The following is a 115,343-nucleotide window of genomic DNA, read 5'->3' on the forward strand; positions in this document are numbered from 1 at the left end:
CAAATACGGAAACACCAAGCGCAAGTCGTTACTGAGGCCGCTGCTTTGCACATTGGTGCGCCAGATTTGCTTGCGTTGTTGGCCCTGCATAAAGGCCGCCGTCTCGCAGGCTTCCAAGGACAAGAAGCGCCGAAAGGTGGTGTAGGATTCGACGCGCTGGCTGTAGCCGCCAACGCCCCAACCGGGATAAAACCCCCGATAGCCCCGGTACATGCCCATGCCGTAGGGACCGTAAGGATAGAAGTCGTTCCACATCGGCACGTCATATGCCAATTGCCGCGACTCCGGCGATCCGACGCCGTAGCTTAAAAACATCACCAAATCGCTGTTTTGCGGCTTATCGGCCTTGAGGTAACCGCGATTGTTCAAGATTTTTTCTATATACCCGGCGAACTCGATGAATTGTAAGTCTTGCGGGTTGCCGTCGGTATTGCCGGGCAGGATGACGTAACGCTTGCCGGCGACGGACTGTACGGCGGCGGTCAAGGCATCGATCTCGGTACGAAACCGCAACGGCTGCGGGGTCGTCGCACAGGCGCCGGTCAGAGCCAACAATATCAGGGCTAGAAAGCGGGTAAAAATGAGCTTATTCGGTCTGGTTGTCATAATTCAATCCCTCGTCGTTAAGTAGGCTGGTTTGCCTTAAATGTTGCTCCCTCAGCCGCCGCTGAATGTCGGCGGCGACCTGTTTTTCGTGCTGCGCGGCCTGATGCGCCAATTGGTCGGCCAGATGCAGACTTTCGGCCAATCGCCGGCGCGCCGCTTGTTTTTCCTGGCTGCGCAATTCGGCTTCCTGCCGCATTTCCTGCAATTCCATTTCGTGGCGCAGGCGTTCGGCTTGCAAGCGTTTTTCCAGCGCCAGTTGTTCCGCCAATTGATCCTGTTGGGCCGCCAACAAGCGGCATTGTTTGTCGGCTTCGATGGCCTGGGCTTGCAAGTCCAATTCGGCCGTTTGCGCCAGATGCTCCAACTGGCGGCGGCGCTCGGCGATTTCCTCTTGCTCCAGCAAGCGTTGCTGACGTGCCAGTTCCAAGGTTCGGTCGCGGTTGAACTCGTAGGTCTTGCGCAGCACGTTCAGATAGACGCTGTCCCGACCCAATTTCACCGATTCGAATTCGCTAAACTCGACGTCGATTCGGCACATCGCCTGCGCTTGTAGGCTTTGTTGCACGAAAGTCTCGGCTAAGGCCAACGCCATCCGCGCTTCGACAGCGTTCAGGCCGTTTTGTATCCAGGCGCCGTCGGCCAGATTGGTTAGTTCACGTTGTACGACGTCTTCGACGATGTCGGCATAACGTTGTTTGATATGCTCGTTCAGATGCTCCAAACGGTCCAGATTCTTCATCGCATAGTCGAAAGTCGCCTGAAAGCGCAACTCCAAACGTAAATCCAGCGTGCAAAATTCGTCGAACAGTTTGATCTGTTTGCGCTGCGGCCAGTAGGCAATCGCTAACGGGTACAAACGGTGATAAAAACGTTTGATGAAGCGCTTGGGGCGTGGGTAATATTTTTGGTAAGGCCCCAAGCGACGCAACACCATTTGCCGATCGGGATCGAAATCGGCCACCCAGGGCATCGCATCGGCGGGATCGCCGTCGGCCAAATCGGCGCCGGTCAACCATGCGTCGAGTTCGGACTGCTCGTTAGGCATCGCCGGCTCCACGACTGGTGTCCGCGGCTTTTTGCTTGATCGCGGCGATTTTATCGGACATTTTCTCGGCGATCAGCGGATAGAGGTTGGGAGCAAACTCCACGGTACGCTCGTCGACCTTACGCAGAAAGCCTCGGCTGAGCAATAAACCGACGACGAACATCCGCGACCAATCCGAATAGCGCCGAGCCTTTTCCAGGTCGGTTCTTTCGATGATCATTTCCAGTTCGTCGTTTTCGTTGATCCGAAATTCGCTGAACTGGCGCAGGCATTCGAACACCAGTTCTTCCTCCTGCTCGGTTAACGGTCCCGGCGCGGTAAATTCCAGGCGATAGGACAACAACACCGTGAAGAAATCCACCATCGCCGCGCAAGCGAAGGCAAACCACGAGAAACCGCGCCACATCGCGAACGACGGTTTGACTTCCTCGGTGAACTGCTTGTAAGTCATCAACAGCGGCGCATCCGGCAAGGCCTCGCCGCTACCGCCAACAATCTGGTTGATTCCAGCTTGCAGGTCCTGATAGCTTTTCAGGAACAATCCGTAGGTAGTTTCGACGTCGCGTGTCACGTCCAATTCGTTCAAATGGACTTGCAATTCTCGCAGAGGTGCGTCCAGCGCCGCAAATGCTTGTTCCTGTTGCTGGAAGCGCTGTTTCTTCTCCTGGTAGAGCTGGTTGTAATGCCGCCAAAACGGACCTTCACCCACTTGGTTTTTATAGCCGGGGGCAATTTGATTGTGCGTGCCGAAATAAGCTTGCGACACGTCCAGCGACGCTTGGTCCAGCGCCTGTTTTTGCTGTTGTAGTACGCGGGCCTTGAGCTGCAATACCGCATCCAGGTATGTTTTGGTTTGCTCGCGCAACTGATGCAAACGATTGATGTGCAGGGTTTCTGCTTCGGAAATCTCGTAAAACTTGAAATAAGAGAACGTCACCGACGCCGCCAAGGCTATCGTCAACGACGCGACGACGCTGAAAAATCGCATCCGGTTGGCTTTCCAATGGATACCGGCGATTTCCAACGAGCAGATGACGATGATGGATTGAATCGCGATGGTAATGACCAACGCAATCCACGGCGTAATAAAATGGGACAGGCCGTAGTAAGTGGTGAATCCGGACGAAAGGCTCAACATCAACACGATGGGTATCGTCCAGATCCGCAACATGCTGACGAACAGCGTCTGGATGCGGTTGATCAGATAGCCCAGACCGCCGGAGCGCGATTTAAGTTTGATGTCCGCCATAGGTCTCGGGAAACGGATTAACGGCGGCCGGTGAACCGGTTCAGCCCATGCTCAGATAGCGTTCGCCGGTATCGTGGGCGATAGTGACGACGGATTTGTTCGGCCCCAAGCGCTCGGCCACCCGCAGCGCCGCACAAATACTGGCACCGGAGGAGATTCCGACCATGATGCCCTCTTCGCCGATTAGACGTTTACGCATGGCCATCGCCTGTTCGGTGCCAACCAGCTCAATGCCGTCCAGCAAATCGACATCCAAGTTCTTGGGCACGAAACCGGCGCCAATGCCTTGAATTCTATGCGGACTATGACTGCCGCCGGAAATGACCGGCGATTCGGCCGGCTCGACCGCAATCGCCAAAAACCTTGGATTCCGGTTCTTGATGACGTCGGCAACGCCGGAGATGGTACCGCCGGTACCGACACCACAGACGAAAGCATCAACCAATCCGTCGGTCGCCGACCAGATTTCCTGAGCGGTGGTTTGTCGATGCACTTCCGGGTTGGCGGGATTTTCGAATTGCTGCGGCATAAACGCGCCAGGCGTTTGTTCAACGATTTCCCAGGCTTTAGCGATTGCGCCCTTCATGCCTTCACTGCCGGGCGTCAGGACAATCTCGGCGCCGTACAAGGCCAGCAACTGCCGACGTTCGACCGACATGGTCTCCGGCATCGTCAAAATGCAGCGATAGCCGCGCGCCGCGCCGACCATGGCCAGCGCGATACCGGTATTACCCGAGGTGGGCTCGACAATCGTGCCGCCGGTCTTCAAGTGCCCCGATCGCTCGGCCGCCTGGATCATCGCCATGCCGATCCGGTCCTTAACCGAGCCGCCGGGGTTACGAGACTCCAGCTTTACGTAAACCGTCGCGGAGTGCTCGGCAACGACTTTTTGCAGCTTCAACAGCGGCGTGTTGCCAATCAATTGCGTCACATTGCTTGCCGTAGCCATTGAGTCACCTCAATCAGATCACTTGTCTATCTTAAACGCTAAGAATACCGGGTTACCGTTACGTTGGACAAGGACCGCGATCGATTTCTCGGCCGGCAGTTTGGTGATCACGCTGTTGAAATCCGCCGAATCGCGGATGACCGTGTTTTGGATTCGCAGAATAATGTCGCCCGGCTGGATACCGGCATCCAACGCGATACCTTTATTGACCTTTTGTACCAACACACCGTTTTTTTCGACCTGAGCTTGCTGACGCTGTTCGCTGGTCAAGTCGGCCACCACAATGCCCAAGCGGTTGATCTGCGTTTCGGCGGCTGTCGGCGCGTTCGATAACGCAGCGGTGTTTTGCGCCGGCAATAAACCGATTTTGACGCTGATATCCTGTTGTTCGCCGTGACGAATGATCTTGACCTTGGCCTTTTCGTCAATAGGGGTCACGCCGACGCGGGGTGGCAATTCGCCGGAGGTTTCGATGACGTGGCCGTTGAATTCGACGATGATGTCGCCGATTTGCAGGCCGGCTTTTTCCGCCGGTCCGCCCGGCACGACCTTGGCGACCAACGCGCCGTGCGGTCTATCCATGCCGAAGGATTCAGCCAACTGGCGGTTGACGTCTTGAATCTGGACGCCCAACCAGCCGCGCGAGACTTTACCCTTGCTTTTGATTTGCTCGACCACGTTCATCGCGACATCGATCGGAATCGCGAACGACAATCCCATGTAGCCGCCGGATCGGCTATAAATCTGCGAATTGATGCCGACCACCTTACCCTGCATATTAAATAACGGTCCACCGGAGTTGCCCGGGTTGATTGCCACGTCGGTTTGAATGAACGGCACATAGTTGCCGTCTGGCAGGCTACGCCCTTTGGCGCTGACAATACCAGCGGTGACCGATTGATCGAAGCCGAACGGCGTACCGATCGCCAAGACCCATTCGCCAACCTGTAGTTGCTCCGGAGCACCGATTTCGACGACAGGCAAATCCTTGGCATCGACTTTCAGCAATGCGACGTCCGTGCTTTCGTCGGAGCCGATCAATTTGGCGATCAATTCGCGGCGATCCTTGAGCTTAACGACGATTTCCGACGCGTTATTAACCACATGGTGATTCGTCAGCAAATAACCGTCGCGGGATATGATGAAGCCGGAACCCAGCGAATTGGTTTCGCGGGGGGTGTAACCGCGTCCCGGTCCCTGAAAGAAGCGCCGGAATAATTCTTCCATTTCAGGCGGCACATCCTGCGGAATTGGCTGTTGGTCGCCGTCGGCTTGCGGGTCGGTGGATTTTTGCGTGGTGCTGATGTTGACGACAGCGTCGCCGTTGGTTTTTACCATCTCGGTAAAGTCCGGCAATTGCGCATGGGCGGCGGCAAAGGCCGACGCATAGTAGATCAAGACTCCGAAAAACAGCCTATTCAGCATGTAAGCTCCAAATTTACAAAGAAAAACGAATTCGCGCGTTTACCGCAACACAATACCGGCGGCGATCATTTCGACGGTTTTGGCGGGCACTTCGCCGAGAACGGTGATTTGTTGTTCTCCAAGGATTCGACTGACCGAATTCACGGAACCGAGCGTATGCAAACCTTCGATGCCTTGCGCTTCCTTAGCTTCTCGATAAACCGAAACCGTTGCGAAACCGTCGCTAATCAACAAATGATCCACCGCTTTGCCGGACTTTTCGATTGAATTGCGGATGAAAAACACCGGTTCGAAGCCGGGTGGCCATTGTTTGAGTTCGAAAGGCGCTTGCTCCAGCGGCTCGGCCTGACTGGTGTGGATATGTTTGGTGTGGAACCGACTGTCGTCGCCGGTGGCCGCAGCGGGGGTCGCCGTGCCGACACCGTCCCTGCTGAGATCGGTAAACACCACTTGTTCCAGCGTGGTGCCGTCCAGGTTGTACACTTCCACTTTTAACGGCAGGTAGAACTGGGTGTCGATCCAGATCTTACGGATGTAGCGCAGATCGTCCTTGGGTTGAATCGTGACGATTTGGGTTGGGAGCATGGCAACCGCTTCCTGCCCCTCCAAACCTAGTTGATAATTTTTTTCCAGGCCCGCGGTATTCCGCGGCATGTTGATAATAAAGGAACTATCCAACGGGTGATGATTGACGATTTTTTGTTGGGTTTCCTTAAAAATGCAGGTCACTTCGTTGGACTTTCGGACGACTTCCCGCATCGGCGAATTTAGGGAAGTCAAACGTTCTTGCTCGACCCCGTTCTCAACCAGATGATGGTACTTCATCGTGTCGAGTTGGCCGTTCTTCATGAAGATGATCGTACCTTGAAAACTGAGGGTCTTCATCGCGAGACTCATATTTTCCAGCCATTTCAGGGCACCGCCGGCCACATCGTCGGCTCGGACGGTTTGGCAAACCACCCAAAACAGAAACACCGCTATTACTTTCACGCCATCATTCCTGTTGGTAGCCTACAACGCGGGTATAGGGCTGCTGACGCGGCTCGCTGTTCACATACAAAGAGTTATCGTGGGCTTGCAGATATTCCTTGAAGCGGGCATGCATCTCGCCGGCGGGGATTTGGCGTTGCGCGATCGTTTCTACGCCGCCAAATTTGGCAGGCTGGTTTGAGTTCATGTAACTGGCCATCCAAACAACCGCCAATACGGCCGAAGCCGCTATCGCCAGCGAGGCTTTCCGCCAATTAAGGACCGGTTTTTTGCGAGGTAAGAGATAAATGGGCTCGGCCCGGATTTCGCTATGTATGCGGTCGGCGAAATCTTTACGCAGCACGATACATTCGTCGCTACGAAATGCCTCTCCGATGATCTGGTAATGTCGCAATTTCGCGCCGAGTTCGTCGTCGTGGCGTAGGCGCTGCAGGAGTCGCAACGCTTCGCCGTTGGCCAGATCGTCGTCCACCAATTGAGAAATTTTTTCGTTAAGTTGGTCTTGCATCGAAATACCTTTAGTCGAGCAATGGGTTAAGTTTTTGTTCTATCGCTTCCCGCGCCCGGAAAATCCTGGATCGCACCGTACCGATCGGACAATCCATCGCGATGGCGATTTCCTCGTAGCTCATGCCTTCGAACTCGCGTAGCGTGATCGCGATCCGCATTTCCTCGGGCAAATTTTCGATCGCCGAGCGTATTACTCGAACAATTTGTTCGTTGGCTAAGACGCTTTCCGGCGTTTCGATATCCTTCAATTGCGGAGCATTTTCAACCTGCTCGGCATCTTGAACATCGACTTCATAGTCAAAATGGCGTCTGGAACGGGACAGCAGGTAGTTTTTCGCGGTATTGATGGCGATCCGGTACAGCCAAGTGTAAAAAGCGCTTTCGCCGCGAAAATCGCCCAACGCCCGATATGCCTTAATGAAGGTATCCTGAGCTACGTCCTGCGCCTCGCTGGGATCTTTGACGTAACGGTTCACCAGATGGACGATTTTATGTTGGTATTTGATCACCAAGAGATCGAAGGCGGATTTATCGCCTTGCTGCACGCGTTGCACTAGATCTTGGTCCAAATCCTCGGTCTGCCTTACTTGCTCGTTCACTGCTCTGTTTTGATATAAAAGTGGACAGAATTAAACATCATTAGTTCTGGCAATACAAAAAAAATTACCGCACCCTTAAAACAAGATATGATTTTCCAGCTCATGCGCAGCCTCGCCGGAATGCCCGGATTTTCACCGATTCCGCCGCCGCGCTCTCGTCATTTTTGCTTACATAGACCGCCTTGACAGACCAACGCCCAGGAAATTCCCGCCATCCCTACTACGACATTCTGATCGCCGGCAGCGGTGGCGCCGGTTTAAGCTTGGCCCTCCGCCTTGCCGATACTTATAAAGTGGCCGTTCTTGCCAAATTCGCACTGACCGAATGTAGCACTTATTACGCTCAAGGCGGCATTTCGGCGGTGTTCGACGATCAGCATGATTCCATAGAGTCTCATATCGAGGATACCTTGATCGCCGGAGCCGGTCTTTGCGATCAAGATATCGTCCGATTGACGGTTTCCCAAGGTCGCGAAAGCATTGAATGGCTATGCCGCCAAGGGGTCAGCTTCACCGAGGAAAACACCGCTAACGGCGAAAAGCAATTGCATTTGAACCGCGAAGGCGGCCATTCGCACCGTCGCATCGTACACAGTGACGATGCTACCGGCAAAGCCGTCTCGTTGTCGTTGATCGACCGCGCCAAGGCGCATCCCAACGTGACGTTGTTGGAAAATCATAATGTCGTCGAACTGATCACCACCGACAAATTGGGACTAACCGAGCGACGGGTCTGCGGTGCCTATGTTTTGAACAGCCAAACCGGCCATATTTTGTCTATCGCCGCGAGAGTGGTGGTACTTGCCACCGGCGGCGCAAACAAAGTCTACCTCTATTCCACCAATCCGCATATCTCCACAGGCGACGGCATCGCGCTGGCATGGCGGGCCGGCTGCCGGGTCGCCAACATGGAATTCATGCAATTTCACCCGACTTGTCTCTATCACCCCAGCGCACGTTCGTTCCTAATCAGCGAAGCGGTGCGCGGCGAAGGCGGTCATTTAATTCTGCCGAATGGCGAGCGTTTCATGCAACGTTACGACGCCCGCTTGGAACTGGCCCCGCGCGATATCGTCGCCCGCGCCATTGATAACGAAATCAAGAAACACGGTATCGATTGCATTTATCTGGACATCAGTCATAAATCGCGGGAATTCATCCAAAAACATTTCCCAACAATTTATACCCAATGCCTGGAGCTGGACATCGACATCAGTCAGCAACCGATACCGGTAGTCCCCGCCGCTCATTACACCTGTGGTGGTATATTGACGGATGCCCATGCCCGCACCGACATTCCAGGCCTATACGCAGTCGGCGAAGTCGCTTGCACCGGCTTGCACGGTGCTAACCGGATGGCTAGTAACTCCCTGCTCGAGTGCTTGGTTTTCGCCGAGCAAGCCAACCAGGATATTCGCCATTGCTTCGATGCTATTCCGATGCCGCCCGCCCTGCCGGATTGGGACGAATCGCAAGTCGGCGATTCCGACGAGGAAGTCGTGATCGCCCATAACTGGGACGAGCTCAGGCGCTTTATGTGGGACTATGTGGGCATCGTTCGCACCAATAAACGTCTCGAACGCGCCATGAACCGATTGGTGTTGCTGAAAGAAGAAATTGCCGAGTACTACGGTCAATTCCGCGTGACCAGCGACCTATTGGAACTGCGCAGTTTGGTCACCGTTGCCGAATTGATCATCCGTTGCGCGCAACAGCGCAAGGAAAGCCGCGGCCTGCATTACACCAAGGATTATCCGAATTTGGACAATAGCCGTCCGCCAGAAAACACGGTGCTGACGCCAAGCAATTGGACCGGAATAATCGATTAGGCGATTGACTTTACTTGAAGAATCCCAACATCTTCCAGGCTGGAGTATACAAATATTAGTCTGCTAAGTCGCGGTATTGATAACCCAGAAGAGACTTTTTAGTTGCCCGCTGTTTTCTCGCCGCAGTGCGAAAAACAGCCTGGTGAAGCGAGTGACTTTCTTAGTCGGTGAGAGCGTCGGTTTTTGTTGGCCTCCACTGAACTCGCTCGTGATCATGGAGCTGGCATTTCGCTGGAGACTACTCTCTAGTCACCACAAAAAAATGAATATCTAAACCGAACTAAACTGAATCCCAGTCAAATCTAGCACTCGCTGGTGTCGGCACCGCAGTCAACTCCTATGCGGTGAGACTCGCAAAACTAAGTTTAATTCTGTGCTATCTTCAACCGCGTTCAATCCATCTGCCATTCCCCGAACGAGTCGCCTCGATATCATGGAGCCATTTCCGAAATGCGCTATTCACACCCTAACAACCGAGGATTCACGTTGATCGAGCTCATGATCACGCTGACGATCGCCGGTATATTGAGTGCAATCGCGATACCTAGCTTTATCAGTGCGGTAAGGAATAGTCGTCTTACCGGCGCAACCAACCAATTTGTCGCCGCGTTGAATTATGCGCGCAGCGAAGCAATCAAACGGGGCCAATATGTCGTCGTCAGGAAGACTGGCACCAATTGGGAGAGTGGTTGGCAAACCTTTGTCGATGTGGATCGCTCGGGCTCCAACGCCAATGTTTTTAACGACGATAATACCGCCCCGCTTTGCGAGGCTGATGAAGATTGCCTGTTAAGAGTTTACGATGCCTTACCAACCGGCTTTACACTGCGTGGAAATGGCACTGTTGCCGACTATATCTATTTTAAAGCGTCCGGAGAATCGAAAAACGGCTCGTTTGCCATTTGCGACAACGCCGACGGGAACGACACCGCTGAAGCCGGTACTGCACGGTTGGTCGTTGTCACGATGGTCGGTCGAGTTCGCCTAGGTGAAGACTTGGACAACAACAATATCCCTGACGACTTGGATAGCTGTAGCAGTCCATGACCACTCATCGCGCTTCTCTACGGATTATACGTCGCGCCAGGACAACCACCGGCAGCAGCCTGATCGAGGTGTTGATTACAATGCTGGTAGTCGCGATCGGGTTACTGGGTTACGCGGCGATGCTGACGACCACCTTGAAAAACAATCACACCGCTTTTTTGCGCAGTCAAGCCACGTTTCTGGCAAATGACGTGCTGGAGCGTTTACGCCTCAGCCGTACGATTGCGATAAGCGGCAACTGTAACGTGGCATTCGGTGCCGCTCCACCCAATTCGCCGAATCAACTCACCAACTGCAGCTCAACCTTACGCACCGATCTGGGCGATTGGAAAACCTTGGTCGGCCAAGCGCTCCCAGCAGGCGATGCCAGCCTGTCGGTTGGCAGCAGCGGCACTGCCACGATTACCATTCAATGGGACGACGACGGCGATGGTGTCGTCACCAGCTTTAGCACCAATAGTTTGATATGAACCCGCATTCAAGCCGAATACCGATCTCTTTTTCAGAACATCAACGCGGTACGACATTGATTGAGTTGATGGTTTCACTGACTATAGGTTTGATCATCCTGGCGGCGATTGGCGCGATATTTTTGGCTAGCCGGCAAAGTTTTCGGACTCAGGACGTTCTCTCCAGGATGCAGGAAAACGCCCGCTTTGCATTCGAACTGATTGATCGCGATATCCGCATGACCGGATTTTCCGGTTACGCCTCATGCACGGCTTCGCAGTGTAACGATGTCACGAACACTGCGACAACTTGGTGGAACCATAAGCTTCTGACCCAACCGTTAGCAGGCTACGAAGCTAGTCTGCCCTCCGATATGACCGCCAGCGCGCGCATCGCCGGCGATTCGTTTTCGGTGATACGCGCGGACAAGTTCAACGAATACATCGTCGCCAGTCACAATACGGCGGCCAGTCCGCCCGTGATTACACTCACCAACGCGCATTCGATCAGCGCCGGGCAACTCGTGATTATCAGCAATGCCAGCAATACCTCGATTTTTCAAGCCAGCGCAGTCAATCAATCCTCGAAAACCATCACCCACGCGGATGGTGGCAGTAGTCCAGGCAACTGCACCGCCGAACTCGGAACAGTACCGGCCAATTGTTCGTCCACGGGTTCGGTGATCACTTATCCGGCAAACTCCAGCGTGTTCGAGTTCAGCGCCAACACCTACTATATCGGCAGCAATCCGGCCGGAGAGCCGTCCTTATACCGCGAGTCTTACTCTGGAACCGCGCAAGAGTTGGTGGAAGGCGTCGAAGACATGCAGATCAACTATGGTGTGGATACCTCGGCAACCGCTGATCAGAATATCGACGGTTACGTCGCGGCCAATGCGGTCACCGATTGGTCCAAGGTCCTGGGTATCCGAATTAGCCTGTTGATGGTCTCCCGGTCGGAGGAGTTGGGTGTATCCGGCCAACAAACCTATACCTTCAACGGCAGTTCGTACACCTCTAGCGATACCAAGCTGCGTAAGGTGTTCACCACTACGATAGCGATCAGAAACCGTTTGTAGGAATCGCCATGAACGTCGACTTTCCGAATATCAACAAACGACAAGCCGGTGCGGTTTTGTTTACCGCGCTGATTTTTTTAATCATGTTGATGTTGTTAGGTAGTAGTGCCATGCAAACCAGCAGCCTGGAAGAACGCATGGCCGGCAATACTCGCAATCGCGACCTAGCATTCCAAGCAGCGGAGGCGGCACTTAAGCAAGCGGAAAATACCCTGACGACCTGGCGGGTCGGACCCTGGACTGGCACGGTACCGGCCGGCTTGGCCAACAACCCCACTCATACCAACGATGTGAGTTACTGGGGCGACGTCGATAACTGGGCCAGTTATAAGACCGCTACCGTCAGCGGCGCGAGCGCCACGTATATTATTGAAAAGCTGCCGGACATCGGCACCGTTGAACAATACCGAGTGACCGCGCGCGGCGTTGGCGGCGACACCAATGCAGTGGTAATCCTCCAGGCGGGCTTGAGCTACACTCCGCCGCCGTAACCCGAGATAACTTCGACGCGGTTTGCTCCGCGCCTAAATCAACAGTGCCGCGCCCACTGAACAGGAGCCAGCCATGAATACTTTGAACCGAATCAAATTCGAATCCGCTCCAACGGTCTTGAGCGTTGCCTTATTGGTTGCGAGCGCCAATGCCTTAGCGGTAGACCTGGACATTTCCGACTTGCCGTTATTCGTCACCGCCACGATGCCGCCGAATATCGTTTTAACGTTGGACGATTCCGGCAGTATGGCTTGGGCTTACGTTCCCGACGGTATTTCTGGAACCGGCGGCAATAAACGCTACAAGTCTTCTTCATTCAACGCGCTGTATTACAACCCGGCCAATACATACCTACCCCCGCCGAAATACAACGGCGGCAACTGCAAATTAGATTCGTCAAACCCCAGCACCTGCTATCCAAACGTCAGCTTTACCGCCGCGCCGATTAACGGATTCGATACCAGCAAAGGCACGGTCAACCTATCCACCAATTACCGGCCTACGCTGGAGTATGATCCCAGTTCGAGCAGTCAGAGTTTCGTTTCGACGCCATCTTCCGGAGGCGCGGCGTTTTACTACAAATTCGTTCCCACCAATACTAACTGCGTCACTTCCGGTACGGATGGCGGTCTAACCGACGAAGACTGCTATACCTATGTCGACGTTACGGCTATTACCGACGACGCCAGCACCAGTGATGTTAACGAAGCCACCGTTGCCAAACAAAATTTCGCCAATTGGTACTCGTATTACCGAACCCGAAACTTAGCGACGGTATCGGGTGCCATGTCCGGTTTCGCGGGTATGAGCGGGAATATCCGCGTCGCTTGGCAGGCAATCAATTCTTGTAATAGTTTCGGAACCAACTGCGACGGCTGGGGCTCGCCCGGTCAGGATATCGACAATCGCATCAGGCGCCTAAATGCAGTCACCCGAACAATAAACACAAATACTGTGCTAAGCCAGACTGAAACGTCGGTCGATTATTCATACACTTGCACAGTCAAGTTTAATCAGCGGGATGGCGATGATCGTCTGGAGCTGTCTAGCTGCAATCGGACTCTGCCTTCCGCGCAAGACAATACGTTCCCCCCGCTAACCGGAACGGGTTCGCCTTTGAACGCAAACTCTAGTCAAATTACTGTCAGTTGCAGCAATTCGACGTATTGCAAAAACTATACCGTGAAGGATACTTCCTACAACGATTCCTACACATCTTACCGAATCACAATATCTCAATCGTTTTCATCAGACCAAACGATTACTAGTGTGGTAGTTACCTGGACCGAAACCGCCACGACCACGGTTTACGACACTGAAGAGCTCACCCACCGGCAAGATTTATATTATTGGCTGTCGCGATTTCCAGCTTCCGGCGGCACTTATTTGCTGAAATCGGCAAACAATGCCGGCAAATATTTCCAGGGTACGGTTGATATCCATCACCCCTACGCCGAGGATCCGCAAATTACCGACGGCAATCACTACGCCTGCCGGAGAAGCGCGCATGTAATGATGACCGACGGCTACTGGTGCGGCGATACTTCGTCAGACTATTCAGGAATAGCCGACGTCAATAGTACTGCCACCAGTGTCCCCAAAGGTCCGGACGGGTCAAGCAACTATAGTTGGACACCGTTGGCACCCTACCGCGATGGTCAAAACACCAATTTGGCGGATATTGCCTTTTATTATTGGGCTAACGACTTGCAAAGCGGGATAGACAACAAAATCTCGCCAATTGTCTCGGATCCGTCCAGTTTAACCGACGCTTCCGCTAAGGCTACCGCCGAATGGTTGAACCCGAAAAATGACCCCGCTACTTGGCAGCACTTAAATACCTATACCGTCGGCCTAGGTTTAAGCGGCAGTTTGGTGTCGCCCTACCCTATTTGGGGCGGAAGTACCTATGCGGGGGACTATGATAATTTGGTTGCGGGGACTTCCTGTCCAACGAGCACCACATCTACCAGCACCTCATCTCGTTATTGTTGGCCCTATACCAAGAATGGCGAGAGCTGTAGCGGCTTTGTCGGCACCACACCGGCCAAGGTTTACGATCTATGGCATGCGGCGATAGCCAGTCGCGGCAAGTTTTTCGGAACCGAGAGTTCCTCGGATATCGTGACCGCGTTCAATAGCATCCTCGAAGAAGTGGCCGACGAAAGTATGACCGCCGCCGCGCTTGCCGCAAACTCGACGGCGCTGGAAACATCGACGCAACTTTATCAGGCCCAGTTCAATCCGTCCGATTGGTCCGGACATTTTCTGACCAAGAATATCGATGTAACAACCGGTGTGCCCGGTAGTGAAATTTGGGACGCCGGCGACCTGATTCCCGAGGCCGGCGCACGCGACATTTACACCTATACCGGTACCGCCGGCGTGGAATTCACCAGTTGCGACACGCTAAGCGCCAGCCAAAAATCGGCGCTCGACAGCGACGACAGCCGCTGCACCGACCGGCTTAACTGGCTTAGAGGCTCAACCACGATCAGCGACTTCCGCGAGCGAAAAAACTCGTTGTTGGGCGACATCGTCAATTCCGATCCGATGTACGTCAAAAATACCGATTTCGGCTATACCGCTTTACCGAGCACGACTGCCGGGCAATCCAATTACGCCAGCTACGTCAGTACTAACGCCAGCCGCACGCCGGTCGTCTACGTCGGAGCGAACGACGGCATGTTGCATGCGTTTCAAGCCGATACAGGCCAAACCAATTCCGGAAAGGAATTATTCGCCTACATACCGGCCGGCGTATACGCAAATTTATACCAACTCACCGATCCGGATTACGTCCACAAATATTACGTTGACGGCGCGCCCAAGGCCGGAGACGCCTATCTGAGCAGCGCATGGAAAACCGTGCTGGTCGGTGGATTGGGCAAGGGCGGTAAAACCATTTATGCGCTTGACGTTACCAGTCCGACCAGTTTCGATCAGACCAAGGTCATGTGGGAATTTCCCAATGCCAGCAATATCGATTTAGACGCGACGGTCGCGACCGATCTCGGTTACACCTTCAGTCAGCCGCAAATCGGCTTGTTGCATAACGGCGTATGGGCGGCGATTTTTGGAAACGGCTATAACAGTAGTAATGGCAAGGCCTACCTCTATATCGTCAATTTGAGCGACGGTAGCCTAATCAAAAAGATCGCGACCAACACCGCGACCAGCAATGGTTTATCGACACCCTATCTTTACGATTCCGATAACGACAAAATCGTCGACGCGGTATACGCTGGCGATTTACAAGGTAACTTATGGAAATTCGACTTGAGCAGCACTAGTTCGACTGCGTGGGGATTGAGCAACAGTCAGTTACCGCTGTTTACCGCTATAAACCCGTCCAGCCAAGTACAGCCTATCACCTCCGCACCGGTGGTCGCCGGCCACCAGGATGGCGGCGTATTAGTGATATTCAATACCGGCAGTTATTTGACCACCACCGACACGGCGAATACTCAAGTTCAGTCAGCCTATGGCATCTGGGACAAACCGAGTGCCACGACGGGCACGGTGACTCGCGCCCAGTTGCAGGAACAGAGCATTACGGACACTACCACGGCCTATGGCGTTAACGTCAGAGTTTCGACCTCGAATAGCGTGGACTGGAGTAGCAAGCGTGGTTGGCACCTGGATTTTCCCGCTGGCGAACGTGGCAACTCCACGCCGATTATCAAGTACGACAGAGCGGTTTTTGCTACCACTCAACCGAAATCAGACCCCTGCGACGCGGGAGGCGACACGTGGCTAATGGAACTCGATTTTCTAACCGGAGGAGCGCCAACGAACTCATCGTTTGACATCAATAGCGACAGTACTTTCAATAACAGCGACAAAATCCTGATCAACGGCAATTACTATACCGTGACGGGAGTCAAGTCCACGGTGGGCATCGCCAAGGTTCCGATTTGGCTCGAGTCTGGCTCAGGCACCACCGATTGCAAGGCGTTCAAGGAACTGTCCGGCACCACCGGCGACATCATGACCGTCAGGAACCGTTGCGCGGTCCCAACCACCGGCACCGGTACCGTAAACCGAGAATATTGGTTGCAAATTCAATAACTCGACTGCCGATGAAAACGGCAAGCCGCCGTTTTCATCGGACCATTCACCCAGCGAACTACTTATGAACAGACAACAAGCCTTCACCCTGATCGAACTGATGATTGCCGTCGCTATCGTCGGCATTTTGGCGGCTATCGCCATCCCCGCCTACCAGGATAGCGTCATGAAGTCGCATCGAGCCGATGCCAAGGGTGCCCTATTGGGCTTGGCCAGTGCGCTGGAAAAACACTTCACGACCAATAATAGTTACTGCGACGCCGGCGGCAGCGGCGGCGCCGATGCCTGCGGCAGTAGCGCGGTTAACGATACGGGCTCGCCGTCGCCTACCGTGTTCGCTTCGCAAAGTCCGGCGACAGGCACTGCGTATTATCTTCTGACACTCTCGGCCGCTACCGCCACTACTTACACGATACAAGCGGCACCGACAGGCACGCAAGCCGGCGATAAATGCGGGACGTTGATTCTTGATAATCTGAACCAGAAAACCGTATCTGGCGCCACACTGGATGCGGCAACTTGTTGGAATCGCTGATAGGACTCAGGCAAGCCACATCGCATCGCCGTAACTAAAGAAACGATAACGTTGCGTGATCGCATGGCGATAAGCCGCCATTACGTTTTCGTATCCGGCGAAGGCGGAGACCAGCATCAGTAAAGTCGATTCCGGTAAATGAAAGTTGGTTAACATGGCATCGACCGATTTGAAACCGTAACCCGGTGTAATGAATAAATCGGTTTCGCCGACTCCCGCTTGTAGTTCGCCGCTGATGCTCGCGGACTCCAAAGCCCGGACTGCGGTAGTCCCTACCGCCACGACCCGCCCACCGCGCGCGCGAGTGTACCGTACCGCCGCTACGCATTCCTTGGTGACCTCGAAAAACTCTTTATGCATCGTATGTTCGCTGAGATTTTCCACCCGCACCGGCCGGAAGGTCCCGCTGCCGACATGTAACGTAACAAAGGTGTGTTGAACTCCCTTTTCGGCTAACCTGAGCAAAACTGCTTCGTCGAAATGCAGACCGGCGGTGGGCGCCGCGACGGCACCGGCGCGGCAGGCAAACACCGTTTGGTACCGATCCAAATCGCTTGCGTCGTCGGCCCTATGAATATACGGCGGTAACGGCATATGGCCAATGTCGGCCAACACCTGCAGAACGGTATTTTCGGCTTCCAATCGCAAGCGAAACAAGTCACCCTCGCGATCCACGACTCTGAAGAAAACCTCGTTTTTCAGCAACAACAGTGCGCCGGATTTTGGCGATTTACTCGCTTTGACGTGCGCCAATACCTGCCGTTCGTTTTCGATGCGCTCGATCAAGATCTCGACGCGGCCGCCGGTTTCTTTTTCAGCAAACAAGCGAGCTGGTATGACCTTGGTATCGTTGAACACCAACAGATCGTCCGGTGTCAGCCGGTCAACGATATTCAGGAATCGAGCATCGCCCAACTCCCCAGTTAACCTATTCAGGCACAACATCCGGCTGGCACAGCGCTCCGGTAAAGGTTGCTGGGCGATTAAATCGTCGGGCAAGTGGTAGAAAAAGTCGCTTTTTTTCATTCGCAATAATCAATGAACGCCGAAGGCTCGCGTAGGAGCGATCGAACTCGGAAAAGATCAAATGTGGGATTTTACACGGGCATCCGGTCTCTCGACCGGCATCGAACGGCGACCTGGTCGCCAAGTACCGCGAAGCTAGTTGGGCAGGGCGCGGATTTCGGCAATAATGGCCCTTAGTTCAGGATCTTCCGCCTGCGTGTCGCTAGTGAATAGACGCAGCAACAAACTATCTTCACAGGCTAAAAGCCGCCAAAAGGCCTGGCGTCGCTCCGAAGGTGCCGAAGAATAAGCAATATCCAAGTAGCGAGTCAGCAGCAAATCCAGTTCCAGCGTACCGCGCCGACACCGCCAACGCAGTTTATCGATTTCGCCCATCTAACGTTCGCGCACTACCAACAGCTTTTTAATTTCGGCAATCGCTTGCGCGGGATTCAAGCCTTTCGGGCAGGTATCCGTGCAATTCATGATGGTGTGGCACCGGTACACCTTAAACGCGTCGTCGAGTTGCGCCAAGCGCTCGGCGTCACTGTCATCGCGGCTGTCCGCCAGCCAACGATAGGCTTGAAGCAGTATCGCGGGCCCGAGGTAGCGATCGCTGTTCCACCAATAGCTCGGGCAACTGGTCGAACAACACGCGCACAATACACACTCGTAAAGGCCGTCGAGCTTAGCCCGTTCGTCTCGGCTTTGCAGTCGTTCGTGATCGACCGGCGCTTCCGCGCTGTTCGTCAACCACGGATTGATCGACGCATATTGCTCAAAGAAATGGGTCATATCGGCCACTAAATCCTTGACCACGGCCATGTGCGGCAGAGGAAAAATCTTGATCGTGCCCGAATATTCCGCAATCGCCTTGGTACAGGCTAGCGTATTACGGCCGTTAATATTCATCGCGCAAGAACCGCATACGCCTTCCCGACAAGAGCGGCGAAAAGCCAGTGTCGAGTCGATTTCGTTCTTGATTTTCAAGATGGCATCCAGCACCATCGGTCCGCAATGGTCCATGTCGATTTCATAACGATCGATACGCGGATTATCGCCGCTGTCCGGGTCCCAGCGATAAATTTCGAATACTCGGACATGCGTCGCGCCCGGCGCGGAAAAGTGTTTGCCAGGCATCGGCTGAGAATTTTTCGGCAGCGCAAACTCGACCATTAATAGACCCTCTCTTTCGGCGCGACGACTTCGACTTCGTCGGTTAGCGTGTACAGATGCACCGGCCGATAATCGATTTTGACCCGGTTGTTCTCTCGCCAAGTCAACGTGTGTTTCAACCAGTTTTCATCGTCCCGTAGCGGATAGTCTTCCCGCGCATGACCGCCGCGACTTTCGTGGCGGTTCCCCGCGGCGTTCATCGTCACCTGAGCTTGTCCCAATAAATTGTCGAGCTCCAGGGTTTCGACCAGATCGGTATTCCAGATCAATGAACGATCGGCAAGCTTGACGTCCGCGAACGACTCGGAAATATCCGCCATTGCCGCGATGCCCTCATCGAGCGTGGACTGGGTGCGAAACACCGCCGCCTTGGATTGCATCGTGGTTTGCATGTCCATGCGGATTTCCGCTGTCGTCCGGCTACCATTACCATGGCGAATTCGATCGAATCGGACCAGGGCGATGTCGCAGGCGTCTTTCGCCAGCGGCTTCAGCGGCATTCCCGGTTTGATCAGTTCTGTGCAGCGGATGGCCGCCGCCCGGCCGAATACCACCAAATCCAGCAGCGAGTTGGAGCCCAGGCGATTGGCGCCGTGCACCGATACGCAAGCGGTCTCGCCGATAGCCATCAAACCGGGAACAACGTAATCCGGGTCGCCATCCTTCAATGTCACGACTTCGGCTCGATAATTGGTCGGAATGCCGCCCATGTTGTAATGTACCGTCGGTAACACCGGAATCGGCTGCTTGGTCACATCCACTCCGGCAAATATCCGGGAAAGCTCGGCGATGCCGGGCAAACGCTCGTGGACGACGGCGGGATCGAGGTGCTCCAGATGAAGATGAACGTGGTCTTTTTTCCGTCCTATCCCGCGACCGGCATTGATTTCTACGGTGATCGCCCGGCTGACCACATCGCGCGAGGCCAAATCGTGTGCGTGCGGCGCGTAACGCGGCATGAAGCGTTCGCCTTCCGAGTTGGTCAAATAACCGCCCTCGCCGCGCGCGCCTTCTGTAATCAAGCAACCGGCGCCGTATATGCCGGTCGGGTGAAACTGAACGAACTCCATATCCTGTAGCGGCAATCCCGCTCTTAGCACCATGCCGTTGCCATCGCCAGTCACAGTGTGCGCGGAGGTACACGAAAAGTAAGCCCGACCGTAGCCGCCGGTGGCCAGTACTGTTTGATGACCGCGAAACAGATGAATCGTACCGTCGTCCAGACACCAGGCCAATACGCCGCGACATTCGCCGTCTTCCATAATCAAATCCAGCGCAATGTATTCGACGAAGAATTCCGCCTTGTGCTTCAATGCTTGCTGATACAAGGTATGCAAGATCGCGTGGCCGGTGACATCGGCGGCCGCGCAAGTGCGTTGCGCTTGGCCCTTGCCATAATTGACCGACATGCCGCCGAACGCCCGTTGGTAAATCTTGCCGTCGGCGGTCCGGGAAAACGGTACGCCGTAACGTTCCAATTCGATGACCGCCGGTATCGCTTCCCGGCACATGTACTCGATCGCATCTTGATCGCCCAACCAATCCGAGCCCTTCACGGTATCGTACATGTGGAAGCGCCAATCATCCTCGCCCATATTGCCGAGCGCGGCACTAATACCGCCCTGCGCGGCCACGGTATGGCTGCGCGTCGGAAACACTTTCGTGATGCATGCCGTCTTCAAGCCTTTTTCGACCATGCCGAATGTCGCCCGCAAACCGGCTCCGCCGGCGCCCACCACGACCACGTCGTGTTGATGCTCGATAATTTCGTAAGCCGCAGCCATTAATCAGTTTCCCGTCCAAATCATGGCCATCGCAGCCAAAGCCAACAATCCCAAAATCCCGAATACCGCATGGACAGCGCCGATCGCGGTTCGGCGCAACTTCGGATTCGACACGTAATCTTCCAACACCACCTGTATGCCCAGCGCGGCATGGTATACCGTCAGAAGCACCCAGAGCGACACTGCCAACCCATTGAGCGGTTGTAACAACCAAGCTTTGGTTTCGGCGTGCGATGCGTGCGGTAACTTGTCGAACCAGAGCAATAACCAAACCGTCAAAGGTATCAGCAACAGCGCGGTCAGGCGTTGATGCAACCAGTGGCGAACCGGATGGCTTTTTACCGCCGAGTCGGCGGCACCGTTCCTTAGAGACTGATCCATGCGGTACTCGTCAAATTAAGAAATAAAAGTGATTAAAAACAGCAAGACAGCGACACCTAGTTCGATAACCGCATAACGCGTCAAAGCTGCTTTCTCAAAGGTTTTTCCGACATCCCATATCAAATGCCGAATTCCGTGGCACAGGTGAAAATATAGCGCGAAAATAATGCCCCAATAAGCCAACCGCGATGGCGGCCAAGCCAAGCACGCTTGAAAACTGGAGTATTGTTCAGGTCCGGCCGCAATCGCAAATAAGGCTATGACCGCGAACAGCAACGCACCCGACAACAACACGCCAGTAATTCGATGCGTGATCGAAATCAAACCTGTAATAGGCAAACGGTAAACTTGCAAATGCGGCGACAAGGGCCGGTTATGAACTGCCATGATTGACCTCGTTAAGCTTGGCGTATCGGTTAAAAATCCACGCAACGGCCCTTGCGTTCCCAATCGCCATAGCGAGTCGGCTCCGGGCCTTTAGGACCACCAATTTCCCGTCGTTCGCCTTGTTTCTCCGGCGGCGTAAGTATTTCGATGGCCCGCTCAGTCGAATTACGTCGCGGGGACTCCGGCTTATCCGTTGCAGACATGGGTATCACCTGATCGTTGGCCTTTGGGCAGGAAATCGCGACGAGCGGGGCCTATGTAGAGCTGTCGCGGTCGACCAATCGGTGGCGCCGACTCTTCCATCATCTCCAGCCAATGGGCAACCCAGCCGGCCGTCCTAGCAATTGCAAACATCACGGTAAACATATCGACCGGGATGTTCAAGGCTTTATAAATAATGCCCGAATAGAAATCCACATTGGGATAAAGCTTTTTCTCGATAAAATAATCGTCGTTCAATGCCTGCTCTTCTAGGGCCAAGGCCAACTCGAACAGCGGATCGGATTTTTGGGTACGCGCCAGTACGTCGTGACAGGTCTTGCGAATAATCGTCGCGCGCGGGTCGAAATTCTTATAGACCCGATGCCCGAACCCCATTAAACGGAAGGGATCATCATGATCCTTGGCCTTGGCGATGAATTTTGGAACGTTATCAGCGCTGCCGATTTGTGCCAACATAGTGAGTACCGCTTCGTTCGCGCCACCGTGAGCCGGTCCCCAGAGCGCCGCGATACCGGCCGCGATGCACGCATAAGGATTGGCGCCGGTGCTGCCGGCCAGTCGTACCGTCGAGGTACTGGCGTTCTGCTCGTGGTCGGCATGCAAGATAAACAGTAAATTCAGGGCCTTGACCAAATACGGGTCGATGTAATGGTCTTGGTCGATGTAGTTTTGCGAGGAACGCGAAAACATCATGTTCAAAAAGTTCTCGCAGTAGCTCAGGTCGATACGAGGATAAACGAAGGGACGTCCCACCGAGTGGCGATAGGACGCCGCGGCAATTGTCGGCATTTTGCCGATTAATCTAGCCGCGCAAACCTTGCGGTGCGTCGAATCCTTGATATTCAACTCGCTGTGGTAAAACGCCGACAACGATCCCACCACGCCGACCAACATCGACATCGGATGCGCGTCATAATGAAAACCGTCGAAAAATTTGCGGAGAGACTCGTGGATTATGGCTCTATCGCTGATCTCTTCGTTAAAATCGCGAAGCTCGGTCTGATTCGGTAATTCACCGTTCATCAGTAGATAAGCGACTTCGGTGAATTCGCAGTGTTCGGCCAACTGCTCTATCGGATAGCCGCGATATAACAAAATACCGTTTTCACCGTCGATATAGGTGATTTTGCTCTTGCAACTGGACGTCGCGATAAACCCGGGATCGTAGGTAAAACAGCCCAAGTCTCGCGGTAATGCGCGAATATCGACCGAATCCGCACCCATCGTCCCCCGCAACAATGGATACTCCACTTCCCTTCCGGTGCCGGTATGTCTGACCAGCAAAGTGTCGTTTGCCATGGTTTCCTCAGTTTTCGATCGCGAAAGTTGACGGATTGGTTCGGATTATCACACAGGCAAGCGAATCGTCCAAACCTTTGCGACATGAGCAAGGATAATGAATGTAGCCGGCGACAAGCTCGCACATTCGACGATTGTCAGGACAGACGCGCCGGCTCCCGATTCGAAATCGAAGAATGAAATTCGATCGGATTGGCGATTATGTCGCGAGCCGGATCCAGTCGCTTGTAAAAGCCTACAAAACCCGGTAAAAACCGCTATCCTAACGCTAGCCAAGCACAGCCACGGCCGTGTCAACCGCGGCCGTTTAGCAAAAATCCCAACCTCTTGCCTTCCGGACAGGACACCATGAATCCGCAATATAGTTATTCATTCAATTCAGGCGACGGTAAAAACAAAGCACTGCTGGGCGGTAAAGGCGCCAACCTTTGCGAAATGACCCAATTAGGCCTCAACGTGCCGCCAGGATTCGTCATTACCACCCAAACCTGCCTGCTCTACCTTGAAAACAAGTTATTGCCGGCCGGTTTGTTGGACGAAGTCCACCAACAGATCGCCGACATCGAACGGGCAACCGGCAAAACCTTCGGCGGCGCCAGCGAACCCCTGCTGGTTTCGGTACGCTCCGGCTCGGCGATTTCGATGCCGGGTATGATGGACACTATCCTGAACCTTGGTTTGAACAAGCAAACGTTGACCGGCTTGATCGAAATGACCGACGATCCGCGCTTCGCTTACGACGCCTACCGCCGCTTCATTCAATTGTTCGGTAAAGTTGCGCTGGGGATTGAGGACGAAAAATTCGACTCGCATTTCAACGAAGTCAAGCGCGCGGCCGGTATCAAGGCCGATGTAGCGCTGAATAGCGAACAACTGCAGGAAATCAGCAACCGTTTTCTGAAAGTTGTCCACGAGGAGACCGGCAAACCGTTTCCGGAAGACGTTTACGAACAACTGGAAATTGCGATTAAAGCGGTCTTCAATTCCTGGCTCGGCAAGCGCGCCGTCGACTATCGTAGGGAATTTCACATCACGCCGGATGTCGCCAACGGAACCGCGGTCAACATTGTAACCATGGTCTTCGGCAACATGGGCGACGACTGCGCGACCGGCGTCGGTTTTACGCGAAATCCCGGTACCGGCGCCAATGAAATGTACGGCGAATATCTGGTCAACGCACAGGGCGAAGACGTGGTTGCCGGTATCCGCACGCCCAAGCCGGTGCAGGAAATGGCGCAGGAAATGCCGGAACAATATCGGCAGCTGGTAGAACTGCGCAACAAGCTGGAAGCCCACTATCATGAAGTCCAGGATTACGAATACACGATAGAGCGCGGCGTACTGTATTGCTTGCAAACCCGCAACGGCAAAATGAACGCGGCGGCGATGGTGAAAAGTTCGATCGACATGGTCAAGGAAGGCTTGATCGACAAGGAACGCGCCCTGCTTCGCATCAATCCCGAACTTTTGGAACAACTGCTGCTGCCGCAACTAGCGCGAAACCATCACAATCAGCCGATCGCCCAAGGTCTGCCAGCCTCGCCAGGTGCCGCCTGTGGCAAATGCGTGTTCGATGCCGACACGGCTGTGCGGTTGGGCAAGACCGGCGAAGAACTGATTCTGGTTAGAGAGGAAACCAAGCCGGAAGACATTCATGGCTTTTTCGCCGCTCAAGGGGTCCTCACCAGTCGCGGCGGCAAAACCTCGCACGCGGCGGTGGTCGCCAGAGGCATGGGCAAGGCTTGCGTGGCCGGCGCCGAGGACATCAAGGTCGATGTCCGGTCTCGCATCGCGATGGTCGGAGACATCTTAATCAAGGAAGGCGACTTGATCACGATAGACGGGAGCAATGGCAACATCTATCTCGGTCGAATCCCGACCATTCCGCCTTCATTCTCCGAGGAATTGAAAACCTTATTAAGCTGGGCCGATAGCATTGCCAAATTACGGGTACATGCCAACGTAGACACCCCGGAAACCGCGCGTCTGGCCGCCAGTTACGGCGCCAAGGGCGTCGGTCTATGCCGTACCGAACGCATGTTCAACGCCGCCGATCGCCTGCCGCTGGTCGTCGATATGATTCTGGCCCAAAACACCGAGGAAAGGGAGGCGGCACTCGCTAAGTTGTTTCCCATTCAGCGCGACGACTTCCAGCAACTGTTCGAAGCCATGTCGCCGCACCCGGTCACGGTTCGCCTACTCGATCCGCCTATGCACGAATTTCTACCAAACGAGCATCAACTGCTGGACGAAATTGACGCCTTGAAACATTACTTGACGATTATCAAGGGCCAACGCGTCACGCTGGAAACCTTGGCCAAACCGCATGAATTACCCGCACCGTTCAACCGCCTCAACGAAGAAGTGGTGATTGACGCGTTGGCCAAAAAGCAGATGATGTTGAACAAAGTACTGGAGCTTTACGAAGTTAACCCCATGCTCGGCCACCGTGGCGTTAGGTTGGGCATGAGTTATCCGGAAATTTATCGGATGCAAATTCGCTCCATTCTGGAAGCCGCCGCGCGTTGCGTCAAACAAAAGACTCCGGTGGAGCCGGAAATCATGGTCCCGCAGGTCATTACCGCTCAGGAACTGATCAAAGTCAGACAGTATGTCGACGAAATTCAAGCGGAGGTGGAAAGTCAATACAAACTCAAGCTCAACTTCAAATTCGGCACGATGATCGAAACGGTCCGGGCCTGCACCCGAGCCGACAGACTGGCCACGACGGCGGCTTTCTTTTCGTTCGGCACCAACGACCTGACCCAAGCCACATTCTCGTTTTCGCGGGAAGACGCCGAGAACAAATTTCTGCCCTTGTACGAAGAATCCGGGTTACTGCAAGACAATCCGTTCGAAACGTTGGATGTGGAAGGGGTCGGCCGATTGATGAAAATGGCCGTGGAATTGGGCCGCAAACAACGGCCGGATTTGAAGATCGGCATCTGCGGCGAACATGGCGGACATCCGCGTTCGATCCGCTTTTGCCATAACATCGGCTTGAACTACGTCTCTTGCTCGGCACCGCGGATACCGATCGCTCGCTTAGCGGCCGCCCACGCCAAATTGTTGGAAGAGGCCACCGGTTAACAAGCGCTCGATCGGCTCGAGCCCGCCGATCCGTTAGCGTCCGACGCGATTACGTCCCGAGGCCTTGGCATTGTACAAGGCCTGATCGGCGGCGTGCAACAACTGCTCGAACTCCTGATGTTCGCGAGGTACTATCGTCGAAACACCCAAGCTAATCGTCACGAACTCCGATATCTTTGAATTGGGGTGAGGCAAACGCATGTTTTCGATGGCCTTTCTCAGAATTTCCGCCAATGCCAGAATTTGATTGGCGTCGCAGGCGGCCACAACGCAAAACTCCTCGCCACCGTAACGGGCGATCAAATCGCCGGGCCGGCGAAAAAAACGCTTCAAGGTCCGCGCGACTTGGCGTAAACATTGATCGCCTTCGGGATGCCCAAGGCTGTCGTTGTAGGCTTTGAAGTAATCGATATCGATCATGATCATCGAAATCGGATATTGATGCCGCATCGCCCGTTTCCATTCCCGCTTGACGAAGGCATCGTAATATCGGCGGTTGGGCAATAGTGTTAACGAATCCAAATAGGCCAATTGCAAACGGCTTTTCGCTTTGTCCAAGCGTTTACTGAGTCGAACTTGCGCGAGGTAGGACAATAGCAGCACGATAACGCCAACGCTGGCGATAATCCCATGCGTGACGCCTAATTGGCGTAGACGCTCGCTGATAAACGCATCGATACTCGCTACCGGGATACTGACGCTGATCGCGCCGCCGCCATCATCGTCCAGGCCTGCGCAAGTCAAACAATTTTCAGCCGCCGGCAGCGGCGCGATATACCGATAGTAAGGCTGATTATCCAGTACCGCGATTCCCCTGACGCTGGTCTCGCCGTTTCTAAAGGCCAGCAATGCGCGCAATTCCCAATCGTCGGCCTTGTTATCCGCCGACGAGGGCCGGATGCTGGCGACATGAAAACGAATCACGGTCTTGCTCTTGGCAGCATCCGCCAATTCACGGGCCATTTGGGTGGGGCCTATCCAGGCCAGCCGGCGGCCGTCCTTGGTTTCCACGAACGGCGAGGCGGTACTGTCCACCCGAATTTGGCCGTCGTCAACGGCGTACACCCCGCCATGAGAACTGTTCCATTGCCGAATCAACACAATGTGATCGAAAAACATTGCCGCCTGGCGGATAGCGATGTCCTCGGCATAACGCTTCGTATCCTTAAGCTGCTGGTAGTAGCTGAGGCTGATCAGCATCATCCACAAGACTGCATAAACCAGGAACGTGATCCTTCTCATTAATTGATTGCCTCGAAATTACTACCTGTGTAATCGTGAAAGTTCTTCGGGTGCCTGCCAAACAACCATACTATGGAGACATGGCGAATGCCAGCAAAAGCTGCCGTGATTCGGCCGAATTGAATTAGGCGAATGATGCTGGCACTATAACGGAATACTCGTAGCAAATGAATGAAACCTTTCACCCTTTACCGATGACCGACTTCGATCCAGATCATGCGCCGGAACCTGAGCACGACCACAATCTGTGCATTCGCAATGCCATCAGTGTAGCCGAACAACTTTGCTTGTCACGCGGCGTGCAACTGACGCCCATACGCCACAAAGTCCTGGAACTGATCTGGAACAGCCACAAAGCCGTCAAAGCGTACGACCTGCTCGACCAACTTCGACCGGTCAACGACGCCGCCAAGCCGTCTACCGTCTACCGAGCTTTGGATTTTCTGTTGGAACAAGGATTGATCCATCGGGTGGAAAGCCTTAACGCATTCGTTGGCTGCCACCGTTCCGGCACCCAGCACGATCAGTTGCTATTGATCTGCACCGCGTGTCACACCGTCGAAGAACGCGGCGCACCGAGCGTGATCCAGTCGTTGAGCGAGGAATTGCAAACCGCCGGGTTTTCTCCCCAACGCAAGACTATCGAGATTCATGGACTGTGTCGCAGTTGTCGCCCGCAATGAGTCACGTTTTGGTAAAACCCAGCAAACATTGACCCAGATCAACGTCAATCTTCGGAAAATCGATACGATACAACCCATGTCACACGCTTTCCTACCGTTGACATGATCCTCTTGAAAGATAGATGCCTGGGCGGGAGCCTCAAAACTCCCGCCCTTTTTTTATGCGCCGATCCTGCTTCGAGCGCTTATCTTTTATAATCCCGGCTTGACTCCAATCCGACCGGTACCATGTTTTCCGATAGTCACCGCCAAATTCTCGATCAAGCCAACTTAAACTTTAGCGCCGACCAATTGGCCCGCGTTACTGAGCTACTCGCCAACCAAGCATTGATCAATGCCGCCGGCGACGAAGATTTAATCGCCGCGCTTGAGGTCGCCAACGCCCTCTACCGCGCGGGCGCCCCCATCGTCAGCGACGCCGACTACGATTTCGTGTATCTAAACGAGTTAAAGCGACGCCAACCCGAGCATCCCCTGCTTCACGAAGTCGAGCCTGAACCGGTATTCGCCGGCAAGACCGTCGATTTGCCGGTGGTGATGCTGTCCACCGACAAGGCTTACAGCCGCGAAGACATCGAACGCTGGGCGGCACGGATAGAGAAAGCCGCCGCCGATATCGGCGAGGACTTTCGCGCGCTGACCTTCAAGGTGACGCCCAAATTGGACGGCTACGCCGCCTACGACGACGGACAATTGCTGTATACACGGGGTGACGGCCGCAAGGGTCAGGACATCACCCGGGTGTTCGAGCGCGGCTTGCAAGTTGCCGGGCAAGGCGCGCGCGGCCTGGGTGCCGGCGAAATCGTCGTCGGCCGCCGCTATTTCGACGAGAATCTGGCTCAACACTTCGATAACCCCCGGAACTTTCAAGCCAGCGTCATCAAGGAAAAAGAACTTGAGGAACATGCTTTAAAAGCCATCGCCGACCACGCGGCGGTGTTTTTTCCGTTTGCCTTGCTGCCTCATTGGTCCGGTCCGTGGAGCGAACTGATCGCCGATTTCGAAGCTATCGTTCAGGACATCTGGCATAAAGTCGATTACGACGTCGACGGCGTGATTCTGGAAATCACCGACGAGCCACTCAAGCAATACCTCGGCGCGACCCGCCATCATCACCGCTGGCAGATCGCCTACAAGGAAAACTTGGCGACAGCCAACGTCAAAGTCGTGAGCGTAACGCCGCAAACCTCGCGTTCCGGGCGTATCACGCCGGTTGCCGAGCTGGAACCAACCCGCCTGAGCGGCGCCCTGCTCTCCCGCGCCACGGCCCACCACTACAAAATGGTGGTCGATAAAGGTATAGGTCCCGGCGCTTTGATTCGCTTGGCCCGCTCCGGCGAAGTCATCCCCAAAATTGAAGAAGTCCTGGAACCGGCCGAACCCGAAGTGCCGGCACACTGCCCCAGTTGCGGTCACGAGCTGATTTGGGATAACGATTATCTGATCTGCCCCAACAATTTGGCTTGCCCGGCCCAAATCAGCAACAGCATGGAACATTTTTTCCGGGTGCTGAAAAACAACGACGGCTTCGGCGCCGCGACGATCAAAAAGCTTTACGAGTACGGCATCCGCCGCGTTGACGAAATCTACGCGCTGAGCGCCGAACAATTCGAAAGCATGGGCTTCGGCCCCAAACAATCGCAAAATCTGGTCGAGCAACTGTCGCGCAGCCGTAGCGAAGCGGTCGAGGACTGGCGTTTTCTGGCGGCCTTCGGCGTGTTTCGAATGGGTTTGGGCAATTGCGAACGGCTGTTGGCTCACTACCAGCTCGACCAGATTTTCGGGCTATCCGAAGCCGACATCGTCGCCATCGAGGGTTTCGCCGAAAAAACCGCGGCGGTGATCAGCGAAGGCTTCGCCAACATCAAGGACTTGTACGAAAAGCTGACCGGGCTTGGCTTCAACCTCCAAGCCAGCCAACGCAAAGGCGATTCGTCGGCGCATCCGCTATCCGGCAAGACCCTCGTCTTCACCGGCACCCTGCACAGTGGCAGCCGGGACGACCTCGCCAAGCAAGCCAAGGCCAAGGGCGCCAAGGTCGGCAGCTCGGTGTCCGCCAAGACCGACTACCTGGTAGCCGGCGATAACGTCGGCGCCAACAAAACCGCCGCCGCCCGCGACAAGGGCGTGACCGTCATCGACGAAGCGGAATTTCTGCAACTATTAAACGGAGACGTGGAATGACCCGCCCCATCGTGTTGTGCTTTTCCGGCCACGACCCCAGCGGCGGCGCCGGCGTACAAGCCGACATCGAAACCATCGTCAGCCACCGCTGCCACGCCGCCAGCATCATCACCGGGTTGACCGAACAGGACAGCCGCAACGTCAAAAAAGTCTTGCCGCAACGACCGCAAGACGTCGTCAATCAGGCGCAAACCCTGCTGGAAGATTTCCAGGTCGCCGCGATCAAGATCGGCCTGCTCGGTTCGGCCGAAATCGCCGTCGCGGTCGCCGACGTGATCCGCCAAGCCGGCAAAGTGCCGGTCGTACTCGATCCGGTGCTAGCCGCCGGCGGCGGCACCGATTTGGCCGGCACGGAACTGATCGCCGCCATCGTCGAACACCTATTGCCGTTATCGACGTTGGCAACACCCAACAGTATCGAAGCCCGCCGTTTGGCCGGTGTTGACGATTTGGCCGCCTGCGGCGCCAGACTGCGACAATTCGGCGCCGAACACGTCCTGATCACCGGCACCCACGAGGATTCCGCATTGGTCCACAACCGTTTGTTCGGCCCGGAAAGTCTGGACGAAACCTTCAACTGGGAGCGCCTGCCGTATCACTACCACGGCTCCGGCTGCACCTTGGCGAGCGCCGTAGCCGCGTTATTGGCACAAGGCTTGGACCTGTTCAGCGCCGTCAACGAGGCCCAGGAATTCACTTGGCAAAGCCTGCAAGCCGCTTACCGCCCCGGCCAAGGGCAACACAACCCGGAGCGCTGGTTTTGGCTGGATTCCTGAAGTTTCCCCCGCGCGGCCTGTACGCGATCACCCAGACCGAAGGCAAAGCCATCGCCCAAGTCCTGGCCGAAGTCGAAGCGGCCCTGCAAGGCGGCGCGGCCGTCGTGCAATACCGCGAGAAGCAGCCGCTGGACGCCGCCCGGCTGGCGCGCGAACTGCTCGTCGTCTGCCATGCCTATCAAGTTCCGCTGCTAATCAACGACAGCGTCGAGCTGGCGGCCGAAATCGGTGCCGACGGCGTGCATCTGGGCCGCGACGACGGCGACATCGCCGCCGCCAGAACCGCGCTCGGCAGCCACGCGATCATCGGCGTGTCCTGCTACAACGACGTCGACCGCGCGACGCGCGCGGAAAGAGCCGGCGCCGATTACGTCGCCTTCGGCCGCTTCTTTCCGTCCGGCTCCAAGCCGCTGGCGGCGCCGGCCGACATTGCCACGCTGTCGCTAGCCAAACAGACGCTGAATGTGCCCATCGTCGCGATCGGCGGCATCCTGCCGGATAATGCTGGACAGTTGTTGGCGGCCGGCGCAGACTTGCTGGCGGTGATCGGCGGCCTGTTCGACGCCGAGCCTTTGCCCGCCGCCCGTCGTTTTCAAGTATTGTTTCAAGCCAACGGAGAACGCCATGCCTGACCATGTTTATCAAAAAATTGAATTGACCGGTTCGTCAGCCGTCAGTATCGAAGCCGCCATCGAAAACGCCGTCGCCAAAGCTGGCGAAACCATCAAGACCTTACGCTGGTTTGAAGTCGTCGAAACCCGCGGCCACATCGACAACGGCAAGGTGGCGCACTGGCAGGTCACCATCAAAGTCGGATATACCCTACCCTAACCTCGCATTTACAACGCCGATGCCTGCTTGCCGATCGGATTCCGATGCGCCGTTTCATTCCAATTGAACGCCACTCACTTGGTGCTGCTGGTTATTGATGATCGGAATTGACGCCAAAGCTCTCGCTTATTGTCGCTGGGGACTGGTATTGCTGCTGTATGCGGGTTCGGGCGATTGCGCCACTTGGCAGGTCGGACCATCCCAAGAACTGAAACTACCCAGTCAGGCTGCGATAGTGGCCGGGAATGACGACATCGTCGAAATCGACGCGGGTCTGTATCCTAACGATGTCGCGACTTGGCCGCAGCACCGCTTGATTCTGCGGGGAGTCGGCGGCCGCGCGCATCTCGAGGCGATGGGTAACAACGCCGAAGGCAAGGCCACCTGGGTTATCAAGGGTGACGACGTCACGATAGAGAGCATCGAATTTTCCGGCGCCAGAGCCAAGGCCTTGAACGGTGCCGGCATTCGTTTCGAAGGCACCAACTTAACGATACGCGATAGTCATTTTCACGACAATCAAATGGGCATCCTGACCGGCGCCAACCCCAGCAGCGAAATTACTATCGAAGGCTCCGAATTCAACGACAATACGGTCGATTATCGCTTGCTCGGCAAACTCGGTCACAACATCTATATTGGCGGCATCAAGCGTTTTACCCTTAATCACTGTTATGTGCATGACGCCAATACCGGCCATAACGTTAAGTCGCGAGCCCGCGAAAACTACCTACTTTATAACCGAATAGGCGATGAAACCCGCGCCTCGAGCTATCTGGTGGATTTCCCGGACGGTGGCGAGGCCTATTTGATCGGCAACCAATTCCGGCAAAGCGCCGCGTCGGAGAACCGCGCCATGTTGTCGTTTGCCGCCGAACACAATCAGACCTTGCCCCATCAGACGCTGATTTTGATCAACAACACGCTGGTCAACGATAAACCGGACGGTATGTTTCTGAACAACCACAGCATCGTCCGCCCTATTTTGATCAACAATTTACTGGTCGGTGCAAGTTTGATCGGCTTGGAATCGAGCGATCGACAGCATAATATCGTGGCGAACAGCGAAGGTTTTCGAAACCGAGGCGCGTTCGATTACCGGCTATCGGCCGGAGCGAGCGCTATCAATCAAGGCATCGATCCCGGCGTCGCCACCAACGGCTTTTTGTTATCGCCCGCCTATCAATACCGGCACCCCGCGCGCATCGAAAAACGGCTCGGCTCGGGCGCCCTGGATGTGGGCGCTTACGAGTTTGCACCTTCCGATCAGCTGTCGCCCCGTGGCCATACACATCCTCACGCGCGCGAACAAAGTTCCCCAGTACCATCACGCTAAAATCAAATCGTCATCTCCGCCTGCAGCAAGCGCAGTTGGTCGCGGATGCGCGCGGCTTCCTCGAATTCCAGGTTTTTGGCGTGCTGGAACATTTTTTCTTCCAGTTGCTTCAAGGTTTTGGCGGCCTGCTTGGGCGTCAGCGATTTATATTCGCCGGCCGGTTCGGCGGCCTTCGCTCGAGCATGACTGATCGAGCCGCCCGCACCGGGAATCGAGAGCTCCAGGATATCAGTCACCGATTTGAACACCGTGCGCGGCTGGATGCCGTGCTGGGCATTGAATTCGAGCTGCTTGTCGCGGCGGCGATCTGTTTCGTCGATCGCTTGCTGCATCGAACGAGTGATTTTGTCGCCGTACAGAATTACCTTGCCGTTGGCGTTGCGCGCGGCGCGGCCTATGGTCTGAATCAACGAGGTCAGCGACCTTAAAAAGCCTTCCTTATCGGCGTCCAGTATCGCCACCAGCGACACTTCCGGAATGTCCAGGCCCTCGCGCAGCAAATTGATACCGACCAGCACGTCGAACACGCCCAGGCGCAAGTCGCGAATGATTTCCACGCGCTCGACGGTCTCGATGTCCGAATGCAGATAACGCACCTTGATGCCGTGTTCCAGCAGGTAGTCGGTCAAATCCTCGGACATGCGCTTGGTCAGCGTGGTGACCAACACTCGCTCCCGAACGGCAATGCGTAGATTGATCTCGGACAACAGATCGTCGACTTGAGTCGTGGCCGGTCTGACTTCGACCTGAGGATCGACCAGGCCGGTCGGCCTGACCACCTGCTCGACCACCGCGCCGGAATGCTCTTTCTCGTAACCGCCCGGCGTGGCCGACACATAGATGCGCTGGCCGCAGATACGCTCGAACTCGTCGAACATCAGCGGCCGGTTGTCCAGCGCCGACGGCAGCCGAAAACCGTATTCGACCAGGGTTTCCTTGCGCGAGCGGTCGCCTTTGTACATCGCGCCGATCTGCGGCACCGTGACGTGGCTTTCGTCGATGATGACCAACGCATCGTTCGGTAAATAGTCGAACATGGTCGGTGGCGATTCGCCGGAAATGCGATCCGACAGATGGCGAGAGTAGTTCTCGATACCGGAGCAATAGCCCACTTCCAGTATCATCTCGATGTCGAACAGGGTACGTTGCTCCAGACGTTGCGCTTCGACCAGTTTATGGTTATCGCGCAATTGCTCCAGGCGTTCGGCCAGCTCTATCTTGATTTTCTCGACCGCGCTGAGCAATTGGTCGCGCGGCGTCACGTAATGGTTTTTCGGGTAAATCGTATAGCGCGTCACCCGTTGCACGACTTCGCCGGTCAGCGGATCGAACATCGACATCCGCTCCACCTCGTCATCGAACAATTCGATGCGCAACGCGTGTTCCTCGGACTCGGCCGGAAACACGTCGATCACTTCGCCGCGCACCCGGTAGGTACCGCGACGCAGTTCGGTGTCGTTGCGGGTGTATTGCATTTCAGTGAGCCGGCGCAGCACGTCGCGCTGTTTGACCATGTCGCCGCGCACCAGATGCAGCACCATTTTGAAATAGGACTCCGGCTCACCCAAACCGTAGATCGCCGATACCGTGGCGACGACCACGGTATCGCGGCGCTCCAAAAGCGCCTTGGTGGCCGACAAGCGCATTTGCTCGATATGATCGTTCAGCGAGGCGTCCTTGTCGATGAAGGTATCCGACGACGGAATATAGGCTTCCGGCTGGTAATAGTCGTAATAGGATACGAAGTACTCGACGCTGTTCTCCGGAAAAAACTCCTTCATCTCGCCGTACAACTGGGCGGCCAAGGTCTTGTTCGGCGCCAGGATCATCGCCGGCCGTTGGGTGCGTTGGATCACGTTGGCTATCGTGAAGGTCTTGCCGGAGCCGGTTACGCCCAACAGGGTCTGATGCAGTTCGCCGTCGTTCAGGCCCTCGACCAGTTGGGTGATCGCGGTCGGCTGATCGCCGGCCGGCTGGTAGTTGCTGCGGATTTTGAACGGCTTATGGCCGCCGGCCAGTTCGGCGACCTGATCCAGACCTTCCGGTCCGCCGCTGATCGCCACCTGACTGTATTCCATGCGCCGTTTACTGGTCATTGCCTTACTCCCGCATGCTATTGAAAATGACAGCCGGTTTCGGGCTGATCGTAACCCAGCGTATCCAGTTCGGTCTTGGGATGCAAAAAACCTTCGATCGGCGCCACCGACACCAGCGCGCGCGCCGCCGCCAGCAATATCGGCTGACGCAATTGGCCGTCCCAAGTTCGGAACGACAGCGGCATGCCTTTGTAGCCCTGCAACGCAAATTTATCGGACAGCATGTAGTCGCGGATCGGCGCTACCTGATTGGATTTGCTGCGCACCGCCGCCTCGCCAATCGCCCGCACCGCCAGATAGGCACCGTAGTCGGCCTCTTCCATCCAGCGGCCGGTATTGTCCTTGAAGCGGTTCTGCAACTGCACCGCGCCCCATTGTTCGTGCGTCCGGTGCCAGGACGTGGCTACTAAACCCTGGGTACCGATCACCGGACGCGGCAGCCAGGTGCGGTAATCCAAATATTCGCCGAACAGGCCCTGTTCATCGGCCACCACCAGTACGTCGTAATCTTCAATCTGGGTGAACACCGGCACGTCCGATTGCGCGGTACGGCGCGCATCGAAATCGTTGCTCCATGCCTTTTCGGCCACCAGCTTCAGGCCGAAACGTTTGGCCGCGCGTTTGATCGCCGCCGCGAAGGCTTGGTCGGCCGGTTCGCGGCCGGTCACCAAAAACCATTTTTGCCAGCGTTTTTTCAGCATGTATTGGGCCAGCGCATCGGCGCGCATCGCCCGGCTCGGCAAAAGGTGCAACAAATTGCGCCGACACTGGCCGGCTCGCAGTTCGTCGTCGCTGCTGCTGGCGTCGAACAGCAATTTGCCTTGCGCGGCCGGCGAATCCGCCAATTTAAGCTGGGTCTCGGCGGGCAGATTCAGCACCACCAGGCTGCTATCGCCGACTAGATGGCTGAAGGCCTGCAAAGCGTCGCCACCCACCGGCACGATCACTTTTTGCAGGTCGTATTGCTGGCCGGTGAATTGACCGGTGGTATTGTTATCGGCTACAGCCAACTCGGCGCCGACCAGGCCCTTGTTTTGGATGAAGGGGTCGAGATTGGACAAGGCCGGCGGCGCCTCGACCTCCTGACTGAAATAGACGATCTTGACGATTTGCTTGGCCGGCGCGGCGGCTGGTGTTGGCTTGGATTCCTGTTTGGCCGGCGGCGCCTTCGTTGCTTTGGAGACCGACTTCGCGGTCACGATGGCCGGTACTGTGAGCAAGGCGGCAATCAATCCCCAACGACTCCAGCGATAGAATGGCTTCATGTCCTTCCAATTGTTTTCGTAAAAACCGAATTTTAACGAAAATTCGTGCCGCGGCGTCAGCAATAATCCAGCGGGCGCTATTGAATTTCCAAGGCTTCCCGTCAATACTTAGCCACCTTCTAAACCAGCGCCTGTGCCATGTCCGAGTCAGACTTCCCATTGCACGATCACGACGATTGGGACCGGGAGATCAACCTGGACGCCGATCAGCCGAACCAGCGCATGGCTGTACGTTACCGGCGAACCGACCTGCGGGCGGCGATCAAGGTGCATAGCCTGTTATTTCCGCGCTTGTTTCATGTGGTACTCTACGACATCAGCAGCCGCGGCGCGGCAGTCATCAGCAACGACAAACTGAACCGCAAAAGCAAGGTTAGCCTGTACCTGATGTTCCCGGACGGCCAACGCTTTGACGTCGTCGCCACGGTGGTACACTGCGATCATAAAAAGCAGCGTTACGGCCTAAAATTCGACGGCCGCCACGCCGAGCTGGCCGAACACCTGCTGCACACCCAAACCGATTTGCACTTCAGCTAATTGCATCTATGCCCGTTCTTAGTCAAATACACGTTTACCCTGTCAAATCGCTGGCCGGTTTTCAGGTAAACGTCTGGCCGGTCGACCAGCGCGGCTTACAATACGACCGTAAATGGATGTTGGTCGATACCGACCGGCAATTTCTCAGCCAACGGCGACTGCCGAAAATGGCGTTGATCAAAACCCGTATCGAGAGCGATGCGCTAATCCTGTCAGCGTCCGGTCAAGCGGATTTGCGCCTACCGTTACTCGAAGTCGCCGGCGAAGCGATCGAAGTCACGGTTTGGGACGATCGTTGCATCGGGATAGGCTGCGGCTCCGCGGCGGATGAGTGGTTGAGTCGATTTCTGGACCGCGATTGCCGTTTGGTCCGGCAGGCCGACGTCGACGTCCGCAAAGTCGATCCAGACTATGCCTTCGATACCGATCAGACCGGTTTTTCCGACGGCTTCCCATTTTTACTGGTCTCGGAAAACTCGCTGAATGCATTGAACATGGCAATGCAATTACCCTTGGATATGAACCGGTTTAGGCCAAATCTGGTGGTCGCTGAATGCGACAGTTATGCCGAGGATACTTGGCGCCGGATCTCCATCAACGATATCGTGTTCCGCCTGCCCAAACCCTGCTCGCGCTGCGCGATTCCGACGATCGATCCGGAAACCGCACGTCCCGGTAAGGAGCCTTTAACGACGTTAAATCGACTACGCAAATGGAACAACAAAGTCTATTTCGGTCAAAATGCCTTGCACGACCGGACGGGCTTGCTTAGCGTCGGTCAGCCCGTTGTCATTCACGAGACCGGTTCGGCGCAACCTCCGTTAGGTAAAGACCGTTAAAACAGTCCAGCGCCGTTCGATCGCTTGGTGATCGCACCGTACGCTAAGACGTCACGACCAAATCCGGATACTGTCAGCGACATCACATCCCTATACGCGTAACGGGTTGATCGACATAGAATAAACTCCGTTCGAAAACGCCAATTGCGGATGTGCTAGCGCAAACTCAGGACCTTATTGAATTGATAGCCATTGCGCTTGGAAAAGTTGCCGAAGTCGCCTAGCGATAGGCCAATTCACAACGCGGACTGGTTCGCAAATTCGACATATTGATCGTTGGCACGTGCGGCACTCTCATTACGCGAAACCCACCAAAACGGGTTGAAATAGGCGGCCGCGATGGCCTCGGATCCGTAAGAGTGAATGGAGTATTCGATACTTCGCTAAACTTTTAGACATTACATCCTGCGTAGCGAAAAGAGGGCGTTGGAATTTTCCGCACAACTAATAAAGTTTTCCAGCTAGTTGACGTTAAATTGTAGGCTATACTCACGGCGCCTATCCTTACGGCGCGCGGCCGCAAGAGCGAATAATAACTATACAAAGCATTTCTGGAGATTCGAATGTTGATGATGAACTGGCATTCCGTAGGTGTGAAAGTAGTAGCGATTACGATGTCGGTACTCACTGGTGTCGGCATCCTAATACTGATTGTCTACGCCAATGTCGGCAAGCAAAAGATGATCGATCGGGAGATCGAGTCGTCACGTCAGTTATTGGTTTTGTCGGAGTCGATTCGCGACAATGTCGTCAAGAAATGGGAGACCGGTGTCTATTCTCCCGAACAGCTCAATCAACTCATCGATAAATTCGGCTTGGCGAAATCCAGAGAGTTGGTGCTAGCGACCGTGCCAACCGCGAACGCCTGGGATGTCATAGAAACCAAGGCCAAGGAATACGGCTTCCGATTCAAGGCGCCCGCCAACAATCCGCGTAACCCGCGTAACGCCGCCGACGAAATCGAACGCACCGCATTGGATTATTTTCGGAATAATCCGAGCGCCAGCGAATACAGTTACATCGATGAAGACAAGCAGGAAATCCGCTATCTGCGGCCAGTTAAATTGGCCAAACAATGCGAACTGTGCCACGGGGATCCGCAGAACTCGCAGTCGCTTTGGCGTAACGACAAAGGCCAAGACTTGCTCGGCTATACGATGGAGAATCGGCATGCCGGCGATTTGCACGGAGCCTTCGAAATCATTACGCCGTTCTCGGTGGCATTGGCCCAGTTAAAATCCGATACCTATTACGCCATCGGGTTTTTAATTGCCACGCTATTTATCATCGGCTTCACCGGCTACTTTATGATGAGTAGAATCATCATCGGTCCGCTAACCGCGTTGGCGCTCAAGCTGCAGGACATATGCAGCGGCGACGGCGACTTGCGGGCTAGATTGGATGCCTCCGGTAAATCGGAGTTCGCCTGGGTCGCTCATAGCTTTAATTCCTTTGTGCGTAAAATTGCCAAAACCGTCGATGAAATCAGCGCGACTAGCGAAAAACTGGCCAGCGCCTCGCACAAATTGGCGACCATCACCAATACGACACAAAGCGGCGTCGAAAGGCAATTGCACGAGACCACGCTGGTCGCCAACGCGATGAAGCAGATGACCTCGACGGTTCAGGATGTCGCTAAAAACGCGGTCCGAGCGTCTGAGGCCGCCGAAATTGCCGATAAAGAAGCCTCGACCGGCAAGAACATCGTCAAGGACGCGGTCAACGGTATTAACAGCTTGGCCAGCGAAGTTGAAAATGCCGCGAATGTGATTCACGAATTGGAAAACGACAGCAACAGTATCGGCGAGGTGCTTGGCGTGATCCAAGGAATTGCCGAGCAAACCAATTTGCTGGCTTTAAACGCCGCCATCGAAGCGGCTCGGGCCGGTGAACAGGGCCGCGGTTTCGCGGTCGTCGCCGATGAAGTCCGAACGCTGGCCAGCCGGACTCAAAATTCGACCTTGGAAATTCAGCAAACCATCGAACGTTTACAAGGGCGCGCCAAACAAGCCGTCTCGGTAATGGAGAACGGCCGCAAACGTGCCGCTTCGAGCGTGGATCAAGCGGCATCGGCCGGCGAATCGATCACCTCGATCAGCCAGCGCATCGATACGATCAATGACATGAACAACCAGATTGCCAGTGCCGCCGAAGAACAAACCGCGGTGGCCGAGGAAATCAATCGGAATATCAGCAACATCAGCCACGTGTCCGAAGAAACCTCGATTGGCGCGAAAAATACCGCCGACGCTTGCCGGGAATTGCTGGAACTCGCCAATCAACTTCGCACGACCGTTGGTAGCTTTAGAACTTAGGCTAGCGAATCAGCCTACCTAGCCTAGGTAGGCTACGCCCCGTTATCGCGTCGCCAAATGACGTCTATACTTTTTACCACGGAGCCCAAACATCGTGAGCGGTGTCTTCGCGCCGTTGTAAAAACAGAAATTCGTTTTTGTTGAACTTAAAATCATCCATGGCCGAATGCCGCGGATGATCGTCGCGCACTCCGCGTCCCGGTAGCGTCAGACTCGCTCCACGCCACCCGGGCTTGCGGTTTTTTTAGGGACAAGAGAGCAACCATGCCAGCGTCAATTAACCAACTATTCGATCAAATCCATCAACTTCCGCAAATTCCCGAAGTCGTCCGAACTATTGTCAAACAACTCAACGATCCTAATTTCCACATGCCGCAAATTGTCAAGGATGTGGAAAAAGAACAAGTCATTACCTTAAAGGTATTACGGCTGGTCAATTCCGCCCACTTCGGCCTATCCCGAAAAGTAGGTTCGATAGAAGAAGCGGTTACGATGCTTGGCACCAATCAACTAAAAACCTTGGTCATTGCCTCCGGATTTGTCGGTTCGTTTCCGAAGCTGGCCAATTTCGATCTCAAGCAATTTTGGCGAACAAGCTTTCGAACGGCTACGCATGCTGGCTGGCTTGCCACGCAAGCTGGCTTGCAAACCGATATTGCCTACACGGCCGGTTTGATAGCCGACCTTGGTAACGTGCTGATCCATTTAGGACTACCCAGCGAGGCTAACGAGATCGATCAACACGTCAAAGCCGGCAATTCGCGTTCCGATATCGAGCTGCGCCGGCTGGGGTTCGTGACGCCGACTGCGTCCGCGGAACTCTGCCGCCGCTGGAAATTTCCCGACGACTTAACCCAGGCCGTCGAACAATCGGCCGATCCGTTGGCATCAGGAACGCCAAATCGCTTGGCATGCGCGGTCTTTTTAGGTCGTTTTACCGCAAATGCTCTCGAAGCCAATCAATCCTCCGACCAGATTATTAAAGCCTTTCCACTAACGGTCGCCGAAGGTTTGAGTTTATCGGCGGATTTCGTTCAATCGCGCTTGCACGAGATGCTGGAATTGGGCAGCGATTTGGACGAATTGATCGATTGAGTAAAATTAACGCTGCATCAGCCCCAAATTGACGGCAATGTGCGCCAATTCGGTCGTCGTCGCGACTTGCAGTTTCTTTTTGATCTGCGTGGCATAATTGGCGACCGTTTTATGGCCCAAACACAGTTGGTCGGCAATTTTGTGGACGGTCAAACCTTGCGCAAGTAAACTGAAGACGTCAAATTCCCTAGGCGAAAAATCGGCAATAATCGTCTGATGATTGCCGGACAAGTGCTCGCCGGAGGACTTCATCAAGCCGCGCTCCACATAAGTGACGCCTTGCAGGACCGCAGCTATCGCTTCCGCTAAAATTCCGGGGGCGCTGTTCTTGGTGATATACCCCAAGGCCCCGGCATCCAAGGCCCGGCTGACGTAGACTTGCTCTTGGTGGACGCTGAATACCAGTATTTTCGCGTCGGCGTCACGCTGTACGATGCGACGAATAGTTTCCAAACCTCCAATGCCTGGCATCGACAAATCCATGACCAATACGTCGGGCTTTACCTCTTGGTATAATTGTATCGCTTGTTCACCCCGTTCGGCTTCGCCGATCACCTCAATGCCAGGACTGGCCGACAACAACATCCGAAATCCGGCTCTGACTACCGCGTGATCGTCCACCAACAAAATACCGACAGCGCGTTTCATGCCAAAGGTATCCTAGCTTGTATGGTCATCCCGCTATCGGGTGCGGACCGGATATCCAGCTCGCCGTCGAGCGACTTGATCCGCTCCTTGATGCCGCGCAATCCAAACCCCCGATTGACGGTCGTCAAATCGCAGCCTCGACCGTCGTCTTCGACGCGCAATTGCAACAAGGCTGGCCGATTGAGTTTACGCAAAACGATCGCAACCCGTCCAGCCTGAGCATGCCGCACGACATTGGTCAGGCACTCTTGTATCACCCGGAAAATCTGAATGGTGACCGCCTTGTCCAAACTGTCGACCTCATCGCCGCAATCGATGGTTAGGTTCAAATCGGGGTTACGCTCCGACCAATGATTTACCAAGTCCTCCAACGTGGCTTTCAAACCCAGCTCAGTCAGAACCAAGGGATGGAGTTGCTGCATCATCGAACGGACGACGGTCATCAAGTGATCGCAAATATCGCTGATGGCCGAGGTAATCTTGGCCGTATCCGCGCGCTGGTGAGCCGCCGTCACCGCCATGACCTTGATCGCGGTTAACGACTGCCCAAGTTCGTCGTGTAATTCTTGCGACAGCCGTTGACGCTCTTCTTCCTGTATGGCTAACGAGTGTTGCGTCAATGCTCGATTTTCCTGACGACTCTTTTCCAATTCGACGGTCATATGATTGATGGCATTGGCGATACTGTCGAACTCCATTGTCGAAAATTGCGGCAATTGGTAGCGATATTGGCCGGTTTCGATGATACGCAAGGCTTCCACAATCGAGGCAATCGCTTTCAGCGATTTACTCAACACCAAATTGACCGCTAAAAAACTCAGCAAAGTCAGTAGCGACAGGGATGCGAAAAAACCGACACTCTCCTCCCACACCTCGGTAATCTCGTCCAACGGCTGGGCTTGAATGACCAAGGTCATCGGTTTGCCGTCCCTGGTGTGCAGCTGATGTTCGACCTTCGGATAATCGCTTCGCACCCAGGTTACGAACCATGCGGGCGGCATGTCTTCGGGATGACTCGGTTGGCCCGCTCCGGAAAAATGTACCAATTGGCCGTCCGGCTTTAGCAACTGAATGCTCAGATGCCTGGTTTGTTGTAATGCGCTGAACCGCGACAGATCTTCGACCGGCGCATCCAAACCCAGCGATATTAACTGCACCGCCATATTGATCGAGGCGTCAACCTCTTTCTTAACGGCCTGCCGCGCCTGCCAAATCGCAATCGCGCCGCCGATCAGCAAGATGCAAAGCGAGGACAGCAGTATCCGTGAAATGATCTGATTTCTTAAACTCATCGAGGCGGTCATCGGAATTAATCGGCTATTATCTTCGGCCCGCTCCCGATCGACCATAGGAAAAATTCTCGATTGATTAAGACTCGCACTGACAGCTTGTGTGGAGAATTAGCCGGGGCGGCCGACCCACCTCTGCACAACCAAGCTTCCGATCATATCGCCTTCGACGTTGACCATGGTGCGCACCGTATCGAGCAACCTGTCCACCGGCAACAAGATGGCTATCGCTTCCGCCGGCAAGCCCACCGATTGCAATACCATCACCATCGTCACCATTCCCGCGCTGGGTATGCCCGGCGCTCCCATGGCCGCCAGCATCGTCGTGAAACACACGATCAATTGCTGCGTCAAATCGAGCTCGATACCGGCCAGATTGGCGACGAACAAGGCTGCCGCCGCTTCGTAGAGCGCGGTACCGTCCATATTCATGGTCGCCCCCAACGGCACGACGAATCCCGCGATTTCGGCATCCACATGCAAGTGCTGCTCGACGCAGCGTAGCGTCACCGGCATCGTTGCCGAGCTGGAACTAGTAGCAAACGCCGTTAGCAACGCTTCGCGCGCGCCGTTAAAAAAGGTCAACGGCGCCATGCCGGTCGCCCCATACAAAAGCAGCGGCAACACCACAAAGCCGTGCAGCAGCGTAGTCCCGATCACAACCGCGACAAACTTGGCCAAGGTTGCTAATACGGCGGCATTTTGCGTGGCGACCAACTGAATCAACAAGGCCATGATGCCCAGTGGCGCCAGACGCATGATCCATCCGACCAAGCGCAGCATTAACTCCAGTGTTTCACGAAGCAGCAATAATATGTTCCGGTAGCGCTCTCCGCCGACCACCAATGCGATTCCGAGTAATAACGCAAATACCACGATCGCTAAGATATTGGCTTGCGCCAACGCGGCGAACGGATTCATGAACAAGCCGTGCAGGAAACTGGCGGCGAATTCGAGCGGCGTCATTTGCTTGGCGGCGAATCCGGCGGTGGCGTCGCGAAACCAAGTCCCCGACTGACCGGCACCCGGCTGAAACAGATGCGCGGCCGCCAAGCCCAGCGCGATCGCCAACGCCATCGAGAACACAAAAAAACATAATGTTGCGACCCACACCCGTTGCAACTGGCTATGCTGACGGAGATTTGCGACACCGACCGCGATCGAAGCGAACACCAACGGGACCAATACCATTTTCAACAAATCGACAAATACATTGCCGACTAATCCAGCCAGATACAAACCGACTTTCACGCCGGGCGCATCCGGCCCGGTTGCGCCGAAACCCAAGCCAATCGCGAGCCCTAACAGCGCCGCGACAAAAATCTGTTGGTTTAGCGACCGAGGCATGATTGCCACCGACCCAATCGCGGCGCGACCGGGGCTGCGGCACGCAAAACCCGTATGAAACCGCAATAATATCGAGACTGCACTGGACAACAGCGAGCTGAAGATGTCATCGGCGCTTATGCCGTATCCACTTTACGCAATTTCTCGACCAATGTCGTTCGACGCATATTCAGCAATTTGGCGGCGTGAGCTACGACGCCGTTACACTCTTCCAGCGCCTGGCGGATCAATTCGTTCTCCAGTTCAGTCAGATATTCTTTTAGATCGATACCTTGTTCGGGCAAGTGTATCGCCCCGACGCCACCAGGTACTGCCGCACCCAAACCCTGATGCTCGGCTGGGCGGTATACGTGAATTTCCTGGTCCGGCAAAGTCGCCGGAAGATGATCGGGTACTTCGTAAGCTTGAAACTTTTCCGGCAAATCGGCGGTATCGACCAACGCATCGGGCTTAATGATGGCCAGCCGTTCGATCAAATTCGACAATTCCCTGACGTTGCCCGGCCAATGGTGTTGAGATAAGACCGCGACCGCGCGAGGACTCAATCTGACGGAACCGCGATTCTGCGCTTCCATACGGCTAATTAGATCGCTTACCAGATAAGGAATGTCCTCGGTGCGTTCGCGCAAGGCCGGAACTTCGATAGGGAATACGTTCAAGCGATAAAACAAATCCTCTCTAAACCGTTTTTCGGCAATCTCCTGCTCCAGTTGACGGTGAGTTGCCGCTACGATGCGGACGTCGCAATGTATCGTTTTATTACTGCCGACGCGCTCGAAAGTGCGTTCCTGCAATACTCTCAATAGCTTGACCTGCATGGGCATCGGCATATCGCCTATCTCATCGAGAAACAAGGTTCCGCCCTCGGCCAGTTCGAATCGGCCTTGCCGAGCGGTCAATGCACCGGTAAACGCACCTTTCTCATGACCGAACAGCTCGCTTTCGAGCAACTCGCCGGGGATAGCGCCGCAATTGACCGGTACAAAGGGTTTATCCCGACGGGAAGAGCCGCGATGCAAGGCTTGAGCAACCACCTCCTTACCGGTGCCCGACTCGCCCAAAATCAGTACGGTGGCATCGGATTTGGCCACTTGATCGATCAGTTCGCGCGTCCGGGCGATCGCCCGGCTAATGCCGGCCAAGCCCTTATCGGAACGCGACTTTTTCGGCGACTCGGCAGGCTGAAAACTATCGAGCAGTTGAATCAACTCGGGATAGACCGTGGGCCATTCCAGAATCTTGGTGACCAATTGATGAACAGGGGTCGCTAACGCCTGCTGCTGGCCTCCTGCCTCGACCAACACCACAATTGGCGCTCCACTCGCGGCATCAGCGACCGACTTAAGCAGAATCGCCAATTTATCGTTGGAACCGCCAACAAACACCACGTCCGCCTCTCGGCATCGGTCCGATGCGGTTTCGAACTCCTTCACTGTAAGGGTGTATACCCGATATTCCAAGAACTTGAGTACGGTTTCCACTTGCTGGACCCGAACAGGGTTGTCGTCAATGAGTAAAATTTCTGGCAAAGCCATGCTTCGTTTCTCTGGAATAGCCTGACGGTACGATTTAGGGTAGGAATGGGCTTTAAGTTAAGCACCGAAACCCTACATTGTCAAAATGCTAGCTTTTCAATTTATTGCAATAAATTGTTGAAGTGGTTTGAATGAAGCATACGTCATTCCACCGCGTTGGGAGGACGTTTAGGCTTGACAAAAACTCTCCAGTAGACAAACTAAGCCGATGTTCCACTGCCAAGAGCACCGTTGCCTTGAACGATATTTCCCTTAGTATACTCTTCGGTATACTGGCCGCACTGTTGTTGATTTCCGCGTTTTTCTCCGGTTCGGAAACTGCGCTGATGACGCTAAACCGTTACCGCCTGCAACATCTAGCGAAAAAAAAGCACAAGGGCGCGGTCAAGGCTCAGGCACTGTTAAAGCGACCGGAGCGCCTGAACGGGCTAATTGCCCTTGGTTATCACCTGGGAATTGTGCTCACTGCTTCACTGACCACCGTCATCGCGCTGCGTTTGGGGGGGGAACCATTGATTTTACCGGCAGTGGCGGTGCTAACCGGCTTGATACTGATTTTTTCGGTCAGTATTCCCAAAACCCTGGCGACTTTCAGACCTGAAAAACTGGCATTTTTCTCCGCATGGTTTTTCATCCCACTAGTGAAACTACTATATCCAGCGGTTTGGACTCTAAATTTACTATCCAGGCTGTTGCTACGAATATTCGGCGTCAACAGTAGCAAAGCCGACTTGGTGACGCGAGACAAGGAAGAGTTAAAAAACATCGTCTCCGATGCTAATCATTCGATGCCGACCCGCTATCAAAACATGCTACTCAGTATCTTGGATCTGGAATCGGCCAGCGTCGCCGACATTATGACGCACCGCAATGACGTGGTCGGTATCGATATTGAGGAGCCACTCGAGGACATCATTGCCCAGCTGCAAAAAAGCCCCCACACCCGGATGCCGGTCTACAAAAAACATATCGACCGGGTGATCGGCTTTTTGCATCTGCGTACCGTGTTGGCACAAGTTAGCCAACCAGATTTCGATAAACAAAAAATCGTCAATAGCCTCGCCAAACCTTTTTTCATACCGGCCGGCACGCCCATTTCGAAGCAAATGCAGATATTTAAATCCGAGAAACTGCGGATCGGCCTAGTTGTCGACGAATACGGCGACGTATTGGGATTGGTCACGCTAGACGATTTGCTGCAAGAAATCCTCGGAGAGTTGATCGCCGAAGAAGCCGACATCAAAGTTCAAAAAGACGGCAGCTTTTTGGTCGATGCGGGTACGACAGTTCGCGAGCTCAACCGGCTCACCAATTGGCAATTACCCACCGAAGGCCCCAGAACCTTAAACGGCTTAATCATCGAATACATGGAAACCATTCCCGAGCCAGGAACCAGCATCAAGCTCTACGGACATGTCATGGAAATTCTCAAGCGAGACGATAATACGATCAAACTCGTAAAATGCCATTCGCTGGTTTGACGCGAAATGCAAAAAAAAGGCGCTAACTCTAAAGTTACCGCCTCAAAGCATTAGGAAGAAATATAACGCAACTTTAACTGTTAACCGAACAAAAAAGTTAGCGTTAGATTAATCGAGTCAATACTGATTGAAAATGTGGCATATTGTCGCAGCAGCATAATGCCTCCCGGTTTAGAGACGACATTATCTCAACCAACCCTTCCGTTTAAAAAAAACAAAAGGCGCTACCACCGAAATCGTCATCAATACCAGCGCGAACGGATACCCCAACGCCCATTTCAACTCCGGCATGTTATCGAAATTCATACCGTATATGCTGGCGATCAGCGTAGGCGGCAGCATCGCGACAGACGCAACCGAGAAAATTTTGATGACCTTGTTTTGGTTAATGTTGATAAAACCAACCGTCGCATCCATCAAAAAATTGATCTTATCGAACAAAAACGCGGTATGACTGTTTAACGATTCGATATCACGCAAGATTTGCTGGGCGTCATCCAGTTGCGTGGTGTTCAACAATTTGCGGCGAATCAGGAACGACACCGCGCGCTGCGTATCGAGCATATTACGACGAATCCGGCCGTTCAAATCCTCTTCCTCGGCAATGTCGGCCAGTATAGCCGCAGCCTCCTCATCGCTGATATTTTGACTCAATACCTGCTTGCTGACATTTTCCAGCTGCGCATAGACGTTTTCCAAGGCATCTGCCGAATATTCCGCTTCCGCCCCGTATAAATCCAGCAGCATATCCTTACAGTCCGATACGAAGCCGGGTTGGGTTCTGGCACGTAAACGTTGCAAACGAAAAACCGGCAACTCCTCGCTGCGTACCGAAAACAACATCTCACCGCGCAAAATAAAGGCAACCGGCACGCTACGCGATTTACCCTCCCGATCCAACAAAAAATCCGAGTGAATGTGAATCTCGTGTTGGTCCTCGACATAAAAGCGCGCGCTGGCCTCCAAGTCGGTCAAGTCCAGCGGATCCGGAAGGTCCAAGCCGTAGTGCTGGCCGATCAATGCGCGTTGAGCCTTACTCGGCGCCAACAGATCGACCCAGATCGGCTGAATCGCCAACAAGTCGTGACGACAGGTAATCGCGACTTTCGACAAACGTCCGTCGACCAATTCAAAGGCGCTCATTTGGCCGACGCCGCAATGCGGCTCCCGGTCGCCGACCAAGGCTTCCCGCAACGCATCCGACAACTCCCAGAGTACGTCGTCCTGACGAGCGTCTTCCACTTGTTCCCATACCAAGCGGGCGTCGTCCAAATCTATGGACTGCAAAATATGCCCGATTTCAACCGCGGACAATTTGTCGAGCACGCCACGCAGTTCCACCATGTGCTGTTTTTGCACCAACGCGGTAACGAGCTTGCGTCTAGGCATGGTTTGATTGCTCAACATACCTTCGACCAGCTTATGCTTTCTCAACAAATCGTTGACGGTTTGTAGCGACAAGGACAACTCCAAGGGGAATAAGGTCTACAGGGTGGCATGATCGTCGAATGTACTCGAAGCATACTTATCGAGCGGATTTTTCAAAAAACGGGAGGCCTAAGCCTCCCGAGTCGTTGCGGAATAACAAGGACGCAACGGCGTGCGTCCCGCGCGGTCAAATGCGTCCGTACTGGTCTTCGTAGCGCACGATGTCATCCTCGCCCAAATAACTGCCAGACTGGACTTCGACCATTTCTAGCGGGATGACGCCAGGGTTCTCCAGGCTATGAATCACACCCAATGGGATGTAAATGGATTCGTTTTCCGAAACTAGAATTTTTTCGCCATTCTTGTCGACCCAGGCTGTTCCTTTAACAACCACCCAATGTTCGGCGCGATGATGGTGCTTTTGTACCGACAGTTTCGCGCCTGGTTTGACGACAATGCGCTTGGTCTGATGCCGATCGCCGCAATCGACCAAGTCATAGTGTCCCCAGGGACGATAGACTTTACGATGAACGTTGGCTTCGCTACGCTTCAATGTCTTCAATTGTTCAACGACTTCCTTCACATCTTGCACTCGATCCTTTGCCGCGATCATGACCGCGTCGTCGGTTTCTACGACAATCAGGTCGTCAACGCCAATCACCGCAACCAACTTGTTGCTGGAATGCACAAAGGAATTACGGGTATCGACGGTCAACACGTCGCCTTTGATCGCATTGCCGGAACCGTCCTTATCGGTCACGTCCCACAGCGCGGACCAAGAGCCAACGTCATTCCAGCCGGCATCCAACGGTATCACCGCCGCCTTATCGGTTTTTTCCATGACTGCATAATCGATAGAATCCGACGGACATGTCGAGAATGTCTGTTTGTCCAAACGTACAAAATCCAAGTCGGGTTTGGCGGCTTGCAGCGAAGCGCGGCAAACCGCCAACATTTCCGGATTGAAGCGCTCCAGCTCGCGCAGAAAAACACCGGCTTTAAACGCAAACATACCGCTGTTCCAAAAGAATTCGCCGCTTTCCAGATAACGCTGAGCGGTTTGCGCATCGGGCTTCTCGACAAAGGCATCGACTTTGTAAGCGGGGCCATAGCGTAGCGAACCGCGCTTGATATAGCCGTACCCCGTTTCGGGTTCGGTCGCGACAATTCCGAAGGTCACCAGCAAATCCTGTTCCGCCAATGCACGAGCCTCCAGCACCGCATGGTGGAATGCAGCTCGGTCGGCAACGACGTGGTCGGCGGGCAGTACCAACAACACGTCGTCCTCGGCGGCACTCAACGCGGCCATTGCCACGGCCGGCGCGGTATTTTTGCCGACCGGCTCCAGAATAATCGCGGCTGGCCTGACGCCGATTTCGCGCAATTGCTCGGCCATCATGAAACGATGATCCTCGTTACATACGGCGATCGGCGCTTTTAATCCAGCTAAACCATCCAGCCGCAATACCGTTTCCTGAATCATCGTATAACCCGAGACCAACGGTAAGAATTGCTTGGGATATTGACCGCGCGAAAGTGGCCACAGTCGCGTTCCAGAACCGCCTGAGAGTATTACCGGTGTCATAGTTTGGTTTCCTTGCATCGAAATAAAAAACAATGGGGGTAGTCTAGCATCATGCTTGCATCGGGCGTCAACCTGAGGATGGACATCGCAAGCGGACGCATTTTCGCGTGAAGCGGGTAATTCACCGCTAGAGAGCATCCTCGGTTCATTGACAACAAACCGCCAAAACTCGTTGCAATCTCGCCCGGCCTTCGACCAGATCGTCACCGATCACTTCGGTATACAATACGATCAACATTTCCGGATCGGCATCGCCAGTTAATCGTTTTAGCAATTGCCACCATTTCGCTCGATAATCGCTCGCGGTATTGAAGTTGCCGACACGATACCATCGATACACAAGCAAGTTTCGGGCCTCGCTTTTCAACAGCGACTCGACGACTTCGCCCGACGTTCCATCAGGCCAATCTACCTGTACCGCTCTTTCGGAAGCCATACGCCAGACTTTATGCTTTTGCGGCACCAGAAAATTTTGGGAGTTCACCAATTCTCCGCCCTGCGATTCGTCACCGAAATTCGCAAAATACATCGCCACTGTTCCAGATGGATCGTCAACCGCGTTTTTTACCTCCGCCATGACGCCATTGAAAGTTGGCCGCCATCCCCAATCTGGCGGCGATTGAACAGCCCCCCCACTTCCTCGGAGCGTGACTATTTGGTCAGGTATGGCAGCCGCTACCGCCTGCCGAGCGGCCAAACTCCGAAAGACGATAGGCCAAGCAATAAGACCTATCACGACGACGGCTATCATCGGCAACAACCCCTGATACCTCGTCATCGGCTCAGGCATACTTTGCTCGGCCGATGTATCGGCAATTGTTTCTTGGTCGGCCCAAAACGAACCGGCATAAAACAGCAATAGCATGACCAGCCCGAAAAACAACCAACCGTAAATAATATGATCGACACCCACAGCCAATTTCATGCCACTAAAATGACCAATCATCACGATCATGTAAGCACGCAAACCGTTCGCCAGAATCGGCGTTAAAAACGATGCGATAATGAATAGGGTTCGTTTTCGTAAGTTACGGAAATTCAAATACGCGTAGACAAGACCCAAGGTCAACGAAGCAATTAAGTAGCGCAAGCCACTACATCCCTCCACTACCGACCAGTTCCCGGAAGTCAGCATAAAAAACATGCCGTCACGGTAAACGCTCATGCCTGTAAGGCGTATCATCCACACCACAAATGACGCCGTGTATTCCATCATCCACGGGATGAACGCTTCCCCGAAAGGCACCATCAAGTAAAGAAACAGGATGGGAAACAGCATTTTTTTAATAACCGATCCACCCAATAGCGCCCAATAACCGCCGATCAGAATCGTTACGACAGCCCATTGCTCCAAAACCAGCACGTGGACCAATTTCGCCACCAACCAAACGAACCCGCCTATAGCCGTCACTAGCAAACCCAGCCAGGCACTCTCGGGTTGCAGATTTCGGTAACAGTGGCGTCTGGACCAGATCAACCAAAGGCTGATCGGCGCCACCAAAAAACCGTGAGTAAAGGTCTCGGATCGCGACCAAATCTCGACAATGGATGCCCAAGTCGAAAAAAAAGCGCCGACACAGACCAAGGTCACCAAAACGACACCCGCGACCGGATACCGCCACTGAATGGGCAAAGCCCCGAAAATCAACATTCGCTTCCTCAACTTTGGTTTTATGACAGCTCAGCAAGCCCCGCGACCGGGCCTGGATACATTTTAGAATAGGCATGTGACATGCGATTGTCGATTCGATACCGCGTCGCGATAAAATTCACGGTGTCGAACTGTCGCTTGCTTATCCCAGCGGATTCTCTGCTACGATGTATATCCGCCACCCCGCCAGATCCGTTCAACTGAGTATTATCGAACAATGTTAATCGTGATTTTGTTTTTTTTATGCCTATGGTTAACCGCGTTGACCGTGCTTTGGTTCTGGAAAAAGCCATTGTTCATCGCCACTTGGCGAGAACCTTACTTCGCCGAAACGCCGGTATTGATTGAAAGCGACGACTGGGGGCCTGGCGGAGATTATCAGGCTGAAAGACTCAGAAATCTGCTGGGCTCCTTGGCCACGACGCGCGATTCTCGGGGGCGTTGTGCGGTGTTAACCGCCGACGTGGTGTTAGCCGTGCCCGACGTCGCCAAAATCCAAGACGATGCCGACAACCGATACTTCCGAAAACGCCTGGATACCGACTTTCCGGAAATTTTTGAAGCGATGCGATCGGGCATGACGCAAGGCACATTCGTTCCGCAACTACACGGCCTTGAACATCTTAATGGTGAAGCTTTCGCCAAACTGCTAGGCGATGGCGACTCGCGCCTAAACGACGCTCGAGCCCATGCCGACTGGTGGGATTGGGAATCACTGGATTCACCGCTACAAGGCCACTATGTCGACGGCAGCCAGTTGCCGACGACACCGATAGCCGAAAATAAAGCGCGCGACATCGTCGAAACAGCCGGCCGTTTGTTTATCGAAATGTTCGGGCAACCGACGCTGACCACGGTTGCACCGTGTTATCTTTGGGGTGACGCCATCGAAGCGTGTTGGCGCGAGCAGCGAATTACGGCGATCCAAACCGCCGGTTATCGTTGCCTCGGGCGCGATGGAAACGGCAAATATTTTGCCGACCCTACCCTGATCCGCTGCGGCGAGCGCAACCGATACGACCAAGTCTATTTGGTTAGAAACGTCATGTTCGAACCCACCGACGGCAAACATACGCCCGACAGCGCCTACGCCGAAGCCTTAGCCGCATGTCGCCAGGCCTTGCCGCTGACCATTTCCACGCACAAATACAATTTCACCCGTAGCGATACACAGTGCCGAGACTCGATCGCCGGATTGCAGCAGCTGTTAAGTCGAATTTGCACGACGCTACCCCACGTCCGGTTTCTGGCTTCGCCGGAATTGGCGGAATGGCTAAACGGCAACCGAAATGAAATCACCAATCGGTTTAACGGGGAAACTTGGCAAGGTTTGAGTCAAGCAAGTCAATATCGTAAGGTTGGTGCGTTTCTGTACCGATTGTATTACCGACACCCGAAGCTAGCGTGGATCGCCTATCTAAGCGGTTTAATCTTCCCGGCTTGGTTCGTGTGCGCAACCAGCACCCGCGACAGTTGACACTGTTTAATTCGATGAAAATTAGCGCGGTCATTCCCGCTTATAATAACGCCGCATTTCTTCGGGACGCCATCGCCAGTGTACGCAACCAGAGCCATCAGGTCGACGAAATCATAGTGGTGGACGACGGCTCGGTTGACAATACCGAAACGGTTATCGCCGATCTAGGCAGCGATATTGTCTATCACCGTCAAGACAACCAAGGCCCCTCCGCCGCGCGCAACCAAGGCATTTCACTGGCCAACGGCGATTGGATCGCGTTTTTAGACGCGGACGATCAGTGGACACCCGATAAAATCGCCAAACAATTACAAGCGCTACAGACCCATCCAGCGCTACGCCTAATCGCCGGCGACATGGCGGAAATCGACACCGACAATCGATTACTCACTGCTTCGGTGCTGGACAAACACGGGCTTTCCGAAAAATTTTCGCAATTGGCCGGCGCTCCAGTACCTAACGCGTTGGCGGCCTTGGTCGCGAAAAACTTTATTCCGACCGGTACCGTATTGGTCAGTAAAGCCGCACTTTACGAAGCCGGCCTATTTAACCCGACGATACGCTTCGGCGAAGACCTGGAGCTTTGGGCCAAAATCGCCGCAAAACATCCGATCAGTTGCCTGCCGGACACTTTAATGCTGCGCCGCCAGCATGGCAATAACGCCACTCAAGCCAGCGAACGCATGCTGGTTGATCTGACTCGGGTGATGGACTCGTTGGCGCGGCAAATTGGCCCGGAGCTGCGCGCTCAAGGCGTATCCCCGGATGATTTAGTCTCTCGGACGTTTTGGACATTGGGGTATTGGTACTTCAACAACGGCGCTCGAACTGACGCTCGCTCCGCCTTCCGGAGTAGTTTAACGCGCAAAGCAAATGCTCCGGCCTTACTTTATCTGATCGCCAGCCAGCTAACGCCGGGTGCCATAGCGGCGGTACGTGCCGTTAAGCAGCGGTTGATCGGCCACTAATTCATTTAACCCATCGCCCCTATTCCAATGTCCGCACCAGTTCCTAAACGCATCGTCTTTGTCGAAAACGGTATCGGCTACGGCGGGGCCATCATTTGCCTCCGCCATTTGGTTAGAAACCTAGACACAACTGAATTCTCGGCGATGGTAGTCACGGGTAGAGACGGGCCGTCATATCGGGAAATAGCCGACGAAACCCTATGGCGACATATTCCGGACCGCCGGTTCGACATCGTCGGTTGGCGGCAAAGAATCTCCGATATCGAAGCGATCCAAAACCATCCGGTATTGCGAGTGTTATGCAACCAACTACTCGCGAGAGCCGACGACATAGCCAATTTTTTGCCGTTCTTTCTGGCTTTGCTTTGGCAAGCCTGGCGTTTCAAGGCCGATTTGATACACGCCAATAACGAACCGCTCTGCAACCGCGCCGCGTTACTGGTGGCCAAAGTGTTAAACATTCCGGCGGTTTGCCACGTGCGCGGCGATCAGCAAGGCTCAAGATCGATGCGTTTGGCATATTCGCTGCCAGACCATTTTGTGTCGGTATCGCATTGGGTAGCCGCTAGTATGCGCGATAAACTTAAGATACCGGCCGAAAAAATCAGCGTGATATACGACGGCATTGCGCTGGATCAGCTGGATACGTATGCCGATGGTGCTGTCTTCCGCCGTCAATACGGCATTCAAAGCGACCAATTTGTCGTGGGCTTGATCGGCTTGCTGATCCCATGGAAAGGACAACACCTGTTTTTGGATGCGGCAAAACGCTTGCAAAGTCGAATCCCAAATTTGAAAATGCTCATCGTCGGCGGCACGCCGGACGACTGTAAAGGTTACGAGGCTGATCTGGTGAGCAGAGTCGCGGACGAAGGCTTGAACGCGACAGTGTCGTTTACCGGCCATATCAATAAAATGGAAACGGTTTATAACGGTTTGGATGTCATCGTCTCGGCGTCCACTAGTCCAGAACCCCTAGGCACCGTGGTTATAGAAGCTTTGGCGATGGGGCGACCATTGATCGGTCCGGCGCATGGCGGCGCCGCTGAAATGATAGAGCACGAAAAAACCGGCTTGTTGTTTAGGCCCGGCGATGCCGAGAGTTTGGCCGAGCAGATTTATCGAGTTTACTCAGACCGCCAACTGGGCATCCGTTTAGGCGAGCAAGCTCGTACATCCGCATTGCAGCGATTTTCGATACGCAGCCATGTTGCTCAGGTCGAAACGGTTTATCGTCGCTTGTTGGCACCCAGGAAGCAACGCTGAGCTCCAAGAAAATCAGGTTGGCGATTTGTATTCCTCTAAACAATCAATTTCAAAAAATGCTCCAAAAACTGTCTAATGGGGTATTACAACAATGTGAGGTCAATCGATCATGCTGTTAAGAAGCTTATTGTTGATAATTGCGCTATTCGGAATCTGCCCGCAAGCGCAAAGCGCTTGGCCAACGACAGATTACGACTTCGCCAGATTACCCAGGTTTTGCTGGGTGAGACTAAAAGGAAAAGACACCGCAGAGTACCAACTCTGGGCGAAGCGTATAGGCCCGGACATAATGCACATACATCACTATTGTGAAGGCTTGTTTTCGGCAATGTTGGCACGCGTAGAGCGCGACCCCATGGAGAAGAGGCAACTTTATAAGAACTCTATCGGTGGCTTTATGTACGTCGAAGAGCACTCATCTAAAAACTTTGCTTGGCGCCCGAGGATTCATTACGAGAAAGGACAAGTTTACGAAGAGAGTGGTCAGATCAAAGAAGCGATCCAAGAGTACCAAAGTGCAATCAAGCTGAACCCGAAACTTGCCCTAGCCTATGCGGCCCTCAGTGACTTGGCGGCAAGATCGGGACGGACTGACGAGGCGGTCGAAATATTACGGAATGGGTTAGAACAAAAACCGGATTCCAAAATGCTGTTGCGGCGTATGAGCAAGTTGAAAAAAAATAATAAATAGGGTTGCGTGGTTTTTGCGCCAAATTAATTATCACTGGTCGGCACCAAGGCGGCGCCGACCATTGTTAAGTCAAGACTAGATCTTTGAGACGCGGTCGCGCAAATACTCGGAAAATTCGCGATTGATTTCCTTATGCAGCAAACCGTATTCGACATTCGCCAATAGAAAACCGAACTTAGACCCGCAGTCGTAACGATTTCCTTCGAACTCGTAAGACAATACTTGCTCGTCCTTCATTAGCGATGCAATGGCGTCGGTCAATTGGATTTCGCCACCGGCTCCGCGACCGGTATTTTCAATTTTGTCGAAGATGGCTGGCGTCAAAATATACCGCCCGACGACCGCGATATTCGACGGCGCCACTTCAGGTTTCGGTTTCTCGACGATGGAACTCAAACGACCAACGCGCGGCGCGGTTTCGCTATGCTCGACGATGCCGTATTTATGAGTTTCCTTGGGATCGACCCGCTCGACACCGAGTACGCTGCTCTGCTCGTGCTCGAACAACTCGACCATCTGTTTCATACAACCCCGCTCACCGTCTTCGATCAGATCGTCCGGCAAGATCACCGCGAACGGTTCGTTGCCGACCACCGGTTTGGCGCAATGCACCGCGTGTCCCAGACCTAAAGCCTCGGCTTGACGAACGAAAACGCAAGATACATGCGACGGCAGCAATCCGCGCAACATGTTCAGCAATTCGGTTTTACCGCTCTTTTCCAATTCTTTTTCCAATTCGTAGGATTTATCGAAATGGTTGGCGATGGATTCCTTATTGCGACCGATCACAAACACCATCGTATCGATACCGGCTGCAATCGCTTCTTCGACGCCGTATTGAATCAACGGTTTATCGACGATAGGCAGCATTTCCTTGGCAACCGCCTTAGTCGCGGGCAACGAACGAGTTCCCAATCCGGCGACCGGAAAGACGGCTTTGCTGATTTTTTGGCTCATATAGACTCTGATGAATTAAAGAATTGTTTTTGACGTTTCTATATTGTTTGCCTAACCTTATGGCAAACTTAAACATTTAGTGTTCTTTTAAGCGATAATACCCGAGTATTTTTACCCTTTCCGCGAGATATGGCAATGATAAAACCGTTGAGTACCCTATTGATGGCTTTCGTGGCGACAAATTCGGCCTACGGGCAGGATTTGCTCGAAACCTATCGCTTGGCGCTACAAAACGACCCGGAATTCAGAAGTTCGGATATCAACAAGCTAACGACAGCGGAACTAAAGTCTCAAAGTATCGCCCAAATGCTGCCGAATGTCTCGTTCACCGCCGGCAGTAATCGCACGCGCCTGGAAATCGAAAGCTTTTTACCGAATACGCCGCTACAGCACTATCTGGACAGCAGACTGACTTTCAATTTGCGCCAACCCGTGTTCCACTGGGACCACTGGATACAACTCGACCAAGCCGATAACCGTATCGCCCAGGCGGAGGCACAATTTCAGGCCAAACAGCAAGCTCTGATGCGCCGCACGGCGGAAGCCTATTTCAACATACTAGCCGCCCAAGACAATCTCGAATATAGCACTGCCGAGAAAAAAGCCATTGAAAAACAACTGGAGCAAGCCAAACAGCGTTTCGAGGTTGGCATCATCGCCATCACCGACGTTTATGAAGCTCAAGCCGGTTACGACAGGGCGTCGGCCAGCGAGATCGAGGCGCAAAATCAGCTGGACAACACCAAGGAAGCATTACGCGAAATCATCGGCGAAAACGCCGCCGATTTGACAACGCTCGCCCCGCAATTACCGCTCAGCCCCCCGACACCGGAAGATATGGCTAGTTGGGCCAATGCCGCCGAGAACAGCAACTTTTCTATCGTCGCCCAGATAAACCAAGCCGAATACATTCGGAAAAACGTCGATCTGCAGCAATCCAAACATTTACCGACAATAGACATTGTCGCTCAGTACTCCGAACAGGATAGCAGCGGCAGTCTATACGGCACCTTGGGTAACACCGAAAGCTTCGGCCTGCAACTCAACCTCCCCCTATTCGAAGGCGGCGGCACGGTTTCTCGCACCCGCCAAGCCGCGCACGAATACGAATCCGCGAAAGAGGACCTGGTCAAAGTCAAACGCAGCGTCAACCGCAACGTCAAGGATGCTTTTCGCGGCGTGGTCTCCAGCATCAGCCGGGTCAAAGCACTGGAAGCCACCAGTAAATCCGCGGAAGTCGCCGTGGAAGCCGCCGAAGCCGGTTTCGAAGTCGGCACCCGGACAATGGTCGACGTACTGACCGAGCAACGCAATCTTTACAAGGCCAAAAGCGACTTCGCCCGTAGCCGTTACGATTATTTGATCAACGGCATTCGCCTAAAGGAAGCCGCCGGCAGCTTAGCCGAACAGGACCTCGAGCAGATCAATCAATACCTAGGCGGCCAAATCGGCAAAAATTAGCCGATCACGGAGTCGATCGCCCGACATGAAAACGCAATCGTTTGAGCCAACCAACCTCACGCACAGGCGAACCCCCATTGATCGCCGCTAATCCAGGCAATAGCTTGCGGGCTCTAAGCGAACAAAGCCAGCGCTTTTTGTAAGGTTGACCACACTCCCCAACTCAATGGAATCAACACATACAGCCAAAATACGATTGCGATCAATAGGCGGGATATACCGCGTTGTTTGTTCTCTATCATGACGCCTGCTCCAGGTTGCTCAATGATCGTCGGCCGGATACACCCCATCCAGCTCGTCAAATTCGTCGTGTTTCATATGATGTTTTTCATGGACCGGGCGTATAGCCAGATTGGCGATAAAACCCAACACCAAGATTCCCGCCATGATGTACATCGTCACGTTATAAGCATCGCCTTTGGCCACTCCTTGGCCGATTTGATACTCGCGCAGATAATTTACCAACACCGGCCCTAATACACCGGCGGTGGACCAAGCGGTCAACAACCGGCCATGTATGCCGCCGACGTACATTGTGCCGAAAATATCGGCCAGATACGCGGGGATGGTCGCGAACCCGCCGCCATACATGCTCATGATCAGGGCATAGAGCACCACGAACAGCGGCAGATTACCGGCGCCGCCCGATGTCGGTACCGTCCCGTACAGCAAGGCGCCGATGGCAAAGAACACGAAATAGGTCTGCTTGCGCCCGAGGTAATCGGATGCCGACGACCAAAAAAACCGTCCGACCATGTTAAACAAGCTGAGCAAACCAACGAAGCCGGCCGCCGCCGCCGCATCCACCCGGCCCTTGAACATCTCTTGTATCATCACCGACGCTTGCCCGAGCACGCCGATGCCGGCGGTCACGTTCAGACACAGCACCAGCCACAACAAATAGAACTGCGGTGTTTTCAGCGCTTGGTCGATATGTACGTGTTTGTCGGTAATCATTTTGTGGCGTACCGTCGGTGGTGTCCATCCCGGCGGCCGCCAATCCGGCGGCGGAATTCGGATCGCCAACGCGCCGATAGTCATCGACAGAAAATACAAACTCCCCATGGTCATGAACGTCTCGGCCACGCCCACCGAAGTCGCCGACTTGAAATGCGTCATCAACCAAACCGCCAACGGCGCGCCTATCATGGCCCCGCCACCGAAACCCATGATTGCCATGCCGGTCGCCATGCCACGCCGATCCGGAAACCATTTGATCAGGGTCGACACCGGTGAAACGTAACCCAAGCCCAGACCGATCCCCCCCAGCACACCGTAGCCAAGATACAGCAAGCCAATTTCGTGCAATTGGACACCCAAGGCCGCAACCCAGAAACCGCCACCGAAACAGCACGCGGCGACGAACATGGTTAAACGCGGCCCGACTTTCTCCAACCATTTGCCACCCACCGCCGCAGACAACCCTAAGAACACAATCGCCAAGCTGAAAATCCAACCTAGCGTCGTCAGCTTCCAGTCTTCCGGTGTCGCGGCGCCGATACCGACCGCACGGCTCAAAGGCTCGTTAAACACGCTGAACGCGTAGGCCTGGCCAATACACAAATGTACCGAAAGCGCGGCGGGCGGCACCAGCCAACGGTTGAATCCCGGTTGGGCAACGATGGTTTGTTTCGCAAAAAAACTCATGAACACTCCGATAAATCCGACGGCCTACCTCATTGGCCGCAACACCTGAGTTGCCCGCCAAAAAGCTCGAGGCGATGATACAAAAGGTAATTCGCTCGTGCCGCCACCGTCAAAGGGTTTATTCTATCAGCGTTAAATCGTCGGTTGGCGCAATCGGCCGGTCTTTGCTAACTAACCCATGACCCGTTGAATAATCAACTGGAATTGTTCAACCGATCAACGAATATTTTGAGTTTCCGCCACGCGCACAAATGCGTGGATCATAAATTTTTTCAGGTCGGGCTAGAAAACGCCGGGCCACCGGACGAGTTCATTACGATGATAGGCTTTATTTTTTGCTGCGTTGGCCTGGCCTTCTTGGTGCAGAACGGCAATCCTTACTTGGCTTTATTGGAAACTCCGGTCGCGTTGGCGATCGGCCTAACCTTGATGGGCACCGCACTGCTGGCCGGCTACTTGAAAAAATTGCCGACCATTGTGTGGCACGACGGCTTCGCGAGTGCCGGCTTATTGGTTTGGTACGCCTATTGGAAGCCGCAATTCAATGACGACGCGCCGATGTTTTTCTTCTTTCCAGTGTATTTCGCGACCCTGACCACCCTCGTAACGCTATCGTTGATTAACCGTGCCGAACGCTTTGATTTGGACTCGATCGAACATTTGCGTTACCTGGAAAAAATCACCCGCTTCAATTTCGGATCGGTGATCGGCTTTGTCATCGTCGGTTTGTTGGTTACCCGCCATTACGCGCTGTACCCGATGTCCATGACGTTTTACATCGTCCGTCACACGATGGTCGTCTGCCTGGAAAGCGTGGAAAAGGCTTAGCCCCCGACGACCGAAGTGTTCGGCGGCCGGAAGCTTGAATCGGGTTAACGAATCGTCAGCAAGGCTCTAAGGACATCCACCCGGCTAATCATACCGACCAACGAGTCGTTCTCGAACACCGGAAAACTGCGCATCGGCGAATCCTGAAATTTGGTGGCGATGTCCACCAAGCTGTCGCTGGCCTTAACCGTGACCGGGCTTAGATTCATGAATTCCTCGACGCGGCCTTCCATGCTCTGGTTATAGGCCGAACCTACCGCGACGCGCATCCCGTCGCGTTCGGAAAATATTCCCAACAATTTGCCGTGTTCATCGACGACCGGCATGCTGGTAATCTTATGGTCCAGCAATTTTTTGATGGCTATGGAGGTTTCGGTGTGTGCGGAAACGGTGATAACGTTAGCCGACATGTAATCGGCAGCGGCAATTTTGGCTAACATGGCGCACCTCGCTGTAAGAATTATTATGAGCCGCGGGCCTGAAGCCAGCGACAGTCTTAGTATAGTGCGCCCTGCTCCAGAGCGGTAAAATCAGTTATTCCGGAAACTAAACTCGGCCGGGTCCGCTGGCAATCCCCGAACCGGTCTCGCAGCAAGCCAGCCCAAAGACTCCGGCTGAACTGGCTCCTTATTCCGGCTCAACGCACGGTCAGCGCATAAATCGATTCCTGGATTCGGCTGACGCCTCGCTCGCGAAATCGAGGTTCATCGTCCAATATGTCCGCCACGGCCTTTTCAGCCACATCGCACCAACTCCCGTATAGCGTAGCGACTTCCCCAGCCGGCACCGCGAAAGGCGGCCCGGCCATTTCAGCCTGATCGTAGTCGAAGGTCACCAGCAGCGTCCTGCAGCCCGCGGGCAGGAGTTCGCGCATTTTTGCGGCATACGCTGATCGCATCGCTGGCGGCAGGGCGACTAAGGCGGCTCTGTCGTAAACGCCGGCTACATTGGCGAGTTCGGCGGCGGTCAGCGCGAAAAAATCGCCGCAATAGATGGTCAATCCGTCGGCCGCGAACACGGCTAGCTCGCCCTGCCGGCTAACTGAAACCGATAAATCGTTTTCGGCAAAAAACGCCTCCACCGCGACTCGGCTCAATTCCACCGCCACGACCCGGTAGCCTCGTCGGCGCAGCCATAACAAATCCAAACTCTTTCCGCACAATGGAACAAACACCGTACTGGCTTCGGGCACTTGCAAATCGTCCCAATAGGCCGCCAAGCCAGGGTGGTAATCGGGATTGTGAAAACCGATTTGATTTTGCGCCCAACGTTCCAACCAAAATTCCGCCTGCATGAAAGCTCCTGTATATCGACCGAACCAGCAACGACGGCTAGGATCGGTTTAAGCGTTTGAACAACCAAAATCCGGCGAACATCGCCGAGACGAAAGCATAGTTTCCGGCGTCCCCACCGGTCAATCCGACCAGGGCCGGTCCTGGACAAAACCCGGACAATCCCCAACCGATACCGAAAATGGCTGAGCCGATCAATAATTTGCGATCTATTTGATTCGACTCCCGAGTCCCGACCGATAGTTCCAACTCGTGATCGGCAACGCTGTTATCGCGATGCATCCAGTAGCGCGCGCCCCCCAAGGTCGCCAAAGCGCCGATCATGACCAACGCCAAGCTCGGATCCCAAGCGCCCGCGACGTCCAGAAACGCCAACACTTTGGCCGGATTGGTCATTTGCGCGACGATCAAGCCAAAACCGAACAACAAACCGTATCCAAATAAGTACACCCTATCTTTCATAACGATTGTCCTGCCGCGAGGATATGTCTAACCACGTAAACGGTCGCGCCCGCGCAAAGCATGAAAGTGGCGGTCGCCGCCAGCGAACGCGGTGCCAAGCGGGCGATACCGCATACCCCGTGGCCGCTGGTGCAGCCGCTGCCCAGACGGGTACCGTAACCGACCAACAAGCCGGCCACCGCCAGCCACGCCGGAGAATGATCGAGCGTCATCGCAATCTCGCCGCCGCCCAAGCGATACAGCGGCGCGCTGATCAACAAACCGCCCAGAAACCAAGCGCGCCAGCCGGCATCGCGTTGCCATAATCCAGCGGCAATTCCGGAAATTCCGGCGGTATGTTTGTGGGTGTATAGCAGCAACGCCGCCGACAGCCCGATCAGCGCGCCGCCGGCTAGTGAAGATAAAATCGTCGAAAGGTTCATGTATTAAATCCGGAAAAAACCCGTGTATTAAATCAGAAACACGTGGGCCCCGCGACTTCGCGCAACCCCTCCTTTGTTCGCCGAGGTTGGCGACAAGGTATCGTTGCCCGTCAAACCGCGTCGTGCGCCAGGTAGTTAACCGAAATTGCACTCAACTTTAACCCAATCAGCCCGGAAATCGCCCGGCTGGCCGGCCCTCCAGCAATTCGCTGATGAAGTAGCGTAGATAGGCCGGCAGATAGAGCTGCTTCAGATAAGCGAGTTTAGTGACCGAACGCGGAATCAAGTGAGCCAGATTCAGCGCCACCAGATCGCTGTCTTCCTCGGGCTGATAGGAAATATCGGCGATGATGCCGACACCCAAACCGAGCCGAACATAGGTTTTAATCACATCGGAGTCGGCGGCCGCCAACGTAATGTCCAGCGGCTTGCCGGCGGTTTTGAAAGCCTTTTCGATATTGGAACGGCCGGTAAAACCGTGGGTATAGGTCAATATCGGAAACGCCGCCAGACGTCCCAAGCTGATATCCCCCTGCGCCAGCGGATGATGCCGCGGCACCACCGCAATATGCTGCCAGTCGTAACAAGGCTGCACCACCAGTTTTTCGTCTTCCACCAGTTTTTCGGTGCAAATGACGATGTCGGCCTTGTGCTGGAACAACTGCTCAATCAGTTGCTCGGGCGCCGATTGCACCATGTAAATCGTGATGCCGGGATATTTGCCGCGAAAACGCTGCACCGGCCCCGGCAGCAGATATTTAGCCTGGGTGTGGGTGGTGGCGATATGTAACGCGCCGTTGCGATTATCGCGAAAGTCGTCGGCCATCACCTGAATGTTTTTCTTGGCCTGGGTGATGCGTTCCACCTGCTCCATGATACGTTCGCCGAACGGCGTCAGCCGCAACAGCTTTTTGCCCTGGCGTTCGTAGATCGGCGAGCCCAATTCCTCTTCCAGCAATTGCAATTGCCGGCTGGCGGCCGACTGTACCACGTGCAGCTTTTCGGCGGCCTTCGATTGGTTGAAATTGGTTTCCCGCAACGCGCGCAGCAATTCCAGTTGATTCAAATTCATAGAGTTCCCTACCTTGCCGAATCGCCACAAACGGCTGAGTTCGGCTACCGCGTTAATTGAACCAATGTGCCTGCCGTATTTGCAGATCGACCCGATCGCCCTTGTTCAACTGAAGTTGCGTGAACAGCTCGTTAGGCATCTCGGCAAACAATCTGGCCCCGGAACCGTTGTCTTGCGGATTCAGCAATTCCACCCGTATCGTCGAGCCCAGGTGCTGCCAATCCTTCAACGTGATTTGCGACGGCGACGCGGCCCCGGCCTTGGTGACGTCGATATGCTGCGGGCGAATATGGGCGATCAAGCCGTCCGGCTCGTCCAAACTGATTCCCGCCCGCGCCAACCAGTGTTGATCTTGCGCGGATAAATGGATCACGTTGGTCTGGCCGATGAAGCGCGACACGAAGGCATTGGCCGGGTGATCGTAAATCTCGGCCGGCGCGCCGGCCTGCTCGATCCGGCCCTGGTTCAACACCACGACCCGGCTGGCGACTTCCATCGCTTCTTCCTGATCGTGAGTCACGAAAATACTGGTGACGTGCAGTTCCTGGTGCAGATTGCGCAGCCATTGCCGCAAATCCTTACGGACGCTGGCATCCAGCGCACCGAAGGGTTCGTCCAGCAACAGCACGTTGGGCTCGACCGCCAAGGCTCTGGCTAACGCGATCCGTTGGCGCTGGCCGCCGGATAACTGATCCGGAAAGCGCTCGCCCAGCCAATCCAGTTGTACCAGCTCCAGCAGCGCGTGGACCTTCTTGGCGATGTCGGTTTCGCTGGGACGTTGCTTGCGCGGCTTGACCCGCAAACCGAACGCCACGTTGTCGAACACCGTCATGTGCCGGAACAAGGCATAGTGTTGAAACACGAAGCCGATGCCGCGTCGGCTAACATGTTGGTCGGTTTTGTCCTCGCCGCTCAACAAGACTCGACCGCTGTCGGGCGACTCCAGGCCGGCAATAATCCGCAGCAAAGTGGTCTTGCCGCAGCCGGAAGGCCCTAACAGCGCAACCAACTCGCCTTCCGGAATCTCCAGGTCGATGTTGTGCAGCGCGTGAAATGCGCCGAAGGTTTTACTAATGTCGGCTAATAGAATGCTCATATTGGAACTCCAATCAATAAGGTGCTCGGGAACTGGCTTAAGCTTGGCCGAGAGTGTTTTAGGCTCGGGCTTGCTTCCATTCCAGGAAACTCTTCAATACCAGCGTGATAATCGCCAGGCCGGCCAGGATTGACGCGCTGGCAAAGGCGCCGACCGCGTCGTAATCGTTGTAGCTGACCTCGACGTGCAACGGCAGCGTGTTGGTCACGCCGCGAATATGGCCGGACACCACCGATACCGCCCCGAATTCGCCCATCGCCCGGGCATTGCACAGCAATACGCCGTATAACAAGGCCCATTTGATATTGGGCAGGGTCACTTTGAAGAACGTTTGCCAGCCGGTCGCGCCCAACGACAACGCGGCCTCCTCTTCCTCGCTGCCCATTTCCTGCATCAGCGGAATCAATTCGCGAGCCACAAACGGAAAGGTAATAAATATCGTCGCCAGCGCGATGCCGGGTACCGCGAAAATGATTTTGATCTGTTGTGCCGACAACCAATCGCCTAACCAACCTTGCGCGCCGAATAGCAATACGAAGATCAGACCGGAAATCACCGGCGATACCGAAAACGGCAGATCGATCAGCGTGGTCAGCAAGCTTTTGCCGGGAAACTCGAAACGGGTGATGGTCCAGGCGGCGGCGACGCCGAATATTGTGTTCAGCGGCACCGTGATTGCCGCGACCAGCAAGGTCAATTTCAACGCCGCGACCGCATCCGGTTGACCCAAGGCTTGCCAATACGCGTCCCAGCCTTTCGCGAACGCCTGCAGCAGCACCAGAATCAACGGGGCGCACAGAAACAACGCGATGAATCCGACCGCAACCGCGACCAAGCTCCAACGCAGCCAACTTGGATCTTGCAAGGCTTTCCGCTCGGCTTGGCCGGCACCGTCGCCGACGACATGTACAGTGGCATGCATGGTTAACTCCTAAATCTGCCCGGAGCGCCGCCGCACCCAGAGCTGCAATAAATTCACTAAAAGCAATAATAAGAACGACACCACCAGCATCGTCAGCGCGATCGCGGTCGCCGCGCCGTATTGAAATTGTTCGAGTTTGGTGACGATCAGCAGCGGCACGATTTCCGAGACGTAAGGCAGATTGCCGGCAATGAAAATCACCGAGCCGTACTCGCCGATGCCGCGCGCGAACGCCAGCGACACGCCGGTTAGCAGCGCCGGAAACATGTTCGGAAATATCACCTTGCCGAACACCTGCAGGCGCGAAGCCCCCAAGCTAGCCGCCGCTTCTTCCATATTGGTATCGAATTCCTGCAACACCGGCTCGACGGTACGAACCACGAACGGAATGCCGATAAAGATCAACGCCACCACGATACCCAGCGGCTTGTAAGCGACCTGCAGCCCCAGATTGGCGTTCAACCACTTGCCCAACCAGCCGCTGGGTTGATAAATCGTCGCCAGCACCACCCCGGCCACTGCGGTCGGCAACGCAAACGGCAGATCGATCAACGCATCCAGCAAGCGCTTACCCGGAAACGGATAGCGCACCAACACCCATGCGATCACGCCGCCAAAACCGCCGGCCACCAAGGCCGCCAGCAGCGCGGTGCCGAAGCTGACTTGAAACGAAGCCAACACGCGTTTATGCGTGATGATGTCCAGGTATTCCTGCCATCCCAATTGCAAACTCTTGAATACCAAGGTACTCAGCGGAATCAAAACCACCAGCGCCAAATAAAACAGCGTGTAGGCCAGCGCCGGCCTAAAGCCCGGTATGATCTTGCTTTGCGTCATCGCGCCTCTCCGCTCCGTTATTGCGTAAAACGATATAGTCGGAGCCAATGGTAAAGAATTGCGAATAACAGATGAAATGATATAAATAGAAAACTAAATCTGTATTTTAGATACTCACTCATCGCGAGACCTGGTTGGATAGCCGAATTTCTCGAACTCCAAGTCGAGTTCGAATTGCAAAACGGCTTGTACCCTCTGAGTGTCGTTGTTGCCAGCGATCAAGTACCCGTCAAGCGATGAGCATCAAAAGCCATTCGGTATTGCGGACTGCCATCCCCGATGCAAACCAATCTAGTCGGTTCCGGTAAAATTCCACTTGCGCGTCGGCTGTGGTCGAATCAGAATCCCGGCTAGGCAAACCGTCCCCGGCACCCTCCGAACGGGGCTTTTCAGGAGCACCAATGGCAAACTATCCCGACTTGACGAAATTCCTGGCCGCGGCAAGCGGTGGACCAGGGGTCTTCGACGACCAAGTGATTCCGTACTTGATAAAGGTCTGGCTGGACGATTACGGGCGAATCGGCATCGCATTCGACGTCGTCGAAACCGAAGTCGGCGGCTTTAACTATTTGTTCGATATCGCCGCCGAGCGACTGTTAGCAGCCTTCGGCATCAGCCGGGGCCGCCACGGCGAGCCCAGGGATCGCTCGCGGATGGCCGGCCACCCGCTCAGCGCCGGTCCGCTCTATCATCGCGGCCACGCAATCCCGCACACCTTGGGCGGTCCCACCGACATCAATCTGGTCCCGCAGTTAGGGGCAATCAACGTCGGCCCGTTTCGCGAATTGGAGAAACGCGCGGTCGCCACACCCGGCTCGCTGTACTTTACTTACTGGATTTATCGAACGCCGCGCGACCAAAAGCCGATCGCGGTCGACCAAGGCCTGCTGATACCGGGTAGACCGCCGGAGATACATCACTACCGCAACTAAGCCTGCGCTGTTGCCGGTTAACGTTTTTATCCACCCCGAAAAGGAGCATGCCATGACTCGATCCATACTGGTATCAATGATTGCCGCCGCGTTTTACGGCGCGGCGGCTCACGCGACCGTCGTCAGCAATTTCGAAACCGATAGCGAAGGCTGGGAAGTCGTCAGCTTTACCGACTTCAGTCGAAACGACTACACCGAGAAAGGCCGTTACGCCGTCAACCACATCCTGGGAGGCGGCCATCCCGGCAATTACATTGCCGCGACCGATCCCGACAACGGCGATTTTACGTTTTCGGCGCCGGCGGCGTTTCTGGGCAACCAGACCGCCGCTCAAGCACTTTCCTACGATTTAACCTACCGGGACGGCGCGGTCAACTGGCAAACCACCGACCTGATGCTGGTCGGCGGAGGCCAACGCCTGCTATGGCGCCGCGATCCCGCGATTGTCCCGAACAGCGGCTGGACGCGGGTTAGCGTCAATTTCGCACCGTCCTCCGAATGGCGAGTAGCGACTACCGACGGCGCATTCGCCACGATCGGCGACTTCAGCACCGTGTTGTCCAATTTGAGTGGCTTGTACATCCACGCCGAATACACCGACGGGATCGTCGAAACCGCCGGCCTCGATAACGTGCGCCTGGGCGCCGTTCCGTTGCCGGGAGCGGCGGCCTTATTCGGCTTCGGCCTGTTGGGGCTAAACATCCTCTCAGCCCGTCGCCGCGCGGCCGCTTGAGACAACAGGGCAGACGCCATTTCCGGCCGCAACTTGCAACATCAAGCGCGGCCGGTTTAGGCTCCCAATTCGGATAACCACTGTCGGAATCGACGTTCGCCGCATCGTTAGCCGAACCACCGCCTTTACGCCATTTTTACGCCCCTGCCGCTAGAATCCTCGCATCCACGCCGCGCCGCCCGCGCCGGCGCCCCACACACCTGCGAGAGGCCGCGAAAACAGCATGTCACAATGTCGGATTCAACTCCCCCCAATCCGATTGGCGCTTGGCGGAACCGGACTAGCGACATCCCTGCCGTTGGCCTTGCTGTTTTGGCCAGTTTCTGGTCATGCCGAGTCGGTGACGGCGCCGATACCGATGAATTTGACCGGGCATTGGGCCGGCTACGCCAGCTTGGTATTGATGCTCGCCGCCTACATCGCCGCGATGTTCGAAGAAACCACCCAATTGCGCAAATCCAAGCCGATGTTGCTGGCAGCGACACTCATTTGGTTTCTGATCGTACTGGCCTACCGGCAACTCGGCCAAGCACCGGTCGCGGTTGCCGCCTTCAAGAGCAATTTGCAAAGCTACATCGAACTGCTGCTGTTCATCATGGTATCGATGACCTACCTGAACGCGATGGAGGATATGGGGCTATTCAAGGCCCTGAAAATTTGGCTGGTTGACAAGCAACTTAGCTACCGGCAGTTGTTCTGGATCACCGGCGGGCTGGTGTTCTTGGTGTCTTGCGTCGTCAACGGTCTGACCGCCGGCTTACTGATGGGCGCGGTGGTCGTCGCGGTCGGCAAGGACAACCCGCGCTTCGTCAGCCTAGCCTGTCTGAATGTGGTGATCGCAACCAATGCCGGCGGCTCTTTCAGTCCGTTGGGCGGAATTTCGACGCTATTCGTCTGGCAGCACGGCATGCTGGGTTTCACCGAATTCTTCAAACTGTTCCTGCCTTGTCTGGTCAACTTCTTAGTGCCGGCGCTGGCGATGCACTTCGCGGTACCCGCCGCCAAGCCGGCCGTGGCATCCGAGTTATTGATGATGCCGCGCGGCGCCAAACGGATTCTGTTTTTATTCGGCGTGACGATCGCGTTGGCGGTGGGTTTCGATATGAGTCTGAAATTGCCGGCCGCGGCGGGCATGATGGCCGGACTGTCGCTGCTGCAATTCTTTTACTTCTACCTGCAAAAGTCGGACAACCCCGCCAAACCGATCCCATCGGATTTCTCGCTGTTCTTCGGCGGCGGCGATATGCAACAATCCGAATTCGAAGCCCGCCGTCTGGATATATTCGACAAAGTCGGCCGCCTGGAATGGGATACCCTGTTGTTTTTTTACGGGGCGATGATGGGCATCGGCGGCTTGGGATTTATCGGCTACTTGGATGCCGTGTCGCAGGTACTGTATGGGCAATTCAGCCCGACGCTGGCCAATGTCATGATCGGACTTTGCTCGGCCTTCGTCGATAATGGCACCTTGATGTTCGCGGTACTGACGATGCATCCGGATATCCCGCAAGGCCAATGGTTGCTGCTGACCTTGACGCTGGGCGTCGGCGGCAGTTTGTTGGCGATAGGCTCGGCGCCGGGCATCGGCTTGTTGGGCCAAGCCAAAGGCCAATACACCTTCGCCAGTCACATGAAATGGTGTCCGGTGATTTTACTGGCTTACTTCGCCAGCATCGGCGTACATTTCTGGATCAACGCCGCTACCTTTTAGGGCCGAACTCCGTAGGCTTAAACCCAACCCGGCAGGTACCGCAAGCTATCGATGAATCGCAACTCGCTCGCCGCCCCACATCAATCCCGCCAACGCCTGACCGGCTACGCTTGGGGCGTGGCCGCGCCCTTGCTGTGTACCGCGCTGGCCTGGCCGCTACGCCATCTGCTCGGCGAGGCCAGCATTCTGATGACCTATCTGCTGGGCGTGTTTCTGGTCGCCAGTCGCTATGGCCGCAACGCCTCTTTGCTCGCATCGCTGATCAGCGCGCCAATGTTTGCATTTTATTTCGCCCGACCGATTTTTTCGTTCGCGATTTCCGATCTGGAAAACGCGGTCGGCTTGGCGGTCATGGTCGTGGTCGCCAACCTCACCAGTAAATTGCAGAATCAAGCCCGAAAGCAGACCGAACTGGCCCGGCAACGGGAAGCCCGCAGCGACGCCTTGTATCGACTCAGCCGGGATTTGGCTGGCGTCGAGAACGGCGAACGGGTGACCGAACTCGCCGAGCGCCACATCCTCCAAGTCTTCGGCACGGTTTGCAGGCTGGTGGCGGCCGCCGATCTGGACCAACTCCCACCTCGCCTCGCGGAAGAACTCGACCCGGCGGCCGCGACGCTGGCCTTTCGGGACAATCGGACGGTCACCACCGCCGCGGCCCGCTATTTTCCGTTATGCGGCTCGCAATCGCGGCAAGGCGTCCTAATACTGAAGCGGGCCGATTCGGATAGTCGCGAAGCGGACACCTTTCTTGAGACGTTTTGCAATCTGATCGCGCTGAATCTGGAACGCCTGCAATTCGCCGGCCAAGCGCGGGAAGCCCGCTTGCAAGCCGAAGCCGAAGGCCTGCGCAATGCATTGCTCAGTTCGATCTCTCACGACTTGCGTACCCCGCTGACGCGCATTGTCGGCGCGGTCGGCGCGCTGATCGACCATCGCGACCGTCTGAGCGTCGCCGACCGCGACGACTGCCAGAAAACGATACTCGACGAAGCCCGGCGCATGTCGGATTTGACCGGCAAGTTGTTGGACATGGCCCGGCTGAATTGCGGCGAATGGGTCCTGCACCGGGAATGGAATGCGATCGAGGAACTGGTCGGCAGTGCGCTGCATCGGCTCGACAGCGGTTTGCAAGGGCGTCCGGTACGCACCCGGATTCCCGACGACTTGCCGCTGATGCGAATCGACGCCGTGCTGATGGAGCAAGTGTTAGTCAACCTGATCGAAAATGCGATCAAACACACGCCGCCCGGTACGCCGGTCGATTTATCCGCCGAACGCGCCGAAGGCGGCATCCGCTTGTGTGTCGCGGACTATGGCCCCGGCATTCCCGGCGGCCTGGAGAACAAGATTTTCGAGAAATTTTTCCGGGGCGCCCACGAAACCCAGCACACTGGAGTCGGTCTTGGACTGGCCCTGTGCCGCACCATCGTCGAGGCCCACGGCGGGCGGATTCGGGCCGAAAATCGGCCCGGTAAGGGCGCGGTGTTCGTCATCGATTTGCCGCAACCCGAACAAGCACTCCCGACCGCGCTCGAGGAACTAGTATGAACGAGTCGGCCCCCCGCATTCTGTTGATTGAAGACGACGCCCAAACTCGTAGATTTCTGAAGACCAGTCTGCAAAATCGCGGCTGGCGCATCGCCGAGGCCGATTGTGGCAAGACCGGGCTGACGTTGGCCGGCCAAGCCGATCTGGTGATACTCGATCTGGGACTGCCGGATATGGACGGCATCGCCGTAACCCGCCGCTTGCGCCAACTGTCGGACCAGCCCATCCTGATCCTGTCGGCTCGTAGCCAGGAGCACAATAAAATCGCCGCGTTGGACGCCGGCGCCGATGATTACCTGACCAAACCGTTCGGTAGCGGCGAATTGCATGCCCGCCTGCAAGCCTTGCTGCGAAGGATCGCGCGCGGCTCGGCGACTCAAGAGCTTTTCGAGACGGGGGAACTGCAAGTGGATATGGCGCGGCGCCGGGTCTGTATGCGCGGCAGCGAGGTTAGGGTGACGCCGATAGAATTCCGCTTGCTAAGCTTGTTGATCCGCCACGCCGATTTGGTGGTCACCCATCGCCAATTGTTGCAGGAAGTCTGGGGCGGCGAGCATGTCCATGACCAGCATTATTTGAGAATCTACATGGGGCAGTTACGCCGTAAACTGGAAGTCAATCCGGCCCGACCACGCTATTTACTGACCGAAGTCGGCGTCGGCTATCGCCTGGTTTGCGAAGCAGCGGCCGGCGAACAGGAGTAGGCTCGATGGAATCCAACCACGTAGACAAGCTGTGTCGCCGACGATTCGACAGGACGGAATTGGAGCCAGCTAGTAGCCCAGTCTGCGATTTTTTACGTCATTTTTATGCGCGATTCATTATAGTGGCCGGCGTTTTGCCTTTAGCAGTCGCACCCCAATTTCCGCCCGCCCCAGCCTTTTGCCCGGATACTTCATGTCAGCAAACCCCAACCCGTCGCAACTGAAAACCTTGACACTCAGCGCCATCGGCGTGGTTTTCGGCGATATCGGCACCAGCCCGCTGTACGCGGTCAAGGAAGTGTTCCATGCCGGTCTATCGACTGACACCGCGCATGTGCATGGCGCGCTGTCATTGATCTTTTGGTCGCTGGCGCTAGTGGTCACCACCAAATACGCGATTTTCATCATGCGCGCAGACAACGACGGCGAAGGCGGCATCATGGCCCTGCTGGCACTGGCGCTGAAGACGGCTAAACAGGATCCGCGCAAGGCCGGCTTCATCATCACCACCGGCTTGATCGGCGCGGTGTTGTTTTACGGCGACAGCATCATTACCCCGGCGATTTCGGTGCTCAGCGCGGTCGAGGGCCTGCAGATCGTCGCGCCCAAACTGGAGCATTACGTACTGCCGATTACCCTAGCGGTGCTGACGGCGCTGTTTTTGGTGCAAGCCAAGGGTACCGAACACGTCGGCCGGCTATTCGCTCCGGTCATGTGCGTCTGGTTTGTCAGCTTGGCCGCCTTGGGTATCGTCAACATCGCCAGCCATCCGCAAATCCTCGGTGCGATTAATCCCTACCACGGCGTAGCGCTGCTCAGCGAGCTTGGTTGGCGGGGTTTCGTCGTAATGGGATCGGTCGTGCTGGTCATCACCGGCGCCGAAGCCTTGTATGCCGATATGGGGCATTTCGGCTTAAAACCGATTCGGTTCGCCTGGTTTGGTTTCGTCTTTCCGGCATTGTTACTGAACTACTTCGGACAAGGCGCGCTACTACTGGAAAATCCCGCCGCCGTGGAAAATCCGTTTTATCTGATGGCACCGAATTGGGCGCTGTACCCGCTGCTGTTGCTATCGACGCTGGCGACTGTCATCGCTTCGCAGGCCGTGATTTCCGGCGCGTTTTCGCTGACCCGCCAAGCGATACAACTGGGCTACACGCCGCGAATGCGGATTTTGCACACCTCCGGCGACGAGATGGGTCAAATCTATATCCCGGCGGTCAACTGGTTGCTGATGGCGGCGGTATTCGTGCTGGTACTGGAATTTCGCTCCTCCTCGGCGCTGGCCTCGGCCTACGGCCTGGCGGTGACCGGCACGATGATTACCACGACGATACTGGCCTTCATCGTCATCAAAGAGTTGTGGCGTTGGAACGAAGCCACCAGCATCGGTTTCCTGTCGCTGTTTTTAAGTTTCGACGTGTTGTTCTTTCTAGCCAACAGCATCAAGATTCCGGAAGGCGGCTGGTTGCCGCTGACAGTCGGCGCGGCGCTGTTCGTCATCATCGTCACCTGGATCCAAGGCCGACAGTTACTGGCCCGGCACATGGACGAAAAACGGGTGATGTTCGAGGAATTGGAAAACCGACTGCAAACCCGCAAACTGAAAACCGTACCCGGCACCGCGATCTATCTGGCAAAAACCCTGCACGGCGTACCGCTGGTCCTGCTGCACAATCTGGAACACAACCACATCTTGCACGAGCAAATGATCGTTCTGACCATCGTCACCAAGGACGTTCCTTACGTAGACGAGGCTCAACGCATCAAAATCCGACTATTCGGGGAAAACAACAGTTTCTACCGGGTCAAAATGTATTTCGGTTTCCAAGAGGAACAAGATGTGCGCCGGGCCTTGCAACTCTGCGCCCGCGAGGGTTTGATCATTGATCAGAAACATGCGTCGTTCTTCATCGCCAGCGAAAAACTCTCGTTCCGCCGCCGCTGTCCGATGCCCAAATGGCAACGCCCGCTGTTCCGCTTTTTATTCCATAACGCCTCCAGCGCGATCGAATATTTCAAGATTCCGGTCGATCGCGTCATCGAACTGGGGATACGAATCGAGTTGTAAACTCGCGGCGACAACGGCGGCCGCGGGCGAGGCGATCGGACCATTTTTTCGGCGACTCGTCGCATGACGAGCGAAATTCTGAAAGACGCCGCCGCCAAGTTCTTATTCGGTTCGCCGCCGTGGGTTTCGAATTTCCGGCCATACTTTCGCGAACCATTTAATTCTAGGACCTTACAACCATGACCGGCCAAAAACCTATCGCCATCTTCGCCGAGGACGTGCCGCCTCGAGTCCGTCGCTCGCTCTATCCGGAACCCTTCGCATCGCTAATGGCCGGCCGGGAAAAACGGCCCTTGGGCGATGCGTTCGGCCTGGTCAATTTCGGCGTCAATCTGACCCGTTTGGCGCCCGGCGCCCGCTCGGCCTTGCGGCATTCCCACGCCGAACAGGACGAATTCGTTTACGTCTTGTCGGGCGAAGCGAGCTTGGTCACCGATCAAGGCGAGACCCGGCTATGCGCCGGCATGTGTGCCGGCTTCCCGGCCGGCGACGGCGACGCCCATCATTTACTCAACCGCACCGATGCCGACGTGGTTTATCTGGAAATCGGCGACCGCGCCCCCGGAGATACGGTCATTTATCCCGACGACGACCTGCAGGCGCGGTTGGACGCAGCCGGCCAATGGCAGTTTTTACACAAGGACGGCCGCCCGTATTGAGTCTCCGCCGCTCAACTTAACGGAGCTTGTATTTCTCGATCCGGTAGCGAATTTTTTCGCGGGTGGTTTTCAGGATACGGGCGGCTTCCATGACGTTGCCGTGGCAAAGGTCCAGCATGTTGCGGACGATTTCGCTCTCCATATCCTCCAAGCCCATGCTGCCGTCGGTCGGAAACTGCAGTTCCAGGCGCGCGACGAGGCCGTCGGCGGCAGAGACATCCGAAACGCAAGCCGGACGCACCGATTCCTGCGCAATCGCCGCGACGCCGTTATCCTCGTTCGGCAACCATTGTTCAGGCAACTGCTGGGACGACGATAAAATCACGCTACGCTCCAACACATTTCTCAGCTCCCGCACGTTGCCCGGCCATCGATAACGCTTCAACAATTGCCAGGCGCGCGGCGATACTTGGCTGACCCGCTTGCCGGCCAGTAAATTGAATTCAGCGATCAAGGCCGGCACCAAATCGTCCAAGTCGCCAATGCGCTCGCACAAGCTGGGCAAGCGCAGTTCGAACACACTCAACCGGTAATACAGGTCGGAACGAAACCCGCCGTTTTTGACTTCGTCCTGTAAATTCCGGTTGGTAGCGGCGATAACGCGGATGTCCACGTCGATTTCCTTCTCTCCGCCCAGGCGGCGCAACTTGCGATCCTCCAGCACTTTCAGTAATTTGGCCTGCAGATCCAAGGGCATTTCGCCGATTTCGTCCAGAAACAAAGTGCCTCGATGGGCTTGTTCGATCAGCCCGCGATGGCGGGCCTTGGCGCCGGTGAAGGCGCCGGCTTCGTGGCCGAACAATTCCGACTCGAGCAGATCCTTCGGCAAGGCCGCGCAGTTGAGTTCGACCAGCGGCTCCTTGGCCCGTTCGCTGTTGTAATGCAGAATCCTGGCCGCCAAGCCTTTGCCGGTGCCGGTCTCGCCAGTCAGAATCAGCGCACTGTAGGGCACTTGGCTAAGCTGGCGCAGCATGTCGCCGGTCTGACGGGTGACCGGGCTGTTGCCGAGAAAAGTTTCCGGCGCGTAGCGTTTGCCCGCGTTGACCGAGTCGGTCAGAATCCGCCTCTGGGCCTTGGCACTACGCAACGCGCTACGCACCACCATGTCCAGTTGCTCCTGCAGACAGGGCTTGATCAAAAAATCGAAAGCGCCCAGACGCAAGGCCCGTACCGAATCCGGCACGTCGCCGTAACCAGTCAGAAACACCCATTCGCTGTCAGACAAATTGCCGCGGGTTTCTTCCAGCAAGTCCAGACCACTGCCGTCCGGCAGACTGAGATCGGATAAGATTAGCGACGGCCGCAAATCCGGATTGCTGAGTATCTCCCTGGCCTGAGCGCAGTCGGCCGCCAGCAGGGTCTCGAACCCCATACGGGCGTAATAGCGCTGCAGTTCGCTACCTAACAAGGCTTCGTCTTCGATGATCAGGATACTGTCGTTCATAAGTTGGCGAAAGGCGGTGGTGGGCGAGTGAAACCGTCACCCATTGCGGCGGCCGAAACGCGACTGTTGGTTCTTAGTCGTGGCGGCAAGCGGATATCAACTTTTTATGCAAGATCGACGCCTATGCTCAACGGAACGTCCAGTTAGCCGTCCGGTCGCCGCACCAAGGTCTTAGCCCATCGAGGTTTGGGGAAAATCACCGTTTAATTTGGTTGAAAATCACCAACGCAACCACGGGTGGCATGATAGCCGGTATCGGATTTTGCCGTCGGCAACACTTAGGCCGACTCGAATACCGCGCCAAACCCACGGCTCCGGGCGAATCGCCAGTGTTCCGCGCTCGCGGAATAAGTCGCGAGGCAACGCCATCCGTCCGAAACAAAAACGGGCACGAAGTTTTCATGGAAAATAACCATCAATACCGTACCGACGAAACCAGCCCGTCGAACTCCTATTTTATGGCGACGGCGACGTCGTCAACCACATCTTAGCCCGAGGAAAATCGCATGCCCAGATCCCCCAACCGCCATCTGTTATTCGCAACCCTGCTACTTGGGCTATTACTTGCCAGCTTGATCTATGCGTTTCATCCAGAAGTTGGCGGATTCAACCTGACCATCAACGGCCAACCCGTGGCGTCGCCCTTGTTTCGCCTGGCGGCAATCCCCACCCTGTTGGCGGTGTTCGCGCTATTCGGGATACTGGCCGTATTGGCACTAGTTGGCGTCGGGATGATGCTGTTTTTCGCCGCCCTCGGATTTGCCCTTCTCGGTGTTTTCCTGATCGTTCCGTATTCGTGGCCACTATTGCTGTTATTCGGCTTGTTGTTCGTGGGATTGGTGTCTAGCGGCAATCCCAAAGACAAGGATTAACCGGAGCTGGGCGAGCAAGGTCGAGGTTTGAAAAGTAAGGCGGGACTTGTTGGAGCGGATTGCCTAGCGGCACACAATTTCGGTCGGGAGCAACAGTCTTAGCTGACTTAAGCTTAGCTCACGCCGCACCGACCGTTCATGACTAGAAAATGATGTTGCGCAAACCTTAGCTTTTGGTTGCCTTCGCAAATGCAACATCGACTCGCGCGTTGGCGGCCTGGCCGACACCTCTTCCCCGGCGATGCCGGGGAATTGCTTATGCGAAGAGATTAAAGCACCGATTACTCGTCTTGCTCTCCAAGCAAAGGCGGCTCGCTGGCGTCGCCATCCACACTGACTTCAAAGGCGGCCGGTTTGATACTCTGTAACGGATCGACGCTGGCATTCACCGAAAACGGCATAGCGGAAATCAATATCGCTGCCGTGCATTGGGCTATTTCGTGTACGTAATTTTTCATCATTCATTCCTCAAGTTCACCTGAAAACGAGCCGTTTGACAGATAACAGTCGGGCTCCAAACCCTTACAGCGATATCCATGCCAGCAATTCCTTCCACCGAAGTGGAGAGCGTCGGTGATCGGGCCTACTCGTTGAAAACAAAGGAAATCCAGCTCGCTGTTTTGGCTAAACGTTAACGCTGCCGCGTGAATTACGAGCCTGAAATAAAGCGACATTCTCGGCTCACCGCTCATATCGAATTTTAAAGTGGGGAATATTCCCCACGTTGTGGATTTGCACCGGGGAATATTCCCCAATTCACCTCTCGCCCGCATAACCCACTGATATTAAGCCAAAAAAAACTGGCACTTTGCTTGCTTTACCGTGACTAATGCAATTCGCGCATTTTTGCGCGAAGTTCGCCGAATCATTCATAAGCGGTCGCAATTTAGGGAAAACTGGGAACCAAAATATTAACTCAATCGTTACACCCAATACCAAGCTATTCGCTATTGGATTTAATGCAACTCACCATAAAACCGAAGTCAACAGCGATTGCGGAGCTTCGCATAGAGAAAACTGATGATTATTAAAACACGTGCTTATCTTAGCTTAATTATAATTCTATTATCCGGCTGCCAAACAACCGAAACGGAAACTCACGAAGCGCCTCCCAAACTGGAAGCCACCACACCCTTATGGGAAGACACCGAGGTAACCAAGGAATATGTCTGCCAGATTCACGCGTTTCGGCATATTGAAGTACGTGCGCTGGAACGGGGGTATTTGCAGAATATTTTCGTCGACGAAGGCCAGTTAGTCCATCAAGGTCAGCCGATGTTCAAAATCATGCCTAACATCTATCAAGCCGAATTACTAAAGTCTCAGGCCGAAGCGAATACGATGAATATCGAATACCTAAACACCAAGGGTTTAGCGGATCAAAAAATTGTGTCGCCAAACGAACTAGCATTGGCCAAGGCCAAGCTGGACAAGGCTAACGCAGAGGTCAAACTCGCCGAAACTCATTTAGGTTTCACCAGTATCAATGCGCCGTTTGAAGGCATCATGGACCATTTGAATGTCAGGACTGGCAGTTTGGTGGAGGAAGGCGCCTTATTAACCACGCTATCGGACATTAGTAAATTGTGGGTGTATTTCAACGTACCTGAAAGCGAATATCTTGATTTCAAATCTCAAAAAGCCGATGAGGCAATAACCAAAGTTAAATTAAGAATGGCTAACGGTAGGGTTTATAATACGGATGGCACCATAGAAACTATTGAGGCGGATTTCGATAATACTGCCGGCAATATCGAATTCCGCGCCACATTCGCCAATCCCGATAAATTGCTCCGTCATGGCGAAACCGGCACGATACTGATGAAAAAACCGTACAAGCATGCGCTATTGATTCCGCAAAAAGCCACCTTCGAAATTCTCGATAAAACCTATGTCTATGTTGTGAAAGACGACGGAAAACTAGAACAAAGACTCGTAAAAATCGGGGCCGAACTGCCCTATTTGTTCATTATCAACGAGGGCTTGAAAGACGGCGATAAAATCCTACTGGAAGGCTTAAGAAAAGTCCACGCGGGCGATAAAGTGGACATCGATTTATTGCCGCCTGAAAAGGTTCGCTCTGAATTAAAACTCTATACCGAATAATCCTTTGAGCAGAGATTAACTATGTTCAGTATCTTTATTAAAAGACCGGTCATGGCGATCGTATTGTCGCTTAGTTTCCTGTTCATGGGATTCTTGGCAATCCGCACCCTGCCCGTTTCGCAATTTCCGGATATCGCGCCGCCGCGAGTGACAATATCCCTATCCTTCCCCGGCTCCAGCGCCGACGTATTGGTTAAATCCTCGTTGATCACCATCGAACGGGCGATCAACGGCGTGCCAGGCATGAAATACATCGTCTCCGACGCCACTAGCGCCGGCGAAGCCACGATTCAAGTGTTATTCGAGTTAGGCGTGGACCCGAATATCGCGATGGTCAACGTCAAAACCCGGGTCGATCAGGTGATGAGCCGTTTGCCGAATCTGGTACGGCTGGAAGGCGTGGTGGTCAACTTCGTCCAGCCCAGCATGCTGATGTACGTCAACCTGTACAGCAAGGATAAGAATGCCGACCAGAAATTCCTGTTCAACTACGCCTACGTCAACGTGATACCGGAAATCCAGCGCATCTACGGTATCGCCCAAGCGCAGATTTTGGGCGCCCGCCAATACGCGATGCGCATTTGGTTAAATCCGGACCGGATGCGCGCCTATAGCGTTTCGACCGAAGAAGTGATGGATGCCATCGCCAAGCAAAGCATCATCGGCCGTCCCGGCCGGATCGGCCAGAGCACCGGGATGGCGGCGCAATCCAAGGAATACGTGTTGATTTACCAAGGCTGGTACAACACGCCGGAGCAATACGCCGACATCATTATCCGCGCCAACTCGGAGGGCGAAATACTGCGCTTGAAAGACATCGCCAAGGTGGATTTGGACAGCGAGTTTTACAACATCTATTCGGACAAAGACTCCTTCCCGTCCGCGTCGATTGTGTTGAAACAAAACTACGGCACCAACGCCACCAAAGTCATCGAAGACGTCAAAGCCAAGTTGGAGGAATTGAAAAAATCCTTCCCCGAAGGCATGGATTACGAGATCAACTACGACGTGTCGCGTTTCGTCGAAGCCTCGATTCACAAGGTCTTGCACACCTTAGGCGAAGCCTTCGTGTTGGTGACCTTGGTGGTATTCCTGTTCCTTGGCGACTGGCGCTCGACTTTGATTCCGATTCTGGCGGTGCCGGTGTCGTTGATCGGCTCGTTCGCGGTGATGTCGGCCTTCGGTTTGTCGATCAACTTGATCACGCTATTCGCCCTGGTATTGGCGATTGGCGTCGTCGTTGACGATGCCATCGTCGTGGTCGAGGCGGTACACGCCAAAATGGAAGCCGAACACCTCAGCCCCTACGCCGCTTCGCGGCAGGTACTCGGCGAAATCGGCGGCGCCATCGTCGCGATCACGTTGGTGATGGTGTCGGTATTCGTGCCTATCGCCTTCATGAACGGCCCGGTCGGCGTGTTTTACCGGCAGTTTTCGATTGCTATGGCTTCGTCCATCATTATCTCCGCCGTCGTCGCCTTGTCGTTGGCGCCGGTGTTGTGCGCAATGATCTTGAAAAACACCCACGGCCAACCCAAGCGCCGGACGCCGATTACGCTGTTCATCGACGGCTTCAACTATCTGTTCGAAAAAGTTACCGGGCGCTACGTCAAACTGTTGGATGTAGTCGTCACCCGCCGCATCGTCACAATCGCGGTCCTGGTTGCATTCAGTTTCGGGATTTTTACTGTCGATAAGACTTTGCCGGCCGGCTTCATCCCCGGCGAAGACCAAGGCATGATCTACGCGATTATTCAAACTCCGCCCGGCTCGACTATCGAAGTCACCAATAAAGTGGCGCGGCAATTGGAAGAAGTCGCCGAAAAAATCGATGGGGTGCAGTCGGTATCGTCGTTGGCCGGCTACGAGGTATTGACCGAAGGCCGCGGTTCCAACGCCGGCACCTGCATCATCAATCTAAAGGATTGGACCCAGCGCAAAGTCTCGGTGGAGGACGTGATTCGCCAATTAGAGGAAAAAACCCACGATTTCGGTGCAGTGATCGAATTCTTCCAACCGCCTGCGGTACCGGGCTACGGCGCCGCGTCGGGCTTGGCCTTCCGCTTATTGGATAAGACCACCGGCACCGATTACTTCCAGTTCGACAAACTCAATCAGGAGTTCATGGCCGCGTTGCGCAAGCGCCCGGAATTAACCGGCTTGTTCACCTTTTATGCCGCCAACTACCCGCAGTACGAGTTGAAAATCGACAACAAATTGGCGATGCAAAAAGGCGTGAATATCGATAAGGCCATGGAAAATCTGGACATCATGATCGGCAGCACCTACGAGCAAGGCTTCATCCGCTTCAACAACTTTTTCAAGGTCTATGTGCAAGCCTTGCCGGAGTTTCGCCGCTTCCCGACCGACGTCTTGAACTATTACGTCAAAAACGACGCCGGCGAAATGGTGCCGTACTCGGCCTTTATGACCGTACAGCCGCAGCAAGGCCCGAACGAGCTGACCCGCTACAACCTGTACAACTCGGCGGCGATCCGCGCCGAACCGGCGCCCGGCTATACCTCTGGCGATGCCATCAAAGCCATCAAGGAAGTGGCCAAGGCGACTTTGCCGCAAGGCTTCGATGTGGCCTGGGAGGGTTTGTCCTTCGACGAAGCGGCACGCGGCAACGAAGCCTTGGTGATCTTCATCGTTGTGCTGGTGTTCGTGTATTTAGTGTTGGCGGCGCAATACGAAAGCTTTGTGTTGCCGTTGGTGGTGATCTGCTCGTTGCCGGCCGGCATCTTCGGCTCGTTTTTACTGCTAAAAACCATGGGCTTGGCCAACGATGTGTACTCCCAAGTCGGTTTGGTGATGCTGGTCGGCTTGCTCGGTAAAAACGCGGTATTGATCGTCGAATACGCGGTGCAAAAACAGGAGCAAGGCATGTCGGTACGTGAAGCCGCCATCGAAGCCGCCAAGGCAAGGTTCCGGCCGATTCTGATGACGTCTTTTGCCTTCATCGCCGGCCTGGTGCCGCTAGCCTTCGCCACCGGCGCCGGCGCGGTCGGCAACCGTACTATCGGTACCTCGGCGTTGGGCGGCATGTTGTTCGGCACCGTGTTCGGCGTGGTGCTGATCCCAGGCTTGTATTACATCTTCGCCAAACTGATCGAAGGCAAACGCATGATCAAAGACGAAGACGTCAATCCGTTCACCGAAACCTATCATTACGGTACCCAAGATGCTGACGAATAAAACCCATGTTTTGCTGGTAACGGCTTTGGCGATGGCTGTGTTGCAAGCCTGCGGCATTCCGGACATGACCAAGAAAGCCGCGGATACGCAGTTACCCGAACAATTCAAACCCGGCGTAAACGACCGGACCAGTGCCGCGACCGTGAAATGGCAGGACTTCTTCGACGATCCGCAGCTGCGTAGCTTGATCGATACCGCCGTTGCCAATAACAAGGAAATCAACATCATGGCGCAACGGATCAGCATCGCCGAAAACGAGATACTGGCGCGCAAGGGGGAATATATGCCCTTCGTCAAACTCGGCGCGTCGGCGGGCGGCGACAAGACCGCGCAATACACCCGCAACGGCGCCGTCGAGGACAGTCTGAATATCGCCAAGGGCCAACCGTTTCCGGCCTTTCTCGGCGATTACCAATTCGGCCTGTTCTCGACTTGGGAAATCGACATCTGGAAAAAGCTCCGGAACGCGACCCAAGTGGCAGTCTACGATTACATGGCATCCGGCGAAGGCCGAAATTTCTTGGTAACCAACTTGGTCGCCGAGGTGGCGCATGCCTATTACGAATTGATCGCCTTGGACAACCAGCTGGAAAACTTGCGGCAAAACATCGCATTACAGCAAAACGGCTTATTGATGGTCAGGCAATTACAGACCTACGCCCGAACCACGACCCTGGCGGTCAAGCGATACGAAGCCGAGGTGGCAAAAAACCAGGCTCGCCAATACGAGATCGAGCAGCAGATTACCGTAGTCGAGAATCGGATCAATACGCTGCTGGGAAGAACGCCGCAACCGATAGCCCGCGCGTCGAGCGGCTTTATGGATATTAAACCCAAAGCCTTGAGTGTCGGCGTGCCATCCGAGTTATTGCAAAACCGGCCCGACATTCGCAAGGCCGAATTGGAATTAAAAGCCGCCGACTTGAACATCGACGTCGCCAGGGCCAGTTTCTATCCGTCGTTCGGTATCAAGGCCGGCATCGGCTTTCAGGCGTTTGCGTTGAAATACCTGATCAATACCCCGGAATCGTTGGCGGCGATGGTGGCCGGCGAGCTGGTAGCCCCACTGGTCAACAAAAACGCGATCACCGCCGAATACAAAAACGCCAACGCCAAGCAAGTGCAGGCGGCCTACGAATACGAACAAAGCATCATTACTGCTTACGCCGAAGTGGCCAATCAAATATCCAATATCGACAACCTGGACAAAAACTACCAGTTAAAACGCCAGCAAGTGGACTCGTTGGTCAAATCGATTGAAGTCGCCAACCAGTTATTTATCTCGGCAAGAGCGGATTATTTGGAGGTTTTATTGACCCAGCGCGACGCGCTGGAAGCCAAGAAAGAACTGATCGAAACCAAGCAAAAACAAATCAGCGCGATGGTGGAACTCTACAAAGCGCTGGGTGGCGGTTGGCAAAGTTGATGACATGGACTCCTATCCACCCTTAACAGGGTCGATCTACCCGGTGAACAGAATGAAACAAGAAAGACGAAGTTTTGATGCGGCGTACAAGCTGCAAGTGATGAAGATGATCCAGGAGCAAGGGCTGACGATGAGTCAGGTTTACCAGGAACTCAAGTCTGGCAAGACGGCGGTAGCTGCGATTAGCTTGCGTAATCGCTCATTTCGAAGCCAACATCCCGCCGATTACACTATCGCTAATCAGTTCCGCGCGGGCTGGCTGCCAGCTTGAGAGGGAAGTGCTTGATCCCGCTCAGTCACTCAGTGCTTTAAGCAGCGCATCCCGCCCATCCTGGTAAAACTCAATGTCCAACTTGGTCGCCATCTCGTCAGACAGGTCAAATAATTGACGACGACACGACACGGGTAGTAGTAGAGATTTGGCCCCTTTCTCGACGGCAATTTCCGCCAAGTTCACTGCGTTGTGGATAGGCTCGATGGTTCCACCCAGAGTCACTTCTCCTACCACAACTAATCCGCCACGAACTGATTTCTTGAGCAGTGCGCTGGACAGTGAGATTAGTGCCGCTACACCCGTTTTTGCGCCGGACTTGGCAGCGTCAAAACCTCGCAGTTGTACCGAGAACTCGTGTGAGCGCGGGTCACGGTCACCTACCAATTGCTGAGCTCGCGCATAAAGATTCTGCTCCGCGCAGCGAATTGACTCCTTGAATGGGGCAGGCACTGGGTTGTTGAGCACCCGCACACCATTGCCAGGACCTTCATTGACCTCAAGTCTAAACAGGCCTGGGTGCTCATCCTGACCACCTGGACTCAGCGTCCAAATCTGCCCGCATTCGAGCGGCTCGTCACCGATACCACCCTGGCTCTGTAGTTCCGGTGTGCTAACGAATTTTTCGACGCCTTCGGAGCCCATGGTGTAGCTAAAGTGAGTATTCCGAAATTCTGCAGCACCGATGCGCTTTTGCTGCTCTTTTACCCGTCGACGCACTTCTAAAGCCAAACGCACAGCCCATTCCAGATCGTCGTCACTTACCGGGGTCTCTGAATCAGGATAAAGTAGTTTGAGCAACCCGCTAACAGTCTTGTTTACGCCGTTGAGATCGCGCCCCGAAAGCGCGCCGCCCCAGTACACTCGGCCCTGTAATGTCGATATACGGCTTTGATTGCGTAGTTGGGTAAAGCACTCGGATAGGAAATCGCTAACCAAGCCAAAGTGATCGGTAAACAGCCCAGGATTCATCTTTGGCACATCCCAGCCAGGTAGGAAGCAGTGAATTCGATCCATGAAGGCTGTGTCATTGCGCATTTCTGGCGGCAATGGCCCTAACAAATGACCAATCCGCTGCTGATGCTCAACATCAACGTCAAAGTTACCCACGAGCACGATTGATCCGTCCGCCCGAATGCTTTCCTTACCTCGAGAAAACTCTCCGCTCTCCATGTAACCTTTCATAATGTTAACGCCGTCTTTCTGATCGAAAGACACGCCAGATACCTCATCAAAACAGACCACGTCGTATTGGCAAACTAATCCACGCTGGCCACTGGCATTGTTAACAAACATTCTTGCCACGGTCGCCTTACCGCCCGATATAAGGTGTGCATAGGGCGAGATTTGTTGGAAAAGATGCGATTTACCTGTCCCGCGTGGTCCCAGTTCCACTAAGTTGTAGTTACGCTCAACGAAGGGCACCATGCGAAGAAGCAATGCATCCTTAGCGCGATCAGATAGAGTCTCGGGCTCAAAACCCACACTCCGCAGTAAAAAGTCTCGCCACTCGTTGGATGTAAACTGATTTCGACCTGTCGACAAAACATCCAAAACTTCACGCTTAGAGAGCTGAATAGCGCGTAATGCCTCCACTCCGAAGGGTCTGCCTCCCTTTTCTTGAGCAATTGAAGCGTCGTAACCCAAAGTGACCTCGGCATAAAAACCACCGGTCAGCATGCGTTCATTATCCTTAACCATTTCCGGGGACAGCCTTACATCGTTCAACCGCAAACTGGGCAAGCTGGCAAGGTATGAATCCGTCTTTGCGTCCAAACGAGCTGTAATTATATCGATGATTTTGACGGAACCCGATTCGCGGGCTCGAGCTTTGAAAAGCTCTTCATCCCCGGCTTTCACTGTTCGAGAGCCAAGTTGCCGCTGCACGATGTCAAGACCTTCCTGAATTTCGGCTTCATCTGTTGTCGCGCAATAACGGCCAAGCAAAAACTCAACGACATAGGTTGGCACTGGAAATTGCCGGCTGAAAGTACGGACTAGGTCCTTGCGCACCACATAGCCTTCGAAGGCTGTTGTGGCTTTGCGATCCAATTCATCCAGTTGCATGATTATTCTCCTACTGTGGTCATTTGCTTTTGCAACACTTCATCATCCGTACCTAGGACCACAACGACGGCTGCCACACCCATAAACTCATCATCTGCCACGACTAAGCTCGCCTTATCAGTTGTCAGCAATTTAACATTGGAAACAATAGAGGTTGACGCTAAAGCTGCTTTGCTTCGAATATCGACTCGCTGCTGATTGGAAGCACCCTCAACTACGACAGCGCAGCGCAACCCCTTCCATGTTACCGATTGAATAGTAACCAAGTTCGTCGACCCAATTTCTCCGCCACAGTCCAGTTGTATAACGGGCACAAGACACTCTTGTAGGCTGATGCCCCCGTGGGCATACTCCACGCCAGCAGTAAAACAAGAGACGCCAGGCGCATACGCCACCTGCACATCATGGCACCAGTCCCAACCAAAAGTGAGTGAGGTGCCATGCGCGCTGTCCTTCAGAACTGCACATCGGCCCCATCGTGTTTCGACCTGGTGCTTGGCTAGCTCGGACTTAGGAAAACCACCGGGCATCAATAACCAGCCATGATCTGTCACGATGCGAATACGCTTCCAGCCCGCCTCGAGAAGTTCGCTGACGCGCTCGACGACTAGATTGAGTTGGTTATCGAGATCACGTGCCAACCGAATCCCATGCTCATGTCCATAATGATCCAAATCAGCGGCCTCGGTCCAGGCTTGGCCTTGTGGATCACCTATCTGATGTTTGTCCAAAGGCTGAATATCGTGTTCACCCAACAGCTTTCGGAAATTGTAGCCGGATAGCGGTTTGCCGTCCGCAGCAACCCTAGGCTCGAATTCCATATCCTCGACCGAACCAGCAATGTGTTCAGCCACGGGTGAGCACCACGCTTTTCCGGATGCAGTGACTGAAGGCAGGCTAGTCCAACGTGCCGAGAGATGAACATCACCGAAGACCGAAAGTCGCTGCTTAAGCATTGTAGCTGCGTCGTAGCGCAAGCCATCCACGAAAACCGTACACGTTCCAGAAGAAAGTTTATCTGCCTGAATCGAGGGTAGACCACCCATAGTCTTGGCGGCTTCCTGCAGTCTGTGAGCCGTTTCCTCTATCCAGGGCAGGTACATGGCTCGCAGCGCTCCGCCGACCGCATCCAGATCCGCCTTAGTATGGACACTCGCCAGCGCTCGCATCGCTGCCAGATCAACCTGCCAACCTGAAAGTTCGTAACTATTGGCAAGCTCGATGGGTGTTTGGCCAATCGGTAAGCTAGCGCTACGCTGGGCTACCTCGGCCAGATATTCCAGTGCGGTTACTAATGGAGAACGCCCCATTCTTATCCACAGCCAAGTACGGCGCAAGCCGTGCTCCTCTTCGGCCGCAAGCACGGCGGCACGTGCCTGAGGTGCATCCATAGCAGCACACGCCGATAAGGCATATCGCAAAGAGGCTTCGCTTTGCTCATTGACTTGGGGATACCCCGCCAATTCATCATAATCTGGGAATAAATCAATATGGGGTGCTGGTAGCTTCGCGAGTAAATCAAACACATTCGGAAAGCTAGTGTATGAATCCCGATACAGCTCGGCTACGGCCGACCATTTGCCTTTACTTTTAGCGAGGTGCTCTGCAGCAGCAAGAAGCCCGTCGGCGACAGGGTCGAAACCGAAATCGGACTTGCAGCGCTTGACGAATACAGCCCATAAAACATCACCCCATTGGCTGCGCGTGGCTTCCGGTTCATTCATCCACAGCAGCAAGTCACGGTTGGGATTGGGTAGCAGCAAACTGAGCAGCCATTCGGCATTGATGACACGTTTTTTGAGATCATCCGTGTTGCATTCCAACAGCACACCGGCTTGCAATGCCTGCAACAGTGCTTCCTGGGTTGCCTTATCCTGAGCGACATTAAGGCCTAGTCCGCCATTTTTCGATGCCAAAAAGGCACTCACTGTCCAATCTTTGGTGCTTGCCTGGCTCCAAAAAACTCCCCGATATTGCAATTCCGCTAAAGGTTGCAGGTCGCGCGGACAGCTTTCAATTGCACGCAATTCCGCTCGGCTGACACCGGGCAGATAGATCACAGGCACACCATCAAACTGAACCTCTGGCAGAAGGCCAGCAATCGCACACTTAAGCCAAATGGCTGGTCCACTGCGTCGCTCGGGGGCGTAAGGGCCAAATACAAATAATCCAGGCATTAAAGCAAGTAGGGCCGGCAAGGCGGATTGCCACTGACTTTCCTTATCCGGCCACAAAATGGCAGCAACCGGTGAAGACGTTTGAGAGTTGCCTTTCCCACAAGCGCCCACTGCAGCTTGGAGCGCATCCCCCAGTGACTGACTGCTATTCTTCATAATAGCCCCTGGCGCTGAGCCTCATACCAAACGAATGGTGATAGTTCTTTAAGCGTTTGAGCGTCTTTGTGGCGCAAGTATTGGTTGTAATGACGCTGACGCATCCGGTTATGCTCCGGGCTATCGAGTTTCAATCGCTTAATGGTTTTGCGTGCGAGTGCAGCTGCAGGTTTATCGAGATTTCGGTTAGCTGAAATTTCGCCGCTAACGAGGTTCAAAACGAAGGTGTCCGCCGCCAAGCCAATAGGGTCCAGCACATCGTCGTACTTGTTTTTATTCCGATTGGGCCCGAGGCAAGACAATCGGTAATTTGACCACTCATAAGCCTGACCGGCATCCCTGGATTTGGCTACAAAATGATCAGTCGAACTAGCACCCGTTACCCACTCGAAATAGATCGCTAAATAAGCGCAGACACCATCATAAGCCTCCCACAGCGATTTATTGGAATGGCTCCAATAGGCGGGAATCTTTACTTTCTTTGGCAAAGGCCCGTTCGTGGCGATGCCCTGCGTAGCTAGCCAATCCAATCCCGGTTGTCTTACCTTCGCATCAAAGTCCGCAGGCTCCGCCTGCAAAGTGACAGTCATCATTCCAACCACCCCTTTCTCTTGCAGACATAGCGCCAATTAAACAAAAAGTCATCGGTAGGGCTCAATGCTTCAACGAGTCGCTCATGCATGGTCTTGATCTTCTTCAGGTCTGGGTCGTTCGTTTCGAGTAATGCCGCGGCTTTTTTGACCAATGCTTCGTATTCGATGGGGCGTCCGCTGGGTAAATCGAAGGCTTCACTCATCAGCCAGCCTTCGGCATCGCCACGCTTTTCGAACGATCGCCGCCTCAAAACTACACGCTTGCGTTCCAAATCCAGATCAAACCAAGCGTCCAATTCAGAATCAAACGAAGGTTCCGCCGAGGCCATGACCAGCGGCGAATGGGTTGCGGCAATCAGTTGCAATTCCGCATTCTTTTGTTTTACGAGGGTTTTGGCGACAGCCAGCAATGCCGGGATGATTTTGCGTTGCCATTGCGGATGCAGGTGAGATTCGACTTCATCAATTAGCAACACCAGTTGCCGAGTCGGCTCTTCTTTGAGAAATTTAGCCGCCTTGCAATGCTCTTCCCAGGCCCAAACAAGGACATAAGCTAAGGAAAGGATTCTGCGAATACCGGCCGATGCATGCAGCACAGGCACATCCTGGCCATACGGCATACGAAGTGTCGGAATATCTCTGGCGTCATCCAGACTGATCCGCGTAAGCTCGCCGGGGACCAGTTGTTCTCTATCAGAGGGCGAAAGGGCTGCAAGAACGCTGTTCAGTGTTATATACGCAGCACTTTTTTCCTTCTGCCAACCGGCCCAATCCATCACTAAGCCCAAACAGAGGCGCTTGCCATCGCTGTCTTCCAAACCATCCCACACTTCGGAAGGATTGAAGACATAAGCAGGCACCCGGTCTTGCACATCCACGTCGTTCTGGGTCCGCCAATAATTGCGTGCAGGGTCCCAAACTGCAAAACTCCCGTCCGACATGGCATAGAAGACCAACCCCGGATTTGCTGGGCGACCAGGCCTGCCAGTCCACGCTTGTTCGCGAGGGCGGTACTCGCTGGCGTAATCCTCAGTCTTCACTTTACTGGTGAAAGAGAATCCAATGGTTGCTGGCCCTTCTTTGGCGGGTAACGCGCAACGTCCTGCTGTAAGGCGTGGGTTGACCTCGCCCGGCCAGCGGCGCGTCATCGCCCACCAGGCAATGTCCAGTAAAAAACTTTTCCCCAAGCCGTTATCACCCGTCACGAGATTGAGTCGTGGTGCCAACTCAAGTTCTAGTTCGGATGCTGGCCCAACATTTCTTAATTGCAGATGTCTTAGCATTATGAAACCTCCCTTGCTGCCTTCTTCTCGGCCACCGTCAGGTGGTGGTCATTGATGCGGTCACCGCCAAACTTCTTGAACCACGGCGCGCTTTCCACATCCTTGCCGCGGTCCTTGTCCCAAGTGATGTTGAGCTTGGGCTTCTTGTTGTGGCGCAGGACCTCGGCGGTCATGAAGGGGCGGATATTTAGGCGCACACCGTCGTTGAGGTCGGGATTCCAGCCGATAGGTTGCTCGGCCAGAGCCTTCCAGCGTACAAAGATGTCGTAGGGTGGCTCGCCTTCCAGGATGAGTTCCAGGCGGCGTTTCAGGTCCTGGGCGGCTGCCAAGCGGGTTTGGGCGCCGTCGATACCATCGCGCACACCGGTCTCCTGCTGGCGAATCCAGTCGCCCAGGTAGGTGTGGATGAGGCGCTCCAGGTTCTTGGCGTCGAGCTTGTGGTAGTTCACCAGCGCGGCAAAGCCGTCTTTCTGGCCGTCCCACACATGCCAGATGAAGGGGCGGTGGTGAAAGCGCTTGGCGTGCTGTTCGAAGAACTTGTCGCGCAGCCAGACGTCTAGTCCCTTGCCGGCGCAGTCGGCATCGGCCAACAGCTTGTCGAGTACGGCGGGCTTCCAGCTACCGGGCTGCACGGTCTCCCAAGCAGCAATCAGCAGCTTGAGTAGACGGTCGTGCGCAGCCGGCTCACCGCGCACCGATGGCAGGCAGACGATGCCATCGTCGTCGGTGTGTTCGGCCAGCTTGTCGCAGTGGGCAATCCAGGTACGGGCCTCATCAGCCAGTTCCATTGATGCATCGGTCTCGGCTGGCCAGCGGTAGCAGGCAAGGCGGGCGACGGCTACTTGCAGTGGGTCGGAAGCGGGCAGCGGGTGGCCGTGAAATAACCATTGAGTCGAGTCGTCGGAGTAGGGATGGGGCAGGCCGTTGGGATACCGCTCCGCCGCAGCCTGTTGCCAGCGAACGAGGTCAAAGGGGACCTTTGTAACTGCACTTCGGACGTTCAGCTTTTGGTCCACCTTTCGGACAAGCTCTTCGAATTCATTGCTTCTGCAAAAGGCGAAAATGGCTTCGAGCTTTTCTTCTGAGTCAGGAACCAACACAAGAAGGCTGTCATTCCACAGTTCTCCTGAATATAGGCAGGTGTTAATTTTTCCGGTGGCACTAATCGCCACGCCGCTCTTCCTCAAGTGCTCAGTACCACGAACCCATGCTTTCTGACCGCCATCGCCAAGGCGTTCAGTCACATATTTCCAGTAGGCGCCGTTACCGCTTTCCCAGCGAAATACTGAGTCAAGCCCGTCAAATTCAGTGCTAGCAGACACTGGAGTCTGCATGTACGACCAAATTTGGCTATCGAGCACCTCCCAGAATTGAGCGGTGAACCGTGACGAGTCGCCCGCTTGAATCCCATTCGAATAGGCGACGTGCGAAGACAAGAGCCCTTCACTATCCAGAGAATTCAATGCCACTACAGCATCTGGATTGCGGATTTGCCTGGCTTGGCTCACCGACAAAAGTGGTCCTGACTTTATGTGCTCAGATTTCTCCTGCACCGTCTTGGGTGCGCTGGCATCAATCCCCCGGATTTGAAATCCCTCAGCAGCAGGGTGAGAGTGGCGAGTGACAGTTAGCAACTGAACATTAAAGTCCCACATAGGAGTTTGGAACCCCTTCGGACCAAGCAGAGCGACAAAACTAAAGCGGATGCGTGACAATAGCGATTCACGTTGCTTCTTATAGGTGGTTAGGAAAAGCCAGTTCTGCGGCATCACGATTTGCACCACTCCCGCGCCTTGAGTGCCCTTCGGCTTTCGGGCCAATTCCAGGCAGCGTTCCAGAAATACGTTGGCCAAGTCGTTTTTGGCTTCGGAGTAGTGGGCAGCACAGTAGTCCTTGAGCACCTCGTCCTGCTTGCTGCGCGCCAGATATGGCACATTCGTCACCACCAGGTGATAGCGTCCATCTAGCAGCTTGGCCGCATCCAGCAAGCCCTTGGCGGTTAGAGCCAAGTCCCAGCTGTCGTCCTGCAATTCGCTAGCCTGCCCCCATACCGTAGCCGGTTGCTCGGTGGACAAGGCGCGCTCCAGCAGGTCGCGCAGCGTGTCAAAACTTGATGTGGCTAAGTCGTTCTTCAGGGCGCGCGCAGGGTCCAACAGGCTGCCCAGCAGCGGCGCCTGGGCAAAGCTGGCGTGCAGCAGTTGCAGTTCCTGCCGTACGAAGGCGGCGTTGGACCAGTCGTCCGGCACTAAGGCCATCCAGTCCTCAGGCTTGGCCGCCACCTTCAATCCGCAACAGGCAATTTGCGGTGCGGGCATGTCGGACCGTACACCCAGCGGGTCGCCGTTCTCGTCCGGGAAGCGCCAAGCCGCGAGCGCCAGCGCGAAAACAGCGATTTCCACGCAGCGGGTGTCCAGCTCTAGCCCGTGTAGGTTGTCGGCCAGCACGGCATCCACCGCATCCATCGCGCTCAGGCCCTCGGTAGCCATGCGCATCGGCACAAGCAGCAGGAAGGCCGCTACCAGGAAGTGGCCCGAGCCGCAGCAGGGGTCGAGCAGTTTGAAGTCTTCCAGCCGGTCGGGCCAGCCTTCGAACTTACCGGCGGCGGGGATAGCCCTCACCCCCGCCCCCTCTCCCTCGGGGAGAGGGGAGTCGATGGTGCGCAGGTAGGTCAGCGGCACGGGGCAGGTCTGGCCGGGGTGGCGCGTCACCCACCAGGCGCCCAGCGAGTTGTGGAGCAGGAAGTCCACCATGTACGGCTCGGTGAAGAGCTGGGTGACGGCGGGTAACTCATCTGCACCAATCTTCACTTCCGAGGCGTTGACTTCGTCCTTGCGCTTAGCCTGCCAGAACTGGTAAACCCAGCCAAGGCTGTCGCTGGCCTTGAACACCTCGAGCGGCAAGCCGGCCAGCAGACGCTCCAACTCGCGCTGGTGCTCGGGCGCGAAGGCCACCTCGAACACAGGGCTCTGCGGCTTGAATACCTGCGGCAACATGCGGGCGGCCAGCTTGCCGGCGAGCTCCCACTGGGTCTTGGCACCCAGGTTCATCAACGGGTCGGTTTCTTGCACTAGGGCCTCACAGTCGTCCAGCGAGACGGCAGCACCCGGTTCCCACAACAGCAGACCATTCTCAGCCAGGAAGCGGGCAAACAGCATGCGGTGCCAGTGCTCGTAGGCTACTTCCCAGACCAGGTGCTGCAGACCCTGGGTATCGTCCTTCGCCTTTGTGTCTCCTAAAGCGCGGCCATGAGCACGCAGCCGGCGGCGCAAAGCCTTGAGTTCGTCTGAAAGGTAGTCGGGGGCCTTGGGGTCACCGACACCAATCCGTGTCAAGGCCCCGTGAGCAGCTTTCTCAGCGATCTCGCGGGCGGCTTTGACGGTATTTTCCAGCTGGGTGCGTAGGGGTTTGGCGAGTGGTTGATTATTCATGGCACTCATAACGCTATCGGTCCCTGTTTTAATTTGTCATTCAGTAAAGCTTCAACTTCCAACAGCCAAGCCTTGAGTTCGGCTTCATCGTTTAGGGTGCGTTTAGGCAGTGCTACATGAACCACATTGGGTTTGAGCAACTGGATAGCCGCATGTCTGGCAGCCTCGAAGCGGTTGGGTAGTGCTTGGGTTTTGGACACCCAATGATCCAGGTCGCAGTCGTCTAGGGCGTCCTGCAACTGCTCGGGTGTGCCGATCTCCAACGCTCCTGAACTCTTTAGGTTGTGCTTGGCGATGAGTTCAGCTTGTTGTGGTTCAGTTAACTTGTTCCAATCGGCATCAGCTTGGAGTAGCGCTTGCTGTTGATCGAAAGTTTGCTGGAAGGCAGCCAGTTTGGCGTTCAGTGCCTGGCGCAATAAGTCAACCGTCTTGTCCAACAAAGGCCGAACCGGATCTGGGTCGGCCAGCAGGCTGCGCTGCGCTTCGATGGCATCTACCTCGGCCTTCAGCGCAGCATAGGGGCCTAGCGCCTTCGCGTGCCTGAGCAGTTCATTGAGTTTGCGCCACGCAGGCAAGCGTTTGGCGATGTCGTCGGCTGTTTTGATCCAGGCCTTGGAAAGACCGACCAATTCGTCGCAGCGATTGAACAACTCCAACAGTTGGGCGTTGCCGGTTTGGGCCTCGATGGCTTCAATGACTGTCAGCTTCGGGGCCTCTGGTGCCGGAGTTTGGCCGCCGGCCTTGGCGGCCTGCTCCCGCAACTTGGCGAGCAGTGCTGGCACCTTGATCAGTTCTTCTTTGGGTTGGCAAGGCACGCCAACAGCACTGAACAGCGAGCGAATCTTGATGAACTGAGGTGGTGTGATGGAGATGCTTTCGCGCTGGAAACTCCATTGCGTGAATTTGTTGCCATCAAAGGCCTTCACTTCAATTGCCTTGCAAGTCGCATCCTGAGCCTTGATATGACTACTTGCCCAGAGTGCGCACACCGCGCCCTGAATAGCATCTCTTGGCCAGCCGAACGGCGGCGCCTCGAACTGCTCCCGAATCTCAGCACCCTTCTTGCCGGGGCCAATGAAAGCCAGCAACTTCTGGCAAACGGGATGTTTGTCGGCCTCCTGGGTATGCCCCACGGCTTTCATTGCTTCCAGGTTGCCCTTGCGCGCTTCGTCGAGTACCTTACTCCAGTGGTCGTGATCGGCCGCATCGAACTGGTGGTACAAACGAATGGCGGACGACTTTGCTGCGCGGTTGATGCGATCGGCCAGGTCGTTGCCATCGACTGCTTCCTGTCCACCGGCCTGGAATACCCGCACACCGGCGAAGAGTTGGTCGAGCAGTTCGACCAATTCCTTCTCAGCAGTGCGTTGCCGGCTTTCCATAGAACGCTGAGCGTCGCGGCCTTCTTCGGTAGAAGGACTGCCCTTCTTTTGCAGTGTGGTGCGTGCCGCTTCCAGCGCCACGATGGCGTTAGTCAGCTCAGTTTTGTGCTGGGCTGGCAAGAACACGAAGAGTGTGGGGTTATCGGTACTCTTGGCCTTAGCTTCAGCGATGACCGATTTCTCTTCGGTCTGCCAGCCATCCTGAATCCACAGGTAAAGGTTCTTATCGTTGTCCTTTGGCAGATTGTCGTCATAGGTGGGCGTTAAACGGCGTTCGACATTGTCCTTGCCTTGTACGACGCGGACCTTTTTTAACACCTCACCGAAACGAGACTTGAGCAAGTCGGCACGTTTTTGCTCTACTCGCTGAGGGGCAGCCTTGAGTTCGGCCTCTTGCGCCCGGAATTCGTCGTACCAAGCACTGGACTCACGCGTCTGGAGGCGATACTCGGTGCCGCTGCTGCCTGCAAGGGCCATCACGAGGCGGTCTTTGTTCTGTAACTCGTCGAGCAAATCGGGCAACTTTTTACGCAATTCGGAGGAGCCAGCTGACAGATCGGTCACCAACAGGTCAGCCAGCGCTTCCTCGGTGGCCTTGAGGCCAATATCCATCGCGGCATCGGCTGGCAGCTTGTTGATGAGGTAAATGAGTTTGAGTAGCTTGGCCTTGAGTTGGGCACTGTCATCGCCAGCGGCAAAGCGCTGGACGTTCTCAAATACTTCCTTGGGTAGTTGAGCGGTTGAGACCAAGTTCGCCGCAATCTGATCGTAAAGAAAATCGCCAGAGACTACGTGGCCCAGGGGGGCTTCCGCCGTGGCCAATACCGCTTCATGCACGACCCGCAATTGGCTACGCAGCTGTGAAACCGTGCCAGTGGTGTCGATGGTCCTAAGCACACGCTCCCAGAAACGGCGTCGTACCGGTAACAAAGGGTAGTCCGAGGTGAGTACGTCTTCATCGTCAGTGACGTGCTCGAGCTTGGTGCCGCGCAGATGGCGCGAGATTTCGCCCAGGTTGTCCCGCCATACTTGTTCCACTTCCAGTTGAGCCGATGGCTTCTTGGCCAAGATGATTTGACGGGTGACGTTCTCGACGTCCCAGTCGCCCAGCATGACCTGCACTGGAAAACGGCCCATCAGGCGCTGCAGGTTAGGCATGCCGGATAGTGCTGATTGACCGGTACCGACGAAAAGCAACTTGCCATTAAAGTGCTTGCTAAGTGTTTCGGTGACTTCCTGAACCTGGAAGGCCTTCTCTGCATCGGTACCGATGTATTGCTGTACTTCGTCTAATACAACGAGCGTCAGCGGAAACCTGCCGTCTTCGGCAAGTGCCGTTTCGATAGTCGAAGTCATCTGTTCGCTGGTGATGTCAGTGACTTGCGGAAACTGCTCTTTCAGCAACTTGCGGGCATCAGCCTCGGTGTGCGCGAGGTCTGGCCTGATCTTTAACAGCGCCTTGGCCAGATGGCTAGACACATACATGTGCGGCAGTTCTTGGGCCAAGGAACGCCCGGCTTCGCTGAGCTCAGATTCGACCTGGTTCAGGATGTCTTCGCGTTTCAGCCACAGGACCAATTGCGCTTGGTTATACTGCTCAGGTAGCCCCTTGGACTTAAACACTATGCCCAGCAAAGCCAAGCGTACTTTATCTCCAGCTCCGGCGCCCAGCTTACCCGCGGCAGCATGCAGGGTGCCATAACGCTTACCTTGAGTGCTGAGTTCCTTAAGGTGTTCAAACACGCCGGTAGGCAATTTGGCTAAACTACGCGCGGTGGCACCGTCGGCAAATTGATAGTCGGTCCATAGCGTGCGCAGCATCTTGGCCAGATGCGACTTACCACTGCCGTAGAATCCGGAAATCCAGACACCAGGCTGTTCGGTGCCGGCATCAAGGTTCAATAGAAACTTGTCGAGGATAGTCTCCAGCCCCTTTTCGTATTGGCCGTCACAGACGAAAGTCTCCAGTTCGTGGCGGAGGATGGCTTGTGCCGCATCAGAGTGGTCTTCAGATACTTCGGCCACGCCATTGTTAACTAGACGGTTTTCCTTTGGTGGTTTGACGTAGATGTCCCTGTTCTGCATAGTCTTTATTGCCTGATTTTCGGTTGCGTTAATTTAGTCCTGAGCCATTAATGGCACGGCGAGGTAGTTCCAGCCATCGCGCGCATCTAACAGGCGGTAGCTGTGGTTTTCGGGGTGATGTTCGCCAGGGAAGAACACCAGCAAGCGGCCTTGCACGGCTTCTTTGATGCCCTCGACCACCGACGACACTCGTGCCAGACCAAAGAGTGTACCGACACCTAGCAAAGCTACGACGGTGTCTGGTCCGGCATCAGCAGTAATTCTGGCTTTCAGCTTGTTGTTGAGATCGGCAACGAATTCGGTCAATTCGCCCGTTTGATAGCCAGCTAAATCCTCGGGGGAATCGAAGTAGGCATCGCGATACTCTTGAGCAGCCATCCATTCCGGAAATGCATTGGTCACATCGAGTAGCAGCCATTGTTTGTCTGCCTGCTGAGTAACTAACGCAAACTCTTCAACGTTTGCGCGGAGGCGCAATTCGTCGGCTTTGTCGTAAACTGCAAAAATAACCCGCTGGATGGCAGCAAGACCAGCCTGCCATGGCACCGTGAGGTGTTGGCGATAGGCAGAAACCAGTTTGGTTACTTTAGACGACATGTGAGACCTCCTGACGAATTTGTTCTTCTTCGGGCCTTAGGTAGCTGGGAAATCGCAACTCTTTGACGCCACCGGCGTTCATAAAAACCAGCAAGCCGCGATGCGATGCCGTGCTGGTAAGTGATTCCAATTCGTCCTGAGAAACACTAAACAAACTCAGCCACTCGGAGGAGAAAAGTCTTTGTCCAGTACGACCTTCCAAGAAACTGAGGAATAAGAGCATTGCAATAGACTCTGGGTGAATCTGAGGTAATGAACGAAACTTACGTACTCGACCCTGCAAAAGGCCAGCCGCCGTCCAAGTGCCCGCGACGTTTTGTGCGAAGGATTTCAACGAAGCCGGACTGAAACGCTCTGGGTAGGATGTGTTAAGGAAGTTCTCCAAGTTATTTCGCGGCATGGGAGTGCCTTCGGGCTGGGCCAACACGAACGCTTGAGTGCTTCGTAGAAGAGGATCCCGGGCCAAAGCAACAGAAAGGGCTAACATGGGTTGGGCAGCTTCGTTAAGAGACCAAAGCCGACGCAGTGCGCGGAAAATAGGGTTAAGAGGTTCCAATGCATAAAGAGTCGCCATGTGCCGTAAGGCCAGTTCGCGAGACTTGCGGGTAGGCTTGCCAAGAACATTGCTATCTAAAACTGCGGCTATGTAGTCCGCGCGTGTTGCTTGCGGCTGTGTGTTAGTCATCAGCACGCGCAGGTCATCCAGCATCATGGTTCTTGCCGCATGAGGTCCGTTAATACCGAAACGAAAACCTAGTTGGGTGAGAAGCGCTTGGCGTAGTTCAGTCACGCAATTCTTGCTCTTTAATTGTATAAAGTAACATCTCTAAACGAGAATACAGGGTTTTGGAATAATCGAGCCCTGGCAAAATCTTTACCAACATTGAATATGCTCCTCGTGGTGCATTTTATTAATGGTGACCTCAGTCATCGTGCTCGGCATCGTGACCTTCTATAGTTTGTTGTTTGATCCAAGCATCGATTGCTGAACGCGAAAATCGCCATGTTCCCCCAACTTTAAAAGCGGGAATTTTCTTGGCTGCTGCAAGCCTATAAATCGTTCGTTCCGTAACCTGCAGGTATTCGGCAACCTGTTTAATGGTAAGGATCTCACCCTCGCTGGTACTTTTAGACATCGAAGTGGCCAAGATATGTCAAAGCGGAACAGAATAGTGCAAAATTTTCAAAGCATCAAATCTGAGCAGCCGCGCAACCGAACAACTCCTCAATAATTTTTGTATTTATTCAGTCCATTCAAAAATAAAGCTTGACAAGGTTTTTCGCCGAAAGGTGATTTCACTCTCGGACACCCTCCAACCTTTACCCAGTCCAATGACTTTTTCGACGTTCCCGACGGCAAATTAGGCACGAATTACGCCGCCGGGAACATTCATAACGCCTTCGGGGATGTCTCCCGCACTTTCGGGAGTCTCCCCGGAGTTCTTGGTAACCCTCCCAAAGTTCTCGGGAAGGTTACCAATCCGTTTTGGGGCTTTCCCAGCGTCAAATTAAATGCCGCTGGCGACTTCGGGAAGGTTCCCAAAGCAGCCAGCGGCATTTATTGCGCCGGATTTGGCGTATAAAAATCGGCTGTAAACGGCGATTTCGCATCGGGGAATCCCGCTATTGCCGACAGCGCCGTAAGCGGCGGCGTGTCATACACGCGGAATATATTCAAAGGTATCAACTTTTAGGTGGATTGCTTTACCTGATTTCCATGCAGGTTCGCCTAACTTGTTTTCTACTGTGCATGAGACATTTAGCCGCAGTCCGCAGGCCTTGCAGAATCCGATTTTCTCCATAGACTTATCATTCGTGTTAGGCAATTTGACGATTGCCGCGCTTCTTTTACACCAATCTCCAAACCTTATCCCACGGGAGAGTTTGCCATGCCAAAATCCGATTACTTTCCGCATTCCGACAACGATCTGCAAATTTGGCACGATCGCTTTAACGCCAATATCGCCACCCTTAAAGATATTTTGGGGTTTACCGATGAGGATTTGTCTGCCATCCATGCCGATAACGAACGCTTGCATCAAACCATATCGGCCGCAAGCGCGGCTGCGGCGGCGGCTCATAGTGCGGTCGTCGAAAAATCGAATGTAATCAACGATATTGCAAGCCATACTCGCGGTTATGCGCGCCGCGCCAAGGCGAATCCCAATTACAAGGACGCCATGGGAGCGCTGTTAGGTATTGTCGGTCCGGAAACCCATATCGATCCGGCCAGTTATAAACCCATCTTGACGGCTATCGACCAAACCGGCGGTATCGTGCAATTGAAATTTAACAAATACAAAAGCGACGGCATCAATATCTATAGTCAACGCGAAAACGACGACGGATTAGTACTGTTGGCGCGCAGCATAGTCTCGCCGTATATCGATAATCGTCCCTTGCTGGTGGCCGGCAAACCGGAGTTGCGCCGCTATACTGCCGTTCATCTACTGGGCGACAATGAAGTTGGGCAGTTTAGCGACGAATTGGTGGTGAACTGCGCGCCATAGCTTTATGGGAATAGAGCTGAAAATGGCAGCGAATATTCAAGTATGAAGAATGTATTCAATGCCGATGTCTTAATTCTACTTTGTCAGATTTTCGGTAGTGCTCGTCATTTCGGCAGGGATCGCCGAAATCCAGACCCCACGGACGGATCGACGCTTGCCATCCATGGCACTGGATGCCCGCTTCCCGGCGGGCATGACAGCGTTGTTTAAATCTAACAAAGTAGAATTAAAAAAGACCTTGAATGGCAGCGAGATATTACTTCAGTTCGGCATGATGGAAAGTCGTAAGTCGAGGCGCCGATTACGACTGAATGGTTCGTATAAGAGTTAGTGTAACTATTCAGAGGCCGTTTGGGGGGAAGGTGGTTACCAATGGCGTCAAGTTAAGCGGTTACCCTAAAAAGAGCAGTTTGGCGATGAAAAATCCCGTTCGTCCTGAGCTTGTCGAAGGGCGCGCGGGATTTTTCATTCACCCGTTTGGCGAGTGTATTGCGAGCCGTCCATGCTTCGACAGGGCTCTCCTGAGCGCAGCCGAAGGGCTCAGCACGAACGGCCCGCAATACACGCCAACTGCCCTTTTTAGGGTTACAGTCAATGTTAACCGGTGGCTGAGCGGAGCCGAAGCCAGCGATTTCGCTTCGGCTCCGCTCAGCGAACGGCATAGCTGACATCAAGGTGTTCCCCCCCCCCGTTCCGTCGGGAGAGGGCGTTTTTACTTCGCGCTGAATAGTTACGAGTTATTTTTCTTCGCGCCCGCCCTCGACGGCCGTTGAATTGCTTGATGCTGACAAGGGCTAGCTAAGGCGTTTCAAGCCTCGAACGGGTGTTCCAGTACGATGGTTTCGTTACGGTCGGGACCGGTGGACAGAATGGTCACTTTTACGCCGACCAGTTCTTCGATGCGAGCGATATACGCTTTGGCGTTGGCCGGCAATTGCTCGTATTCGGTAATGCCGGCGGTACTACCGCTCCAACCCGGCATTTCTTCGACCACCGCCTCGCAGACCGCGTATTGATCGGCACCGAGCGGCGCGGTGTCGGTGACGACGCCGTCGATTTTGTATGCGGTACAGATACCGATTTTGTCCAGGCCGTCCAGCACGTCCAATTTGGTCAAACAAATGCCGGTCAGACTGTTCAATTGCGCGGATTTGCGCATCGACACCGCGTCGAACCAACCGCAACGACGCTTGCGGCCGGTGGTCGCGCCGAATTCGTGGCCTTTGACGCCCAAGTGCTCGCCGTAGCTATCCAACAATTCGGTCGGAAACGGGCCGTTGCCGACCCGGGTAGAGTAGGCCTTGGTGATCCCCAACACATAATCCAGCGCCAATGGACCGACGCCGCTGCCGGTGGCCGCGCCGCCGGCGGTGGTGTTGGAGGACGTGACGTAGGGATAAGTACCGTGGTCGATGTCCAACAATGCGCCCTGCGCGCCTTCGAACAATACGTTGTGGCCTTGGGCTTGGTGGGCGTAGAGCGCCTCGCCGACATCAGTCAGCATCGGCTTGATCACTTCACCCAGACTTAGGGTGTCCGCCAACAGCGTGTCATAATCGACCGGCTCGGCACCGTAATATTGAACCAGCATGAAATTATGGAAATCCACCAGTTCCTTCAGACGCGCGGCGAATTCATCGCTATTGCGTAAATCGCCGGCCCGCAGACCGCGCCGCGCCACCTTATCTTCGTAAGCCGGGCCGATGCCGCGACCGGTGGTGCCGATGGCTTTATCGCCCCTGGCCTTTTCGCGAGCTTGGTCGATTGCCACATGGATAGGCAAAATCAATGCGCAGGCCTCGCTGATTTGCAGCCGGTTCTTCACCGGGATCCCGGACTTTTCCAGAATTTCGATTTCCTTTAGCAAGGCTTCCATGCTGAGCACGACACCATTGCCGATCAAACACTGCACGCCTTCCCGCAACACGCCCGACGGGATCAGATGCAGCACGGTTTTTTCGCCGTTGATCACCAAGGTGTGGCCGGCGTTATGTCCGCCCTGAAACCGAACGACGGCGGCGGCCTGCTCGGTCAACAGATCGACCAGTTTACCCTTACCTTCATCGCCCCACTGCGTACCGATGACAACAACATTTTTTCCCATAACTTTTTCTAACCTTAAGCCAATGATTTAACGACCCAGCGCTGAGCCTGCTTTTCTAAAATCGCGTTGCAACCCATGTCTTCGGCGGCGCCCTGCTGACCCGGCAATTGCTGAATTACCTGAACGCCGGATGCCCGCAAATCGCGAACGGTCTCGCGCAGATCGGCATCCTCGCAATAGGGCGCGAAGACTGTCCGCACCGGCGCATCGGCGCTGACGTCGTAAAACGTCGCCAGTACCTTCAAATCGGCACTAAAACCGGTCGCCGCCCGCGCCCGGCCGAACACTTGACCGACGTTGTCGTAGCGTCCGCCGCGAGCAATTTCTCGTCCCAACGACGGCACGAAAGCGGCGAATACGATGCCGGTATGGTAATGGTAGCCGCGCAGTTCGGCCAAATCGAAACTGAGCGACAGGGCTGAGTAATCGCGACGCAACCGGTCGGCAATCCCGCGCAAATCGGCCAGTGCCGCCGCCAAAATGCCGTTGGCGTCGATACCGGCCAGCAATTTCGCGGCTTGATCGAGCACATCCTGACCACCGTTCAGTTTAGGCAGCGCGTTAAAAATGGTTTTAAATCCGTCGCCGACCGGAAAGCGTTCGACCAATTCGACCAACTCCGCGCCAGCCTTGCGTTGCAATACGTCGAACAACTCGGCTTCTTGCGCCACATTCAAGCCGGCCAGTTCGACCAAGCCCCGGTATATCGAAACGTGGCCCAAATCCAAATGCACGTTTTGGATGCCGCTGATCGCCAACATCTCCAACATCAACTGTATGGCTTCGTAGTCGCTCTCGAGTCCGGAGTGGCCGTACAATTCCGCGCCAATTTGCATCGGGCTGCGGCTCTTTTCGAGCGGATCGCCCACCGCATGCAATACGGTACCGGCGTAGCACAGCCGGTTCGGCCACGGATGTTGCAAATGGTGAGCGTCAATTCGGGCGACCTGGGGCGTCATATCGGCCCTTACTCCGAGCGTCTCGCCGCTAAGCGGATCCGTCAGCTTAAAGGTCTGCGACTCCAGATCGTGGGCCGAACCGGTGAGCAAGGAGCGGAGAAAATCCACGAACGGCGGGATCACCAAGCGATACCCCCACGCGGCGAAGGTCTCGAGCAACTTGGCTCTCAGCCTCTCCAGATGCTCGGCCCGCTCCGGCAATACTTCGCCGATGCCCTCGGGCAGCAGCCAGGTGTCTTTGTTTTGCATGTCGTCTATTCCAGTTACAGCAAACGCCCCGCAGAGCGGGGCGTTATGGTCTTGCCGAACTCGGCGGCCACTATTTTTGAGTTTTGAAGTATTTGAAGAAATCCGAACTCGGTTCCAACACCATTACGTTGCCCGGTTTGCCCAAGCTTTCCTTGTAAGCAATCAAGCTACGGTAAAACGCGAAAAACTCGCTGTCTTCGCCGTAAGCCTTGGCAAAGGTTTCGGCGGCTCTGGCGTCGCCCTCGCCGCGCAATATCTCGGAGTCGCGGTAGGCGTTGGCCAGAATGATCTCGCGTTGCTTGTCCGCGTCGGCGCGAATACGCTCGGCGGCTTCGGAGCCTTGCGAGCGGAATTCGCGTGCGACCCTGGCACGTTCGGCTTCCATCCGTTGATAGACCGACGAACTCACTTCGTTGGGCAGATCGATCCGTTTCACTTGCACGTCGACAATATTGATGCCCAATTTGGCGGCGTGGGGCGAAACATTGGTGATCAGCGCTTCGCGGATCGCGCTCCGATCGCTGGATACCAACTGCCTGATGTCGCGTTTGCTGAACTCGCTACGAAACGAATCCTTGATGATTTGATCTAGCCGGATGTTGGCCTGATTCACATCGCCGGCCACCGTGGTATAAAAGGTTTTGACATCGCCAATGCGCCATTTGACGAAGGAATCGACAATGACGTTTTTCTTTTCGGCGGTCAAAAATCGTTCCGGCGTGGAATCCATCGTCAGGATGCGCGCATCGAATTTCTTGACGTTATTGATGAACGGCAGCTTGAAATGCAAACCCGGTTGAAAATCGGCGCCGACGATCTCGCCAAGCTGGAATTTAATCACCCGCTCGGTTTCGGCGACCGTGAACACCGACAGCGACAACACAACAATCAGCGCGCCGACCGCGACTAAAATCTTATTTCCCATCGTAACGTCCTCTCACATCGCGTTCGCGGCTGTTAATCCGCACATCGGTTTTCGATTCTTTGACTGTCGGCAAGGTCGGCTGAGGGGCAACCGGCTCATGATTCGTAACCGAATCCGGCGCCGCTTCCGTGCGACCGACGCCCAGTTTATCCAGCGGCAAGTACATGACGTTACCGCCATCCTTGACGTCCACCAACACGTTACTGGCGCGCCCCAGGACTTGTTCCATCGTTTCGATATACATCCGCTGCTTGGTCACTCCAGGCGCCTTTTTGTACTCGGTTAGCAGTTGCGAGAAGCGACTGACATCGCCATTGGCCTTGGCAATGACTTTTTCCTTATAGCCCTCGGATTCCTGCACGATACGAGACGCAGCACCGCGGGCCTTGGGTACCACGTCGTTGGCATAAGCTTCGGCTTCGTTGATCAAACGCTGTTTGTCTTCGCGCGCCTTAATGGCGTCTTCGAAAGCTCCCTGCACTTGCTCGGGCGGCTGAGCGTCCTGCAAATTGACACTAGTGATCAAAATGCCTGTGCGGTAGGCATCCATCACCGATTGAATCTCGCTCTTGATCTCTTGAACGATTTCGCTACGGCCTTCGGTCAATACGAAATCCATGTCGCTACGGCCGATCACACCGCGTTGCACGCTTTCGGTGACTTGCTTCAGAGTCGAAGCCGGGTCCAATACGTTGAAGGCATAATCCTTGGCGTCCTTGACCTGATATTGCACTGCCAGACGGACATCGACGATGTTTTCATCCTTGGTCAGCATCATCGCTTCCTTGGGTACCGAGCCCATCGCCTGACCGCCGCCCGAACGATAACCGACTTCGATAAAGCGTTGTTGCTCGACATTGATGACTTGTACTTGCTCGATCGGCGCCGGCACGTGCCAATTCAGACCGGGTTGCGACGTGCCGACATAGGCGCCGAACCGCGTAACGACGCCGCGAGTCCCTTCGTCAACCGTATAAAACCCGCTCAAGCTCCACAATACCAATGCACCGCCGGCAACCCAACCCGCACCGCGCATTGATGAGCCCGAGGTGCGGTTACCGCCCCCGTTGGATCCGCCGCCAAACAGAGCTCCCAGCTTTTCCTGCAAGTTGCGCACGACCTCGTCCAGATCGGGAGGACTATTTTGGTCGTTGCGACCACTCCAGGGGTCTTTTTTATCACCGCCGGGCTCATTCCAAGACATACTAAATGCTCCAAAAATTGGATTTGAGAACTTAAAAAACCGCGTACCACCGAACCAATTTCACCCGATCGATCCCACTCAAAAAAACCAGTATCGACAGGCCAAAGAACGCGGCATTCTATCGTAAATCACTCCGACCGGGACAACTAAGTCAGACCGGCGCGCCAAATTTATCCGATTCGCGGTTACGCATTAGGCCATTTCCAACGGGCTCGAGGTTTCGATACCCTTTAGCAAGCCCAAATGCTTCTGATCGATCTCCAAGGTCAATTCGCAATCGCCGGCTTCGTTGCAAACCTCGTCGAGTATCCGGACATAACCGAACAGCTTGGCTTTGACTCCGGCTTGCGCGGCCGGCAGATAACATTTTCGGACGACTTTGCTGCTGGCAAACAATTCGCACAAAGCCTGCAACAACAATTCGCTACCTTGTCCGGTCCGCGCACTGATCCAAACCGCGGTCGGCTTGCCGTCTTCGCCGTAATCGATGTGCGGCTGGATGCTATCGAGCAGGTCGATCTTGTTGAAAACCTTGAGCTGCGGAATTTTACCCGCCTCGATATCGTTCAACACTTGATTGACCTGGAAAATTGTCTCGTCGCGATCTTCGGCATGTGCGTCTATCACATGCAACAACAAATCCGCCTCGCTGGCTTCCTGCAAGGTTGATCGGAAGGCCGCCACCAGTTCGTGCGGTAGATGGCGAATGAATCCGACCGTGTCGGCCAGGATAATGTCGTTGCCGTTGCTCAGCGACAACTGCCGCAAGGTCGGATCGAGGGTCGCGAACAATTGATCGGCCGCATAAATGCCGGCGCCGGTCAGGGTATTGAACAAAGTCGATTTACCGGCATTGGTATAGCCGACCAAGGATACCGCCGGAATCTCGGCCTTCTTGCGTTTGCTGCGCCCCTGGTGGCGTTGTTTCTCGACTTTTTCCAAGCGTTGCTGGATTTGCTTAATGCGAACGCCCAGCAAACGTCGATCGGTCTCCAATTGGGTTTCGCCGGGACCGCGCAGACCGATACCGCCTTTTTGCCGCTCCAAGTGAGTCCAGCCGCGAATTAGGCGCGTCGATAAATGTTTAAGCTGGGCGAGTTCAACCTGCAACTTGCCTTCGAAAGTCTGAGCGCGCTGAGCGAAAATATCCAGAATCAGGCCGTTTCTATCGACGACCCTCACTTCCAGCGCTTTCTCCAGATTGCGTTCCTGACTAGGCGACAGCGGATGATTGAAAATGACGATATCGGCACTAGCGTCGGTTACCGCCGACTTGATTTCATCCAACTTGCCGATGCCGACAAAATACTTTGGGTCGGGCCTGTGCCGACTGCCGGTCACCACATGTATCGGCTGGGCGCCGGCGGATTTGGTCAGTTCCTTTAACTCGTCGAGATCTTCTTGCCCGGCTTGCAAATTTAGGTGAACGAGTATTGCTCGTTCACCTGCATCGGGACGTTCAAACAAAAAAACACCCCTTAATTGTCGTCACTAACTTCCGGCTCGCGGTGCATGTTGACGTTTTTTCCGGGAACGATGGTGGATATGGCGTGCTTATAAACCATTTGATTCACGGTATTTTTAAGCATGACCACGTATTGATCGAAAGAATCGACACGGCCTTGCAGCTTGATACCATTAACCAAGAAAATCGACACCGGAGTGTGTTCTTTTCTCAGGGCATTCAAAAAATTATCCTGCAAGTTTTGTGCTTTCGACATCCTATTTCTCCTTATTATTGTTCGGTGTACTGATTAATACATTACCCGCTACCTCCGTGATTTTCAACACGCGGTGCGCGAATAAAATTTAAACTGGTCTGGCCTAAACGCAAGCCGGATCAAAAAACCAGTTGTTCGGACGTAAACTCTCACGCCCTCGCCGTCAGAGTAAGCACGGACGCTTAAGTTCAGCTTAGCCGATTTTTTTGTATTTGATCCTATGCGGCGTATCGGCGTCGATACCCAGACGACGATGGCGGTCGGCCTCGTAGTCGGCGTAGTTACCCTCGAACCAAACCACCTCGCTGTCGCCCTCGAATGCCAGCATATGGGTCGCGACGCGGTCCAGGAACCAGCGGTCGTGCGAGATCACCACCGCGCAGCCGGGGAAAGCCAACAAGGCTTCCTCAAGCGCCCGCAAGGTTTCGACGTCCAAGTCGTTGGTCGGCTCGTCAAGCAACAACACGTTGCCGCCGCTTTTCAGTAACTTGGCCAAATGCACCCGGTTGCGTTCGCCGCCGGACAGATCGCCGATGCGTTTTTGCTGATCGGCACCCTTGAAATTAAAGCGCCCGCAATAGGCCCGAGACGGCGTTTCGTACTTGCCGACGGTGATCATATCCAGACCGTCGGAAATCTCCTGCCAAACCGTTTTGTTATCGTCCATGTTATCGCGAAACTGTTCGACGTACGACAGCTGAACGGTCTGTCCCATCGTAAACGTACCGGAATCGGGCTTTTCAAAACCCGCCATCATTCTGAACAACGTGGTCTTACCGGCCCCGTTCGGACCGATGATGCCGACAATACCGCCCGGCGGTAACTTGAAACTCAAATCGTTGATCAGCAAACGATCGCCGAAACCCTTACCGACATTTTCAGCTTCGATGACTACATCGCCCAGGCGCGGTCCGGGTGGGATATAGATCTCCTGAGTCTCGTTGCGTTTTTGCACCTCGACCGACGACAATTCCTCAAAACGCGCCAACCTCGCCTTGCTCTTGGCGTGACGACCCTTGGGATTGGAACGCACCCATTCCAGCTCGGCCTTCATCGCTTTCTGGCGGGAAGACTCCTGTTTGTCCTCGAGCTCCAGGCGCTTTTCCTTTTGTTCCAGCCATGACGAATAGTTGCCTTCCCAAGGAATGCCCATACCGCGGTCCAGCTCCAAAATCCAGCCGGCAACGTTATCGAGGAAATAACGGTCGTGAGTCACCGCTACCACGGTGCCGGTATAATCGTGCAGGAAGCGCTCCAGCCACGCAACCGACTCGGCATCCAAATGGTTGGTCGGCTCGTCGAGCAAAAGCATGTCGGGTTTGGACAGCAACAGCCGGCATAAAGCCACCCGCCGTTTCTCGCCGCCGGACAATTTATTGACGTCGGCATCCCAATCCGGCAAACGCAAGGCGTCGGCGGCAATTTCCAAGGTCCGGTCCAGATTGTGCCCGTCGCAGGCGTTAATCACATCTTCCAGATGCGCTTGTTCGGCCGCCAACTTGTCGAAATCTGCATCCGGATCGGCGTAGGCGGCATAGACCGCGTCCAGTTTAGCCAAGGCATCCTTGATGTGTTGCACGGCTTCTTCAATGTTGCCACGCACGGTTTTGCTTGGATCGAGCTGCGGCTCCTGGGGTAAGTAGCCGATGTTGATGCCCTTAAGCGGGATTGCCTCGCCTTCGATTTCCTTATCGACGCCGGCCATAATACGCAGCAGCGTCGATTTACCGGAACCGTTTAAACCCAAGACGCCGATTTTGGCGCCCGGAAAGAACGACAGTGAAATGTCCTTGAGGATATACTTTTTCGGCGGCACGACTTTGCCGACCCGGTTCATCGAAAATATGTATTGCGCCATTGCTTTCGGAAGAAAGGAAACAAAACGGCATTATACCGTGACCCAGCCAAATGCAAGGCCGTTATTTAGCGGCACCCCTTGCTAGTACTTGCGAATTCGCCGATCAACGCCTACCAAACTTAAGGCAACCGGGCCGATGAAAAACCACATAGACCAGTAAACCGAATCCGTTCCAAATGAAAAAACCGGCTTGAGTTTTGGTCGGCAAACTGGCGAACAAGTAGCCGCATCCAAGTATCGCGACGGTTCCAGTCAACCACGGCCACGGCGCGCTGAACTTGCGAACGGCATCCGGTGCGCGGTGGCGGGCTACCAGCATGCACAGCGCGACCGCGGCGAACGCCAACAATGTTCCGGCATTAGCCAATGCCGCAATGTCCGCCAGCGGAAAAACACCAGCCACGCCGCCAACCAGCGCGGCTGTAAACCAAGTCGTACGCACCGGGTTACCGCGTCGAGATACTCGTGCCAAGCCGTTCGGTAATAGTCCGTCGCGGGCCATTGCAAAGAAAATCCGACTTTGGCCGTAGAAGAAAGCCAAAATCACGGTGGGCAGCGCCGCGACCGCTGTAAATCCCAAGCATTTCGCGGCCAGAGGCGAACCCAACTCCCGCAACACCAGCGCTAAGGGCTCGGCACTGTCGGCAAACCGACGATAATCCAGCGCACCCAACGCGGCCAACGCCACCGCGATATAAATGACCACGCAGATCAACATCGAACCGATGATGCCGACGGCCAAATCACGATCGGGACGACGCGTTTCCTCGGCGGCGGTCGCGATTGCATCGAAACCATAAAACGCGAAAAAAATTATCGCGGCCGCGACCATTACGCCGCGCTCGACACCGTCCACGCCGACCGTTTTCACGAATCCATAAGGCATGAACGGTTGTAAATGGCTCGCATCGAACCCCCGGGCGGCCAGTACGACAAACATCAACAAGGCACCGATTTTTAACACCACCAACCCAGCGTTGCAGGTCGCGCTTTCCTTGGTACCCAGCGTCAACAAGCCCGCAACCGCCCCAATGATTGCGACGGCAGGCAAGTTGGCGATTCCGCCCCGCGCCGGAGCGACCAACCAAGTCGTCGAAATCCCCAGCCAGTCCTGCAAAATCGGCGCGGCGTAACCCGACCAGCCCACAGCAACCGCGCTGACCACCAACGAATATTCCAGAATCAGACACCAACCCACAAACCAGCCGGCGGTCTCACCGATCACAACCCTCGTGTAAGTATAAGCGCCACCAGCCTTGGGAATTGCGGTCGCCATTTCCGCGTAAGCCAGCGCCGCGCAAGCGCAAACCAGACCTGCGAAGCCGAAGGCGACAATAACCGCCGGCCCAGCCTTGGCGACGCCGACACCGATTAACGTCAAAATCCCGGTACCGACAATGGCACCGACACCCAGAGCCAACAAATGCAACACACCCAGACCGGGTTGCAATAGTTCGGCCTGCCCACGATCTCGTCTGCCACTCGCCCAATTTTGCGCGATCGCCGAATCGAGAGCTGTATTTTTGGAATTGAAGCGACCGGTCAACAAAACTCTCCCATGCAAACTCTTTGACATAGGCCTTTACGTTACCGGAAAAGCCTAGGTCCCGCACCAGCAAACGATGACGATCAATCCAATCATGTTCATTACAGGGCTTTTGCTTCGGAGAAAAAGAGATAACGTAATGAGCCCTCTTCAGCCTCAATCGATAGCAATTACTCAGACTAACGATGTTCACAACAGGAAGTTTGCCACAAGAGCTTGCCGGAAGCAGCGGCGCTCAGCGCAGTTACGCTATTTCGGGGCGAAATGTCACGAAGGATTACGCTAAAAACCTAAATCCATGGATTAAGTATGATATCCGCTTAGAACAGTTCCAAGGCTGGACCGCCCGTGGACCGGGATTGAAACCAATGCATTTATCGAAGGCAAGACGGACGAGTGTTAGAACCCCTGAAATGCGAGGCATTGAATTGGCCTGACCGGCAGGGAACTGGCGAATGGCAAATAGTAGGTTTACCTTTGTTTACAAGGCGACGAGATTGAAAAATTGAGCGGAACCCAGAGAAGGTAGATAAGATTCGATATCCACAATTCCTGTTTGCTAGCCACTCGTCGGGCGGACGAAAAACCGGGCGGTCTGAATGTGGCTGGGAAACTCGATCCCTAGGGCGGCCCCTCCGTCAAAACCTCCCCGTCCCTACTTGGTCCATCGTCGCTATAGCCTCTCCTCGCCAGCGGACTTCAGCAAGGAGGGGCGTTTTCGCAATTACGTGGCCTCGCTAGATCGACGAAGCCGTTGCCTTGCGCAGTCTACCGGCCCCTAGGAAGCCGAACAGTACCGTTCCCATCATTACAAAGCTGGGCGGCAGCGGTACCGAACCGATAATGTCAGGTTGAGTCGGAGTACCAGCTGTCAACAAGCGAAATTGACCATCCCAAGCCTGCGGGCCGGTAAAATTCAAACGTAAACTGGAGACGTTGGAAAACACGCTGGGATTGGAAAACTGATTGAAATCGAACCAGAAATCTTCGGTTTGACTAACCGTCTTGCTGCCCGCCACGGCGATATCGTTAACGACCATTTCAATATTCACATCCAGATCGATGGTCAGAACTTCCAACAATATCGCACTGCCGTATAACGTGAAGTTCGTAGGATCAAACGTCCATAAAATCGACGCGGCACCGGCGGAACCAGCGGAATTGGAGATTTTCAAAGCGCCGGCACCGGATTGAATCTCTTCCTTATTCGCATAACGTCCTTCGGTAGCCGTCGCGGAAAAGGTCCTGGATACGTGTGCCAAATCGCTGCCGGAAATTTCAGCGACGCTGTTGCTCGTGGCACCCGGCACATAGACTTCTCCCGGCCTTCCATTGCCGCGGTCCGTCACATTTTGTAGTTGGTTGAAATTATCGATAGTCAGGTTACTGGCGTCAGCATGACCCGCAATCGAGAGCAAGCCTGAAAACAGCAGCGAGCTCAGTAGTTTCAATGGAAAATGGTTACGCATGTTGGATTCCTCTGATAGGTTCGAATTCGTTGATAAAGCTTCAAGACAATTTGGACAGCGCAGGTTTTACCGACATTTGACGCAAATAAAACATGCCGATAATCAACAGTGCCCATGTGGTCGGCTCGGGAACCGTGTTGGTTTGCGTGCCGGTGCGATTGGCCGCCATCAAATCGATCTGTGCGTCCCAAGCTTCAACGCCGCGAAAATTCAACTGCAAGCTGCTCAGGTTGCCGAAACTGGAAGGATTGGTGAAGTCTGAAAAAGCAATGGCGTGCTGACCGGTACCGCCAAAATTGTGAAAATCGAACACAGACAATCCGTTTGCGATCACTTGAATTTCAAAGCTCAAATCGATAAAGCCGATATTCAATAGCAGCGCGTCGGCGACCGACATCAAGTTAATCGGATCGAAGCTATATAAAATGCTTGCGGTACCGTTGGAATCGGTGCTGTTGCTGATCGTCAGCATCCCGCTTTCCACCGCAACTTCGGTATCGGCGTCGGTGGGGTTTGCTTCCGCAGTCAAGGTTCTGTAAGCGTTAACCAAATCGGTACCAAATATCGGCAGCGGCCCGTCGGTACCGTTTTCGGCAACTTGAAAGTCGGTAAAGTTATCGATTAGCGTTGCCGCCGATGCGTTGTGCATAGCTGCGGACAACAACAAAATGGCGGTGAAATAGCCGAATTTGGATTTTGACGTGTTCAATGTAATTCCCCTAAGTTGATTGAGTTGACTGACAAAGCAGATTGAAGCCAAACCATCTGTCTTTTCGGGAATAAAGCGCTTTCCGTGCCAATTCCGTTTTTTTGATGGAAATCAAATAAATGAGGATTTTATTGAGGTCTATCACAGATTTGCAGCACGAGGTATCAGCCAGCGATGGCATGACAAGTACTGCCAAACGCGTCATGTAGGCCATCGTCAGCTATGGGTCGGGTTAGCGAGGAACTCAAACGGGATAAGACGGCGGTACGGCTCTGGTTAACGTAGGCAGAATTAGGGCAATACGCTTATCCAGGCACCGAGAAGCCGCTGCCTCTTGATCAGGTTTTACTGGATTGCCGACACACACGTGCGAATATTCGACAGTTGGCATTTGCCCGCCAACTGCCACGGATTTCGGTTGGTCACGGAAAATACGGCCGGTTTATGAAGGACAGTCGAAAAAATAGGGTTTTACGACGACCTTCCGAGAGAGAATCTAATCCGTTCGGACCAAGCCGAAGCAAACTCAAAACGCCAAAAAAACCTAATCTACAGAAGCATCAAGTAAAGCTGAGTAACAACTGGCGCCGTCAATCAAAACGTTTGGCGTCTTTAGGCAACTTCGAGAAGACAGGATGAGCGGGAACGCCGTAGCGCTTTGGATAAAACACGCCAGCCAGGTGCAGACCGTGCGGCGGCGCGGTGCTCGCGGCTTGGGCGCGGTCCTTGATGCCCAGCAAATGCAAGGTCCAATCCTCGGGCTGTTTGCCGCCGCCGATGTCGATCAGCACGCCGGCGATGTTACGGACCATGTGGTGCAAGAACGCGTTGGCGCACAGGTCGATGACCACTTTATCGCCGTC

97 protein-coding genes (2 of these 97 cut by a window edge) are annotated in these 115,343 nt (G+C 54.7%); 38 read left to right on the top strand and 59 right to left on the bottom strand.

The genetic code is table 11. The features are described 5' to 3' along the window. The 8 genes in view from BJL95_RS16810 to rpoE are tightly spaced (at most 40 nt apart) and all read right to left on the bottom strand, a layout consistent with a single transcriptional unit that may run on beyond the window. Positions 1–606: the 5' portion of a hypothetical protein gene (locus BJL95_RS16810; protein ID WP_071159568.1), read on the bottom strand. Its footprint begins 147 nt before the window's first position; the window shows 606 of its 753 coding nt (coding positions 1–606); the start codon lies at positions 604–606; its stop codon lies beyond the left edge, outside the window. After that, on the bottom strand, positions 587–1,651 hold the full coding sequence (locus BJL95_RS16815; protein WP_071159902.1) for a cell envelope integrity protein TolA: 1,065 nt from the start codon (positions 1,649–1,651) through the stop codon (positions 587–589). Before BJL95_RS16815 ends, BJL95_RS16810 begins: the two co-directional genes overlap by 20 nt. After that, the gene (locus BJL95_RS16820) at positions 1,644–2,900 is read right to left on the bottom strand and encodes a hypothetical protein (RefSeq protein ID WP_071159570.1); all 1,257 of its coding nucleotides are present in this window, start codon (positions 2,898–2,900) and stop codon (positions 1,644–1,646) included. The genes BJL95_RS16815 and BJL95_RS16820 overlap by 8 nt, the downstream gene beginning before the upstream one ends. A 40-nt stretch (positions 2,901–2,940) precedes the next feature. Further along, positions 2,941–3,849: a cysteine synthase A gene (cysK, locus tag BJL95_RS16825; RefSeq protein ID WP_064026603.1), complete on the bottom strand. Its 909-nt coding sequence runs from the start codon at positions 3,847–3,849 to the stop codon at positions 2,941–2,943. 18 nt (positions 3,850–3,867) lie between these two features. Then, entirely contained in the window at positions 3,868–5,274 is a 1,407-nt protein-coding gene (locus BJL95_RS16830; RefSeq protein WP_064026605.1) for a DegQ family serine endoprotease, read from the bottom strand. Positions 5,275–5,313: 39 nt separating this feature from the next. Further along, positions 5,314–6,264, bottom strand: coding sequence for a MucB/RseB C-terminal domain-containing protein (locus BJL95_RS16835; RefSeq protein ID WP_071159572.1), 951 nt, complete (start codon positions 6,262–6,264; stop codon positions 5,314–5,316). A gap of 4 nt (positions 6,265–6,268) precedes the next feature. Further along, on the bottom strand, positions 6,269–6,772 hold the full coding sequence (locus tag BJL95_RS16840) for a sigma-E factor negative regulatory protein (RefSeq protein ID WP_071159574.1): 504 nt from the start codon (positions 6,770–6,772) through the stop codon (positions 6,269–6,271). A 10-nt stretch (positions 6,773–6,782) separates the two neighbouring features. Further along, positions 6,783–7,373, bottom strand: a complete 591-nt coding sequence (gene rpoE / locus BJL95_RS16845) for an RNA polymerase sigma factor RpoE (protein WP_064026608.1) — start codon at positions 7,371–7,373, stop codon at positions 6,783–6,785. Positions 7,374–7,555: 182 nt separating this feature from the next. Here rpoE and nadB point away from each other — a divergent pair, with 182 nt between their 5' ends. The 7 genes from nadB to BJL95_RS16880 all read left to right on the top strand — a co-directional run bounded on the left by nadB (position 7,556) and on the right by BJL95_RS16880 (position 16,875). After that, on the top strand, positions 7,556–9,202 hold the full coding sequence (gene nadB / locus BJL95_RS16850; RefSeq protein WP_071159576.1) for an L-aspartate oxidase: 1,647 nt from the start codon (positions 7,556–7,558) through the stop codon (positions 9,200–9,202). A 450-nt stretch (positions 9,203–9,652) separates the two neighbouring features. Continuing rightward, the gene (locus BJL95_RS16855; protein ID WP_064026610.1) at positions 9,653–10,249 is read left to right on the top strand and encodes a GspH/FimT family pseudopilin; all 597 of its coding nucleotides are present in this window, start codon (positions 9,653–9,655) and stop codon (positions 10,247–10,249) included. Further along, positions 10,246–10,719, top strand: a complete 474-nt coding sequence (gene pilV, locus BJL95_RS16860) for a type IV pilus modification protein PilV (protein WP_064026612.1) — start codon at positions 10,246–10,248, stop codon at positions 10,717–10,719. The genes BJL95_RS16855 and pilV overlap by 4 nt, the downstream gene beginning before the upstream one ends. Continuing rightward, complete coding sequence (locus tag BJL95_RS25505; RefSeq protein WP_083386142.1) at positions 10,716–11,777, top strand: PilW family protein; 1,062 nt, start codon at positions 10,716–10,718, stop codon at positions 11,775–11,777. Before pilV ends, BJL95_RS25505 begins: the two co-directional genes overlap by 4 nt. An 8-nt stretch (positions 11,778–11,785) precedes the next feature. Further along, positions 11,786–12,268, top strand: coding sequence for a PilX N-terminal domain-containing pilus assembly protein (locus tag BJL95_RS16870; protein ID WP_064026616.1), 483 nt, complete (start codon positions 11,786–11,788; stop codon positions 12,266–12,268). 73 nt (positions 12,269–12,341) lie between these two features. Then, complete coding sequence (locus BJL95_RS16875) at positions 12,342–16,340, top strand: pilus assembly protein (protein ID WP_071159580.1); 3,999 nt, start codon at positions 12,342–12,344, stop codon at positions 16,338–16,340. 64 nt (positions 16,341–16,404) lie between these two features. Continuing rightward, the gene (locus tag BJL95_RS16880) at positions 16,405–16,875 is read left to right on the top strand and encodes a type IV pilin protein (RefSeq protein WP_071159582.1); all 471 of its coding nucleotides are present in this window, start codon (positions 16,405–16,407) and stop codon (positions 16,873–16,875) included. 6 nt (positions 16,876–16,881) lie between these two features. On the opposite strand, the gene queA is transcribed toward BJL95_RS16880, so the two are convergent. The 8 genes from queA to BJL95_RS16915 form a co-directional block, all read right to left on the bottom strand. After that, a complete protein-coding gene (gene queA, locus BJL95_RS16885; protein ID WP_071159584.1) occupies positions 16,882–17,901 on the bottom strand; it encodes a tRNA preQ1(34) S-adenosylmethionine ribosyltransferase-isomerase QueA in 1,020 nt (339 codons plus the stop codon). 135 nt (positions 17,902–18,036) lie between these two features. Further along, positions 18,037–18,276, bottom strand: a complete 240-nt coding sequence (locus tag BJL95_RS16890) for a succinate dehydrogenase assembly factor 2 (RefSeq protein WP_071159586.1) — start codon at positions 18,274–18,276, stop codon at positions 18,037–18,039. Continuing rightward, entirely contained in the window at positions 18,277–19,056 is a 780-nt protein-coding gene (locus tag BJL95_RS16895) for a succinate dehydrogenase iron-sulfur subunit (RefSeq protein ID WP_071159588.1), read from the bottom strand. It abuts the gene before it with no gap. Next, a complete protein-coding gene (sdhA, locus tag BJL95_RS16900) occupies positions 19,056–20,840 on the bottom strand; it encodes a succinate dehydrogenase flavoprotein subunit (RefSeq protein ID WP_071159590.1) in 1,785 nt (594 codons plus the stop codon). Before sdhA ends, BJL95_RS16895 begins: the two co-directional genes overlap by 1 nt. A gap of 3 nt (positions 20,841–20,843) precedes the next feature. Continuing rightward, positions 20,844–21,221: a succinate dehydrogenase, hydrophobic membrane anchor protein gene (sdhD, locus tag BJL95_RS16905; RefSeq protein WP_071159592.1), complete on the bottom strand. Its 378-nt coding sequence runs from the start codon at positions 21,219–21,221 to the stop codon at positions 20,844–20,846. A 15-nt stretch (positions 21,222–21,236) separates the two neighbouring features. Beyond that, positions 21,237–21,653 carry a succinate dehydrogenase, cytochrome b556 subunit gene (gene sdhC / locus BJL95_RS16910; protein WP_368086610.1) on the bottom strand — a complete coding sequence of 139 codons (417 nt, stop codon included), beginning with the start codon at positions 21,651–21,653 and terminating at the stop codon, positions 21,237–21,239. Further along, the gene (locus BJL95_RS26100) at positions 21,638–21,811 is read right to left on the bottom strand and encodes a succinate dehydrogenase assembly factor 4 (protein WP_139306298.1); all 174 of its coding nucleotides are present in this window, start codon (positions 21,809–21,811) and stop codon (positions 21,638–21,640) included. The genes sdhC and BJL95_RS26100 overlap by 16 nt, the downstream gene beginning before the upstream one ends. Beyond that, the gene (locus tag BJL95_RS16915) at positions 21,795–23,129 is read right to left on the bottom strand and encodes a citrate synthase (protein ID WP_071159596.1); all 1,335 of its coding nucleotides are present in this window, start codon (positions 23,127–23,129) and stop codon (positions 21,795–21,797) included. The genes BJL95_RS26100 and BJL95_RS16915 overlap by 17 nt, the downstream gene beginning before the upstream one ends. Positions 23,130–23,477: 348 nt before the next feature. On the opposite strand from BJL95_RS16915, the gene ppdK reads away from it, so the two are divergent. Further along, complete coding sequence (gene ppdK / locus BJL95_RS16920) at positions 23,478–26,219, top strand: pyruvate, phosphate dikinase (protein WP_071159598.1); 2,742 nt, start codon at positions 23,478–23,480, stop codon at positions 26,217–26,219. A 33-nt stretch (positions 26,220–26,252) separates the two neighbouring features. Here the strand turns inward: ppdK and BJL95_RS16925 are convergent, their stop codons facing one another. Then, entirely contained in the window at positions 26,253–27,461 is a 1,209-nt protein-coding gene (locus BJL95_RS16925) for a diguanylate cyclase (protein ID WP_071159600.1), read from the bottom strand. Positions 27,462–27,655: 194 nt separating this feature from the next. Here BJL95_RS16925 and BJL95_RS16930 point away from each other — a divergent pair, with 194 nt between their 5' ends. The 6 genes from BJL95_RS16930 to BJL95_RS16955 all read left to right on the top strand — a co-directional run bounded on the left by BJL95_RS16930 (position 27,656) and on the right by BJL95_RS16955 (position 33,271). Further along, positions 27,656–28,144 carry a transcriptional repressor gene (locus BJL95_RS16930; protein WP_064026639.1) on the top strand — a complete coding sequence of 163 codons (489 nt, stop codon included), beginning with the start codon at positions 27,656–27,658 and terminating at the stop codon, positions 28,142–28,144. A 228-nt stretch (positions 28,145–28,372) separates the two neighbouring features. Continuing rightward, on the top strand, positions 28,373–30,328 hold the full coding sequence (locus BJL95_RS16935; RefSeq protein ID WP_071159602.1) for a BRCT domain-containing protein: 1,956 nt from the start codon (positions 28,373–28,375) through the stop codon (positions 30,326–30,328). Continuing rightward, complete coding sequence (locus BJL95_RS16940) at positions 30,325–31,104, top strand: hydroxymethylpyrimidine/phosphomethylpyrimidine kinase (protein ID WP_071159604.1); 780 nt, start codon at positions 30,325–30,327, stop codon at positions 31,102–31,104. Before BJL95_RS16935 ends, BJL95_RS16940 begins: the two co-directional genes overlap by 4 nt. Next, positions 31,101–31,736: a thiamine phosphate synthase gene (gene thiE / locus BJL95_RS16945; protein WP_071159904.1), complete on the top strand. Its 636-nt coding sequence runs from the start codon at positions 31,101–31,103 to the stop codon at positions 31,734–31,736. The genes BJL95_RS16940 and thiE overlap by 4 nt, the downstream gene beginning before the upstream one ends. Next, positions 31,729–31,935: a dodecin gene (locus BJL95_RS16950; RefSeq protein WP_064028551.1), complete on the top strand. Its 207-nt coding sequence runs from the start codon at positions 31,729–31,731 to the stop codon at positions 31,933–31,935. Before thiE ends, BJL95_RS16950 begins: the two co-directional genes overlap by 8 nt. 97 nt (positions 31,936–32,032) lie before the next feature. Next, positions 32,033–33,271: a right-handed parallel beta-helix repeat-containing protein gene (locus BJL95_RS16955; RefSeq protein ID WP_071159606.1), complete on the top strand. Its 1,239-nt coding sequence runs from the start codon at positions 32,033–32,035 to the stop codon at positions 33,269–33,271. A 2-nt stretch (positions 33,272–33,273) separates the two neighbouring features. Here the strand turns inward: BJL95_RS16955 and uvrB are convergent, their stop codons facing one another. Together uvrB and BJL95_RS16965 are read right to left on the bottom strand one after the other, a co-directional pair. Continuing rightward, positions 33,274–35,367: an excinuclease ABC subunit UvrB gene (uvrB, locus tag BJL95_RS16960; RefSeq protein ID WP_083386121.1), complete on the bottom strand. Its 2,094-nt coding sequence runs from the start codon at positions 35,365–35,367 to the stop codon at positions 33,274–33,276. Between the two features lie 17 nt (positions 35,368–35,384). Continuing rightward, complete coding sequence (locus tag BJL95_RS16965) at positions 35,385–36,632, bottom strand: ABC transporter substrate-binding protein (protein WP_071159908.1); 1,248 nt, start codon at positions 36,630–36,632, stop codon at positions 35,385–35,387. 138 nt (positions 36,633–36,770) lie between these two features. On the opposite strand from BJL95_RS16965, the gene BJL95_RS16970 reads away from it, so the two are divergent. From BJL95_RS16970 to BJL95_RS16985, 4 genes are all read left to right on the top strand, one after another. Continuing rightward, positions 36,771–37,169 (top strand): PilZ domain-containing protein, encoded by a 399-nt coding sequence (locus tag BJL95_RS16970; RefSeq protein ID WP_071159609.1) that lies wholly within the window; start codon positions 36,771–36,773, stop codon positions 37,167–37,169. 8 nt (positions 37,170–37,177) lie between these two features. After that, positions 37,178–38,008, top strand: coding sequence for an MOSC domain-containing protein (locus BJL95_RS16975; RefSeq protein ID WP_064028547.1), 831 nt, complete (start codon positions 37,178–37,180; stop codon positions 38,006–38,008). Between the two features lie 563 nt (positions 38,009–38,571). Next, positions 38,572–40,323 carry a methyl-accepting chemotaxis protein gene (locus BJL95_RS16980; protein WP_064028545.1) on the top strand — a complete coding sequence of 584 codons (1,752 nt, stop codon included), beginning with the start codon at positions 38,572–38,574 and terminating at the stop codon, positions 40,321–40,323. A 264-nt stretch (positions 40,324–40,587) separates the two neighbouring features. Beyond that, positions 40,588–41,418, top strand: a complete 831-nt coding sequence (locus BJL95_RS16985; RefSeq protein WP_071159611.1) for an HDOD domain-containing protein — start codon at positions 40,588–40,590, stop codon at positions 41,416–41,418. Between the two features lie 6 nt (positions 41,419–41,424). Here BJL95_RS16985 and BJL95_RS16990 read toward each other — a convergent pair whose 3' ends face one another. The 4 genes from BJL95_RS16990 to BJL95_RS17005 form a co-directional block, all read right to left on the bottom strand. Next, the gene (locus BJL95_RS16990; protein ID WP_064028542.1) at positions 41,425–42,066 is read right to left on the bottom strand and encodes a response regulator transcription factor; all 642 of its coding nucleotides are present in this window, start codon (positions 42,064–42,066) and stop codon (positions 41,425–41,427) included. Continuing rightward, positions 42,063–43,358 carry a sensor histidine kinase gene (locus BJL95_RS16995; RefSeq protein WP_064028557.1) on the bottom strand — a complete coding sequence of 432 codons (1,296 nt, stop codon included), beginning with the start codon at positions 43,356–43,358 and terminating at the stop codon, positions 42,063–42,065. Before BJL95_RS16995 ends, BJL95_RS16990 begins: the two co-directional genes overlap by 4 nt. A gap of 108 nt (positions 43,359–43,466) precedes the next feature. Further along, entirely contained in the window at positions 43,467–44,702 is a 1,236-nt protein-coding gene (locus tag BJL95_RS17000; RefSeq protein ID WP_064028541.1) for a dicarboxylate/amino acid:cation symporter, read from the bottom strand. Between the two features lie 116 nt (positions 44,703–44,818). Next, entirely contained in the window at positions 44,819–46,237 is a 1,419-nt protein-coding gene (locus tag BJL95_RS17005) for a sigma-54 dependent transcriptional regulator (protein WP_071159613.1), read from the bottom strand. Between the two features lie 236 nt (positions 46,238–46,473). Between BJL95_RS17005 and BJL95_RS17010 the strand changes: the two genes are divergently transcribed. Beyond that, a complete protein-coding gene (locus tag BJL95_RS17010) occupies positions 46,474–47,718 on the top strand; it encodes an HlyC/CorC family transporter (protein WP_071159615.1) in 1,245 nt (414 codons plus the stop codon). A 183-nt stretch (positions 47,719–47,901) separates the two neighbouring features. On the opposite strand, the gene corA is transcribed toward BJL95_RS17010, so the two are convergent. From corA to xrtA, 3 genes are all read right to left on the bottom strand, one after another. Then, on the bottom strand, positions 47,902–49,179 hold the full coding sequence (gene corA / locus BJL95_RS17015) for a magnesium/cobalt transporter CorA (protein WP_071159910.1): 1,278 nt from the start codon (positions 49,177–49,179) through the stop codon (positions 47,902–47,904). 154 nt (positions 49,180–49,333) lie between these two features. Further along, on the bottom strand, positions 49,334–50,731 hold the full coding sequence (locus BJL95_RS17020) for a mannose-1-phosphate guanylyltransferase/mannose-6-phosphate isomerase (protein ID WP_064028536.1): 1,398 nt from the start codon (positions 50,729–50,731) through the stop codon (positions 49,334–49,336). Between the two features lie 145 nt (positions 50,732–50,876). Beyond that, positions 50,877–52,382, bottom strand: a complete 1,506-nt coding sequence (gene xrtA / locus BJL95_RS17025; protein ID WP_071159617.1) for an exosortase A — start codon at positions 52,380–52,382, stop codon at positions 50,877–50,879. Positions 52,383–52,599: 217 nt separating this feature from the next. Here xrtA and BJL95_RS17030 point away from each other — a divergent pair, with 217 nt between their 5' ends. The 4 genes from BJL95_RS17030 to BJL95_RS17045 all read left to right on the top strand — a co-directional run bounded on the left by BJL95_RS17030 (position 52,600) and on the right by BJL95_RS17045 (position 56,784). Then, positions 52,600–53,859, top strand: coding sequence for a hypothetical protein (locus BJL95_RS17030; RefSeq protein WP_071159619.1), 1,260 nt, complete (start codon positions 52,600–52,602; stop codon positions 53,857–53,859). Between the two features lie 14 nt (positions 53,860–53,873). After that, positions 53,874–54,827, top strand: coding sequence for a glycosyltransferase (locus tag BJL95_RS17035; protein ID WP_071159621.1), 954 nt, complete (start codon positions 53,874–53,876; stop codon positions 54,825–54,827). A 27-nt stretch (positions 54,828–54,854) separates the two neighbouring features. Beyond that, entirely contained in the window at positions 54,855–56,093 is a 1,239-nt protein-coding gene (locus BJL95_RS17040) for a glycosyltransferase family 4 protein (RefSeq protein ID WP_071159623.1), read from the top strand. A 289-nt stretch (positions 56,094–56,382) separates the two neighbouring features. Then, the gene (locus tag BJL95_RS17045; RefSeq protein WP_168031420.1) at positions 56,383–56,784 is read left to right on the top strand and encodes a lipopolysaccharide assembly protein LapB; all 402 of its coding nucleotides are present in this window, start codon (positions 56,383–56,385) and stop codon (positions 56,782–56,784) included. A 75-nt stretch (positions 56,785–56,859) separates the two neighbouring features. On the opposite strand, the gene galU is transcribed toward BJL95_RS17045, so the two are convergent. Next, a complete protein-coding gene (galU, locus tag BJL95_RS17050) occupies positions 56,860–57,741 on the bottom strand; it encodes a UTP--glucose-1-phosphate uridylyltransferase GalU (protein WP_071159625.1) in 882 nt (293 codons plus the stop codon). Between the two features lie 135 nt (positions 57,742–57,876). Between galU and BJL95_RS17055 the strand changes: the two genes are divergently transcribed. Further along, positions 57,877–59,202 (top strand): TolC family outer membrane protein, encoded by a 1,326-nt coding sequence (locus BJL95_RS17055; protein WP_064028521.1) that lies wholly within the window; start codon positions 57,877–57,879, stop codon positions 59,200–59,202. A gap of 113 nt (positions 59,203–59,315) precedes the next feature. Here BJL95_RS17055 and BJL95_RS25965 read toward each other — a convergent pair whose 3' ends face one another. Continuing rightward, the gene (locus BJL95_RS25965; RefSeq protein WP_269454756.1) at positions 59,316–59,444 is read right to left on the bottom strand and encodes a hypothetical protein; all 129 of its coding nucleotides are present in this window, start codon (positions 59,442–59,444) and stop codon (positions 59,316–59,318) included. A 19-nt stretch (positions 59,445–59,463) separates the two neighbouring features. Beyond that, positions 59,464–60,849 (bottom strand): OFA family MFS transporter, encoded by a 1,386-nt coding sequence (locus BJL95_RS17060; RefSeq protein ID WP_071159627.1) that lies wholly within the window; start codon positions 60,847–60,849, stop codon positions 59,464–59,466. A gap of 255 nt (positions 60,850–61,104) precedes the next feature. On the opposite strand from BJL95_RS17060, the gene BJL95_RS17065 reads away from it, so the two are divergent. After that, entirely contained in the window at positions 61,105–61,677 is a 573-nt protein-coding gene (locus BJL95_RS17065; protein ID WP_139306301.1) for a hypothetical protein, read from the top strand. A 44-nt stretch (positions 61,678–61,721) separates the two neighbouring features. Here the strand turns inward: BJL95_RS17065 and BJL95_RS17070 are convergent, their stop codons facing one another. From BJL95_RS17070 to cysT, 8 genes are all read right to left on the bottom strand, one after another. After that, positions 61,722–62,117: a CBS domain-containing protein gene (locus BJL95_RS17070; protein WP_071159629.1), complete on the bottom strand. Its 396-nt coding sequence runs from the start codon at positions 62,115–62,117 to the stop codon at positions 61,722–61,724. Positions 62,118–62,314: 197 nt separating this feature from the next. Next, positions 62,315–62,971 carry a thiopurine S-methyltransferase gene (locus BJL95_RS17075; protein WP_071159630.1) on the bottom strand — a complete coding sequence of 219 codons (657 nt, stop codon included), beginning with the start codon at positions 62,969–62,971 and terminating at the stop codon, positions 62,315–62,317. A 37-nt stretch (positions 62,972–63,008) separates the two neighbouring features. Next, the gene (locus BJL95_RS17080; RefSeq protein ID WP_071159632.1) at positions 63,009–63,431 is read right to left on the bottom strand and encodes a DUF6691 family protein; all 423 of its coding nucleotides are present in this window, start codon (positions 63,429–63,431) and stop codon (positions 63,009–63,011) included. Then, positions 63,428–63,853, bottom strand: a complete 426-nt coding sequence (locus BJL95_RS17085) for a YeeE/YedE family protein (protein ID WP_064031354.1) — start codon at positions 63,851–63,853, stop codon at positions 63,428–63,430. Before BJL95_RS17085 ends, BJL95_RS17080 begins: the two co-directional genes overlap by 4 nt. Before the next feature lie 166 nt (positions 63,854–64,019). Continuing rightward, positions 64,020–64,925, bottom strand: coding sequence for a LysR substrate-binding domain-containing protein (locus tag BJL95_RS17090; protein ID WP_071159635.1), 906 nt, complete (start codon positions 64,923–64,925; stop codon positions 64,020–64,022). A 52-nt stretch (positions 64,926–64,977) separates the two neighbouring features. Then, a complete protein-coding gene (locus BJL95_RS17095; protein ID WP_071159636.1) occupies positions 64,978–66,021 on the bottom strand; it encodes a sulfate/molybdate ABC transporter ATP-binding protein in 1,044 nt (347 codons plus the stop codon). 58 nt (positions 66,022–66,079) lie between these two features. After that, positions 66,080–66,943 (bottom strand): sulfate ABC transporter permease subunit CysW, encoded by an 864-nt coding sequence (gene cysW, locus BJL95_RS17100; protein WP_071159637.1) that lies wholly within the window; start codon positions 66,941–66,943, stop codon positions 66,080–66,082. Positions 66,944–66,952: 9 nt separating this feature from the next. Then, a complete protein-coding gene (gene cysT, locus BJL95_RS17105; protein WP_071159638.1) occupies positions 66,953–67,780 on the bottom strand; it encodes a sulfate ABC transporter permease subunit CysT in 828 nt (275 codons plus the stop codon). A gap of 401 nt (positions 67,781–68,181) precedes the next feature. On the opposite strand from cysT, the gene BJL95_RS17110 reads away from it, so the two are divergent. The 7 genes from BJL95_RS17110 to BJL95_RS17140 all read left to right on the top strand — a co-directional run bounded on the left by BJL95_RS17110 (position 68,182) and on the right by BJL95_RS17140 (position 76,141). Beyond that, positions 68,182–68,712 carry a hypothetical protein gene (locus BJL95_RS17110; RefSeq protein WP_071159639.1) on the top strand — a complete coding sequence of 177 codons (531 nt, stop codon included), beginning with the start codon at positions 68,182–68,184 and terminating at the stop codon, positions 68,710–68,712. A gap of 52 nt (positions 68,713–68,764) precedes the next feature. Beyond that, complete coding sequence (locus BJL95_RS17115) at positions 68,765–69,445, top strand: laminin B domain-containing protein (RefSeq protein ID WP_083386123.1); 681 nt, start codon at positions 68,765–68,767, stop codon at positions 69,443–69,445. A gap of 358 nt (positions 69,446–69,803) precedes the next feature. Continuing rightward, complete coding sequence (nhaD, locus tag BJL95_RS17120) at positions 69,804–71,156, top strand: sodium:proton antiporter NhaD (protein ID WP_254786844.1); 1,353 nt, start codon at positions 69,804–69,806, stop codon at positions 71,154–71,156. Between the two features lie 51 nt (positions 71,157–71,207). After that, positions 71,208–72,707 (top strand): DUF4118 domain-containing protein, encoded by a 1,500-nt coding sequence (locus BJL95_RS17125; protein WP_071159644.1) that lies wholly within the window; start codon positions 71,208–71,210, stop codon positions 72,705–72,707. Further along, positions 72,704–73,411 (top strand): response regulator, encoded by a 708-nt coding sequence (locus BJL95_RS17130; RefSeq protein WP_071159647.1) that lies wholly within the window; start codon positions 72,704–72,706, stop codon positions 73,409–73,411. The genes BJL95_RS17125 and BJL95_RS17130 overlap by 4 nt, the downstream gene beginning before the upstream one ends. A 193-nt stretch (positions 73,412–73,604) precedes the next feature. Beyond that, positions 73,605–75,482, top strand: coding sequence for a potassium transporter Kup (locus tag BJL95_RS17135; protein ID WP_071159649.1), 1,878 nt, complete (start codon positions 73,605–73,607; stop codon positions 75,480–75,482). A gap of 179 nt (positions 75,483–75,661) precedes the next feature. Then, positions 75,662–76,141: a cupin domain-containing protein gene (locus tag BJL95_RS17140; RefSeq protein WP_071159651.1), complete on the top strand. Its 480-nt coding sequence runs from the start codon at positions 75,662–75,664 to the stop codon at positions 76,139–76,141. Between the two features lie 16 nt (positions 76,142–76,157). Here BJL95_RS17140 and BJL95_RS17145 read toward each other — a convergent pair whose 3' ends face one another. Beyond that, entirely contained in the window at positions 76,158–77,585 is a 1,428-nt protein-coding gene (locus tag BJL95_RS17145; protein WP_064031342.1) for a sigma-54 dependent transcriptional regulator, read from the bottom strand. A 506-nt stretch (positions 77,586–78,091) separates the two neighbouring features. Between BJL95_RS17145 and BJL95_RS17150 the strand changes: the two genes are divergently transcribed. After that, entirely contained in the window at positions 78,092–78,457 is a 366-nt protein-coding gene (locus BJL95_RS17150; RefSeq protein WP_064031341.1) for a hypothetical protein, read from the top strand. Between the two features lie 281 nt (positions 78,458–78,738). Here BJL95_RS17150 and BJL95_RS17155 read toward each other — a convergent pair whose 3' ends face one another. Then, positions 78,739–78,915: a hypothetical protein gene (locus BJL95_RS17155; RefSeq protein WP_157197986.1), complete on the bottom strand. Its 177-nt coding sequence runs from the start codon at positions 78,913–78,915 to the stop codon at positions 78,739–78,741. A gap of 562 nt (positions 78,916–79,477) precedes the next feature. Between BJL95_RS17155 and BJL95_RS17165 the strand changes: the two genes are divergently transcribed. The 4 genes from BJL95_RS17165 to BJL95_RS25260 are packed head-to-tail and all read left to right on the top strand — an operon-like array spanning position 79,478 to position 85,458. Next, complete coding sequence (locus BJL95_RS17165; protein WP_071159658.1) at positions 79,478–80,563, top strand: efflux RND transporter periplasmic adaptor subunit; 1,086 nt, start codon at positions 79,478–79,480, stop codon at positions 80,561–80,563. A 21-nt stretch (positions 80,564–80,584) separates the two neighbouring features. Next, positions 80,585–83,761 (top strand): efflux RND transporter permease subunit, encoded by a 3,177-nt coding sequence (locus BJL95_RS17170; RefSeq protein WP_071159660.1) that lies wholly within the window; start codon positions 80,585–80,587, stop codon positions 83,759–83,761. Further along, entirely contained in the window at positions 83,748–85,187 is a 1,440-nt protein-coding gene (locus BJL95_RS17175) for a TolC family protein (RefSeq protein WP_071159662.1), read from the top strand. Before BJL95_RS17170 ends, BJL95_RS17175 begins: the two co-directional genes overlap by 14 nt. A 52-nt stretch (positions 85,188–85,239) precedes the next feature. Beyond that, positions 85,240–85,458, top strand: a complete 219-nt coding sequence (locus tag BJL95_RS25260) for a hypothetical protein (RefSeq protein WP_071159664.1) — start codon at positions 85,240–85,242, stop codon at positions 85,456–85,458. A 21-nt stretch (positions 85,459–85,479) separates the two neighbouring features. On the opposite strand, the gene brxL is transcribed toward BJL95_RS25260, so the two are convergent. The 9 genes from brxL to BJL95_RS17225 all read right to left on the bottom strand — a co-directional run bounded on the left by brxL (position 85,480) and on the right by BJL95_RS17225 (position 100,362). Next, positions 85,480–87,525, bottom strand: coding sequence for a protease Lon-related BREX system protein BrxL (brxL, locus tag BJL95_RS17185; RefSeq protein ID WP_083386124.1), 2,046 nt, complete (start codon positions 87,523–87,525; stop codon positions 85,480–85,482). Positions 87,526–87,527: 2 nt separating this feature from the next. Next, the gene (pglZ, locus tag BJL95_RS17190) at positions 87,528–89,858 is read right to left on the bottom strand and encodes a BREX-1 system phosphatase PglZ type B (RefSeq protein WP_071159668.1); all 2,331 of its coding nucleotides are present in this window, start codon (positions 89,856–89,858) and stop codon (positions 87,528–87,530) included. Further along, the gene (locus tag BJL95_RS17195; protein ID WP_071159670.1) at positions 89,855–90,451 is read right to left on the bottom strand and encodes a hypothetical protein; all 597 of its coding nucleotides are present in this window, start codon (positions 90,449–90,451) and stop codon (positions 89,855–89,857) included. Before BJL95_RS17195 ends, pglZ begins: the two co-directional genes overlap by 4 nt. Continuing rightward, positions 90,448–91,734, bottom strand: coding sequence for an AAA family ATPase (locus tag BJL95_RS17200; protein WP_071159672.1), 1,287 nt, complete (start codon positions 91,732–91,734; stop codon positions 90,448–90,450). The genes BJL95_RS17195 and BJL95_RS17200 overlap by 4 nt, the downstream gene beginning before the upstream one ends. Continuing rightward, entirely contained in the window at positions 91,734–95,171 is a 3,438-nt protein-coding gene (locus tag BJL95_RS17205) for a DNA methyltransferase (RefSeq protein ID WP_083386125.1), read from the bottom strand. The genes BJL95_RS17200 and BJL95_RS17205 overlap by 1 nt, the downstream gene beginning before the upstream one ends. Then, complete coding sequence (gene brxC, locus BJL95_RS17210) at positions 95,168–98,629, bottom strand: BREX system P-loop protein BrxC (RefSeq protein ID WP_071159674.1); 3,462 nt, start codon at positions 98,627–98,629, stop codon at positions 95,168–95,170. The genes BJL95_RS17205 and brxC overlap by 4 nt, the downstream gene beginning before the upstream one ends. A gap of 33 nt (positions 98,630–98,662) precedes the next feature. Further along, positions 98,663–99,226 carry a BREX protein BrxB domain-containing protein gene (locus BJL95_RS17215; protein WP_071159676.1) on the bottom strand — a complete coding sequence of 188 codons (564 nt, stop codon included), beginning with the start codon at positions 99,224–99,226 and terminating at the stop codon, positions 98,663–98,665. Continuing rightward, positions 99,216–100,016 carry a hypothetical protein gene (locus tag BJL95_RS17220; protein WP_071159678.1) on the bottom strand — a complete coding sequence of 267 codons (801 nt, stop codon included), beginning with the start codon at positions 100,014–100,016 and terminating at the stop codon, positions 99,216–99,218. The genes BJL95_RS17215 and BJL95_RS17220 overlap by 11 nt, the downstream gene beginning before the upstream one ends. Positions 100,017–100,149: 133 nt before the next feature. After that, positions 100,150–100,362 (bottom strand): helix-turn-helix domain-containing protein, encoded by a 213-nt coding sequence (locus tag BJL95_RS17225; RefSeq protein ID WP_071159680.1) that lies wholly within the window; start codon positions 100,360–100,362, stop codon positions 100,150–100,152. 753 nt (positions 100,363–101,115) lie between these two features. Here BJL95_RS17225 and BJL95_RS17230 point away from each other — a divergent pair. After that, positions 101,116–101,736 carry a hypothetical protein gene (locus BJL95_RS17230; protein ID WP_071159682.1) on the top strand — a complete coding sequence of 207 codons (621 nt, stop codon included), beginning with the start codon at positions 101,116–101,118 and terminating at the stop codon, positions 101,734–101,736. 808 nt (positions 101,737–102,544) lie between these two features. On the opposite strand, the gene BJL95_RS17240 is transcribed toward BJL95_RS17230, so the two are convergent. The 11 genes from BJL95_RS17240 to truA all read right to left on the bottom strand — a co-directional run. Continuing rightward, positions 102,545–103,840, bottom strand: a complete 1,296-nt coding sequence (locus BJL95_RS17240) for an adenylosuccinate synthase (protein WP_071159686.1) — start codon at positions 103,838–103,840, stop codon at positions 102,545–102,547. A 14-nt stretch (positions 103,841–103,854) separates the two neighbouring features. Continuing rightward, complete coding sequence (locus BJL95_RS17245) at positions 103,855–105,048, bottom strand: ATP phosphoribosyltransferase regulatory subunit (protein ID WP_071159688.1); 1,194 nt, start codon at positions 105,046–105,048, stop codon at positions 103,855–103,857. Positions 105,049–105,118: 70 nt separating this feature from the next. After that, a complete protein-coding gene (hflC, locus tag BJL95_RS17250; RefSeq protein ID WP_071159690.1) occupies positions 105,119–105,973 on the bottom strand; it encodes a protease modulator HflC in 855 nt (284 codons plus the stop codon). Beyond that, on the bottom strand, positions 105,963–107,177 hold the full coding sequence (gene hflK / locus BJL95_RS17255) for an FtsH protease activity modulator HflK (protein ID WP_064027102.1): 1,215 nt from the start codon (positions 107,175–107,177) through the stop codon (positions 105,963–105,965). Before hflK ends, hflC begins: the two co-directional genes overlap by 11 nt. Positions 107,178–107,369: 192 nt before the next feature. Beyond that, positions 107,370–108,644, bottom strand: coding sequence for a ribosome rescue GTPase HflX (hflX, locus tag BJL95_RS17260; RefSeq protein ID WP_071159692.1), 1,275 nt, complete (start codon positions 108,642–108,644; stop codon positions 107,370–107,372). An 11-nt stretch (positions 108,645–108,655) separates the two neighbouring features. After that, positions 108,656–108,898: an RNA chaperone Hfq gene (hfq, locus tag BJL95_RS17265; protein WP_064027105.1), complete on the bottom strand. Its 243-nt coding sequence runs from the start codon at positions 108,896–108,898 to the stop codon at positions 108,656–108,658. 193 nt (positions 108,899–109,091) lie between these two features. Further along, on the bottom strand, positions 109,092–110,756 hold the full coding sequence (gene ettA / locus BJL95_RS17270) for an energy-dependent translational throttle protein EttA (RefSeq protein ID WP_071159694.1): 1,665 nt from the start codon (positions 110,754–110,756) through the stop codon (positions 109,092–109,094). A 103-nt stretch (positions 110,757–110,859) separates the two neighbouring features. Beyond that, positions 110,860–112,332 (bottom strand): amino acid permease, encoded by a 1,473-nt coding sequence (locus BJL95_RS17275; protein WP_083386128.1) that lies wholly within the window; start codon positions 112,330–112,332, stop codon positions 110,860–110,862. Between the two features lie 707 nt (positions 112,333–113,039). Beyond that, a complete protein-coding gene (locus tag BJL95_RS17280) occupies positions 113,040–113,771 on the bottom strand; it encodes a hypothetical protein (RefSeq protein WP_071159696.1) in 732 nt (243 codons plus the stop codon). 40 nt (positions 113,772–113,811) lie between these two features. After that, positions 113,812–114,480 (bottom strand): hypothetical protein, encoded by a 669-nt coding sequence (locus tag BJL95_RS17285; protein WP_064027111.1) that lies wholly within the window; start codon positions 114,478–114,480, stop codon positions 113,812–113,814. A gap of 590 nt (positions 114,481–115,070) precedes the next feature. Continuing rightward, positions 115,071–115,343 carry the 3' end of a tRNA pseudouridine(38-40) synthase TruA gene (gene truA / locus BJL95_RS17290; protein ID WP_071159699.1) on the bottom strand. Its footprint extends 531 nt past the window's final position, so only the last 273 of its 804 coding nucleotides appear in the window; its start codon lies beyond the right edge, outside the window; its stop codon occupies positions 115,071–115,073.

This window comes from Methylomonas sp. LWB, assembly GCF_001856095.1.
GTDB lineage: Bacteria > Pseudomonadota > Gammaproteobacteria > Methylococcales > Methylomonadaceae > Methylomonas > Methylomonas koyamae_A.

What these genes read in the sequence shown, in the direction of transcription:
- BJL95_RS16815 (WP_071159902.1), bottom strand. Translation starts at nt 1,651, where the DNA reads ATGCCTAACGAGCAGTCCGAACTCGACGCATGGTTGACCGGCGCCGAT.
- BJL95_RS16820 (WP_071159570.1), bottom strand. Translation starts at nt 2,900, where the DNA reads ATGGCGGACATCAAACTTAAATCGCGCTCCGGCGGTCTGGGCTATCTG.
- cysK (WP_064026603.1), bottom strand. Translation starts at nt 3,849, where the DNA reads ATGGCTACGGCAAGCAATGTGACGCAATTGATTGGCAACACGCCGCTG.
- BJL95_RS16830 (WP_064026605.1), bottom strand. Translation starts at nt 5,274, where the DNA reads ATGCTGAATAGGCTGTTTTTCGGAGTCTTGATCTACTATGCGTCGGCC.
- BJL95_RS16840 (WP_071159574.1), bottom strand. Translation starts at nt 6,772, where the DNA reads ATGCAAGACCAACTTAACGAAAAAATTTCTCAATTGGTGGACGACGAT.
- BJL95_RS16855 (WP_064026610.1), top strand. Translation starts at nt 9,653, where the DNA reads ATGCGCTATTCACACCCTAACAACCGAGGATTCACGTTGATCGAGCTC.
- pilV (WP_064026612.1), top strand. Translation starts at nt 10,246, where the DNA reads ATGACCACTCATCGCGCTTCTCTACGGATTATACGTCGCGCCAGGACA.
- BJL95_RS25505 (WP_083386142.1), top strand. Translation starts at nt 10,716, where the DNA reads ATGAACCCGCATTCAAGCCGAATACCGATCTCTTTTTCAGAACATCAA.
- BJL95_RS16870 (WP_064026616.1), top strand. Translation starts at nt 11,786, where the DNA reads ATGAACGTCGACTTTCCGAATATCAACAAACGACAAGCCGGTGCGGTT.
- BJL95_RS16875 (WP_071159580.1), top strand. Translation starts at nt 12,342, where the DNA reads ATGAATACTTTGAACCGAATCAAATTCGAATCCGCTCCAACGGTCTTG.
- BJL95_RS16880 (WP_071159582.1), top strand. Translation starts at nt 16,405, where the DNA reads ATGAACAGACAACAAGCCTTCACCCTGATCGAACTGATGATTGCCGTC.
- queA (WP_071159584.1), bottom strand. Translation starts at nt 17,901, where the DNA reads ATGAAAAAAAGCGACTTTTTCTACCACTTGCCCGACGATTTAATCGCC.
- BJL95_RS16890 (WP_071159586.1), bottom strand. Translation starts at nt 18,276, where the DNA reads ATGGGCGAAATCGATAAACTGCGTTGGCGGTGTCGGCGCGGTACGCTG.
- BJL95_RS16895 (WP_071159588.1), bottom strand. Translation starts at nt 19,056, where the DNA reads ATGGTCGAGTTTGCGCTGCCGAAAAATTCTCAGCCGATGCCTGGCAAA.
- sdhA (WP_071159590.1), bottom strand. Translation starts at nt 20,840, where the DNA reads ATGGCTGCGGCTTACGAAATTATCGAGCATCAACACGACGTGGTCGTG.
- sdhD (WP_071159592.1), bottom strand. Translation starts at nt 21,221, where the DNA reads ATGGATCAGTCTCTAAGGAACGGTGCCGCCGACTCGGCGGTAAAAAGC.
- BJL95_RS26100 (WP_139306298.1), bottom strand. Translation starts at nt 21,811, where the DNA reads ATGTCTGCAACGGATAAGCCGGAGTCCCCGCGACGTAATTCGACTGAG.
- BJL95_RS16915 (WP_071159596.1), bottom strand. Translation starts at nt 23,129, where the DNA reads ATGGCAAACGACACTTTGCTGGTCAGACATACCGGCACCGGAAGGGAA.
- ppdK (WP_071159598.1), top strand. Translation starts at nt 23,478, where the DNA reads ATGAATCCGCAATATAGTTATTCATTCAATTCAGGCGACGGTAAAAAC.
- BJL95_RS16925 (WP_071159600.1), bottom strand. Translation starts at nt 27,461, where the DNA reads ATGAGAAGGATCACGTTCCTGGTTTATGCAGTCTTGTGGATGATGCTG.
- BJL95_RS16930 (WP_064026639.1), top strand. Translation starts at nt 27,656, where the DNA reads ATGACCGACTTCGATCCAGATCATGCGCCGGAACCTGAGCACGACCAC.
- BJL95_RS16935 (WP_071159602.1), top strand. Translation starts at nt 28,373, where the DNA reads ATGTTTTCCGATAGTCACCGCCAAATTCTCGATCAAGCCAACTTAAAC.
- BJL95_RS16940 (WP_071159604.1), top strand. Translation starts at nt 30,325, where the DNA reads ATGACCCGCCCCATCGTGTTGTGCTTTTCCGGCCACGACCCCAGCGGC.
- BJL95_RS16950 (WP_064028551.1), top strand. Translation starts at nt 31,729, where the DNA reads ATGCCTGACCATGTTTATCAAAAAATTGAATTGACCGGTTCGTCAGCC.
- BJL95_RS16955 (WP_071159606.1), top strand. Translation starts at nt 32,033, where the DNA reads ATGATCGGAATTGACGCCAAAGCTCTCGCTTATTGTCGCTGGGGACTG.
- uvrB (WP_083386121.1), bottom strand. Translation starts at nt 35,367, where the DNA reads ATGACCAGTAAACGGCGCATGGAATACAGTCAGGTGGCGATCAGCGGC.
- BJL95_RS16965 (WP_071159908.1), bottom strand. Translation starts at nt 36,632, where the DNA reads ATGAAGCCATTCTATCGCTGGAGTCGTTGGGGATTGATTGCCGCCTTG.
- BJL95_RS16970 (WP_071159609.1), top strand. Translation starts at nt 36,771, where the DNA reads ATGTCCGAGTCAGACTTCCCATTGCACGATCACGACGATTGGGACCGG.
- BJL95_RS16975 (WP_064028547.1), top strand. Translation starts at nt 37,178, where the DNA reads ATGCCCGTTCTTAGTCAAATACACGTTTACCCTGTCAAATCGCTGGCC.
- BJL95_RS16980 (WP_064028545.1), top strand. Translation starts at nt 38,572, where the DNA reads ATGTTGATGATGAACTGGCATTCCGTAGGTGTGAAAGTAGTAGCGATT.
- BJL95_RS16985 (WP_071159611.1), top strand. Translation starts at nt 40,588, where the DNA reads ATGCCAGCGTCAATTAACCAACTATTCGATCAAATCCATCAACTTCCG.
- BJL95_RS16990 (WP_064028542.1), bottom strand. Translation starts at nt 42,066, where the DNA reads ATGAAACGCGCTGTCGGTATTTTGTTGGTGGACGATCACGCGGTAGTC.
- BJL95_RS16995 (WP_064028557.1), bottom strand. Translation starts at nt 43,358, where the DNA reads ATGAGTTTAAGAAATCAGATCATTTCACGGATACTGCTGTCCTCGCTT.
- BJL95_RS17000 (WP_064028541.1), bottom strand. Translation starts at nt 44,702, where the DNA reads ATGCCTCGGTCGCTAAACCAACAGATTTTTGTCGCGGCGCTGTTAGGG.
- BJL95_RS17005 (WP_071159613.1), bottom strand. Translation starts at nt 46,237, where the DNA reads ATGGCTTTGCCAGAAATTTTACTCATTGACGACAACCCTGTTCGGGTC.
- BJL95_RS17020 (WP_064028536.1), bottom strand. Translation starts at nt 50,731, where the DNA reads ATGACACCGGTAATACTCTCAGGCGGTTCTGGAACGCGACTGTGGCCA.
- xrtA (WP_071159617.1), bottom strand. Translation starts at nt 52,382, where the DNA reads ATGTTGATTTTCGGGGCTTTGCCCATTCAGTGGCGGTATCCGGTCGCG.
- BJL95_RS17030 (WP_071159619.1), top strand. Translation starts at nt 52,600, where the DNA reads ATGTTAATCGTGATTTTGTTTTTTTTATGCCTATGGTTAACCGCGTTG.
- BJL95_RS17035 (WP_071159621.1), top strand. Translation starts at nt 53,874, where the DNA reads ATGAAAATTAGCGCGGTCATTCCCGCTTATAATAACGCCGCATTTCTT.
- BJL95_RS17040 (WP_071159623.1), top strand. Translation starts at nt 54,855, where the DNA reads ATGTCCGCACCAGTTCCTAAACGCATCGTCTTTGTCGAAAACGGTATC.
- BJL95_RS17045 (WP_168031420.1), top strand. Translation starts at nt 56,383, where the DNA reads ATGCACATACATCACTATTGTGAAGGCTTGTTTTCGGCAATGTTGGCA.
- galU (WP_071159625.1), bottom strand. Translation starts at nt 57,741, where the DNA reads ATGAGCCAAAAAATCAGCAAAGCCGTCTTTCCGGTCGCCGGATTGGGA.
- BJL95_RS17055 (WP_064028521.1), top strand. Translation starts at nt 57,877, where the DNA reads ATGATAAAACCGTTGAGTACCCTATTGATGGCTTTCGTGGCGACAAAT.
- BJL95_RS25965 (WP_269454756.1), bottom strand. Translation starts at nt 59,444, where the DNA reads ATGATAGAGAACAAACAACGCGGTATATCCCGCCTATTGATCGCAATC.
- BJL95_RS17060 (WP_071159627.1), bottom strand. Translation starts at nt 60,849, where the DNA reads ATGAGTTTTTTTGCGAAACAAACCATCGTTGCCCAACCGGGATTCAAC.
- BJL95_RS17070 (WP_071159629.1), bottom strand. Translation starts at nt 62,117, where the DNA reads ATGTTAGCCAAAATTGCCGCTGCCGATTACATGTCGGCTAACGTTATC.
- BJL95_RS17075 (WP_071159630.1), bottom strand. Translation starts at nt 62,971, where the DNA reads ATGCAGGCGGAATTTTGGTTGGAACGTTGGGCGCAAAATCAAATCGGT.
- BJL95_RS17080 (WP_071159632.1), bottom strand. Translation starts at nt 63,431, where the DNA reads ATGAAAGATAGGGTGTACTTATTTGGATACGGTTTGTTGTTCGGTTTT.
- BJL95_RS17085 (WP_064031354.1), bottom strand. Translation starts at nt 63,853, where the DNA reads ATGAACCTTTCGACGATTTTATCTTCACTAGCCGGCGGCGCGCTGATC.
- BJL95_RS17090 (WP_071159635.1), bottom strand. Translation starts at nt 64,925, where the DNA reads ATGAATTTGAATCAACTGGAATTGCTGCGCGCGTTGCGGGAAACCAAT.
- BJL95_RS17095 (WP_071159636.1), bottom strand. Translation starts at nt 66,021, where the DNA reads ATGAGCATTCTATTAGCCGACATTAGTAAAACCTTCGGCGCATTTCAC.
- cysW (WP_071159637.1), bottom strand. Translation starts at nt 66,943, where the DNA reads ATGCATGCCACTGTACATGTCGTCGGCGACGGTGCCGGCCAAGCCGAG.
- cysT (WP_071159638.1), bottom strand. Translation starts at nt 67,780, where the DNA reads ATGACGCAAAGCAAGATCATACCGGGCTTTAGGCCGGCGCTGGCCTAC.
- BJL95_RS17110 (WP_071159639.1), top strand. Translation starts at nt 68,182, where the DNA reads ATGGCAAACTATCCCGACTTGACGAAATTCCTGGCCGCGGCAAGCGGT.
- BJL95_RS17115 (WP_083386123.1), top strand. Translation starts at nt 68,765, where the DNA reads ATGACTCGATCCATACTGGTATCAATGATTGCCGCCGCGTTTTACGGC.
- nhaD (WP_254786844.1), top strand. Translation starts at nt 69,804, where the DNA reads ATGAATTTGACCGGGCATTGGGCCGGCTACGCCAGCTTGGTATTGATG.
- BJL95_RS17125 (WP_071159644.1), top strand. Translation starts at nt 71,208, where the DNA reads ATGAATCGCAACTCGCTCGCCGCCCCACATCAATCCCGCCAACGCCTG.
- BJL95_RS17130 (WP_071159647.1), top strand. Translation starts at nt 72,704, where the DNA reads ATGAACGAGTCGGCCCCCCGCATTCTGTTGATTGAAGACGACGCCCAA.
- BJL95_RS17135 (WP_071159649.1), top strand. Translation starts at nt 73,605, where the DNA reads ATGTCAGCAAACCCCAACCCGTCGCAACTGAAAACCTTGACACTCAGC.
- BJL95_RS17140 (WP_071159651.1), top strand. Translation starts at nt 75,662, where the DNA reads ATGACCGGCCAAAAACCTATCGCCATCTTCGCCGAGGACGTGCCGCCT.
- BJL95_RS17145 (WP_064031342.1), bottom strand. Translation starts at nt 77,585, where the DNA reads ATGAACGACAGTATCCTGATCATCGAAGACGAAGCCTTGTTAGGTAGC.
- BJL95_RS17150 (WP_064031341.1), top strand. Translation starts at nt 78,092, where the DNA reads ATGCCCAGATCCCCCAACCGCCATCTGTTATTCGCAACCCTGCTACTT.
- BJL95_RS17155 (WP_157197986.1), bottom strand. Translation starts at nt 78,915, where the DNA reads ATGAAAAATTACGTACACGAAATAGCCCAATGCACGGCAGCGATATTG.
- BJL95_RS17165 (WP_071159658.1), top strand. Translation starts at nt 79,478, where the DNA reads ATGATTATTAAAACACGTGCTTATCTTAGCTTAATTATAATTCTATTA.
- BJL95_RS17170 (WP_071159660.1), top strand. Translation starts at nt 80,585, where the DNA reads ATGTTCAGTATCTTTATTAAAAGACCGGTCATGGCGATCGTATTGTCG.
- BJL95_RS17175 (WP_071159662.1), top strand. Translation starts at nt 83,748, where the DNA reads ATGCTGACGAATAAAACCCATGTTTTGCTGGTAACGGCTTTGGCGATG.
- BJL95_RS25260 (WP_071159664.1), top strand. Translation starts at nt 85,240, where the DNA reads ATGAAACAAGAAAGACGAAGTTTTGATGCGGCGTACAAGCTGCAAGTG.
- brxL (WP_083386124.1), bottom strand. Translation starts at nt 87,525, where the DNA reads ATGCAACTGGATGAATTGGATCGCAAAGCCACAACAGCCTTCGAAGGC.
- pglZ (WP_071159668.1), bottom strand. Translation starts at nt 89,858, where the DNA reads ATGAAGAATAGCAGTCAGTCACTGGGGGATGCGCTCCAAGCTGCAGTG.
- BJL95_RS17195 (WP_071159670.1), bottom strand. Translation starts at nt 90,451, where the DNA reads ATGATGACTGTCACTTTGCAGGCGGAGCCTGCGGACTTTGATGCGAAG.
- BJL95_RS17200 (WP_071159672.1), bottom strand. Translation starts at nt 91,734, where the DNA reads ATGCTAAGACATCTGCAATTAAGAAATGTTGGGCCAGCATCCGAACTA.
- BJL95_RS17205 (WP_083386125.1), bottom strand. Translation starts at nt 95,171, where the DNA reads ATGAGTGCCATGAATAATCAACCACTCGCCAAACCCCTACGCACCCAG.
- brxC (WP_071159674.1), bottom strand. Translation starts at nt 98,629, where the DNA reads ATGCAGAACAGGGACATCTACGTCAAACCACCAAAGGAAAACCGTCTA.
- BJL95_RS17215 (WP_071159676.1), bottom strand. Translation starts at nt 99,226, where the DNA reads ATGTCGTCTAAAGTAACCAAACTGGTTTCTGCCTATCGCCAACACCTC.
- BJL95_RS17225 (WP_071159680.1), bottom strand. Translation starts at nt 100,362, where the DNA reads ATGTCTAAAAGTACCAGCGAGGGTGAGATCCTTACCATTAAACAGGTT.
- BJL95_RS17230 (WP_071159682.1), top strand. Translation starts at nt 101,116, where the DNA reads ATGCCAAAATCCGATTACTTTCCGCATTCCGACAACGATCTGCAAATT.
- BJL95_RS17240 (WP_071159686.1), bottom strand. Translation starts at nt 103,840, where the DNA reads ATGGGAAAAAATGTTGTTGTCATCGGTACGCAGTGGGGCGATGAAGGT.
- BJL95_RS17245 (WP_071159688.1), bottom strand. Translation starts at nt 105,048, where the DNA reads ATGCAAAACAAAGACACCTGGCTGCTGCCCGAGGGCATCGGCGAAGTA.
- hflC (WP_071159690.1), bottom strand. Translation starts at nt 105,973, where the DNA reads ATGGGAAATAAGATTTTAGTCGCGGTCGGCGCGCTGATTGTTGTGTTG.
- hflK (WP_064027102.1), bottom strand. Translation starts at nt 107,177, where the DNA reads ATGTCTTGGAATGAGCCCGGCGGTGATAAAAAAGACCCCTGGAGTGGT.
- hfq (WP_064027105.1), bottom strand. Translation starts at nt 108,898, where the DNA reads ATGTCGAAAGCACAAAACTTGCAGGATAATTTTTTGAATGCCCTGAGA.
- ettA (WP_071159694.1), bottom strand. Translation starts at nt 110,756, where the DNA reads ATGGCGCAATACATATTTTCGATGAACCGGGTCGGCAAAGTCGTGCCG.
- BJL95_RS17275 (WP_083386128.1), bottom strand. Translation starts at nt 112,332, where the DNA reads ATGTCAAAGAGTTTGCATGGGAGAGTTTTGTTGACCGGTCGCTTCAAT.
- BJL95_RS17280 (WP_071159696.1), bottom strand. Translation starts at nt 113,771, where the DNA reads ATGCGTAACCATTTTCCATTGAAACTACTGAGCTCGCTGCTGTTTTCA.